At 42.0% G+C, this 115343-nt stretch carries 120 protein-coding genes; 103 read left to right on the plus strand and 17 right to left on the minus strand.

Annotated elements, in window-relative coordinates:
• Window positions 1-155 precede the first annotated feature (155 nt).
• The 17 genes from O3646_RS01360 to proC all read left to right on the plus strand — a co-directional run bounded on the left by O3646_RS01360 (window position 156) and on the right by proC (window position 16239).
• Entirely contained in the window at window positions 156-632 is a 477-nt protein-coding gene (locus tag O3646_RS01360) for a PTS sugar transporter subunit IIA (protein WP_023918370.1), read from the plus strand.
• Window positions 633-667: 35 nt separating this feature from the next.
• A complete protein-coding gene (locus O3646_RS01365; protein ID WP_003002828.1) occupies window positions 668-973 on the plus strand; it encodes a PTS sugar transporter subunit IIB in 306 nt (101 codons plus the stop codon).
• 94 nt (window positions 974-1067) lie between these two features.
• Window positions 1068-2543 (plus strand): PTS transporter subunit IIC, encoded by a 1476-nt coding sequence (locus O3646_RS01370; protein WP_049474601.1) that lies wholly within the window; start codon window positions 1068-1070, stop codon window positions 2541-2543.
• A 202-nt stretch (window positions 2544-2745) separates the two neighbouring features.
• Complete coding sequence (gene lacA, locus O3646_RS01375; RefSeq protein WP_371610417.1) at window positions 2746-3171, plus strand: galactose-6-phosphate isomerase subunit LacA; 426 nt, start codon at window positions 2746-2748, stop codon at window positions 3169-3171.
• 16 nt (window positions 3172-3187) lie between these two features.
• Complete coding sequence (lacB, locus tag O3646_RS01380) at window positions 3188-3703, plus strand: galactose-6-phosphate isomerase subunit LacB (protein ID WP_003002763.1); 516 nt, start codon at window positions 3188-3190, stop codon at window positions 3701-3703.
• A 10-nt stretch (window positions 3704-3713) separates the two neighbouring features.
• On the plus strand, window positions 3714-4643 hold the full coding sequence (locus O3646_RS01385) for a tagatose-6-phosphate kinase (RefSeq protein WP_023918367.1): 930 nt from the start codon (window positions 3714-3716) through the stop codon (window positions 4641-4643).
• 1 nt (window position 4644) lies between these two features.
• Window positions 4645-5625, plus strand: coding sequence for a tagatose-bisphosphate aldolase (gene lacD, locus O3646_RS01390; protein ID WP_155124826.1), 981 nt, complete (start codon window positions 4645-4647; stop codon window positions 5623-5625).
• A 450-nt stretch (window positions 5626-6075) separates the two neighbouring features.
• Complete coding sequence (locus tag O3646_RS01395; protein ID WP_049472541.1) at window positions 6076-6909, plus strand: PRD domain-containing protein; 834 nt, start codon at window positions 6076-6078, stop codon at window positions 6907-6909.
• Between the two features lie 34 nt (window positions 6910-6943).
• Entirely contained in the window at window positions 6944-7261 is a 318-nt protein-coding gene (locus O3646_RS01400) for a PTS lactose/cellobiose transporter subunit IIA (RefSeq protein WP_003007713.1), read from the plus strand.
• Window positions 7261-8958, plus strand: a complete 1698-nt coding sequence (locus tag O3646_RS01405) for a lactose-specific PTS transporter subunit EIIC (protein WP_023918364.1) — start codon at window positions 7261-7263, stop codon at window positions 8956-8958. Before O3646_RS01400 ends, O3646_RS01405 begins: the two co-directional genes overlap by 1 nt.
• An 87-nt stretch (window positions 8959-9045) precedes the next feature.
• A complete protein-coding gene (gene lacG, locus O3646_RS01410; RefSeq protein ID WP_272144204.1) occupies window positions 9046-10452 on the plus strand; it encodes a 6-phospho-beta-galactosidase in 1407 nt (468 codons plus the stop codon).
• A gap of 279 nt (window positions 10453-10731) precedes the next feature.
• Window positions 10732-11634, plus strand: coding sequence for a LysR family transcriptional regulator (locus tag O3646_RS01415; protein ID WP_003001728.1), 903 nt, complete (start codon window positions 10732-10734; stop codon window positions 11632-11634).
• Window positions 11635-11637: 3 nt separating this feature from the next.
• Window positions 11638-12099 (plus strand): signal peptidase II, encoded by a 462-nt coding sequence (gene lspA / locus O3646_RS01420; protein WP_003001852.1) that lies wholly within the window; start codon window positions 11638-11640, stop codon window positions 12097-12099.
• Window positions 12089-12979 carry an RluA family pseudouridine synthase gene (locus O3646_RS01425; RefSeq protein ID WP_195326810.1) on the plus strand — a complete coding sequence of 297 codons (891 nt, stop codon included), beginning with the start codon at window positions 12089-12091 and terminating at the stop codon, window positions 12977-12979. The genes lspA and O3646_RS01425 overlap by 11 nt, the downstream gene beginning before the upstream one ends.
• A gap of 73 nt (window positions 12980-13052) precedes the next feature.
• A complete protein-coding gene (proB, locus tag O3646_RS01430) occupies window positions 13053-14162 on the plus strand; it encodes a glutamate 5-kinase (protein ID WP_155169619.1) in 1110 nt (369 codons plus the stop codon).
• 10 nt (window positions 14163-14172) lie between these two features.
• Complete coding sequence (locus O3646_RS01435) at window positions 14173-15420, plus strand: glutamate-5-semialdehyde dehydrogenase (RefSeq protein ID WP_371610418.1); 1248 nt, start codon at window positions 14173-14175, stop codon at window positions 15418-15420.
• Between the two features lie 3 nt (window positions 15421-15423).
• On the plus strand, window positions 15424-16239 hold the full coding sequence (proC, locus tag O3646_RS01440) for a pyrroline-5-carboxylate reductase (protein WP_368397521.1): 816 nt from the start codon (window positions 15424-15426) through the stop codon (window positions 16237-16239).
• Between the two features lie 294 nt (window positions 16240-16533).
• Here proC and O3646_RS01445 read toward each other — a convergent pair whose 3' ends face one another.
• Window positions 16534-18057, minus strand: coding sequence for an ATP-binding cassette domain-containing protein (locus O3646_RS01445; RefSeq protein ID WP_320909981.1), 1524 nt, complete (start codon window positions 18055-18057; stop codon window positions 16534-16536).
• Between the two features lie 318 nt (window positions 18058-18375).
• Between O3646_RS01445 and hemW the strand changes: the two genes are divergently transcribed.
• From hemW to ldcB, 20 genes are all read left to right on the plus strand, one after another.
• Window positions 18376-19506, plus strand: coding sequence for a radical SAM family heme chaperone HemW (hemW, locus tag O3646_RS01450; RefSeq protein ID WP_320909982.1), 1131 nt, complete (start codon window positions 18376-18378; stop codon window positions 19504-19506).
• Between the two features lie 3 nt (window positions 19507-19509).
• Window positions 19510-20265, plus strand: a complete 756-nt coding sequence (locus O3646_RS01455; RefSeq protein ID WP_254732417.1) for an acyl-ACP thioesterase domain-containing protein — start codon at window positions 19510-19512, stop codon at window positions 20263-20265.
• Window positions 20255-20941: a hypothetical protein gene (locus O3646_RS01460; RefSeq protein ID WP_320909983.1), complete on the plus strand. Its 687-nt coding sequence runs from the start codon at window positions 20255-20257 to the stop codon at window positions 20939-20941. Before O3646_RS01455 ends, O3646_RS01460 begins: the two co-directional genes overlap by 11 nt.
• A complete protein-coding gene (locus O3646_RS01465) occupies window positions 20942-21712 on the plus strand; it encodes a TIGR01457 family HAD-type hydrolase (protein ID WP_320909984.1) in 771 nt (256 codons plus the stop codon). It begins immediately after the preceding gene.
• On the plus strand, window positions 21705-22325 hold the full coding sequence (locus tag O3646_RS01470) for a TIGR01906 family membrane protein (protein ID WP_371610419.1): 621 nt from the start codon (window positions 21705-21707) through the stop codon (window positions 22323-22325). The genes O3646_RS01465 and O3646_RS01470 overlap by 8 nt, the downstream gene beginning before the upstream one ends.
• Window positions 22322-23305: a CPBP family intramembrane glutamic endopeptidase gene (locus tag O3646_RS01475; RefSeq protein WP_061590816.1), complete on the plus strand. Its 984-nt coding sequence runs from the start codon at window positions 22322-22324 to the stop codon at window positions 23303-23305. The genes O3646_RS01470 and O3646_RS01475 overlap by 4 nt, the downstream gene beginning before the upstream one ends.
• Before the next feature lie 201 nt (window positions 23306-23506).
• Window positions 23507-25339, plus strand: coding sequence for an excinuclease ABC subunit UvrC (gene uvrC, locus O3646_RS01480; RefSeq protein ID WP_371610420.1), 1833 nt, complete (start codon window positions 23507-23509; stop codon window positions 25337-25339).
• 549 nt (window positions 25340-25888) lie between these two features.
• On the plus strand, window positions 25889-26395 hold the full coding sequence (locus O3646_RS01485; protein ID WP_371610421.1) for a hypothetical protein: 507 nt from the start codon (window positions 25889-25891) through the stop codon (window positions 26393-26395).
• 9 nt (window positions 26396-26404) lie between these two features.
• Window positions 26405-26629: a hemagglutinin gene (locus O3646_RS01490; protein ID WP_371610422.1), complete on the plus strand. Its 225-nt coding sequence runs from the start codon at window positions 26405-26407 to the stop codon at window positions 26627-26629.
• Window positions 26626-27033 (plus strand): hypothetical protein, encoded by a 408-nt coding sequence (locus O3646_RS01495; protein WP_320909118.1) that lies wholly within the window; start codon window positions 26626-26628, stop codon window positions 27031-27033. Before O3646_RS01490 ends, O3646_RS01495 begins: the two co-directional genes overlap by 4 nt.
• Window positions 27034-27205: 172 nt before the next feature.
• Entirely contained in the window at window positions 27206-28003 is a 798-nt protein-coding gene (gene imm47 / locus O3646_RS01500) for an Imm47 family immunity protein (protein ID WP_320909119.1), read from the plus strand.
• Window positions 28004-28111: 108 nt separating this feature from the next.
• On the plus strand, window positions 28112-28954 hold the full coding sequence (locus O3646_RS01505) for a metallophosphoesterase family protein (protein WP_320909120.1): 843 nt from the start codon (window positions 28112-28114) through the stop codon (window positions 28952-28954).
• A gap of 148 nt (window positions 28955-29102) precedes the next feature.
• Window positions 29103-29708, plus strand: a complete 606-nt coding sequence (locus O3646_RS01510; RefSeq protein WP_003001591.1) for a nitroreductase family protein — start codon at window positions 29103-29105, stop codon at window positions 29706-29708.
• Window positions 29709-29742: 34 nt separating this feature from the next.
• Window positions 29743-31149, plus strand: a complete 1407-nt coding sequence (gene pepV, locus O3646_RS01515) for a dipeptidase PepV (protein ID WP_320909121.1) — start codon at window positions 29743-29745, stop codon at window positions 31147-31149.
• 52 nt (window positions 31150-31201) lie between these two features.
• Entirely contained in the window at window positions 31202-31786 is a 585-nt protein-coding gene (locus O3646_RS01520) for a uracil-DNA glycosylase family protein (RefSeq protein ID WP_254726799.1), read from the plus strand.
• A 12-nt stretch (window positions 31787-31798) separates the two neighbouring features.
• Window positions 31799-32290: a prolyl-tRNA synthetase associated domain-containing protein gene (locus O3646_RS01525; RefSeq protein ID WP_003001656.1), complete on the plus strand. Its 492-nt coding sequence runs from the start codon at window positions 31799-31801 to the stop codon at window positions 32288-32290.
• A 13-nt stretch (window positions 32291-32303) separates the two neighbouring features.
• Window positions 32304-32588 (plus strand): rhodanese-like domain-containing protein, encoded by a 285-nt coding sequence (locus O3646_RS01530; RefSeq protein ID WP_201087731.1) that lies wholly within the window; start codon window positions 32304-32306, stop codon window positions 32586-32588.
• A 321-nt stretch (window positions 32589-32909) separates the two neighbouring features.
• Complete coding sequence (locus O3646_RS01535) at window positions 32910-34085, plus strand: DUF6574 domain-containing protein (protein ID WP_320909122.1); 1176 nt, start codon at window positions 32910-32912, stop codon at window positions 34083-34085.
• 66 nt (window positions 34086-34151) lie between these two features.
• Window positions 34152-35936, plus strand: a complete 1785-nt coding sequence (locus O3646_RS01540) for a hypothetical protein (protein ID WP_320909123.1) — start codon at window positions 34152-34154, stop codon at window positions 35934-35936.
• Window positions 35937-35946: 10 nt separating this feature from the next.
• Window positions 35947-36726, plus strand: coding sequence for an LD-carboxypeptidase LdcB/DacB (ldcB, locus tag O3646_RS01545; RefSeq protein ID WP_151191205.1), 780 nt, complete (start codon window positions 35947-35949; stop codon window positions 36724-36726).
• A 312-nt stretch (window positions 36727-37038) separates the two neighbouring features.
• On the opposite strand, the gene O3646_RS01550 is transcribed toward ldcB, so the two are convergent.
• From O3646_RS01550 to coaA, 3 genes are all read right to left on the minus strand, one after another.
• Window positions 37039-37548 (minus strand): DNA topology modulation protein, encoded by a 510-nt coding sequence (locus O3646_RS01550; protein WP_151191204.1) that lies wholly within the window; start codon window positions 37546-37548, stop codon window positions 37039-37041.
• Window positions 37549-37614: 66 nt separating this feature from the next.
• The gene (rpsT, locus tag O3646_RS01555; RefSeq protein WP_003007640.1) at window positions 37615-37863 is read right to left on the minus strand and encodes a 30S ribosomal protein S20; all 249 of its coding nucleotides are present in this window, start codon (window positions 37861-37863) and stop codon (window positions 37615-37617) included.
• 96 nt (window positions 37864-37959) lie between these two features.
• Window positions 37960-38880, minus strand: coding sequence for a type I pantothenate kinase (gene coaA / locus O3646_RS01560; RefSeq protein ID WP_003007638.1), 921 nt, complete (start codon window positions 38878-38880; stop codon window positions 37960-37962).
• A gap of 90 nt (window positions 38881-38970) precedes the next feature.
• On the opposite strand from coaA, the gene O3646_RS01565 reads away from it, so the two are divergent.
• From O3646_RS01565 to O3646_RS01630, 14 genes are all read left to right on the plus strand, one after another.
• A complete protein-coding gene (locus O3646_RS01565; protein WP_070594890.1) occupies window positions 38971-39564 on the plus strand; it encodes a class I SAM-dependent methyltransferase in 594 nt (197 codons plus the stop codon).
• Window positions 39561-40838 (plus strand): pyrimidine-nucleoside phosphorylase, encoded by a 1278-nt coding sequence (locus tag O3646_RS01570; protein ID WP_371610423.1) that lies wholly within the window; start codon window positions 39561-39563, stop codon window positions 40836-40838. The genes O3646_RS01565 and O3646_RS01570 overlap by 4 nt, the downstream gene beginning before the upstream one ends.
• Window positions 40839-40855: 17 nt before the next feature.
• Window positions 40856-41518: a deoxyribose-phosphate aldolase gene (gene deoC / locus O3646_RS01575; protein ID WP_125826917.1), complete on the plus strand. Its 663-nt coding sequence runs from the start codon at window positions 40856-40858 to the stop codon at window positions 41516-41518.
• Window positions 41505-41894 carry a cytidine deaminase gene (locus O3646_RS01580; RefSeq protein WP_049491822.1) on the plus strand — a complete coding sequence of 130 codons (390 nt, stop codon included), beginning with the start codon at window positions 41505-41507 and terminating at the stop codon, window positions 41892-41894. The genes deoC and O3646_RS01580 overlap by 14 nt, the downstream gene beginning before the upstream one ends.
• Window positions 41895-41969: 75 nt before the next feature.
• Entirely contained in the window at window positions 41970-43031 is a 1062-nt protein-coding gene (locus O3646_RS01585; protein ID WP_031573707.1) for a BMP family protein, read from the plus strand.
• A 134-nt stretch (window positions 43032-43165) separates the two neighbouring features.
• Window positions 43166-44701 (plus strand): ABC transporter ATP-binding protein, encoded by a 1536-nt coding sequence (locus O3646_RS01590; protein ID WP_371610424.1) that lies wholly within the window; start codon window positions 43166-43168, stop codon window positions 44699-44701.
• On the plus strand, window positions 44694-45755 hold the full coding sequence (locus O3646_RS01595) for an ABC transporter permease (RefSeq protein ID WP_368385737.1): 1062 nt from the start codon (window positions 44694-44696) through the stop codon (window positions 45753-45755). The genes O3646_RS01590 and O3646_RS01595 overlap by 8 nt, the downstream gene beginning before the upstream one ends.
• Entirely contained in the window at window positions 45755-46711 is a 957-nt protein-coding gene (locus tag O3646_RS01600) for an ABC transporter permease (protein ID WP_272106785.1), read from the plus strand. Before O3646_RS01595 ends, O3646_RS01600 begins: the two co-directional genes overlap by 1 nt.
• 120 nt (window positions 46712-46831) lie before the next feature.
• On the plus strand, window positions 46832-47434 hold the full coding sequence (locus tag O3646_RS01605; protein WP_272106784.1) for a hypothetical protein: 603 nt from the start codon (window positions 46832-46834) through the stop codon (window positions 47432-47434).
• A gap of 21 nt (window positions 47435-47455) precedes the next feature.
• Complete coding sequence (locus tag O3646_RS01610) at window positions 47456-48091, plus strand: copper homeostasis protein CutC (protein WP_371610425.1); 636 nt, start codon at window positions 47456-47458, stop codon at window positions 48089-48091.
• 103 nt (window positions 48092-48194) lie between these two features.
• Complete coding sequence (locus O3646_RS01615) at window positions 48195-48860, plus strand: MmcQ/YjbR family DNA-binding protein (protein WP_371610426.1); 666 nt, start codon at window positions 48195-48197, stop codon at window positions 48858-48860.
• Window position 48861: 1 nt separating this feature from the next.
• Window positions 48862-50616 carry an ABC transporter ATP-binding protein gene (locus tag O3646_RS01620; protein ID WP_371610427.1) on the plus strand — a complete coding sequence of 585 codons (1755 nt, stop codon included), beginning with the start codon at window positions 48862-48864 and terminating at the stop codon, window positions 50614-50616.
• On the plus strand, window positions 50603-52357 hold the full coding sequence (locus tag O3646_RS01625; RefSeq protein ID WP_129824583.1) for an ABC transporter ATP-binding protein: 1755 nt from the start codon (window positions 50603-50605) through the stop codon (window positions 52355-52357). Before O3646_RS01620 ends, O3646_RS01625 begins: the two co-directional genes overlap by 14 nt.
• A gap of 247 nt (window positions 52358-52604) precedes the next feature.
• Window positions 52605-52853 carry a hypothetical protein gene (locus tag O3646_RS01630; RefSeq protein WP_003011420.1) on the plus strand — a complete coding sequence of 83 codons (249 nt, stop codon included), beginning with the start codon at window positions 52605-52607 and terminating at the stop codon, window positions 52851-52853.
• Between the two features lie 18 nt (window positions 52854-52871).
• Here the strand turns inward: O3646_RS01630 and O3646_RS01635 are convergent, their stop codons facing one another.
• The 3 genes from O3646_RS01635 to O3646_RS01645 all read right to left on the minus strand — a co-directional run bounded on the left by O3646_RS01635 (window position 52872) and on the right by O3646_RS01645 (window position 55359).
• Window positions 52872-54173 (minus strand): PLP-dependent aminotransferase family protein, encoded by a 1302-nt coding sequence (locus O3646_RS01635; protein ID WP_371610428.1) that lies wholly within the window; start codon window positions 54171-54173, stop codon window positions 52872-52874.
• 63 nt (window positions 54174-54236) lie between these two features.
• Complete coding sequence (locus tag O3646_RS01640; protein WP_070665329.1) at window positions 54237-54884, minus strand: hemolysin III family protein; 648 nt, start codon at window positions 54882-54884, stop codon at window positions 54237-54239.
• Entirely contained in the window at window positions 54859-55359 is a 501-nt protein-coding gene (locus tag O3646_RS01645) for a DUF1836 domain-containing protein (protein WP_024056012.1), read from the minus strand. The genes O3646_RS01640 and O3646_RS01645 overlap by 26 nt, the downstream gene beginning before the upstream one ends.
• A gap of 66 nt (window positions 55360-55425) precedes the next feature.
• Here O3646_RS01645 and yaaA point away from each other — a divergent pair, with 66 nt between their 5' ends.
• Entirely contained in the window at window positions 55426-56151 is a 726-nt protein-coding gene (yaaA, locus tag O3646_RS01650) for a peroxide stress protein YaaA (protein WP_070665330.1), read from the plus strand.
• Between the two features lie 118 nt (window positions 56152-56269).
• On the opposite strand, the gene O3646_RS01655 is transcribed toward yaaA, so the two are convergent.
• Window positions 56270-56716 carry a MarR family winged helix-turn-helix transcriptional regulator gene (locus tag O3646_RS01655; protein WP_003001765.1) on the minus strand — a complete coding sequence of 149 codons (447 nt, stop codon included), beginning with the start codon at window positions 56714-56716 and terminating at the stop codon, window positions 56270-56272.
• A 207-nt stretch (window positions 56717-56923) separates the two neighbouring features.
• Here O3646_RS01655 and O3646_RS01660 point away from each other — a divergent pair, with 207 nt between their 5' ends.
• The 7 genes from O3646_RS01660 to O3646_RS01690 all read left to right on the plus strand — a co-directional run bounded on the left by O3646_RS01660 (window position 56924) and on the right by O3646_RS01690 (window position 66060).
• Window positions 56924-57421: a DUF5590 domain-containing protein gene (locus O3646_RS01660; RefSeq protein ID WP_176745563.1), complete on the plus strand. Its 498-nt coding sequence runs from the start codon at window positions 56924-56926 to the stop codon at window positions 57419-57421.
• 16 nt (window positions 57422-57437) lie between these two features.
• Entirely contained in the window at window positions 57438-58616 is a 1179-nt protein-coding gene (locus tag O3646_RS01665) for a pyridoxal phosphate-dependent aminotransferase (RefSeq protein WP_070665331.1), read from the plus strand.
• Window positions 58617-58764: 148 nt separating this feature from the next.
• Entirely contained in the window at window positions 58765-60111 is a 1347-nt protein-coding gene (gene asnS / locus O3646_RS01670; protein WP_003007581.1) for an asparagine--tRNA ligase, read from the plus strand.
• 68 nt (window positions 60112-60179) lie between these two features.
• On the plus strand, window positions 60180-60917 hold the full coding sequence (locus O3646_RS01675; RefSeq protein WP_371610429.1) for a DUF1003 domain-containing protein: 738 nt from the start codon (window positions 60180-60182) through the stop codon (window positions 60915-60917).
• A gap of 58 nt (window positions 60918-60975) precedes the next feature.
• Window positions 60976-62175 carry an MFS transporter gene (locus tag O3646_RS01680; protein ID WP_371610430.1) on the plus strand — a complete coding sequence of 400 codons (1200 nt, stop codon included), beginning with the start codon at window positions 60976-60978 and terminating at the stop codon, window positions 62173-62175.
• Between the two features lie 418 nt (window positions 62176-62593).
• Window positions 62594-64321 (plus strand): ABC transporter ATP-binding protein, encoded by a 1728-nt coding sequence (locus O3646_RS01685; RefSeq protein ID WP_371610431.1) that lies wholly within the window; start codon window positions 62594-62596, stop codon window positions 64319-64321.
• Entirely contained in the window at window positions 64318-66060 is a 1743-nt protein-coding gene (locus tag O3646_RS01690; RefSeq protein ID WP_371610432.1) for an ABC transporter ATP-binding protein, read from the plus strand. The genes O3646_RS01685 and O3646_RS01690 overlap by 4 nt, the downstream gene beginning before the upstream one ends.
• A 241-nt stretch (window positions 66061-66301) precedes the next feature.
• On the opposite strand, the gene O3646_RS01695 is transcribed toward O3646_RS01690, so the two are convergent.
• Together O3646_RS01695 and O3646_RS01700 are read right to left on the minus strand one after the other, a co-directional pair.
• Window positions 66302-67042: an amino acid ABC transporter ATP-binding protein gene (locus tag O3646_RS01695; RefSeq protein WP_195487557.1), complete on the minus strand. Its 741-nt coding sequence runs from the start codon at window positions 67040-67042 to the stop codon at window positions 66302-66304.
• Entirely contained in the window at window positions 67042-69222 is a 2181-nt protein-coding gene (locus tag O3646_RS01700; protein ID WP_371610433.1) for an amino acid ABC transporter substrate-binding protein/permease, read from the minus strand. Before O3646_RS01700 ends, O3646_RS01695 begins: the two co-directional genes overlap by 1 nt.
• Window positions 69223-69484: 262 nt before the next feature.
• On the opposite strand from O3646_RS01700, the gene O3646_RS01705 reads away from it, so the two are divergent.
• Window positions 69485-70423 carry a CPBP family intramembrane glutamic endopeptidase gene (locus O3646_RS01705; RefSeq protein ID WP_371610434.1) on the plus strand — a complete coding sequence of 313 codons (939 nt, stop codon included), beginning with the start codon at window positions 69485-69487 and terminating at the stop codon, window positions 70421-70423.
• Between the two features lie 102 nt (window positions 70424-70525).
• Here the strand turns inward: O3646_RS01705 and O3646_RS01710 are convergent, their stop codons facing one another.
• Together O3646_RS01710 and O3646_RS01715 are read right to left on the minus strand one after the other, a co-directional pair.
• Window positions 70526-71602: a sensor histidine kinase KdpD gene (locus O3646_RS01710; RefSeq protein WP_003001732.1), complete on the minus strand. Its 1077-nt coding sequence runs from the start codon at window positions 71600-71602 to the stop codon at window positions 70526-70528.
• Window positions 71587-72258 (minus strand): response regulator transcription factor, encoded by a 672-nt coding sequence (locus O3646_RS01715; RefSeq protein ID WP_031575109.1) that lies wholly within the window; start codon window positions 72256-72258, stop codon window positions 71587-71589. The genes O3646_RS01710 and O3646_RS01715 overlap by 16 nt, the downstream gene beginning before the upstream one ends.
• 158 nt (window positions 72259-72416) lie before the next feature.
• On the opposite strand from O3646_RS01715, the gene O3646_RS01720 reads away from it, so the two are divergent.
• From O3646_RS01720 to O3646_RS01800, 17 genes are all read left to right on the plus strand, one after another.
• The gene (locus tag O3646_RS01720; RefSeq protein WP_200773363.1) at window positions 72417-73127 is read left to right on the plus strand and encodes an ABC transporter ATP-binding protein; all 711 of its coding nucleotides are present in this window, start codon (window positions 72417-72419) and stop codon (window positions 73125-73127) included.
• A 1-nt stretch (window position 73128) separates the two neighbouring features.
• Complete coding sequence (locus O3646_RS01725; RefSeq protein ID WP_023918265.1) at window positions 73129-73941, plus strand: hypothetical protein; 813 nt, start codon at window positions 73129-73131, stop codon at window positions 73939-73941.
• A complete protein-coding gene (locus O3646_RS01730; protein WP_023918263.1) occupies window positions 73922-74611 on the plus strand; it encodes a hypothetical protein in 690 nt (229 codons plus the stop codon). Before O3646_RS01725 ends, O3646_RS01730 begins: the two co-directional genes overlap by 20 nt.
• Window positions 74612-74873: 262 nt before the next feature.
• Window positions 74874-76862, plus strand: coding sequence for an excinuclease ABC subunit UvrB (uvrB, locus tag O3646_RS01735; protein WP_371610435.1), 1989 nt, complete (start codon window positions 74874-74876; stop codon window positions 76860-76862).
• 13 nt (window positions 76863-76875) lie between these two features.
• Entirely contained in the window at window positions 76876-77373 is a 498-nt protein-coding gene (locus O3646_RS01740) for a GNAT family N-acetyltransferase (protein ID WP_371610436.1), read from the plus strand.
• Between the two features lie 93 nt (window positions 77374-77466).
• Window positions 77467-78090, plus strand: a complete 624-nt coding sequence (locus O3646_RS01745) for an NAD(P)H-dependent oxidoreductase (RefSeq protein WP_371610437.1) — start codon at window positions 77467-77469, stop codon at window positions 78088-78090.
• 102 nt (window positions 78091-78192) lie between these two features.
• Complete coding sequence (locus tag O3646_RS01750; RefSeq protein WP_371610438.1) at window positions 78193-78546, plus strand: diacylglyceryl transferase; 354 nt, start codon at window positions 78193-78195, stop codon at window positions 78544-78546.
• 57 nt (window positions 78547-78603) lie between these two features.
• On the plus strand, window positions 78604-79035 hold the full coding sequence (locus O3646_RS01755; protein WP_371610439.1) for a hypothetical protein: 432 nt from the start codon (window positions 78604-78606) through the stop codon (window positions 79033-79035).
• A 26-nt stretch (window positions 79036-79061) separates the two neighbouring features.
• A complete protein-coding gene (locus O3646_RS01760; RefSeq protein ID WP_174221302.1) occupies window positions 79062-79529 on the plus strand; it encodes an 8-oxo-dGTP diphosphatase in 468 nt (155 codons plus the stop codon).
• A 123-nt stretch (window positions 79530-79652) separates the two neighbouring features.
• On the plus strand, window positions 79653-80057 hold the full coding sequence (locus O3646_RS01765) for a PaaI family thioesterase (protein ID WP_049507390.1): 405 nt from the start codon (window positions 79653-79655) through the stop codon (window positions 80055-80057).
• On the plus strand, window positions 80032-80784 hold the full coding sequence (locus O3646_RS01770; protein ID WP_371610440.1) for an HAD family hydrolase: 753 nt from the start codon (window positions 80032-80034) through the stop codon (window positions 80782-80784). Before O3646_RS01765 ends, O3646_RS01770 begins: the two co-directional genes overlap by 26 nt.
• A 128-nt stretch (window positions 80785-80912) precedes the next feature.
• On the plus strand, window positions 80913-81248 hold the full coding sequence (locus O3646_RS01775) for a zinc ribbon domain-containing protein YjdM (RefSeq protein WP_003016288.1): 336 nt from the start codon (window positions 80913-80915) through the stop codon (window positions 81246-81248).
• A 44-nt stretch (window positions 81249-81292) separates the two neighbouring features.
• A complete protein-coding gene (locus O3646_RS01780) occupies window positions 81293-81931 on the plus strand; it encodes a Pr6Pr family membrane protein (protein WP_371610441.1) in 639 nt (212 codons plus the stop codon).
• 259 nt (window positions 81932-82190) lie between these two features.
• Window positions 82191-82709: a bifunctional pyr operon transcriptional regulator/uracil phosphoribosyltransferase PyrR gene (gene pyrR / locus O3646_RS01785; protein ID WP_003001719.1), complete on the plus strand. Its 519-nt coding sequence runs from the start codon at window positions 82191-82193 to the stop codon at window positions 82707-82709.
• A 46-nt stretch (window positions 82710-82755) separates the two neighbouring features.
• Entirely contained in the window at window positions 82756-83679 is a 924-nt protein-coding gene (locus tag O3646_RS01790) for an aspartate carbamoyltransferase catalytic subunit (protein WP_061590599.1), read from the plus strand.
• 124 nt (window positions 83680-83803) lie between these two features.
• The gene (locus O3646_RS01795; protein WP_003007496.1) at window positions 83804-84895 is read left to right on the plus strand and encodes a carbamoyl phosphate synthase small subunit; all 1092 of its coding nucleotides are present in this window, start codon (window positions 83804-83806) and stop codon (window positions 84893-84895) included.
• A complete protein-coding gene (locus tag O3646_RS01800) occupies window positions 84892-86631 on the plus strand; it encodes a carbamoyl-phosphate synthase large subunit (protein WP_371610442.1) in 1740 nt (579 codons plus the stop codon). Before O3646_RS01795 ends, O3646_RS01800 begins: the two co-directional genes overlap by 4 nt.
• A gap of 249 nt (window positions 86632-86880) precedes the next feature.
• Here O3646_RS01800 and pepT read toward each other — a convergent pair whose 3' ends face one another.
• The 3 genes from pepT to O3646_RS01815 are packed head-to-tail and all read right to left on the minus strand — an operon-like array spanning window position 86881 to window position 89677.
• Entirely contained in the window at window positions 86881-88101 is a 1221-nt protein-coding gene (gene pepT / locus O3646_RS01805; RefSeq protein WP_129824602.1) for a peptidase T, read from the minus strand.
• A 2-nt stretch (window positions 88102-88103) separates the two neighbouring features.
• Window positions 88104-88925 (minus strand): Cof-type HAD-IIB family hydrolase, encoded by an 822-nt coding sequence (locus O3646_RS01810; protein WP_118095211.1) that lies wholly within the window; start codon window positions 88923-88925, stop codon window positions 88104-88106.
• Window positions 88922-89677, minus strand: a complete 756-nt coding sequence (locus tag O3646_RS01815; protein ID WP_049523379.1) for an XRE family transcriptional regulator — start codon at window positions 89675-89677, stop codon at window positions 88922-88924. The genes O3646_RS01810 and O3646_RS01815 overlap by 4 nt, the downstream gene beginning before the upstream one ends.
• Before the next feature lie 195 nt (window positions 89678-89872).
• Between O3646_RS01815 and O3646_RS01820 the strand changes: the two genes are divergently transcribed.
• The 3 genes from O3646_RS01820 to O3646_RS01830 all read left to right on the plus strand — a co-directional run bounded on the left by O3646_RS01820 (window position 89873) and on the right by O3646_RS01830 (window position 92683).
• Window positions 89873-90310, plus strand: a complete 438-nt coding sequence (locus O3646_RS01820; RefSeq protein WP_118095209.1) for a GNAT family N-acetyltransferase — start codon at window positions 89873-89875, stop codon at window positions 90308-90310.
• Between the two features lie 66 nt (window positions 90311-90376).
• Window positions 90377-92203: a translation elongation factor 4 gene (gene lepA, locus O3646_RS01825; protein ID WP_118095207.1), complete on the plus strand. Its 1827-nt coding sequence runs from the start codon at window positions 90377-90379 to the stop codon at window positions 92201-92203.
• A gap of 240 nt (window positions 92204-92443) precedes the next feature.
• Window positions 92444-92683 (plus strand): protein rep, encoded by a 240-nt coding sequence (locus O3646_RS01830; protein ID WP_002885362.1) that lies wholly within the window; start codon window positions 92444-92446, stop codon window positions 92681-92683.
• A gap of 12 nt (window positions 92684-92695) precedes the next feature.
• Here O3646_RS01830 and O3646_RS01835 read toward each other — a convergent pair whose 3' ends face one another.
• Both O3646_RS01835 and O3646_RS01840 read right to left on the minus strand, forming a co-directional pair.
• Window positions 92696-93052, minus strand: coding sequence for a potassium channel family protein (locus tag O3646_RS01835; protein ID WP_261787309.1), 357 nt, complete (start codon window positions 93050-93052; stop codon window positions 92696-92698).
• A 213-nt stretch (window positions 93053-93265) separates the two neighbouring features.
• The gene (locus tag O3646_RS01840; protein ID WP_002885312.1) at window positions 93266-94816 is read right to left on the minus strand and encodes a BCCT family transporter; all 1551 of its coding nucleotides are present in this window, start codon (window positions 94814-94816) and stop codon (window positions 93266-93268) included.
• Window positions 94817-95334: 518 nt separating this feature from the next.
• Between O3646_RS01840 and O3646_RS01845 the strand changes: the two genes are divergently transcribed.
• From O3646_RS01845 to O3646_RS01955, 23 genes are all read left to right on the plus strand, one after another.
• Window positions 95335-95979, plus strand: coding sequence for a hypothetical protein (locus tag O3646_RS01845; RefSeq protein ID WP_118095205.1), 645 nt, complete (start codon window positions 95335-95337; stop codon window positions 95977-95979).
• Between the two features lie 84 nt (window positions 95980-96063).
• Window positions 96064-96558, plus strand: a complete 495-nt coding sequence (locus O3646_RS01850) for a YkgJ family cysteine cluster protein (RefSeq protein ID WP_003001664.1) — start codon at window positions 96064-96066, stop codon at window positions 96556-96558.
• The gene (locus O3646_RS01855) at window positions 96558-97244 is read left to right on the plus strand and encodes a YjjG family noncanonical pyrimidine nucleotidase (protein WP_129824604.1); all 687 of its coding nucleotides are present in this window, start codon (window positions 96558-96560) and stop codon (window positions 97242-97244) included. Before O3646_RS01850 ends, O3646_RS01855 begins: the two co-directional genes overlap by 1 nt.
• A gap of 50 nt (window positions 97245-97294) precedes the next feature.
• The gene (locus tag O3646_RS01860; RefSeq protein ID WP_129824605.1) at window positions 97295-98044 is read left to right on the plus strand and encodes a hypothetical protein; all 750 of its coding nucleotides are present in this window, start codon (window positions 97295-97297) and stop codon (window positions 98042-98044) included.
• Window positions 98045-98168: 124 nt separating this feature from the next.
• On the plus strand, window positions 98169-98441 hold the full coding sequence (gene rpsP / locus O3646_RS01865; RefSeq protein WP_003007475.1) for a 30S ribosomal protein S16: 273 nt from the start codon (window positions 98169-98171) through the stop codon (window positions 98439-98441).
• A 20-nt stretch (window positions 98442-98461) separates the two neighbouring features.
• Complete coding sequence (gene kphA / locus O3646_RS01870; RefSeq protein WP_003001620.1) at window positions 98462-98701, plus strand: RNA-binding protein KphA; 240 nt, start codon at window positions 98462-98464, stop codon at window positions 98699-98701.
• Between the two features lie 42 nt (window positions 98702-98743).
• A complete protein-coding gene (locus O3646_RS01875) occupies window positions 98744-99076 on the plus strand; it encodes a MazG nucleotide pyrophosphohydrolase domain-containing protein (protein ID WP_129824606.1) in 333 nt (110 codons plus the stop codon).
• A gap of 96 nt (window positions 99077-99172) precedes the next feature.
• Window positions 99173-99955 carry an alpha/beta fold hydrolase gene (locus tag O3646_RS01880; protein ID WP_129824607.1) on the plus strand — a complete coding sequence of 261 codons (783 nt, stop codon included), beginning with the start codon at window positions 99173-99175 and terminating at the stop codon, window positions 99953-99955.
• Window positions 99956-99991: 36 nt separating this feature from the next.
• Complete coding sequence (gene rimM / locus O3646_RS01885) at window positions 99992-100510, plus strand: ribosome maturation factor RimM (RefSeq protein ID WP_371610443.1); 519 nt, start codon at window positions 99992-99994, stop codon at window positions 100508-100510.
• Window positions 100500-101216 carry a tRNA (guanosine(37)-N1)-methyltransferase TrmD gene (gene trmD / locus O3646_RS01890; protein ID WP_129824609.1) on the plus strand — a complete coding sequence of 239 codons (717 nt, stop codon included), beginning with the start codon at window positions 100500-100502 and terminating at the stop codon, window positions 101214-101216. The genes rimM and trmD overlap by 11 nt, the downstream gene beginning before the upstream one ends.
• 178 nt (window positions 101217-101394) lie before the next feature.
• Window positions 101395-101493, plus strand: coding sequence for a zinc-finger domain-containing protein (locus O3646_RS01895; RefSeq protein WP_371610444.1), 99 nt, complete (start codon window positions 101395-101397; stop codon window positions 101491-101493).
• Window positions 101494-102005: 512 nt separating this feature from the next.
• Window positions 102006-103676, plus strand: coding sequence for a CAP domain-containing protein (locus O3646_RS01900; RefSeq protein WP_371610510.1), 1671 nt, complete (start codon window positions 102006-102008; stop codon window positions 103674-103676).
• 229 nt (window positions 103677-103905) lie between these two features.
• Window positions 103906-104649 (plus strand): DeoR/GlpR family DNA-binding transcription regulator, encoded by a 744-nt coding sequence (locus O3646_RS01905; protein ID WP_003001800.1) that lies wholly within the window; start codon window positions 103906-103908, stop codon window positions 104647-104649.
• Window positions 104646-105557, plus strand: a complete 912-nt coding sequence (gene pfkB, locus O3646_RS01910) for a 1-phosphofructokinase (RefSeq protein WP_371610445.1) — start codon at window positions 104646-104648, stop codon at window positions 105555-105557. Before O3646_RS01905 ends, pfkB begins: the two co-directional genes overlap by 4 nt.
• The gene (locus tag O3646_RS01915) at window positions 105554-107521 is read left to right on the plus strand and encodes a fructose-specific PTS transporter subunit EIIC (RefSeq protein ID WP_129299228.1); all 1968 of its coding nucleotides are present in this window, start codon (window positions 105554-105556) and stop codon (window positions 107519-107521) included. Before pfkB ends, O3646_RS01915 begins: the two co-directional genes overlap by 4 nt.
• Before the next feature lie 131 nt (window positions 107522-107652).
• Entirely contained in the window at window positions 107653-108027 is a 375-nt protein-coding gene (locus O3646_RS01920) for a DUF1149 family protein (protein WP_003001888.1), read from the plus strand.
• Between the two features lie 3 nt (window positions 108028-108030).
• Window positions 108031-108879, plus strand: coding sequence for a DegV family protein (locus tag O3646_RS01925; RefSeq protein ID WP_003007460.1), 849 nt, complete (start codon window positions 108031-108033; stop codon window positions 108877-108879).
• A gap of 10 nt (window positions 108880-108889) precedes the next feature.
• Window positions 108890-109657 carry a 4-hydroxy-tetrahydrodipicolinate reductase gene (dapB, locus tag O3646_RS01930; RefSeq protein ID WP_371610446.1) on the plus strand — a complete coding sequence of 256 codons (768 nt, stop codon included), beginning with the start codon at window positions 108890-108892 and terminating at the stop codon, window positions 109655-109657.
• Window positions 109654-110865, plus strand: coding sequence for a CCA tRNA nucleotidyltransferase (locus O3646_RS01935; RefSeq protein WP_371610447.1), 1212 nt, complete (start codon window positions 109654-109656; stop codon window positions 110863-110865). Before dapB ends, O3646_RS01935 begins: the two co-directional genes overlap by 4 nt.
• Window positions 110862-112730, plus strand: a complete 1869-nt coding sequence (locus O3646_RS01940; RefSeq protein ID WP_371610448.1) for an ABC-F family ATP-binding cassette domain-containing protein — start codon at window positions 110862-110864, stop codon at window positions 112728-112730. Before O3646_RS01935 ends, O3646_RS01940 begins: the two co-directional genes overlap by 4 nt.
• Window positions 112731-112739: 9 nt before the next feature.
• On the plus strand, window positions 112740-113258 hold the full coding sequence (locus tag O3646_RS01945; protein WP_024055631.1) for a hypothetical protein: 519 nt from the start codon (window positions 112740-112742) through the stop codon (window positions 113256-113258).
• Between the two features lie 86 nt (window positions 113259-113344).
• Entirely contained in the window at window positions 113345-114304 is a 960-nt protein-coding gene (locus tag O3646_RS01950; protein WP_045759490.1) for an ROK family glucokinase, read from the plus strand.
• 90 nt (window positions 114305-114394) lie between these two features.
• Window positions 114395-115234 (plus strand): thymidylate synthase, encoded by an 840-nt coding sequence (locus O3646_RS01955; protein WP_371610449.1) that lies wholly within the window; start codon window positions 114395-114397, stop codon window positions 115232-115234.
• The last annotated feature ends 109 nt before the right edge of the window (window positions 115235-115343 follow it).

Genomic DNA, 115343 nt, shown 5'->3' on the forward strand with positions numbered 1-115343 from the left:
TGATTTAATGATGTTGGAAAATGACGGATAGAAAGCGCTTTAGAGCGATATACAAACAAAATTAAACAAATTTAGACAAAAAATGATTGACACTCAATCAATATAGTGATATACTGAAGCTATAAAATAAATAGTTAGATAAGGAGGTGGCAACAATGGGATTAAATCAACTCTTTAACAAAGATCTTGTATTTTGCCTACATGCCAAGGATCAAACAGATCTCTTTGAGCAGGTAGCAAGCTTATTGGAAGAGCGACAGATTGTGACACCAACCTATCGTTCCGCTTTGATTGAGCGTGAAAAGTCTTTCCCGACTGGATTAGACATGGAATTTCTTGGTAAGGACTTACCAAATGTGGCGATCCCGCACACAGACATTGTCCATAATCTCACTGAGAATGTGGTTGTGGTTCGTTTGGATCAACCGGTAACTTTCCATAATATGATTGCTCCAGATAAGGAAGTTCAAGTTTCACTCTTATTCTTTATTATCAATAATACGAGCTCAAGCCAAACGAATATTTTGGCCCAGCTGATGGATTTCTTTACTTCCAATGGAAATCTCGAAGCTCTATCAAAATTAGATAGTGAAGATAAGCTTTATCAATACATAACGGAAACTATTTCCTAAAACATTCGTAAATATTTATAATGGAGGACATCCAAATGATTAAAATTTTAGCTGCCTGTGGGGCAGGCGTTAACTCTAGCCACCAAATTAAGAATGCGTTGGAAGAAGAGTTGTCAAACCGTGGTTATGATGTGCGTTGTGACGCTGTCATGGTCAAAGATGTCAATGAAGATTTGATTTCAGGTTATGATATCTTTACTCCAATTGCTGCAACTGATTTGGGATTTGATCCTGGTATTCCAGTGGTAGAAGCAGGACCAATTTTATTCCGTATTCCAGCGATGAGTGCGCCAGTCTTTGATAACATCGAAGCTGCCATTAAAGAACATGGATTAAGTTAATATTTTTTTAAAACAGTTTGTAAGCGTTATCCAATGATAAAATTGGGAACGATTAAAGCCTAATATAACAAATTATAAATCGGGAGGATTTATTATGAATGGCATTATTGATTTTGCCAATAAGTTTTTCAAACCCATCCTAGACATGGGTGCTCCGATCATCATGTTGATCGTCTTGACTTTATTGGCTCTCTTGTTTGGAGTGAAATTCTCTAAAGCCCTTGAAGGTGGTATTAAACTTGCCATCGCCCTTACTGGTATCGGTGCTATCATCGGTATGTTGAATGGAGCTTTCTCAGCGTCTCTTGCAAAATTCGTTGAGAACACAGGTATTCAATTGAATATCACTGACGTTGGTTGGGCACCTCTTGCGACCATCACTTGGGGGTCTGCCTGGACACTTTACTTCTTGTTGATTATGTTGATCGTCAACGTTATCATGCTTGCGATCAAGAAGACTGATACACTTGACGTCGATATCTTCGATATCTGGCACTTGTCTATCACTGGTCTTTTGATCAAATGGTATGCTGACAACAACGGTGTCAGCCAAGGTTTATCACTCTTCTTGGCAACTCTTGCAGTTGTCCTTGTAGGGATTATGAAAATCATCAACTCAGACTTGATGAAACCAACATTTGATGATTTGTTGAATGCTCCAAGTTCATCACCTATGACTTCAACTCACATGAACTACATGATGAACCCAATCATCATGGTCTTGGATAAAATCTTTGACAAATTCTTCCCTGGTCTTGATAAATACGACTTCGACGCTGCTAAATTGAACAAGAAGATCGGTTTCTGGGGATCTAAATTCTTTATCGGTTTCCTTCTTGGTATCGTCATCGGTATCATGGGTACTCCACATCCAGTAGCTGGTGTCCCAGATGCTGCTAAATGGGAATTGGTTATTAAAGGTTGGTTGAGCCTTGGTTTGACTGCCGGTGTCTGCTTGGAATTGTTCTCATTGATCGGTTCTTGGTTCATCGCAGCGGTAGAACCATTGTCACAAGGTATTACAAACGTTGCTACTAAACGTCTTCAAGGACGTAAATTCAACATCGGTTTGGACTGGCCATTTATCGCTGGTCGTGCTGAAATCTGGGCTTGTGCGAACGTACTTGCACCAATCATGTTGATCGAAGCTGTGCTTCTTTCTAAAGTCGGAAATGGTATCTTGCCACTTGCAGGTATCATCGCTATGGGTGTGACTCCAGCCTTGTTGGTTGTAACACGCGGTAAATTGATCCGTATGATCATCTTCGGAAGCCTTCTCTTGCCACTCTTCCTTCTTTCAGGTACATTGATTGCACCATTTGCAACTCAATTGGCTAAGAGTGTTGATGCCTTCCCTAAAGGGGTAGCTTCTACTCAATTGATCACTCACTCAACTCTTGAAGGACCAGTTGAAAAATTGCTCGGTTGGACAATCGGTAACGCTACAACTGGAGATATCAAAGCTATCCTTGGTGTAGTTGTCTTCTTGGCATTCTATATCGGAATCTTCGCTTGGTACAGAAAACAAATGATCAAACGTAACGAAGAATATGCTGCAAATGCAAAATAATCGTCATATGTAGTTTGAAAATTGACACCATATCTTTTGTGGATATGGTGTTTTTATTTTAAAAAAATGTTCGAAAATAAACAATTTAATGTTGACTTTCGTTCAAAATAGGTGTAATATAATATCAAAAGTAAGAAAATGTTCCTTTGTGAAAAATTAACAACAGGGATATTTGCTGAAACGAACAAAAGGAGGACAGGACATGTCTATTGTAATTGGTGCAGATGCTGCAGGATTAAGATTAAAAGATCTCGTGAAAGAGTTTCTTGTAAAAGAAAACTTCGATGTTGTGGATGTAACTGCTGAAGGTCAAGATTTTGTAGATGTGACACTTGCAGTTGCAAGCGAAGTGAACAAAAGCGATCAAAATCTTGGAATCGTGATTGATGCTTACGGTGCTGGTCCATTTATGGTTGCAACTAAAATCAAAGGAATGGTAGCAGCAGAAGTTTCAGATGAACGTTCTGCTTATATGACACGTGGCCACAACAATTCTCGTATGATTACCATGGGTGCTGAAATTGTTGGGGATGAATTGGCCAAGAACATTGCCAAAGGCTTCGTCAATGGTAAATACGACGGTGGCCGTCACCAAATCCGTGTCGATATGTTGAATAAGATGTGCTAATGAGAGGAGAATTCAAATGAGAATTGCAATTGGTTGTGATCACATTGTGACAAATGAAAAAATGGCTGTTTCTGATTTCTTGAAATCAAAAGGATATGAAGTACTCGACTTTGGGACTTATGACCATACACGTACCCACTATCCAATCTTTGGTAAGAAAGTCGGTGAAGCCGTAGCAAGTGGCCAAGCAGATCTTGGTGTTTGTATCTGTGGTACTGGTGTTGGGATTAACAATGCTGTTAACAAAGTACCTGGTATCCGTTCTGCCTTAGTACGCGATATGACAACTGCTCTTTATGCAAAAGAAGAATTGAACGCGAATGTCATCGGGTTTGGTGGTAAAATTACTGGTGAATTGCTCATGTGCGATATCATTGAAGCATTCATCCACGCTGAATACAAACCAACTGAAGAAAATAAAAAATTGATCGCTAAGATCCAACATGTGGAAACCCATAATGCTCATCAAGCGGATGCTGATTTCTTTACAGAATTCCTTGAAAAATGGGACCGTGGTGAATACCACGACTAAGAGGTGACGTATGATATTAACGGTCACGATGAACCCTTCGATTGATATTTCTTATCCTTTGGATGTACTCCAGTTGGATACAGTCAATCGTGTAGCTGAGGTGAGTAAGACAGCTGGTGGAAAAGGTCTCAATGTTACTCGTGTACTTTCTGAGATAAAGGATCCAGTGGCAACGACTGGCCTACTTGGTGGTCGGACGGGGCAATTCATTCTCGATCATTTAGGAGAAGGGATAGAGGAACGTTTCTTTGAAATTGCTGGAGATACACGTAATTGTATCGCCATCCTTCACGAAGGCAAGCAAACAGAAATCTTAGAAAAAGGTCCAACCATTTCTGAGAAAGAAGGCCAAGACTTTCTCGACCATTATCGTCACTTGGTTGAACAAGTAGAGGTTGTTGCCATCTCTGGAAGTCTTCCTGCTGGTTTACCAGTGGACTACTATGCTATCCTTGTCAAGATTGCAAGGGAAGCTGGGAAACCAGTCGTACTTGATTGCTCGGGAGCTTCTTTAGAAGCTGCCATTCAAGCAGCTGTCAAGCCTACGGTCATTAAACCAAACAATGAAGAATTATCACAGTTGTTAGGAAAAGAAGTGAGTAAGAATGTGGAAGATTTAAAAGAAGTTCTTCAGGATTCTCTCTTTGATGGCATCGAATGGGTGATTGTCTCCCTTGGTGCAAATGGCGCTTTCGCTAAGCATGGGGATGTCTTCTATAAGGTAGATATTCCTAAGATCGATGTCGTCAATCCAGTCGGATCTGGTGATTCGACTGTTGCAGGGATTGCATCTGGTCTCTATCATCATGAGAGTGACGCAGACTTGCTCAAGAAAGCAAATGTTCTTGGAATGTTAAATGCGCAAGAAGCACAAACAGGACATGTCAACATGGGGCACTATGATGCCTTGTATCAACAATTAATCGTAAAAGAGGTATAAAATGGTATTAACAGAACAAAAACGCAACTATTTGGAACGTCTCAGCACAAAAGACGGTGTCATTTCAGCTTTGGCCTTCGACCAACGTGGAGCTTTGAAACGCTTGATGGCCAAATATCAAGACACAGAACCAACAGTAGCACAAATGGAAGAATTAAAAGTCCTTGTAGCTGATGAATTGACAAAATATGCTTCATCTATGTTATTGGACCCAGAATATGGTCTACCTGCTACAAAAGCCTTGGACAAAGATGCAGGACTCTTGCTCGCATACGAAAAGACAGGCTACGATACGTCTAGCACCAAACGCTTGCCTGACTGCTTGAACCTTTGGTCAGCAAAACGCATCAAAGAACAAGGCGCAGATGCTGTGAAATTCTTGCTCTACTATGATGTAGACAGTGCAGATGAACTCAACCAAGAAAAACAAGCTTATATCGAACGCATCGGTTCTGAATGCGCTGCTGAAGATATTCCATTCTTCCTTGAAATCTTGGCTTATGATGAAGGAATTGCAGATGCAACCTCTGCTGAATATGCGAAAGTGAAACCTCGTAAGGTGATTGAGGCTATGAAAGTCTTTTCAGATCCTCGTTTCAATATCGATGTCTTGAAAGTGGAAGTTCCAGTTAATGTGAACTTCGTGGAAGGATTTGGAGAAGGAGAAGTTGTCTATAGTCGTGAAGAAGCAGCTGCTTTCTTCAAAGAACAAGAAGAAGCAACCAACCTTCCATACATCTACCTCAGTGCAGGTGTATCTGCAAAACTCTTCCAAGAAACCTTGGAATTTGCTCATGCATCTGGTGCAAACTTCAACGGCGTTCTTTGTGGACGTGCGACATGGGCAGGTTCAGTAGAAGCTTACATCAAAGATGGAGAAGCAGCTGCTCGTGAATGGCTTCGTACAGAAGGGCGTCAAAATATTGAAGAATTGAACGCAGTCTTGGATAAAGTAGCAACACCTTGGACAGAACGCGTATAAGATTCAATGATGATTGCCTCCTAAAGCAACAGTTAGAGAGTGGGACAGTAATCGGTCATTCGGTAGAATTCGATTTCGTCGTCCCACCTCCGCACAGTTGAGTAGGGCTGTAAAAGCTGATGAAATCAGCGTAGTAGAGCCCACTCAACCACTGCGTCTTGCTCGACAATCCAAAGATGATTGAGAGGCTAGGACTTTTATCCCAGCCTCTTCATTATTTCAAGGTCTTGTTTATTTTTTATAAAAAAATGTTTAAAAATTTTCGCTGTAAGGGTTTACAAAACAAAAAGTTTATGATAGAATAAGTTTATAAGTTGAATAGCAGTGAGCGTTACTAAGTTAGATTAGGCGTGACCACAAGTAGACTGAACAATTAGTGTATGCTAGTTTTTTCAGTTGCTTCGTGGTCATTTTTATTTGCTTTTAACAAATTTTACAAAGGAGAGCCTCATGTATCGTATTATCCATCCAATGAACAATAATGTTGCTTTGGTTCAAAATGAACTACAACAAGAGTTGATTGTTATTGGGAGTGGGATTGCATTTGGGAAAAAGAAAAATGATCTAGTAGCTGATGATAAGGTCGAAAAAGTATTTCGTTTAAACACGGATGAGTCAAGAGAAAACTTTATGGCCCTTCTAAAGAATGTTCCTCTTGATTTCATTACAACCACTTATGAAGTGATTGATACCTTGTCTAAGAAATATGCCTATCCTGTTCAAGAATATATCTATGTGACATTAACAGATCACATCTTTTGTTCTTACCAGGCAGTTCAACAGGGAAGATATAAATACAGTGACCTTCCTGATGTGTCTGCTATGCATCCGATTCCCTATAAAATCGCAAAAGAAGCGATTGAGATCTTTCGAAAGCGGCTCTTGGATCAATTTCCTGACGATGAAGTGAATCGCATCGCTTATCATTTCATTAATGCACAAGGGCAAATGATTCATGAGCAAGATCCAGATGTTCAGGACCGACAAGTTATTTTGAAAGCTGTAGAAGAAAAACTAGCTCAAAATGGATTGAAACGGAAAGAAGAAAACAGTCATTTCTATGATCGCTTTATGATCCATCTCAATTATTTCCTAGATTCGCTAGATAAGGGAAGAGAAGATCCAGAAGGTTTGAGCGAGATGGAACAACTGATTCAGCTAAGTTATCCAAAGGCTTATGAGATTAGTCATCAAATCTACCAAACCATCGCTGAACAGACAGGAGCCAAGATATCTCCTAATGAAAAAGTCTATTTAGCCCTTCATATTCAACGTCTATTATAAAAATTTTCAAAAGGTATCATAAGGAGGAACCAACATGAATAAAGAAGAAGTCCAATTACTTGGGTTTGAAATTGTCGCTTATGCCGGTGACGCTCGATCAAAATTAGTGGAAGCCTTAAAAGCTGCTGAAAATGGTGATTTTGCTAAAGCAGAATCCTTAGTAGAAGAAGCGGGGTCTTGTATCGCTGAGGCTCACAAATCTCAAACGACCATGCTAGCGCATGAAGCAGCAGGAGAAGAAATCCCCTATAGCATTACCATGATGCATGGTCAAGACCATCTCATGACAACAATCCTATTAAAAGACGTGATTCACCATCTGATTGAACTATATAAAAGAGGAGCGAAATAATGAATAAACTGATTGAACTGATTGAAAAAGGGAAACCTTTCTTTGAAAAGATTTCTCGAAACAAATATTTGCGAGCGATTCGGGATGGCTTTATTGCAGGGATGCCTGTTATCCTTTTCTCATCTATCTTCATCCTAATTGCGTATGTACCAAACGCTTGGGGATTCCATTGGTCTAAAGATATTGAAACTTTCTTGATGACTCCATATAGCTATTCTATGGGCATCTTGGCCTTCTTCGTTGGTGGTACAACGGCTAAGGCTTTGACTGATTCAATGAACCGCGACCTTCCAGCAACTAACCAAATCAACTTCATTTCTACAATGTTGGCTTCTATGGTTGGCTTCTTGCTCATGGCTGCCGAACCTGCTAAAGAAGGTGGATTCTTAACAGCCTTCATGGGTACAAAAGGTCTGTTGACAGCCTTCATTGCAGCCTTTGTTACCGTTAATGTTTATAAGGTCTGTGTGAAAAATAATGTGACGATTCGCATGCCAGACGAGGTTCCACCAAATATTTCACAAGTATTTAAAGACCTGATTCCATTTACATTGTCAGTTGTACTCTTGTATGCACTTGAATTAGTTGTGAAAGCAAGCCTTCATGTAACGGTTGCTGAATCAATCGGTACCCTTCTTGCTCCACTATTCTCAGCAGCAGACGGTTATGTTGGTATTACGATTATTTTCGGTGCCTTTGCATTCTTCTGGTTTATTGGTATTCACGGCCCATCTATCGTTGAGCCTGCGATTGCAGCGATCACTTATGCAAATGCCGAAGTCAACTTGAACCTCCTTCAACAAGGTATGCACGCTGATAAGATCCTTACATCTGGTACACAAATGTTCATCGTCACTATGGGTGGTACTGGTGCAACTCTTGTTGTTCCGTTCATGTTTATGTGGTTATGTAAATCGAAACGAAATCGTGCTATTGGACGCGCTTCAGTAGTTCCTACATTCTTTGGTGTAAACGAACCAATCTTGTTTGGTGCACCACTTGTTTTGAACCCAATCTTCTTTATCCCATTCATCTTTGCACCAATTGCAAACGTATGGATCTTTAAGTTCTTTATTGAAACACTTGGCATGAACTCATTTACTGCCAACCTTCCATGGACTACACCAGGACCTCTTGGTATTGTTCTTGGTACAAACTTCCAGTTCTTATCATTCGCTCTTGCAGCATTGTTAATTGTAGTAGATATTGTTATCTACTATCCATTCCTCAAGGTTTATGATGAACAAATTCTTGAAGAAGAACGTTCAGGTAAAACTAATGATGAATTAAAAGAAAAGGTAGCTGCAAACTTTAACACTGCAAAAGCAGATGCTATTCTTGAAAAAGCTGGAGTAGATTCAGCACAAAATACAATTACTGAAGAAACAAACGTCCTCGTTCTTTGTGCTGGTGGAGGAACAAGTGGTCTTCTTGCCAATGCTTTGAATAAAGCCGCAGAAGAGTATAAAGTTCCAGTTAAAGCTGCAGCAGGTGGCTATGGAGCCCACCGTGAAATGTTGCCAGAATTTGACCTTGTTATCTTGGCGCCTCAGGTTGCTTCCAACTTCGAAGATATGAAGGCTGAAACAGATAAACTAGGCATCAAATTGGCGAAGACAGAAGGTGCTCAGTACATCAAGTTAACCCGTGATGGAAAAGGTGCTCTAGCCTTTGTTCAAGCTCAATTTGAAGAATAAGAACTAAAAAGTGAGATGGAGATGGATGGCTCACTAACTCCTCTCCCCTCGCTTTTCATTTTATCCAATCAAGAAATAGGTGAAAATATGACAAAAACACTTCCTAAAGATTTTATTTTTGGTGGCGCAACTGCAGCTTATCAGGCAGAAGGTGCGACTCATACAGACGGTAAAGGACCTGTTGCATGGGATAAATATTTAGCAGACAACTATTGGTATACTGCTGAACCAGCGAGTGATTTCTACCATAAATATCCAGTAGACTTACAGTTGGCGGAAGAATATGGCGTAAACGGAATTCGTATTTCTATTGCTTGGTCACGTATTTTCCCAACTGGCTATGGTGAAGTCAATCCAAAAGGGGTAGAATTCTATCATAAGTTATTTGCAGAATGCCATAAACGTCATGTAGAACCATTCGTAACTCTTCACCACTTTGATACTCCTGAAGCTCTTCACTCAAATGGAGACTTCTTGAATCGTGAAAATATCGAACACTTTGTAGATTATGCTGCTTTCTGTTTTGAAGAATTCCCAGAAGTCAACTACTGGACAACCTTCAATGAAATTGGCCCAATCGGTGATGGTCAATACTTGGTTGGTAAATTCCCACCAGGTATTCAATATGACCTTGCCAAAGTCTTCCAATCTCACCACAATATGATGGTTTCTCATGCACGTGCTGTGAAATTGTACAAAGACAAAGGTTATAAAGGTGAAATCGGGGTTGTTCACGCACTTCCAACTAAGTATCCATTGGATCCTAAAAATCCTGCAGACGTACGTGCTGCTGAGTTGGAAGATATCATCCACAACAAGTTTATCTTGGATGCGACTTACCTCGGACACTATTCAGATGCAACCATGGAAGGGGTAAACCACATTCTTTCAGTTAATGGTGGTAGTCTGGATCTTCGGGACGAAGACTTTGCATCACTTGAAGCAGCTAAAGATTTGAACGACTTCCTTGGAATTAACTACTACATGAGTGATTGGATGGAAGCCTTTGATGGCGAAACAGAAATCATTCATAATGGTAAAGGGGAAAAAGGAAGCTCTAAATACCAAATCAAAGGTGTTGGACGTCGTGTAGCTCCTGACTATGTACCTCGTACTGACTGGGACTGGATCATCTACCCTCAAGGTTTGTATGATCAAATCATGCGTGTCAAGAAAGATTATCCAAATTACAAGAAGATCTACATCACTGAAAACGGACTTGGATACAAAGATGAGTTTGTGGACAATACGGTTTATGACGATGGCCGGATTGATTATGTGAAACAACACTTGGAAGTCTTGTCGGATGCGATTGCAGATGGTGCTAATGTCAAAGGTTACTTCATCTGGTCTCTCATGGACGTCTTCTCTTGGTCTAATGGTTACGAAAAACGCTATGGTCTCTTCTATGTAGACTTTGAAACCCAAGAGCGCTATCCGAAGAAATCGGCTCATTGGTACAAGAAAGTAGCCGAAAGCCAAGTGATTGAATAAGTATAAGAGGCTGGGACAAAAGTCCTAGCCTCTCAATTATTTTTGGATTGTAGAGCAAGACGCAGTGGTTGAGTGGGCTCTACTACGCTGATTTCATCAGCTTTTACAGCCCTACTCAACTGTGCGGAGGTGGGACGACGAAATCGAATTCTAACGAATTACCGATTTCTGTCCCACTCTCTTTTTTATTTTTACTAGAAGAGGGTCTCTTAAACGCCTCTCTTCTTTCAGCCCCTAATTTATGGTATAATAGATCGATACTGTAATAAGGAAAATAGAATGAATATACAACAATTACGATATGTAGTGGCGATTGCCAATAGTGGTACTTTTCGTGAGGCTGCTGAAAAAATGTATGTGAGTCAGCCTAGCTTGTCCATTTCCGTCAGAGATCTGGAAAAAGAACTAGGGTTTAAGATTTTTCGTCGGACCAGTTCTGGGACTTTTTTGACCCGTCGGGGAATGGAATTTTATGAAAAAGCGCAGGACGTTGTCAAAGGGTTTGATATTTTTCAAAATCAATACGCCAGTCCCGAAGAAGAGAAGAAAGAATTCTCCATTTCTAGTCAGCACTATGACTTCTTGCCACCTTTGATGACAGAATTCTCAATCCGCTATCCGGAAAATAAAAACTTCCGCATCTTTGAATCAACGACGGTTCAAATTTTGGACGAAGTAGCTCAAGGGCATAGTGAGTTGGGGATTATTTATCTCAACCGTCAAAATACCAAGGGAATTATGCAACGGGTCGATAAATTAGGGCTTGAAGTGGTAGATTTGATTCCTTTTCAGACTCATATTTACCTTCGCAAAGGACACCCTTTGGCTAAGAAGAAAAAACTGGTCATGGAAGATCTAGCTCAGTTGCCAACTGTTCGTTTTACCCAAGAAAAAGATGAGTACCTCTATTATTCAGAGAACTTTGTCGATACCAGCTCGAGCTCCCAAATGTTCAATGTGACCGACCGGGCTACCTTGAATGGAATCTTGGAACGGACAGATGCTTATGCGACGGGATCAGGCTTTTTGGATAGCCAGTCCGTGAATGGCATTACCGTGATTCCTTTGGAAGATAACCTGGACAATAAGATGGTCTATGTCAAACGAGAAGAGATGGATCTCTCTCCTGTAGCAGAGAAGTTTGTCGAGGTCATGGTAGAATATTTTGATCAAAAGAGGTAAGAAATGAAGAGAAAAACAATGGTCCCAGTAGCGATCGTCCTTTTGGTCCTACTGGATCAGCTGGTCAAATGGTATGTAGTGAAGAACATTCCACTGGGTGTCGTCAAGTCTTTTATCCCCCATGTGGTCAGTCTGACTTATCTTCAAAACACAGGGGCAGCTTTTTCGCTTCTTGAAAATCAGCAATGGTTCTTTACCCTCATCACTCTAGTCGTGATGGTAGGGGCCTTTTACTATCTCTATAAGCATCTCAAGGGGTCGCTTTGGATGGTGACAGGTTTGACCTTGGTTATTGCAGGTGGGTTGGGGAATTTTATCGATCGCCTGCGTCAGGGCTTTGTGGTCGATATGTTCCACCTGGACTTTATGAATTTTGCCATTTTTAATGTAGCAGATAGCTATTTGACAGTTGGAGTTTTCTTGCTCCTGATCCTGATGTTGAAAGAGGAAACGCATGGAAATTAAAATCGAAGTAGCCGGTGCGCGACTGGATAAGGCTTTGGCGGATTTGACTCCCTTGTCACGAACTGTGGCCAATGAGCAGATCAAAGAAGGAAAAGTTCTGGTCAATGGGGCTGTAAAAAAAGCCAAGTACACGGTCAAAGAAGGGGACATCATCCAGTATGAAGTCCCAGAAGTGGAAGAGGTCAGCTATGAAGCAGAAGATCTGCCCTTAGACATCGTCTATGAGGACCAAGATGTTGTGGTGGTCAATAAACCTCAAGGCATGGTTGTTCACCCAAGTGCGGGTCATACCAGTGGGACCTTGGTCAATGCGTTGTTATACCATGTCAAGGACCTTTCAGGGATCAATGGGGAATTGCGTCCAGGGATCGTTCATCGGATCGACAAAGACACCTCAGGCCTCCTGATGGTCGCAAAAAATGACCAAGCTCACGTCGCCTTAGCAGAGGAACTAAAAGACAAAAAATCACTACGGAAGTATTGGGCCATTGTTCATGGCAACCTTCCGAACGATCGGGGAATGATTGAAGCACCAATTGGTCGCAGTGAAAAGGACCGGAAAAAACAAGCGGTGACGGCTAAAGGAAAACCTGCAGTGACCCGTTTTCAAGTTTTGGAACGCTTTGGGAATTACACCTTGGTAGAGTTGCAACTGGAGACTGGTCGGACCCACCAAATTCGGGTGCACATGGCCTATATTGGCCATCCCGTGGCTGGAGATCCTGCTTATGGTCCTAAGAAGACACTTAAAGGACAAGGACAGTTTCTGCATGCACGGACACTTGGCTTTACCCATCCCCGTACAGGCGAGACCTTGGAATTTACAGCAGAAGTACCAGCGATCTTTGAGAAAACGCTGGAAGACCTTCGAAAAGGATAATGAAGATGGCTGAATGAAGATTCAGTCACTTTCATTACATACGAAATAAATAGTATTAGAAAGAATCATAGCGATGAAAGCAAAACGAATCGTCTTTAAAGTAGGGACCTCGTCTTTAACCAATCCAGACGGGAGTCTCTCCAGACAGAAGGTCAAGGTCATTACGCAGCAGTTGGCTCTCTTACACGAATCGGGCCATGAGTTGATCTTGGTCTCATCAGGGGCGGTTGCTGCTGGATTTGGTGCCCTTGGTTTTAAGAAACGGCCGACCAAGGTGGCAGACAAGCAAGCTTCTGCGGCAGTTGGGCAAGGCTTACTGATGGAAGAATATACAGCCAACCTGCTCTTACGCAACATTGTTTCTGCGCAGATTTTGTTGACCCAGGATGACTTTGCGGATCAGCGCCGTTATAAGAATGCCCACCAGGCCCTTTCTGTTCTGCTCAATCGTGGGGCCATTCCAATCATCAATGAAAACGATACGGTCTCGATTGCCGAGTTAAAAGTTGGTGACAATGATACCTTGAGTGCGCAGGTTGCAGCCATGGTTCAAGCGGATCTTTTGGTGCTTTTAACAGATGTAGATGGCCTCTATACAGCCAATCCTTCTCAGGATCCAACCGCTAAGCGCTTGGATCGAATCGAACACATTTCCCGTGAGATGATCGAGATGGCGGGTGGTGCTGGCAGTAGCAACGGAACTGGTGGAATGCTGACCAAACTCAAGGCAGCGACCCTTGCGACCGAGTCAGGGGTACCTGTCTATATTTGCTCGTCTCTCAAGTCTGATGCCTTGATTGAAGCAGCAGAAGAGCAAGCGGATGGCAGTTACTTCCTTGCAGAGGATAAGGGCTTAAAAACCCAGAAGCAATGGTTAGCCTTTTATGCAGAAAGCAAAGGTGCCGTTTGGGTGGATGCTGGAGCAGCGGAAGCCCTGTTGGATCATGGAAAGAGTCTATTGATTTCTGGTGTGACCAAGGCAGAAGGAGATTTTTCTTATCAAGACATCGTCAGCGTCTATCATCAAGAGTCAGGGCAATTACTAGGGAAAGGGAAAGTTCGTCTCGGCCAGTCGGCTGTGCGCGATATGCTCCAATCTAAAAAAGCCAAGGGAATCCTCATCCACCGTGATGATTGGATCTCGGTAACTCCTGAGATTGACTTACTCTTTACAGAATTCTAAAGGAAAATGTATGGAAACAACACAAGAACAATTAGCCTTAGCGAGATCGGCTAAGAAAAGCATCAATACGGCCAGTACAGCTCTTAAAAATCAGGCCTTAGAAGCAATGGCCAGCCAGCTTCTGAAAGCGACGGAAGCCATTTTAGCAGCCAATCAAATCGATATGGAAGCGGCACGCGGGAAGATCTCTGAAGTCATGCTCGATCGCCTCTTTCTTGATCAAGAGCGGATTGCCGGTATGGCACAAGGAATTCGTGCTTTAATAGACTTGTCAGATCCAATTGGGGAAGTGCTGGATACGGAAGTCTTGGAAAATGGTCTTGAAATCCAGAAAGTTCGCGTTGCCATGGGTGTTATTGGCATCATTTATGAAAGCCGGCCAAATGTGACATCGGATGCTGCAGCGCTTGCCATCAAGAGTGGAAATGCAGTGGTTCTTCGTACTGGAAAGGATGCCTTTCATTCTGCCCAAGCGATCGTGACCGCACTCAAGGCTGGATTGGAAGAAGCCGGACTCAATCCAGACCTTCTTCAATTGATCCAAGATACGAGTCGGGCTTCTAGCCTTGCTATGATGAAGGCCAAGGGCTACCTGGACTTGCTTATTCCACGAGGTGGTGCTGGCTTGATCCAAGCAGTGGTTGAAAATGCCATTGTACCTGTGATTGAGACAGGAACTGGAATTGTTCATGTCTATGTGGGCAAGGAGGCTGATTTCCAGAAAGCCCTAGCGATTATCGAAAATGCCAAGACCAGTCGCCCCTCTGTCTGCAATGCTATGGAGGTCTTGTTGGTCGATCAAGCGATCGCGTCTGATTTCTTACCCTTGGTCAAAGAGCGCTTAGTGGATGAACGGGAAAGATCGGTTGAGTTGCGTCTAGATGAGGACGCACAGGCTATTATTTCGGGGACAGCAGCGCAGGAGCAGGATTTTGATACCGAATTTTTAGATTATATTTTAGCAGTCAAGGTTGTTGATGGAGTCGAGGAAGCGGTGGACCACATAGAAGCCCACAGCACCCATCATTCGGATGCCATTGTGACTGAAAATTCTGAGACAGCCGCTTATTTTACCAAGCAAGTAGATTCAGCAGCCGTTTATGTCAATGCGTCTACACGCTTTACAGATGGAGGTCAATTTGGCCTAGGGTGTGAGATGGGGATCTCGACTCAAAAACTCCATGCGCGTGGACCGATGGGACTGCGGGAGATGACTAGTTACAAGTATATCGTCAGTGGAAATGGTCAAGTGAGGTAAGTCATGAAAGTAGCATTTATCGGTCTTGGGAATATGGGAGCTAGTCTGGCCAAAGCGGTCGCAAAAGAAGTGGCTAGCACAGACCTGTTCTTGGTCAACCGTTCCCCTCAAAAGGTTGAAGAGTTTATCAGCCAGTATGGGGGAACGGCGTCTGATCTTGAACAAGTCTTTCAAGAGGCTGAAGTAATCTTTTTAGGGGTCAAACCTTATCAGATTTGTCCTCTCTTAGAAGAGTATCAAGGAATCTTGGCTCAACACTCTAATCTCCTGCTAGTGTCCATGGCCGCAGGCCTGGAATTAGAAAAGATGGCTGACGTGATCCAGAACGACCAGGTGGGTCTCGTTCGCATCATGCCCAATACGCCTGTGGCCATTGGTCAAGGTGTTATCAGTCTGGCCCGCTCCCAAGCAGTGACAGACCAGCAGGTAGCTAAAGTGAGCCAGCTCTTAGCAGGAGCAGGGGTTCTTTATGAAATTGAAGAAAAATTGATGGATCCTGCAACTGCTGTCGCAGGCTGTGGGCCAGCCTTTGTCTATCAGATGATTGAAGCTATGGCAGATGCAGGAGTAGGATTAGGACTTTCACGAGAGCAAGCCTTGCAGATGGCTGCACAGACCTTCCAAGGAGCCAGTCAAATGGTCCTAGAGACAGGCGAGCATCCAGCCCGCTTGCGAGATGCAGTTTGTAGCCCAGGTGGCTCTACTATTGCAGGAGTCAATCGCCTGGAACAAGTCGGCATACGGGGCGACATCATTGCTGGAGTGGAAGCAGCCTATAAACGTACCCAAGAAATGGGACAAGAGGCAGCGAAGGAATAGAAAAAGATTGGTTTTTACCAATCTTTCAAGTTGAAGATATAGTCCTCTTAGAAACTTTCCTTAGGTGAGAACGGACGTCAGCGAACTTCATAGAAGTTCCATGACTTAGTTTTGAATCTAAGGCTTCAAAACTCCCGAGTGCTTGAAACAATCCTGTTTCAAGCACTTTTCTCACGGCGGAAAGTTCCAATAGAGGATTGGATAACACTGACTAATATATTTTTATAGGATTTGTATAATAGAACATTTTTTCTACGTTCTCCAAGATTGGTTTTTTTGCCAATCTTTTTTACGTTAGAGCGACTCTATTTCTACCAAACCATTTTCGGTCAGACGATAGATTTTTTGGCAGACTTCTTTGAGGAAGGTCCGGTCGTGAGAGACCGTGACTAGTCCGCCTGCGTAGTCTGCGAAAAGGCGTCGAATTTCTGGTTGGGAAGTGGGGGAAAAATTGCGAGTAGGCTCGTCCAAGAGCAGAAACTGGGGACTTGTGAGCACTAGTTGAAGGAGATAGAGTTTTCCTTGCTGGCCACCAGAAAGTTCATAGATCGGATGGTGCATTTCAGAATAGGTAAAGTTGAGGGAGGCTAAATGCAATTGAATGGTGTTGATTTCTTCACGATCGCCTGAATGCTGTAAGAATTGAACGGGTGTCTGAGTCAGAGGGAGGCGTTCAGTGTAATCTTGAGGCATATAGGCAGTGCGGATACTTTCATTCTTCTGTAGACTTTTCCATATCATTTTTAGGAAAGTGGATTTCCCCACACCGTTGGAACCGATAATTCCTATCTTGTCCTGCCCTTGAAGAGTAAGGGAGAGGTCCTTGACCAGGACCCGATCACCAATTGTGAGCTCTTCCTGATCTAAGAGAAGGACTCGTTTTTTAGGAGACAAGGGAGTGAGGGGAGGGAAATGCAGATTGATGACTTCCTCATCATAGGGTTGGGAAGTCATGGATTGGAATTCCCGCTCGTAGCGCTTTTCTTGTGAGAGGAGGGACTTCATTTTCTTTGCTAGGAGACGTCCGGCAGTGCTATCCTTGGTGTTTCGTAAGGAAGTTTCGACTTGCTGACGGACGCGACGATGCTTCTCCATTGTTTTTCGGTAGGTTCGTTGATCATTGGCAGCTTGCTGAGTCTGTTGCTTGAATTGTTGCTCCCTCTGGCTACTGTAGTCTTGATAACCTAAGTGCTCTACAATGGTTTCAGCCTCCTTGCGGTGTTTGATCTGTCTTAGGTGGATGATCGTATCCGCCGTCTGCGTCAAAAAATCTTCATGATGGGAAATAAATAGGATGGTTTGGGGGCTTGTTTGAATCATCTGCTGGAGCCAGTCCAGGGTTTTCAAATCCAGATCATTTGAAGGTTCATCTAAAAATAGTAATTCATGAGGACGACAAAGTTCGTGAAGTAGTTGAACTTTGAGGGCTTCTCCTCCAGATAGACTTCCAATAGCTTGGTCGCTTGCAAAGCGGTCGCTATCAAAATGCAATTGATCAGCCAGTCTGTAGAGGGTGGCATAGTCTAGCTCGTCTTCTCCAAAAAAATATTCTTCCAATGTTTTTCCCTTCAATGCTTCTGGCAAAGACTGGGGAATATAGGCATAGGAGTGAAAGGAAGTGGTGATTTCGCCTTCTATTGTCAGATAATCTGGTAGGGATTTTGGGGACATGAGGACATGAAGCAAAGAAGATTTTCCATTTCCTTCTTCGCCAATAATGGCAACTTTTTCTCCTTCATGAATGGTTAAGGACAGATCGCGAACCAGATCGCGTAAATCTTTTGTATGGCGGATGGTGAGGTGGGATAGTTTTAGCATAAGATTCCTTTCTACTGGGACAAAAAACAGCTCTACCTATTTAGTAGAGCTGTATTCAAGTGGAACCCAAACAGAAAAAGATCTAATATAGCCAACAAGAAGTTGGAGAATAGGCAAGAGGGTACACAAAAAGAGATAGAACAAGCAGTCCACTAAATAAAGTATTTTATTTAACGAAACTTAGTTGTTCATATCTCCTTACCTCCGAATATGATTAGATTTATTCTATTCCTTTTATTCGTTAATGTCAAGGAATTCCTTGCTTCTTATTCCCTTTTCTTTTCGGACTCGGGGGGATTTTATGGTATAATTAAAGATATGCATACAAAACCAACGTCCGCTTATGTCCACATCCCATTTTGTACCCAGATTTGTTTTTATTGTGATTTTTCGAAGGTCTTTATTAAGAACCAACCAGTCGATGCTTATTTGGATCATTTGATCCAAGAATTTCGTCGGGAAGAAATCACACACTTACGGACTCTCTATATTGGGGGTGGGACACCGACAGCCTTATCTGCAGATCAGCTAGCCTATCTGCTCAAGGAACTGACCAAGTCGCTTGATCTGTCTCAGATGGAAGAGCTGACGATCGAGGCCAATCCTGGTGATTTGGATCCGGATAAGATTGCGGTCTTGAAGGATTCGCCAGTTAATCGGGTTTCATTGGGCGTGCAGACCTTTGATAATCGCTTGCTCAAGAAGATTGGTCGAAGTCACCAAGAGCAGGACATTTATGACAATATCGACCGTCTGAAGCTGGCTGGTTTTGACAATATTTCGATCGACCTCATCTATGCGCTTCCGACACAAACCATGGACCAGGTCAAAGAGAATGTTGCTAAGGCTCGTACCCTTGACATTCCCCACATGAGTCTTTATAGCTTGATTCTGGAGAATCACACAGTCTTTATGAATCGCATGAGACGGGGCAAGCTTCCTCTACCAAAAGAGGAGTTGGAAGCAGAGATGTTTGAATACATTATTCAGGAGTTGGAGCGAGCGGGCTTTGAGCATTACGAAATTTCTAATTTCTCCAAGCCTGGTTTTGAAAGTCGACACAATCTCATGTATTGGGACAATGCTGAGTATTATGGTCTGGGAGCTGGAGCATCCGGCTATGTCGATGGGATTCGCTACAAGAATCATGGCCCCATTCGTCACTATATGCAAGCTGTCGAAGAGGGAAATGCGCGTGTCCAAGAAGAGCATCTGACTCAGACAGAAATGATGGAAGAAGAGATGTTTCTAGGACTACGTAAGAAAACAGGCGTTTCCAAGAAGCGTTTTGAAGAAAAATTTGGTGTGAATTTTGACCAACAATATGGATCAGTGGTTGAGGAATTGACCCAGCAGGGCCTGTTGGTCCCTGACAAGGACATTGTACGAATGACCAAGAAAGGTCTCTTTTTAGCAGACACTGTAGCAGAGAAGTTTATTTTGGAGTAGAAAATGGCAAAAACATTTGAATACAGCATGAAAATTCCGTTTGATATGAGCGATGTCAATGGTTATATTAAGATTCCCCAATTGATCTTGCTGTCTTTACAGGTATCGGGCATGCAATCGATTGAGCTGGGTATGAGTGATATGTACATTTTAGAGAACTACAATCTAGTCTGGATTATCACGGATTACAATATGAAGATCGAGCGTCTCCCTGTTTTTGATGAGAAAATCACTATCGAAACCTATGCCAAGAGTCACAATCGACTTTTCTGCTACCGGGCCTTTAATATCAAGGATGAAGCAGGAAATACTATCATTGAGATGGTCGCGACCTTTGTCTTGATGGATCGGGATACACGCAAGGTTCATCCTGTTATGAGTGAAATCACGGATGCCTTTGACTCTGAATTTTCAAAAACCATGCTACGCGGTCCCCGTTTTAAGGAATTAGAGGGGGGCGTCGAACAAGAATACCGGGTTCGGTTTTACGACTTGGATATGAACGGACATGTCAACAATAGCAAGTACTTGGACTGGGTTTTTGAGGTGATGGGAGCAGACTTCTTGACCCATCATGTCCCTAAAAAAGTTCATCTGAAATATGTCAAAGAAGTGCTAGCAGGAGGTCTCATCACCTCTCAATATGAACAAGAGGGCTTGAAAACTCAGCACCAAATTATTTCAGATGGTCAGATCAATGCCCAAGCTGAAATTGAGTGGGAAAAAGTAGAAGAAAAGGGTTGGACTTATGGAAAGTAGAAGATTAAAAAATAAAAAACAGGAACTTGAAAGCTATCAAAAACGGGTTGTGGCCTATGCCAAGCGTCAAAAGAACCCTTTGTACATGTTGGGAGATTGGCTCTTGACTCTTTGTGCTTTGGGCATCATCCTGGTAGAGGAAATTTATAAATTTTTCCGCTATCGCTTGAATTTAGAGAGTTTTAATCGCTTTTTAAGAGAAGATGTACGCTGGTATCGGGTCTGGATCCATTTCACCTTGGCCTTTCTTTTACCGGTCATGATCTTCTCGATTGGGATTACTAGCCAATCAGGATCCTTCTGGTCCAATTTCTATCACCGCTTGTCTCAAGGCGTGCTCTTTAGCACAACAGTCAGCCTCGCTGCGACCTTGGTGACGGATTTTGTGGAGAATTTGCAACCAGAAACCAAGTCAGACGGCCGGAACCGGAGCACCAAGCGCACGGTTTATCAAATCAGTGTGGATCAGGCAACTGTAATAGGCTTGTTATTGACCATTGTGATCCTCATGGTGGCTTCCTTCTTGTTTACCCAATCAGGAAGTCAAGGAATCAATTTTACAGGTTTGATTTTACAATTTATCCTCTATGCTGGAGCCTTGCTCTTGTATGGATCTGGTGGACGAGTCGATACAGAGAAGTTGTATGAAAAAGCTGAAACAGAAAGGGAAGAATAAATGCACTACAAGGGCTATTTAATTGATTTGGATGGCACCATTTACAAAGGAAAATCACGAATTCCAGCAGGAGAAGCTTTTGTTCATGAATTACAGGCGCGTGAAATTCCCTATCTCTTTGTCACCAATAACACAACCCGCACACCAGAGACTGTTCGGGATATGCTGGCGACTCACTTCAATATTGAAACCCCAGTGTCGACCATCTATACAGCTACCCTTGCGACCATTGACTACATGAACGACCAAAACTTGGGCAAAAAGGTCTATGTGATTGGAGAAGCGGGGCTCAAAGATGCTATTGAAGAAGCTGGCTATATTATCGATGAAGAAGCACCTGATTATGTGGTGATTGGCCTCGATTGGCAAGTGGATTATGAGAAATTTGCTAAAGCAACCTTGGCGATTCAAAAGGGAGCGCACTTTATAGGGACCAACCCTGACCTTAATATCCCAACGGAGCGTGGCTTGCTGCCAGGTGCAGGATCCCTGATTGCCCTTGTCGAAGCAGCGACACGGGTCAAGCCAGTGATCATTGGCAAACCAAAGGCCATCATTATGGATAAGGCCATTGAACACTTGGGGCTTGAAAGAGAAGAAGTGGTTATGGTCGGGGACAATTATTTAACAGATATTCGTGCAGGTATTGACAATGGGATTCCAACCCTTTTGGTGACGACAGGTTTTACCAAACCAGAAGAAGTGTCAACCTTACCAATCGCACCGACACATGTTGTTGCCAGTCTAGCGGAGTGGGATTTTGATGCTTAAAAGTCTGAAATCAATTAACCTATTTTTCTTTATCTTGTCAGCTGCAATCCTTCTTACCATTGCTCTCGCTTGGGCCCTCTATCCCATGGAAATTCATTGGTTGGGGATTCAAAGCCGGACTGGTTATTCGGCTTCTGCCATCATGAAGAATTTTAATGTCTTGATGAACTACTTGACCAATCCTTTTCAATGGGTGTTGAAGATGCCTCAATTCCCCTCTTCAAAAAATGGCTTGCACCATTTTGAGGCCGTCAAGTACCTATTTCACTTAGTGACGGTCGTTTTCGTGGTCACACTACCTGGTTTTATCCAGTTTATGCGGACAGTCGTCAAAAAAGGCTACCTGACCTTGTACCGTAGTCTCTTCTTTTGGATGATGGTTTTACCAGTAGTGCTTGCAGTGATAGCTGTTATAATTGGTTTTGATCAATTCTTTACGCTTTTTCATCAGGTCTTATTTGCTGGGGACAATACTTGGCTCTTTGATCCGCGCGTGGATTCGATTATTCTTGCATTACCAGAAGACTACTTTATGCATGCCTTTTTGATTTTCTTTGTCTTATACGAAGGAATGTGTGCGAGTTTTTATCTATTTTCTAGGAGGAAGAAATGAACCAATACAACCGATTATTAGACCCTAAAAAAGATATAGGAAGGTATTCCGGGACCCTTGCCATTTATCTCTTGGTAATGACCTTGGTAACCGTCCTGTGGGAAGTCCTCCTTGGATTGACCATAGCAGGCTCTCTCAGAAAAGATCCAAGTCAAGTAACGGAAAAACTCAATGCCCTGAATGTTTGGGCTGGTATTCCCTACCTTATCTCTATTTCCATTGGACTCTTTCTCTTTAATGCCTATCGCAAGAAGGCCCTTTATAAATATGATCTTAAGCACAAGGGACGTAAGATGACTCTTTCAGTCTTCTTTATTCTTCTCGCCTTTCTTGGCTTTTCTCAAGTCTTTTCATCTGTGATGACACAAGTGATTGAGCGCATGTTTGAGACCATTGGCCTTCATTCTCCAACACCCGATCTAGGTGATACGATTGAGCGATCATGGACCATGCTCTTGTATGCTGGATTTTTTGGTCCTATCACAGAGGAATTCTTCTTCCGTGGGGCCGGCTTGCGAGGCTTGGAACGGTATGGGAAGATTTTTGCTATTGTCATGACGGCTATCTTGTTTGGTCTCTTCCATGCCAATTTTGACCAGCTCTTTTTCGCAAGTATCATTGGTCTAGGTTTCGGCTACATTGCCTTTGAATACAATATCTGGTGGGCTATTTTCTATCACATTTTCAATAATTTTGTGATTTCCCAAGGCTTGCATTATGTGGCCTATCATGTGGACGAGGGACTAGCGAATTGGCTCCAAATTGCTGTTTTAGCTATTGGTTCCATTGTCATGATAGTGGTTCTTGCGACTAAATGGCCAGCTATCAAGGCTTATATTCAAGCCAATAAACCTCAGCCGGGAGTTTTCCAGCGTGCCCTCGCGTCCTTCTGGTTCTGGTTCTTCGTGCTATTCACTATCCTGATGTCTATTGTTCCTTATGTGATTCCGATCTTTCAGATGGCTAATCTCAAAGGATAAAGTTTATCGATTGCTAGTAAAGGGGGATCCTTTTAGATCCCTCTTTTTTGCTATGAAAAAGGGCAAGTGAAGATAAAGGATTGAGGATGAGGGTCTGATATACTATTTAATAATTATTTTTTACTTGATGAAGGTGGATAACAATAATACAAACATACTAGAGAGAGGCTAACCCCTCTCTTTTTTGCTATAATAGAAAGTATGAATAACTTGATTAAATCCAAGCTCGAGCTCTTGCCGACGAGTCCGGGCTGTTACATTCACAAAGACAAGAACGGTACCATCATCTATGTGGGGAAGGCCAAGAATCTTCGCAATCGGGTGAGGTCCTATTTCAGAGGAAGCCACGATACTAAGACGGAAGCCCTGGTATCTGAGATTGTGGATTTTGAGTTTATCGTTACCGAGTCCAATATTGAGGCCTTGCTTCTTGAGATCAACCTCATCAAGGAGAACAAGCCCAAGTACAATATCATGCTCAAGGACGATAAGTCCTATCCCTTCATCAAGATTACCAATGAGCGTTATCCCCGTCTTATCATCACGCGCCAGGTCAAAAAAGATGGCGGTCTCTATTTCGGTCCCTATCCAGACGTAGGAGCGGCTAATGAGATCAAAAGGCTTTTGGATCGGATTTTCCCTTTCCGCAAGTGCACCAATCCGCCTTCCAAGGTCTGCTTTTACTACCATTTAGGGCAGTGTATGGCTCACACAGTCTGCCACAAGGACGAGGCCTATTTCAAGGGCATGGCCCAGGAGGTTTCTGACTTCCTCAAGGGGCAGGATGACAAGATTATCGATGAGCTCAAGCTCAAGATGAATACCGCTGCGCAAAACATGGAATTTGAGCGGGCAGCCGAGTACCGCGATCTGATCCAGGCCATCGGGACCCTGCGGACCAAACAGCGGGTCATGGCTAAGGATTTGCAGAACCGGGATGTCTTTGGCTACTACGTGGACAAAGGCTGGATGTGTGTGCAGGTCTTCTTTGTCCGTCAGGGTAAGCTGATCGAGCGCGACGTCAACCTTTTTCCTTACTACAATGATCCGGACGAGGATTTTTTGACCTATGTGGGGCAGTTTTACCAGGAGAAATCCCACCTGATCCCCAATGAAATCCTGATCCCTCAGGATATCGATGAGGAAGCGGTCAAGGCCCTAGTGGATACCAAGGTCCTCAAGCCCCAGCGTGGGGAGAAGAAGCAGTTGGTCAATCTGGCTATTAAAAATGCGCGTGTCAGTCTGGAGCAGAAGTTCAATCTCCTTGAAAAATCCATGGAGAAGACCCAAGGTGCTATTGAAAACCTTGGAAAACTCCTGCAAATCCCAACTCCTGTGCGTATTGAGTCCTTTGACAACTCCAACATCATGGGGACCAGTCCCGTTTCTGCCATGGTGGTCTTTGTCAATGGGAAGCCAAGTAAAAAGGACTACCGCAAGTACAAGATCAAGACCGTTGTCGGACCAGATGACTATGCCAGCATGCGGGAGGTCATTCGCAGACGCTACAGTCGGGTCATGCGGGATGGCTTGACGCCACCAGATCTAATCGTCATCGATGGGGGTCAGGGCCAGGTTAATGTCGCTAAGCAAGTCATCCAAGAAGAGTTGGGGCTGGACATTCCCATCGCAGGCCTGCAAAAGAATGACAAGCACCAAACCCATGAATTGCTCTTCGGTGATCCTCTCCAAGTCATCGAACTTTCTCGAACCTCGCAGGAATTTTTCCTCCTGCAACGGATCCAGGATGAGGTCCACCGTTTCGCCATCACCTTCCACCGCCAGCTTCGGTCTAAGAATTCCTTCTCCTCCCAGCTGGATGAGATCGAAGGCTTGGGACCAAAACGCAAGCAGTTGCTGATGAAACACTTCAAGTCACTGACCAAGATCAAAGAAGCTACTGTGGAAGAGATCGTCACAGTTGGCATCCCACGAGCAGTCGCGGAGGCGGTGCAAGCCAAGCTCCATCAAGGAAAGCAGGAAGAAGCAAGTCCATTGATGGAAGTGGCGGAGTCCGCAAAAGACTTGCAGTAAAGATAGGACACCAGAGGGTCAAGAGCTTGATTATTTATTGGAAATCGTAGAGTCATTGGGCTATGAAGTTCAATATGATAAGCGAGAACGATTTTTCCATATTAACTTGCAGCAAGTTGAGAATTTTCGTTTTGGTTTTCATTTTGTTTTTGAACATGGTAGATTGGAATTGATTTGGGTCATATATGAAGGAGATAAAGTCATCATGGGTAGTCCCTTTGAAATGGCTAATTTCTAGAGAGTATATTATTCTAGATCCAGTTATTTCTGATTATATTGATTTTCGGGATGTTATGAAAATTGCTTTTGAAATGTATGAGGATTTTAAACAAGCATTTATAAAGATTGCTAAAAATCAATAATTTAAAAATTTCAATTGGCCATCAGGCTCGTTCCATGCCAAAATGTGGTAACTAAGGTGTTATCGCATTTTTTATTTTTGTGAGTTTTTGTTATACTTGATTTAAACTTCTAACACTTTTTTACCAGTCAGCTACTGGTCACCTCGGGAATAAATACAAATCCTATAGAGCAAGTCAAGCAGCTAATGTGAACATCCACAGTGGGGAAGCGACTAGCTTTAAGGCTAGTATTAAAGATCGTGTCAAAACAACTTGGACGGAAGTTAAGACCAAGGTGGGTGATGTCAAGGTTCAAGCTGGAGAAGCTTTTGATAACTTCAAGAACCGTGTTTCAAATGTGAAGAACAAAACTGTTGCAGCAGGAGCAGAAGCGCTTCCAATAAAGTTCGGAACTTCAATGATTCGGAACTTCAATGATGCGATGGAAACAGGTCGACAAAATGTTCAAAACATGATGGATTCCATTGGAAATCAACGTCAACCTGCCTTTGCTCTTGCAGGGGATGGAAATGTTAATCTACCAAAGTCTAACGTCTCAACGAAGATAGATGATTTCGCCGATCGCATCCAACAAATCTCAGTCGATCACAAACAGAAGATTGCAGCATTTGAAGGTAGAGGTGGGGGAAGATCGATTCCTACACCAGTTAATAATATGCAAGAATTTTTTGAGACGGATTTTGGTGAACAGTAAAAAAGTTCGGTGAGAAAGACAAAGAAGCGATATGATGGACAAACTATTTATGAAGTAGTAGATAAGAGTATTCCTGGGCTTAAAAAAGGTGATCAGATATATTTAGATGGTATGCATAAAGACCATTTGGAAGTATTTAAGTCGAATGGAGAATTTAAAAAAGTAATAAATATTGACGGTACAATAAACAAAATGAAGACCAAATTAGGAGCAGGGCGGAGACTAAATAAATGATTGAAGTAAGCAAACTAATAAGACAATATATCGATTTTTTTGAACAATTAAATATTAAACAGCATATAGATAATTCTGAATATCTTATTGATTTAAAAACTTGTGAGAATGAAATAGAAGACTACTTGGAGCAATTAAAAAATGGAATTACCTTGTTAGACAAAAAGAAAGATAAGATTTCTTCATCAAAAGATCAAGATTATACAACTGGTTTTGTAGATGTCTTTTTGGCTCTAGACGGATTAGCAGATAGCTTTTCAGAATTTAATCAAATGTCCATAAAATTAAATAAGCAATTTATGTATCATAGCGGTGAAATCACTCATGAAGAATACCTAGATAATGGTTACTTGAATGTAGAGGTTGTAGAGGATGAAGAAGCCGATGATGAAGGGAATATCTAGTTCATTCTAGAACCTTATTATAATATAGTCTAAACCATTCATATTCATGTGGATGGTTTTCACGTTTTGTACTCATTTTTGTTATACTAGTTTTATTGTATGCTGATTTAGGCGGGGCGAGATGTGATCACACGTCTTAAAATACAATAGGAACGAATGGATTTTAGGTTTGATGGAAAATAACTTACTACTGACAGGAGTAGATTTTGGTGGGGTTAGTCCTTTGTCTCTTAAAGAGTTGAAAACTAATCTAGAGTCTATTTCTGATGAAAAAGAATGTATTTTACTGATTGCAGAGATATTAAAAAAGGGGGATTTTTCAGTTAAACCATTGTTGATTGAACTGATGAATCAAACGAAAGATGAATCTGTCTTAAATTTGTGTATTCGATTGTTTTGCTCGGTATGCACCAATGAAGATTTAAGGGATGTTTCCAATCTTAGATGTTTATCCGATGTGTCAGAATTTGCTATTTTTACATTTGTCACTGGTGCTGTGGACACGATGTCCTATGAAGTAGTCCCTTATTTGCTTGCACTTTGGGACGAGTGGGAAGATAGCGATTCAGACATTGAATATGCGATCCAAGATGCATTGGATGATTATTTTTATGATCAGAAATTATCGACGGAGGAAGCAACCGAAGAAGAGGTTGAAGAATTATGGTCGCTAGTAAGCGAACAGAAAGAACCAGATACCTATTACTATAAGGGCTCTCCTGTCTTTCCGGGAATGTTTGCTAAGGAAATCATGACTTCATTGTATACTGGTATCCAAGTTGAAGGTAAGTTTCATAAATACCTTCAATCTACTCTCCTTTCTACATTTACTGGTAAAAGGGTTCCAGTAAAAGTTAACGAAACAATTTCAAGAAAAGATATCGATAATATGATTGATTACATTGAAGATGTTTCCAAGCGAGACTGGGTCGAAGGAAGAAAATATTTTTATGGTTTTGAAATCAAATGATGACTGGTCGTTTAAAATGTGATATCCAAGTGTGATCACATTTTTTATTTTTGCTCGTTTTTGTTATACTTAAGGCACACAGATTTTTCAATCCATAAAGGAGTAGATATGAACCATCGAATCGCCATTTTATCTGATATACACGGAGATACGACAGCCCTGGAGGCAGTGATTGCGGATGCGCGTGCTCTAGGCACAACGGAATACTGGCTTTTAGGAGACATTTTGCTTCCGGGGCCTGGAAGAGAGGACCTTTTTGAGTTGCTGGATGAGATTCCGATTACAGCGGCTGTTCGAGGAAATTGGGATGATTGTGTCCTAGAGGCCTTGGATGGCGAGTACGGGTTAGAGGATCCGCAGGAGATCCAACTTCTTCGCCTCACTCAGTACCTCATGGAAGGACTAGATCCTAAGCGGATCGATTGGTTTCGTTCGCTTCCATTGGTAGAGAAGAAGGAGGTCAATGGTATTCGTTTTTCACTGACCCACAACTTGCCAGAAAAGAATTATGGTGGAGACTTGCGTCCAGCAAATGTGACGGAGAACTTTGACCAATTGCTGGATGACCAGACGGATATGGCGATCTACGGTCATGTTCACAAGCAGTTGCTTCGCTATGGCAGTCAGGGCCAGCAGATTCTTAATCCAGGGACTATTGGCATGCCATATTTCGACTGGGAACCAATTCAAAACCACAGGGCCCAGTATACTCTGATCGATGTCGAAGAAGATGGGGTGACCAACCTGCAATTCCGGAAGGTAGCCTATGACTATGAAGCAGAGCTCCAAGATGCCAAGGACAAGGGCCTTCCCTTTATTGAGATGTACGAAGAATTGAGACACGAGGATAACTATCGAGGCCATAACATCGAGCTCCTAACTAGCTTAATTGAGAAATACGGTTATGGCAAAGAAGTAGCTACCTATTTCAATCTTTCCAATGAATCATAGATAGATCTCTTGTGTATTCAACTTATAAAAAAGAAGCGGATCTTCAAAATGTCCGCTTCTTTTTTCACAATCTTAGGCTGTAAAACCCTGCAAGCTCTTTCATTTTGTGTTAAAATAGAGGTAACAGAAATAGAAAAGGAAGAAGCTTATGAAATTTCTAGAGCTCAATAAAAAACGCCATGCGATCAAGCATTTCACTGATCAACCGGTCGATCCAAAGGATGTACGGACTGCCATTGAGATCGCCACCTTGGCCCCTAGCGCCCACAATAGCCAGCCTTGGAAATTTGTGGTCGTTCGTCAAAAAAATGCTGAATTGGCAAAATTAGCCTATGGTGCAAACTATGACCAAGTCATGGAAGCACCTGTGACCATCGCCCTCTTTACAGATACTGATTTGCAAAAACGGGCTCGCAAGATTGCGCGTGTCGGTGGAGTGAAAAACTTCACAGACGAGCAGTTGCAATACTTTATGCAAAATCTTCCTGCTGAATTTGCGCGCTATGATGCCCAACAAACAAGTGATTACTTGGCTTTGAATGCCGGTCTTGTGGCCATGAACTTGGTACTTGCTTTGACGGACCAAGGCATTGGAACCAATATTATCTTGGGATTTGATAAATCAAAAATCAATGAAGTATTGGACATCGAAGAGCGTTTCCGTCCGGAAGTCTTGATTACGGTTGGTTATGCGGCTGAAAAAGTAGAGCCAAGCTATCGCTTACCAGTGGACGAAATCATTGACAAACGCTAAGCCAATTAGCAATAAGAAGATTGAGGAGGAATTCATGACAACAGTTGACTTTAAAGCAGAAGTAGAAAAACGTCGCGATGAGATGATGGCTGACCTATACAGCCTCTTGGAAATCAATTCTGAACGCGATGACAGCAAGGCAGATGCAGAGCATCCTTTTGGACCTGGTCCTGTAAAAGCTATTGAAAAATTCTTGGAAATTGCCAAACGTGATGGCTATGAAACCAAGAATGTCGACAATTATGCCGGTCACTTTACTTTTGGTGAAGGAGAAGAAGAGCTTGGGATCTTTGCCCATATGGACGTCGTGCCTGCAGGTAGTGGCTGGAAGACAGATCCATATAAACCAGAAATTATCGATGGCAAGCTCTATGCGCGTGGTTCGTCTGATGATAAAGGGCCTACAATGGCCTGCTACTATGGTTTGAAGATCATTAAAGACCTAGGACTCCCTGTTTCTAAGCGCGTGCGCTTTGTTGTCGGTACGGATGAAGAATCAGGATGGGGCGACATGGATTACTATTTCAAACATGTCGGACTTCCTGAGCCAGATTTTGGCTTCTCACCAGATGCGGAATTCCCAATCATCAATGGGGAAAAAGGAAACATCACTGAGTACCTTCATTTTGGAAATGACAACACAGGAAGTGCCCATCTTCATAGCTTTACAGGTGGCCTTCGTGAAAACATGGTACCAGAGTCAGCGACTGCAGTCGTTTCTGGACAACTACCAGATCTTGCTGGCCTCTTAGATGCCTTTGCTAAGGAACACCAGCTTCAGTATGAAATCTCAACTGTTGATGAAGAAACCTATACCGTTACGATTGTTGGGAAATCTGCTCACGGATCAACCCCTGAAGATGGAATTAATGGTGCGACCTACTTGGCTCTCTTGTTGAACCAATTTGATTTTGGTGGTGCTGCTAAGGCTTACCTTCATGTGACAGCTTCACTTCTTCACGAAGATTTTGCCGGTGAAAAATTAGGAATTGCCCATACAGATGCGAAAATGGGACCATTGAGCATGAATGCAGGTGTCTTCCATTTTGATGAAAGCCAAGCAGACAACACTATTGCCCTCAATATCCGTTACCCTCAAGGTACAGATCCTGAAACCATCAAATCCACCCTTGAAAAGATCGAAGGAGTGGCTACAGTAAGCTTGTCAGCCCACGGTCACACACCTCACTATGTTCCGATGGATGATGAATTGGTATCCACCCTCTTGCGTGTTTACGAAAAACAAACTGGCCTCAAAGGACATGAACAAGTGATCGGTGGTGGTACCTTTGGTCGCCTCTTGAAACGTGGGGTTGCCTTTGGAGCTATGTTCCCAGACTATGTCAATACTATGCACCAAGCTAATGAGTTCGCAGATGTTGAAGACCTCTATCGTGCAGCAGCTATTTACGCAGAAGCCATCTATGAACTAATCAAATAATCCACTACTCGGCCAGTTTTTCTGGCTGAGTTTTTCCATAGAAGGAGGACTTATGTCAACGATTGAAAGCATTAAACAAGCCATTATGGCAGATCCTCAAAATAAAGAATATACGGATAAAGGAATCGAGCCACTCTTTGCAGCTCCAAAGACAGCTCGCATCAATATTATCGGACAAGCTCCAGGGATGAAGACGGAAGAAGCTGGTATTTACTGGAAGGATAAGAGTGGTGACCGCCTGCGCGAATGGTTAGGAGTTGACGAAGACACCTTTTATAATTCTGGTTTGTTTGCGGTCATTCCTATGGACTTTTATTTCCCAGGGCATGGAAAATCTGGTGACCTTCCACCTCGCAAAGGCTTTGCGGAAAAGTGGCACCCTCAACTCCTCAAGGAGTGTCCGGATATTGAATTGACCCTCTTAATTGGACAATATGCCCAAGCATACTACCTTCATGAAAAGGTTAGTGGCAAGGTAACCGAACGGGTTCACCATTTTAAAGATTATTTGCCAACCTATTTTCCACTCGTTCACCCTTCCCCTCGCAATCAAATCTGGATGGCTAAAAATCCTTGGTTTGAGGCAGAAGTGGTCCCAGAATTGCAAACCTTAGTCCAAGAGATCATTCAAAAATAAAGGAGAGCGAAGATGGATCCTTATCAACAAGTTAAAGAAAAATTAGATGAGTTGGGAATTTCATTTGATGTGGTGGAACACCCACCTGCATTCACGACGGAGCAAGCGGATTCTTATATTGAAGGCTTAGAAGGTGTCCGGACCAAGACCATGTTTTTGACCAACAAGAAGAAAACCCAATACTATTTGCTCATCATGGATGACCAGAAGCCATTGGATATGGATGATTTCAAAGAGCAAGTGGAAGCCAACCGGATCCGCATGGCTTCAGCAGATTCTTTAGCTGAAAAAATGCAATTACCGCCAGGAACGGTTTCTCCATTTGGTTTATTGAACAATGAAGAAAAAGATATTCGAGTCTATTTCGATAAAGACATTGTGTCAGAGGAGATCATGACCTTTCATCCCAATACCAACGAAAAAACGATCTTTATTAAAACCCAAGACTTGTTCCGATTTTTAGAGGCTATTGGCTTTCATTATGAAATTCTAACCCTTCCATAACAAAGGAGAAATCATGAAAGAAATTCCATTTTCAAGCTTTTACCAAGCTTATCAACAAGGAGATTTACACGTTCTTGATGTACGCGAGCAGGAGGAATATGATGCCCTTCACTTAGATGGGGTTCGTCTTCTTCCCTTATCTGAGTTAGCAAATCGCTACCAGGAATTAGAGAAGGATCATCCCTATTATGTCATCTGCAAGTCAGGGCGACGCTCAGCACGTGCTTGCCAATTTTTGGAAGAGCAAGGCTATGATGTGACCAACGTCCAAGGCGGCATGGATGCATTTGAATCCTAAGAAACGGGAGTGGGACAGAAATCGGTAATTCATTAAGAATTCGATTTCGTCGTCCCACCTCCGCACAGTTGAGTAGGGCTGTAAAAGCTGATGAAATCAGCGTAGTAGAGCCCACTCAACCACTGCGTCTTGCTCGACAATCCAAAAATAATTGAGAGGTTAGGACTTTTGTCCCAGCCTTTTTCTTTACTAATTTCTAAAAATGAGTAGAATTTGTATGTTTTTCAAAAGATATTACAGGGATTTTCCAGTCTTTCATTGAAAATGGTTCAGAAATTTTGTATAATACCCTAGTATAAACAATAGTTAAGGAGATTCATTATGTCAAAACAAGATTGGCTGGATTATTTCGAAGCCGTAAATGGTCGTTCTGCTAGTGCAGAAGAAATTGCTCAAGCACTGGCTGCAGGAGAATTTCAAGAAGAAGTAGTGGTTCCAGAAACCCCACAAACCCCAGAATTTGTTGCAGCGCCAACTGCCCCTGTTGAAGAACCAGTAGCAGCTCCACAAGACCCAGAATTTGTTACAGCGCCAACTGCCCCTGTGGAAGAACCAGTTGCTGCTCCACAAGCCCCAGAGTTTGTTGCAGCGCCAGCAGCTCCTCAAGCCCCAGAGTTTGTCGCAGCACCAACTGCCCCAACAGAAGAACCAGTCGCAGCTCCACAAGCTCCAGAGTTTGTCGCAGCGCCAGCTGCTCCTGCAGAAGAACCAGTTGCAGCTCCAGTTCAAGAACCGGCCCCTCAAGCAGCTCCAGCGAATGGACCTGCTTTCCAACAAGCTCCACAACAAACCTACCAACAACCTACACAAGCAGCTTATCAACAGGCTCCTTACCAAGGTCAACCAGGACAACCTTATCCTGGCCAACCAAGTCAATTTGGTGTAGCCGTTGGTGGTTACTGGAATTGGTTCCTTTCAGCTTTGAAACGTCCAACAGCTGTAGAAAATCCAAAAGCTCTTAACGGAATTTTACAGTATGTCTTAACTGCCTTTGTCTTGACCTTGGGCACTTTCTTCACAGCTAGTGGATTTACAGGTGGTTATGGAATGGATTTCCGTGCCTTTATGTTGACATTGATTTCCCTATTCTTTAGCCTTTACGCCTTCCAAGTAGCTGGATTCTTTGTTCGTCGTGTGGTTCTTCAAGATAAGGAATACAGTTACGGTCGTTCATTTGAAGAGTTTGGACGTTTGTCTGTTTACACTTTGCCACTTGCCCTTCTTGCTTTCTTAGTAGGTCTTGTAAAAGTTTATGAATTTTATGGCTTTGTAAACTTCCTTATTTTCTTCTTGTTCTTTGTTGGAACATGCTATGTCGTTCATCAAGGATTGAACAAGACAAGCTTTAAAGCAGATAAATTCTTGCTTCTAGTAGCATCATCTGTTGTCTTGCTTCTCATTGCCATCTTTGTCATTTATGTGAATGCTCGTATTTTAGAACAAGTAGCCGTAGGATTTATTCCTAGTGCTCCAAATTTCTCTAACTTTGGATTCTAACAATATCACAAAACGGAAGGTGGGGGAACCCACTTTCCCTATTTTATAATGAGGGAGAAGAGATCCATGCAAAAGAAATGGGTTGAATTATTTGAAAAAGTGATTGGTCGCAAACCGTCACCAGAAGAGTTTATGGCTGGGAAAGCCTGTGGATTTGATTTAAAACAAATTCAGTCTATCGCAGGCAATGCTCCAGAAGAAGTAGCTCCTGTAGAGGAACCGGTGCTTGAACCAGTTGAAGAAGTGAAGAATGTCGATCCTCTTCTAGCAGCTCGTCAGGCTTGGTTGCAACATTTTGAAGAAACCTATGGGCGCAAGCCAAGTGCAGAAGAATTTACCGCGGCTAAAAGTCAAAACTTTGAGTTTTTTGTAGGACCTGTGCCTGAAGCAGAATTTGTAACCCCAGATGCAACTGAAGAAACACAGGAATATGTCCCTCAACAGCAAACTCAAGAGTATACGGCTCCACTTGCCGCTGAGCAAACGCAGGTCTTTGCTGGTCCAAATGTTACAGAAGCAGGCCCAGCTCAGAAAAAACAAAAGGCCCCTAAAACGAAGGGTGAAAAGAAACTTTCCAAGAAGAAAATTGGGATTATTTCTGCTATTGCAGTCCTTGTGATCGCTTTGGTAGCAGCCTTCTTTTACTTCCAGTCAACAACGCGTGTCGAAGTGACTGCAGATAAATTTATTAAGGCAGTGGACACCAAGGATTATCGCGAAGCAGCAGATCTGCTTTCAACCGATAACGATAAATGGACAAAGGATGAAGCCGAAAGCTTTATTACCAGCATGGAAGATCAAGGGATTGATATCGGTACAGAGTTGAACAAGATCATCGATAATGGTGGAGAAGGCAGCTATACGGATAAATCTGGAAACAAGATCTTTGGTTTGGAAAAGGCGGACAAGAAATTTGGAATCTTCCAAGAATATCGTGTGGCTAGCTATCCAGTGCAAGTGAAGGTCAAGACTAATTTGGATCAAGCCAAACTTAAAGTGGCTGCCAATAAAACGGTGACCTTGAAGAAAGATGCAGTGACAGACCTTGGTTCTTTCCATTACAATACAAAAGAAATGGAATTGACTGCTAAAACAGAGGTCGGAAATGTTACTTCTAAGATCCATCTCAATCCTAAAAAAGCAACCAAGAATAACTTAGAATTGCAGTTGAATTCTGAAAAACGCAATTTAGAAGTTGAGTTTCCAGATGAAGTTGAAAACCCAACAGATGTGAAGGTTGTGGTTAACGGCAAAGAAGTCGGAACCAGCACGACCTTTGAGGTAGATAGCATCCCTTATCAAGAAATTGAAGTGCATGCTGTCTTCAACATGAATGGGGAAACCTATACAACTGAGAAGGCTAAGGTGACGATTGAAGAGGGTGAGAACGATCCGATCGAACTTAAACTAGCCAAAGATACCCTAAAACGCATCAAGAGTGCACAAGATGCTAAGAAAGAGCAAGCAGCCAAAGAAGAACAAAATCGGACCTTGGCAGAAGAGTTCTTGAAAGAGTACCGCGACGCAGTCTTTAGCTCCGTTTCAAACCGAAACAACACCTACTCTAAATACTATGACACACAAAGTCAAGCGTACAAGGACATGGTTGAATTCACAACTGGTGATGGTGTTCGAAAGGCTAAAATTGACTACTATACTCCAGGAGCATTGGACATTCAAAGTGTCACTGAAGAAAATGGTGTGGTGACGATCAAGACTTATGAAGACTTTACCGTGCATTATACCGATAGCCATCCAGATTCACAAAACCGCAAGTACAAGACCTACACTTTGAAAAAAGTAGGTGCAAGTTATGTGATTACGGATATTGTCGTAACAAAAGAATCATAGGAGATTCCTCATGAAAGCAAGATTTTCCAAATTAACTTTGGTGACAGTTGCCTTGTTAACCTTGACAGCTTGCTCCCAATCTCAATCCACTAGTTCTAAATCTTCTGCAAGAGAAGAAACTAAACAAACGCAGACTAAGTCTTCCAAAGGAACGTCTTCTGCAAAGGATACGTCAAAAGAAACTGGCAAAGAAGAGTCGTCAAAAGCTGGTAAGTCAGATGTGAAAGTGGATTCTGGTGTCAGCTATAATGGTTCCTACTATAGTGTCAAAGGGAAATATGGTGAGGTCATGATCGCCAACAAACATTATCCCTTGTCGCCTGACTTTAACCCAGGTGAAGATCCTGAAGCTGTTTCAGCCCTTCATGAATTGATCGCAGCCATGCAGGCAGAAGGTTATCCGATCAGTGACCAATATAGTGGTTTTCGTAGCTACGATACCCAAGTTGGCCTCTATCAAAACTATGTCAATCAAGATGGTCAGGAGGCAGCAGATCGTTATTCCGCAAGACCGGGTTATAGTGAACACCAAACTGGTTTGACCTTTGATTTGATCGATACCAGTGGTAATTTGGTAACTGAACCTGGACCAAGTAAGTGGTTGCTCAAGAACGCCGCTAAATATGGCTTTGTGGTTCGCTACCAAGAAGGAAAAGAAAAAGTGACAGGCTACATGCCAGAGAGCTGGCATCTCCGCTATATCGGAAAAGAAGCACAAGATATCGCTGACTCAGGTTTGAGTCTGGAAGAATACTATGGCTTCACCGGTGGCGATTACGTTGATAAATAAAAAAGGTTGGGATTGACATCCCAACCTCAGATTGAAGACAAAGTCATATAAAAAACTTTCCTTAGGTGAGTACGGACGTCAGCGAACTTCTACGAAGTTCCATGACTAATTATTGAGCCTAAGGTCTCAATAATTCCGAGTGCCTGAATCGTTATTGTTTCAGGCACTTTACTCACAGCGGAAAGTCTTGGTATTTTCTTGATTCATCTAAAAAATTGAACTCAATTTTATTTCTTATCAGAATCGCTTAATTTATTTTACTTTAAAATAGTTTGTCTACATTTTAAGGTTGGGATAGATATCCCAACCTTTTTATTGTATGTTTTTTAGAAACTCATCCAGCTCTTTTTGATTCTTGAGAGAGAGAAATTTGTCTGGATAGTTTTGGCCGATAGTCTGATAGCGTGTGACCTGTCTAGCTTGGCGACCGTCCCAAAGGATCCAACGGATGAATTCCCAGTCAAAGCGTTCGGGGCAACCTGCCGCCATACTCTCACGGACTCGGCCTTTATAACGGCGGTATCGTTTCCAGGCTCTAAAGAGGCAGTTCCAACGAGAGAAGTTGAGAAAGATAATCTGGTCGGCTTGCTCCATTCTTTCCTCATAGCAGCACCAAGAGTAATTGCCATCAATGACCCAGTCTCTATGATCGCTGAGAAACTGTCTCATCTCTTTCTCCATCCAATCCCGGTCACTGTCTATCCAGCCCGGTTGAAATTGAAGGGTGTCCATATGGAGCTTGGGAATGGAGTAGTAGCGAGCTAAGTTTTCAGCCAAGGTAGATTTTCCAGATCCAGAATAGCCGATAATAACAATTTTCATAAGCACCTCTCAAAAAATTAGGCACAAAAAAAGCTCCGGAGAGCTTGATTTTTATGCTGTTCTTGATTAACCAAGTTTCGCTGCAAGACGTGCTTTATCACGGCTAGCTTTGTTCTTGTGGATCAAACCTTTAGTTTCTGCTTTATCGATAGCTGAGCTAGCAGCGCGGTAAAGTTCTTCAGATGGGTTTGCTTCAAAAGCTTTGATTGCAGTACGCATAGCTGATTTTTGAGCTGAGTTTTTTTCGTTTTGTTTAACGTTCAATTCAGCGCGTTTGATAGCTGATTTAATGTTTGCCAAGTTATTCACCTCCATTGATAATCTAACTATCTCATTATATATGAAAAGTTAAGATTTGACAAGCCTAAAATAGCTTTTCCTTAAAAAAGTACCGTTAACAGGCCATTTTCTCTAGCGTTTGAGATAAATTTCGTCGATTTCATGGTTGGTTGCTTTATGGAGAATCAGATCAGCTCGGTTTCTGGTTGGTTGAATGTAATGTTGTAAGTTAACTAAATTAATGGATTCCCAGACCTGATGGGCCATGCTTAAAACTTCTTCTAGGGGTTGCTCTGTAAATCGATAGTAGTAGTTATTAGGATCATTCTGAGCTAATGCAAGGAGTTTTTGGAAGCGATCGATATACCAAGATTCGATATCGTCGACCGCGGCATCCACATAGATTGAAAAATCAAAGAAATCGGTCATATAGAGACTGTCATTTTGCGGATTTTGAAAGACATTGATTCCTTCGACAATGACAAAATCAGCTGGTAAAATCGTTTGCTTCTCATCTGGGACAATATCGTATATTTCGTGGGAATAGACAGGGATTTCTACGCTCTTGTTGTTTTTGATTTGATTAAGAAAATCAAGGAGCAATTCCATATCATAGCTTTCTGGAAATCCTTTTCGATTGAGGATCTCTTGTTCTTTTAAGATAGCATTTGGATAGAGGAAGCCATCTGTTGTCACCAATTCTACTGTCGAGCCTTCGAAGGTTCGCGACAGCAGGATTTGAAGTAAACGGCTAGTGGTAGATTTTCCAACCGCAACGCTCCCTGAAACCCCAATGATAAAGGGTTGGCGTTCACTCGTTTTTTGAAGAAAAATACCTTTTGAGAAGGCCAAATCTTCTTTGGAACGCTTGTAGATTCCAATCAGGTTTGTCAAAGGCAGGTAGACGTCACGTACATCCTGGAGGTTGATGCGGTCGTTGAAACTTTTAATAGAATTGAGCTCTGTTTGAGAGAGAGGTGGGGTGGTTTTGCGGTGCAAATTTTGCCAGGTTTCCCGATTAATTTTTTCAAAATGTAGAAATTCTTTGTCCATATGTCACTCCTATTGTAGTCTTTAGTATACCAATTTTTAGAGGTCATGTAAACGATTTAAAAAAGGAGTGAATTATGATAAAATAACCTTATGAGTAAAATGTATTTCGATGTAAACCCAGATGCAGCCCATGATATTCATGATCTGGCTGTTGTTTTATTGGGGCAAAAGATGAATTTTTATACGGACGCCGGCGTCTTTAGTAAAAAAATGATTGACTATGGAAGCCAGGTGCTCTTATCAACCCTGGATTTTCAAGAAGGGGAAAGTGTCCTCGATGTTGGCTGTGGCTATGGTCCAATTGGCCTCTCTCTAGCTAAAGCCCAGGGAGTCGCAGTGACCATGGTCGATGTCAATGAGAGGGCACTAGACTTGGCTAAGAAAAATGCTAGCCGAAACGGCGTGGAAGTTCAGATCTTTTCTTCGGATGTCTATGAAGCAGTCGAAGGGGTCTTTGACCATGTAATCAGTAATCCGCCGATCCGAGCTGGTAAGAAAGTGGTCCACCAAGTGATCACCGGTAGTTTTGAACATTTGAAACCAGGTGGAGACTTGACCATTGTCATTCAGAAAAAACAAGGGGCTCCGAGCGCTAAGGCCAAGATGGAAGAGACGTTTGGCAATTGTGAAATCGTAAAAAAAGACAAAGGCTATTATATTTTAAGAAGTGAGAAAGAATCATGAGAGCAGTAGATATCATTCAGAAAAAAAGAGATGGTCTTGCCTTAAACAAGGAAGAAATTGAATGGCTGATTGAGGGCTATGTTGCTGGAACGGTTCCAGATTACCAAATGTCCGCTTTTGCTATGGCTGTTTATTTTAAAGGGATGACGACGGAAGAAATCTCTCATATGACCATGAAGATGGTCCAAACGGGGCAACAGTTTGATCTGTCAGCTATTCCAGGAATCAAGGTGGACAAACACTCGACTGGTGGTGTAGGAGACAAGGTAACCTTGGTCTTGGTGCCTTTGGTTGCAAGTTTCGGAGTGCCGGTTGCAAAAATGAGTGGTCGTGGCTTAGGCCACACAGGTGGGACCATCGATAAGTTGGAATCCATTAAAGGTTTCCAGATTGAACGGAACCAAGAGGAATTTATCCAGCAGGTGCAGGAGATCGGCTTATCGGTCATTGGTCAATCCGACCAACTCGTAAAAGCAGACAAACTCTTGTATGCTCTGCGTGATGTGACAGCGACAGTGGACACCATTCCTTTGATTGCTAGCTCCGTCATGAGTAAGAAAATTGCAGCTGGTGCTGATGCCATTCTTCTCGATGTCACCGTTGGAGAAGGGGCCTTTATGAAGACCATTGAAGAGGCGCGTGAACTAGCTCGTACCATGGTGGATCTTGGAAATGCAGTGGGTCGGAAAACCATCGCTGTCATTACAGATATGAGCCAACCTTTGGGAACCAGCATTGGTAATCGTTTAGAGATTTTGGAAGCCCTGGATATTCTAAAAGGACAGGGGCGTGCTGATGTCACAGAGTTTATTTGTGAATTAGCACAAATCATGTTGAAATTGGCCAATGTAGATCAATCAATTGAAGCCATTCATGAACACTTGAGCAATGGACGAGCCTTAGCCAAGTTTGAAGAAATGGTCGTGGCACAAGGTGGAAACTTAGAGGATTTGCATCGTCCCGTCAAAGTAGATCAGGTCCTTGAAGTAACAGCAGATCAAGATGGCGTTATTGCAGCTTTACCTGCCATGGAATTTGGCCTGTTAGCCATGCGCTTGGGTGCTGGCCGTGCTGTCAAATCAGATCCCCTCGATTACGAAACAGGAATTGTGTTTGACAAAAAAGTGGGAGAGCACGTCAAAAAAGGGGAACGCATTGCCCGTATTTTCATGAATGAAAAAAATTCACAAGAAGGCGTTACAGAATTCAAAAAAAATGTTAAAATACTAGAAAGGGCTGAAAGCGTTAAAGAAATTATTGAAATAATATCTTAAGCAGCTCAGGAGATTGTATGAAGTTAAATAAATATATCGATCACACTCTTTTAAAACCAGATGCACAACAAGAACAGATAGAAAAGCTGATCGAAGAAGCCAAGGCTTATGATTTTGCGAGTGTCTGTGTGAACCCGACATGGGTGAATTTTGCGGCTGAGGGCTTGCGTGATTCAGACGTTAAAGTTTGTACCGTCATTGGTTTTCCTTTGGGAGCAAATACACCATTTGTCAAAGCGTGTGAAACAAAAAATGCGATTCAAAATGGTGCCGATGAGATTGACATGGTCATTAATATCGGGGCTCTTAAGTCTAAGAATTTAGCACTAGTTGAGGAAGATATCCAAGCGGTAGTCGAAGCGAGCGGTGATAAGCTGGTCAAAGTCATCATTGAGACTTGTCTCTTAACCGATGATGAAAAGATCGTTGCTTGTCAAATTGCTAAGTTAGCTGGCGCAGACTTTGTGAAGACGTCAACTGGCTTCTCAACTGGAGGAGCAACGGTTGAAGATGTGGCCTTAATGCGTCAAACTGTTGGACCCGACATGGGTGTTAAAGCTTCTGGTGGTGCTCGCTCTTATGAAGATGCTCTTGCTTTTATCGAAGCAGGTGCGACCCGTATCGGGACTTCTTCTGGTGTAGCCATCATGGAAGGAAGGGTGGCTCATGGCGACTACTGAGTTGATCAACTTAGCAGTTGAAGTGAGTCAACAAGCCTATGTGCCTTACTCTCATTTCCCAATTGGAGCTGTACTGCTAACGAAGGATGGAGAAATCTATACAGGTGTCAATATCGAAAATGCCAGTTTTGGATTAACCAACTGTGGAGAACGGACAGCCATTTTTAAAGCTGTTTCTGAAGGAGCTCGTGAGTTTCAAGAGCTCATTATCTACGGGCAAACAGAAAAGCCCATCTCTCCATGTGGTGCTTGTCGCCAGGTCATGGCTGAATTTTTTGAGCCAGACCTTCCTGTAACCTTAGTATCTAAAGATAAATCGACGGTCGTGATGACGGTCAAGGAATTACTTCCATATTCCTTTACAGACCTGACTTAATAGGTCTGTGAGGCGGTTTTTTGACCCTTTCAATACTTCGCAACAATGTTGCACAATAATTTAGGAGGTTCAGTAATGAACAAGAAACAATGGCTAGGCCTTGGTCTAGTAACTGTCGCTGCTATCGGACTTGCAGCATGTGGAAATCGTGCGTCTAAAAAAGATAGCGCTAACTCAGAATCTAAAACAGATTTGAAAGCTGCTATCATTACCGATACTGGTGGTGTGGATGACAAATCATTCAACCAATCTGCTTGGGAAGGTTTGCAAGCTTGGGGGAAAGAAAACGGTCTTTCTAAAGGGAACGGATTTGACTACTTCCAATCAACAGATGAATCTCAATATGCGACAAACCTTGATGAAGCTGTTTCTAACGACTACAAATTGATCTTTGGTGTTGGTTTTGCCTTGAGCGACTCTGTTAAAAAAGCTGCAAAAGACAACCAAGATGTGAACTATGTCATCATCGATGACCGTATTGAAGGACAAAAGAACGTAGCATCTGCTGTTTATGCCGATAACGAAGCTGGTTACCTTGCTGGTATCGCTGCTGCAAAAACTACAAAAACTAAACAAGTTGGTTTTGTAGGTGGTATGGAAAGTGAAGTTATCACTCGTTTCCGCGCTGGATTTGAAGCTGGTGTTAAATCTGTTGACCCATCTATCAAAGTTCAAGTAGACTACGCTGGTTCGTTCGGTGACTCTGCTAAAGGTAAAACAATTGCTGCTGCACAATACGCTGCAGGTGCAGACGTTATCTACCAAGTAGCTGGTGGTACTGGTGCAGGTGTCTTCTCTGAAGCTAAAGACTTGAACGAGAAGAAAAATGAAGACGAAAAAGTTTGGGTTCTTGGTGTTGACCGTGACCAAAAAGCTGAAGGTGAATACACTTCTAAAGATGGTAAAAAATCTAACTTTGTATTGGCTTCAAGCTTGAAGAAAGTCGGAGAATCTGTAAAAGACTTGGCTAAGAAAACTGCTGACGGTAAATTCCCTGGCGGTAAAGTGATTACTTATAGCTTGAAAGATGGTGGAGTTGATTTGACAACTGACAACCTTTCTGCAGATGCTAAAAAAGCAGTCGAAGATGCTAAAGCTAAAATCCTTGACGGGTCTCTTAAAGTTCCTGAAAAATAATATTTGATTGGATCGGCCCGACCTTCAAGGGCCGTTCCTTTTAATAAATTGAGACATTTTTGTCTCAGTAAAATCTATTAGCAACCCTAGTAGATTTTATTGAAATAAAAATAGATTTGAAAGGAAACACCCCCATGACACATGAATATGTCATCGAAATGCGTGAGATTACCAAAAAATTTGGTGACTTTGTAGCAAATGACAAGATTAATCTTCAGTTGCGCAAAGGTGAAATCCATGCACTTCTTGGAGAAAATGGTGCAGGGAAATCTACCCTGATGAATATGCTGGCTGGTTTGTTGGAACCAACTAGCGGAGACATCGTGGTAAATGGAAAAACTGTTAACCTAGACTCACCTTCAAAAGCAGCTTCTTTAGGAATTGGAATGGTGCACCAACACTTTATGTTGGTTGAAGCTTTCACTGTTGCTGAAAATATCATCCTTGGTTCTGAAACCACGAAGCATGGTATTTTGGACCTTAAAAAAGCCGGTCAAGATATCCTTGAATTGTCTAAAAAATATGGCTTGGCAGTAGATCCAAATGCTAAAGTTGAGGATATTTCCGTTGGTGCGCAACAACGTGTGGAAATCTTAAAGACGCTTTATCGTGGAGCCGACATCCTAATCTTCGATGAACCAACTGCAGTGTTGACACCAGCTGAAATCGAAGAATTGATGACAATCATGAAGAACTTGGCGAATGAAGGAAAATCAATCATCTTGATTACGCATAAGTTAGATGAAATTCGTGCTGTCGCAGACCGCGTAACAGTCATTCGTCGTGGTAAATCCATTGAAACAGTTGAAATTGCAGGTGCTACAAACCAAGATTTAGCTGAAATGATGGTCGGTCGTTCTGTTTCCTTTAAAACAGAGAAAGGTCCTTCTCAACCAAAAGAAGTGGTCCTATCTATCGAAAACTTAGTTGTTAACGAAAACCGTGGTGTGCCTGCTGTTAAGAATCTATCTTTAGAACTTCGTGCAGGTGAAGTTGTCGGGATTGCGGGGATTGATGGAAATGGTCAATCTGAGTTGATCCAAGCCATTACAGGTCTACGGAAGGTAAAATCCGGTTCAATCAAGATTAAAGGCAAGGATGTTGTAGGACTTCGCCCACGTCAAATCACAGAAATGAAGGTAGGACACGTCCCTGAAGACCGTCACCGGGATGGTTTGGTCCTTGATATGATGATCTCTGAAAACATTGCTCTTCAAACTTACTATAAAGAACCTCTTAGCAAGAATGGTATTTTGAATTATCCAAATATTACCTCTTATGCCAAGAAATTGATGGAAGAGTTTGACGTTCGTGCAGCTAGTGAAGTGGTACCAGCTAAGGCTCTTTCTGGAGGAAACCAGCAAAAAGCCATTATCGCTCGGGAAATCGATCGCGATCCAGATCTCTTGATCGTCAGCCAGCCAACTCGTGGTTTGGACGTCGGAGCGATTGAATATATCCACAAACGTTTGATTCAAGAACGGGATAATGGAAAAGCCGTTCTGGTTGTCAGCTTTGAATTAGATGAAATTTTGAATGTTTCTGACCGTATTGCGGTTATTCATGATGGGAAGATCCAAGGGATCGTAACCCCTGAAACAACGAATAAGCAAGAACTTGGAATCCTCATGGCAGGTGGACAAGTAAAGGAGGGAGCATCAAATGAATAAGAATTTAAAACAAATTGCTGTTCCATTGGTGTCTGTCCTTTTAGGATTGGTCCTGGGTGCCATTATTATGTGGGCCTTCAGCTATGATGCCCTTTGGGGATATGAATTGCTGTTTAAGAAAGCCTTTGGTTCGATTAAGAGTTGGGGTAATATTTCCCGTGCTATGGGGCCACTGATTTTAGTTGCTCTTGGATTTTCGGTAGCTAGCCGGGCCGGCTTCTTTAACGTTGGACTTCCTGGTCAGGCTTTTGCAGGATGGATCATGGCGACTTGGTTTGCCCTTTCCTTCCCAAATATGCCTCGCTTACTGATGATTCCGATGACCGTTTTGATTGCGGCTGTTGCAGGTGGATTTATTGGAGCGATTCCTGGTTTCCTTCGTGCCTATCTCGGTACCAGTGAGGTCATCATCACCATTATGATGAACTACATTGTTCTCTATGGTGGGAATGCCTTGATCCATAGCTTCCCAGCTTCCTTGATGAAAAACAAGGACTCAACCGTTGATGTAGGAGCCAACGCTGTCTACCAGACGGAGTGGTTGCGTAATTTGACGGACAAATCACAAATGAACATCGGGATCTTCTTTGCCATCATCGCAGTGGTAGTCATCTGGTTCTTGATGAAGAAAACAACACTTGGTTTTGAAATCCGTGCCGTTGGTTTGAATGCGAATGCGGCAGAATACGCAGGGATGTCTGCAAAACGGACCATTATCCTTTCTATGATCATTTCTGGTGCTCTTGCTGGTATCGGTGGAGTAGCAGAAGGTCTGGGTATTTACTCAAATGTCTATGTTCAAACTAGCTCAATGAGTGTTGGATTTAACGGAATGGCCGTTGCCCTTCTTGCGATGAATTCACCAATTGGTATTCCATTTGCTGCCTTCTTGTTTGGAGCGCTTCAAATTGGTGGAGTTGGTATGAAGCCAGCTGCCATCCCTGAAGAAGTCGTTCAAATTGTGACAGCATCTATTATCTTCTTCGTATGTGCCCACTACATTATCGAAAAGATGATCTCGATGCGATCAGCTAAAAAAGGAGGAGCAAACTAATGAGTATTGTAACGATTTTAAGTATTCTTGTTTCCTCTATGATTGTGTATGCGGCACCGCTGATCTTCACAAGTATCGGAGGAGCATACTCAGAACACGCTGGGGTTGTTAACGTTGGCCTTGAAGGAATCATGGTTATGGGAGCTTTCTCAGGAATTATCTTTAACTTGACTTTTGAGCCTACCTTAGGGGATATGACACCATGGTTGTCCTTGATTGTTGCTGCAGGAATCGGAGTACTTTTCTCCTTGATCCACGCGGTGGCAACCATTCATTTCCGTGCTGACCATATCGTTTCAGGTACAGTATTGAACTTGATGGCCCCTCCATTAGCCGTCTTTCTAGTTAAAGCAATGTACAACAAGGGGCAAACTGATAATATCAAAGTTGCCTTTGGGAAAACATCCATTCCGGTCTTATCTAAAATTCCGGTGATTGGGGATATTTTCTTCAACAATGCCAGCATCATCGGCTGGGTTGCGATTCTCTTCTCATTCTTTGCTTGGTTCATCATGTTCAAGACGAAATTTGGTTTGCGTCTTCGTTCAGTTGGTGAACACCCACAAGCAGCAGATACATTGGGAATCAATGTTTATAAAATGCGCTACTTAGGAGTCATGATCTCAGGTGCCCTAGCAGGTATCGGAGGAGCCATATACGCTCAGTCAGTTTCTGTTAACTTTGCGGTAACTACTATTGTAGGTCCTGGATTTATCGCCCTTGCGGCTATGATTTTCGGGAAATGGAACCCAATCGGTGCCATGTTGGCTAGTCTCTTCTTTGGAGCTTCACAAAGTTTGGCAGTTATCGGGAATCAATTGCCTTTGCTTAAAGGGATCCCATCCATCTACTTGCAAATTGCGCCTTACGTCTTGACCATGGTTGTCTTGGCAGCCTTCTTCGGACAAGCAGTTGCACCAAAAGCAGATGGTGTTAACTACATTAAATCGAAATAATGCACAGAGAGATGCGAGGTTTCCTCGGTCTCTTTTGCTTTCTAAAGGCCCCTCTTAGTCGCAATTTCTTTGGATTTGAGGTACAATAAGAATACAACTTTTCACGTATTGGAGGAGCAGATGTTTAAGTGGATGAGACGCCTGATTGGCATGGTGATCGTTTTATTTATTTTATTAGTGATCCTGTTGGTTCCTGGATCCATCCCTGAAGGGGAGCAGCTGAGAAATGTGCAGGCAGGGAGCTCTTTGATTGAACTGGCTCAAAATGCAGTTTCAAATGCTTCTGTAAGCACTGAAGGGCTCTCAACTGAGTTGAGTCTCAATTCTGTGCAATTGAGTCAAGTTGTAAAAACAAGTGCTGGATCTGCTCTTGACAATTCTGACTTTCAAAAGATGGCACTTGGAATGGATGGCAATGACCTTCACGTCAAAGTTCCGGTTTCCTTAGGGCCAGTCGAAAGCTATCTAGATTTAACCATGACAGGTCAAGTTGAAAACAATGTCATGAATTTGACTGTGACAGCTGCTAAATTAGGGAAAATACCGATTCCAAAATCCTTGGTTCTCAACTATTTGAAGGATCAATCCAATCAAAATGGAGGCGGCTTCACAGTGAACGGTGATCAGATTACGCTTGAGATCCCTCAAACAGGTTATACTATCTCAAAAGCGCGAGTAGAAAATGGCAATGCCAAGGTGACGGTTAGTATCTCCTTGTTTTAAGGCTATGAAAATGGAGTTGTCATGCTTATCTTTGAATTTTGTGCAGAGAATTTAACGTTTATTGATAAGGCGATTGCTGCTGGGGCAGGTCGCATTGAACTGTGTGACAACCTGGCAGTAGGTGGGACCACACCGAGCTTAGGGGTGATCCAGGAAGCAATTAAACTGACAAGAGAGCAGTCTGTGGATCTATGTGTCATTATCCGGCCCCGTGGTGGAGACTTTGTCTACACAGATCTGGAAGTTCAAGCTATGCTAGCGGATATTCGGGCTGCGAAGGAAATAGGGGTTTCTAGTTTCGTGCTGGGTGCGCTGACGGGCGATCGAAAGTTGGACCAGAGAGTCATGCAGCTTTTACTAGCAGCCTGTGGAGAGGCAGAGGTTGTCTTTCATATGGCTTTTGATGAGTTGGCTCATACAGATCAGCTAGAAGCGATTGAGTGGCTTTCTGATCAGGGTGTAGCCCGCATTTTAACACGAGCTGGAAGTCCAGGTGCTACACTAGAGCAACGTTTTGAACATTACCATTGTTTATTAGCTGCGGCTAAGGGAAAGATTCAGATCTTGCCTGGTGGAGGTGTGACCCTTGACAATCGTCAGCTCTTTTTGGAGCAATTGGGCGTTTGTCAACTGCATGGCACACGCATTGTGTTTTAAAAAAGAAACGATCACTGCTTGAAGTAGTTTTTTGGATCTGTTATCAAGGTTGGGGACGTCGTTCCCAGCCTCTTCTAGTGCAAAAATGAATAAGGGAGAGAAAATGTTTTTAGAGCATTATTTTGACCGATACACCTTTCAGCTAGAAAAGGGATTGGCTTATGGATTTGAAAAGAGTGGGACAGGCTATGAGTACCAGTGCCCAGTCTTATCGGACACTTTTCTCTTAAAGGTAAGCGTCTGCGACCAGAAGATTTCTTTTCAGGTCTATGATCAGGATACAGGGGATGAGTATATCCAGATCCATCTGGAACAGCTACAAGGAAATTTCGTTGGCCAAGTCAGGGAAGCCTGTCAGGAAAGTCTTGCAAGAATCCGCCAAGCTTGTTTTAAGGTAGAAGAATTTCTTTATCCTCAAGCCAAGCGTCTCATGGCCTATATTTCCCAACACTATCAGGGAACGATTGAATATTTGTGGGAAAGGTCTCCGGAATCCGGTGCCATTCGCCACCGAGACACCCTCAAGTGGTATGGTGTCTTTATGACCATTGATTGGAAAAAATTGGATGCTAGCAAGTCTGGGAAAATAGAAGTTTTGAATGTCAAGTCTGATCAGGTAGCCCATTTCATCCAGCAGAAAGGGATTTATCCAGCTTTTCATATGAATAAAAAATATTGGGTGAGTATCCCCTTAGATGGAACAATTTCTGATGAGGACTTGTTTGCTCTAGTGGATAGTAGCTGTCAGCTCACCAAAAAGGGGAAATAAGATGCATCTGTTAGGGAAATTATCTTGGTTTTTTAAATTAGAGAAGAAACGTTACTTCATCGGGATAGGGTCCTTGATCTTGGTTAGTTTTTTAAATCTTATTCCTCCAAGAATCATGGGACTTGTGATCGATTTGATCGATAAAAGAAGGTTGACACTGAGTCAGTTGGTCGTGAATATTGGATTTCTAGTTCTAGCAGCTCTTGCCATGTATGGACTTCGTTTTGTCTGGAGACGCTATATTTTTGGGACGGCCAATAAGTTAGCTCGGATTTTGCGTTACCGTTTGTTCAAGCACTTTACGCTCATGTCACCGTCTTTTTATCAGCGTTATCGGACTGGGGATCTCATGGCCCATGCTACCAATGATATCAATGCGGTAACCATGTTTGCCGGTGGTGGGGTTATGTCTGCAGTGGATGCGTCTGTCACAGCCTTGGTGACCCTGGTCAGCATGTTTTTCATGATTGATTGGCGCTTAACCCTCTTAGCTATTTTGCCCCTACCAGTTATGGTGGTAGTGACTTCAGCCATTGGACGCAAAAATCACCAAGCCTTCAAAGAAGCTCAAGAAGGCTTCTCGGAGCTCAACAACTTTGTGCAGGAATCAGTATCAGGAGTCAAGGTAACCAAATCCTTTGGTTTTCAGGCAGATGAGATTCAGGCTTTTGAAAAGACCAATCAAATGGTCTTTTCAAAGAATATGACTTCCGCCAGTTACAATGCCTTGTTTGATCCGACCACTCTTCTTTTTGTCGGTCTCTCTTATGTCTTGACCCTTTACTTCGGGGGCCTTTTCGTCCAGGAAGGAAGCTTGACAGTTGGACAAATCGTAACCTTTATCACCTATCTCAATATGCTCGTATGGCCCCTTCAAGCCATGGGCTTCTTATTTAATATTAGTCAGAGGGCTAGCGTCTCGTATGACCGAATTGAGACACTTTTAGCAGAAACACCTGAAATCCAAAATCCAAACCATCCAGTCAGAGACATTCAAAATGGAGATTTGGAATATGACATTAAAGAATTCGCCTACGAGAAAGAGCCTGTTCTTGAAAAGGTTACTTTTCATTTAGAAAAAGGACAAACCCTTGGGATTGTGGGTCCAACTGGATCTGGAAAGACCACCTTGTTGCGTCTCTTACTCAGAGAGCATGACTTGGAGCAGGGAGATATCTTTCTAAATGGAATCTCCATCAAAGATTATCGTTTGCAAGATCTGCGTAGTTTGATTGGCTATGTTCCTCAAGATCAGATTCTCTTTGCTATGACTATTCGCGAGAATGTAGCTTTTTCGGATCCGCAGATTAAGGAAGAAGAGTTGATAAAAGCGCTAAGAACCTGTGGGGTCTATGAGGATGTCTTGGCTATGCCAGACCAGATGGAGACAGTGCTGGGAGAGAGAGGGGTTACTCTTTCTGGCGGGCAAAAGCAACGGATTGCCATGAGTCGTGCTTTGGTTATGAATCCTGAGATCTTGATTTTGGATGATTCCCTGTCTGCAGTAGACGCTAAGACGGAGCACCAAATCATCGAAAATATGAAGCAGGAACGCAAGGGGAAAACAACGATCATCACAGCCCACCGCCTATCAGCGATCGTTCATGCGGATTTGATTCTGGTAATGGAGAATGGACAGATCAAGGAGCGAGGAAATCACGAGGAATTAATGGCTCAAAAAGGTTGGTACTATGAAACCTACCAAGCCCAACAATTATCAGAAGAAATGGAGGGAAAGCTGAATGAAAACATCTGAAGCTCATGTGATGAAGCGGCTCTTGACTTACATGTGGCGTTATAAGTGGTTAACAGCCCTAGCCTTAGCCTTTACCTTCCTGACTAGTCTCTTATTGACGGCGATTCCTCTTGCAGCCCGCTGGTATATTGACCACCTAGTGGATCCAAAAGAAGCAGGCTCACCAGTTCTGACAGCTTTTCAGTTTCTCATTCTCTACTATGGGTTATTCATTGGGCGCGTGCTGGCAACTTACCTGAGCCAGTTAACCTTTGCGCGTGTATCCAATTCTATCGTAAGAGACATTCGTCTAGATATTTTCCAAAATCTGCAAAGGCTGGGCATGTCCTTTTATGACCAGACAACAGCAGGTTCGATTGTTTCGCGGGTGACCAATGATACACAGGCAGTCGCAGATATGTTTTCTACGGTCTTTTCAAGCCTGGTTTCATCCTTTTTACTCTTTCTAGTCACCCTAGTAACCATGTTTAGTTTGGACTGGCATTTGACCATTTGGATCCTGCCTTTTCTTCCCATCATTTGGTTTTCCATCCGTCTCTATCGCAAGTTATCCAATCGCTTGGTCAAGATGACCCGACAAAAATTATCAGATATCAATGTGAAATTATCGGAATCTATTGAAGGAATGCGGATCGTGCAGGCCTTTCGTCAAGAAAAGCGCTTGACGGATGAATTCGAACAGATTAATGGGGAACATTTGGACTATGCCAACCGATCTGTGGATGTCAATTCCCTCTTTTTGAGGCCAGCTATGACCTTGTTACAGGTCCTGGCCTATGCGGTTATTCTAACCTTTTTCGGCCTAAATTGGCAGTCCTCTGGCTTTACAGCAGGTCTTATCTATGCCTTTATCCAATATGTTAACCAGCTTTTCCAGCCCTTGATTGATGTCACCCAAAATTTTGCAACCTTGCAGACCTCAACCATTTCTGCAGGTCGTGTGTTCGAAATGATGGATCGAGACGACTATGAGCCTAAGCAAGCTGGTAGCCTGAAAGAAATTGAGCGGGGAGATATTCGTTTTGAGCATGTATCTTTTTCTTATGATGGCAAACGGGATGTCCTAAAAGATATCTCCTTTGAGGTCAAAAACGGACAAACCATTGCCTTTGTTGGTCATACTGGTTCTGGTAAATCCTCTATTATCAATCTCTTCATGCGCTTTTATGAATTTGATCGTGGCCAGATCTTGATTGATGGACAGGATATCAAGGACTACAGCCAGGAAGCCTTGCGCAAGTCCATCGGTCTAGTGTTGCAAGAACCCTTCCTCTATCATGGAACCATTGCTTCTAATATCCGGATGTACCATGAAGAACTGACAGATGAGGAAATCCGACAAGCAGCTGCATTTGTGGATGTAGCAGACTTTATTGAGAGTTTACCTGGTGGCTATGATCATCCGGTAACAGAGCGGGGTTCTACCTTGTCGACCGGTCAGCGTCAGCTTCTGGCTTTTGCCCGGACCATTGCTGCCCAGCCTAAGATCCTCATTTTGGATGAGGCCACTGCCAATATCGACCAAGAGACGGAAGAGATGATCCAAAATTCTCTGAAGAAGATGCGCCAAGGGCGGACAACCATTGCCATTGCCCATCGCCTTTCTACCATCCAAGATGCCGATTGCATCTATGTTCTAGATAAGGGAAAAATCATCGAATCGGGCAATCACGACCAACTCATTGCTCTAGGAGGAACGTATAAGAAAATGTATGACCTCCAGGCCGGTATGATGAAATAAGGACAAACAAGGAGAGTGGGACAGAAATCGGTAATTCGTTAGAATTCGATTTCGTCGTCCCACCTCCGCACAGTTGAGTAGGGCTGTAAAAGCTGATGAAATCAGCGTAGTAGAGCCCACTCAACCACTGCGTCTTGCTCAACAATCCAAAAAAAATAGAAAGGCTAGGACTTTTGTCCCAGCCCCTTGTTTTTCTTCTTTGAAAGCTGTAAAATAAAGAAAAGAACAGAAAAAGGGAGCATACACCATGTCAAACGATCTGATCCTGATGGGAGTTGTTATTGTCTTATTTGGACTTTATTTCACCCTTCAAGTTGAGCTCAATAAAGTCAGAAATCAATTCACTCACTATCTTCTAAAACCAGGTAGTATTTCCAAGGAACAAAGAGAGAAGTACCTCAAAGAACCAGAGATGGAAGCGATTCGCCTAATTCGCCTCGATTATCGGATCGGCCTTCAAAATGCCAAACTTGTTTATGAGCAATTGAAGAAATAAGAAAGACCCTCGTATAGTCTATACGAGGGTTTCTCTTTCAAAAAAAGGCGTAAGCTTTGGTAAAACATTGGTCACATCTGCCGATTTGATCTTGGCGAGTTGATAAGGACAAGAAGTGATGTAGGCTGCTTCAAAGAAATCAAGCGGGAGTCCACTGTGTTTTAAGGCAGCAAGAGATTGAACTTGGCTGAGTTCTAAAAGGATCCCATCGTGGGTCAGGGTCAGATGAGGTAGAGGAGACTGGGCTATCAAGGTCTTTAGACTGGCTTCTTCCTCTTTTTTTCTGGCTAGGAGTCGCTTTTTATTGGTCAGATACATACCGTTATCAATGTAGAGACTCAAGGCCTTTTGCATGATCAGATTGCTATCATAGTCCAGAATCGTCTTATAGGTCAAGACCGGCTTAAGAAGGGCTTGGGGAAGGATCATGGAAGTGATGCGAAGAGCAGAAAAGAGATTGGTCGAAAAAGATTTGATATAGATGACCCGGTCCTTTTGATCCAAATAATGAAAAGATGGAGCATTACTGCTATCAAGATCTCCCAAATAGTCGTCCTCAACAAGGTAGACATCATATTGGTCAGCTAGTTGCAAGATCGCTTCTTTTTGCTTGGTAGAATAGCTATGACCGAGCGGATAGTGAAAACGGGGGATCGTGTAGAAGAATTTGATATGGCCACTTTTGAAAATCTCTTCAAGTTCCTCGAGATCAATCCCCGTTAAATTACGTTGAATGGTACGGTAGGCAAGTTGCTGCGAATCTAAGAGTTGGTTCATCCGATGATAAGTCGGTTGCTCGATCAAGATCTGCGATCTTTTATTGGGAAAGTCAATCTGGCTGAGGATATTGAGCGCCTGCTGGGTACCAGCAGTCAAAACAATCTGATCTGCAGTCGAATAAATACCTTCTTCCTTCAATAAGCCTTGAATGGATTGGCGTACTTCGAGTAAGCCTGCTTGGTCCGAAAAGTTATTAAAGAGATAATTCTCCCGACCAATCAAGGTTTCATTGATACAGGTCCGGAAGTCCTCGAAAGCCTGGTTGCGGTCTTTCTCTAATTTTAGTGGAAGATCCTCATGTCGATCAGGTTCTTGCTCCAAAACATAGTAGCCACTCTGAGGCTTAGCATAGAGGAAGTGCTGGTAAGTCAAGTCCAGCAAGGCACGTTGCACCGTGTCCTTACTACAAGAAAATTGACTAGCTAACTGGCGAACAGAAGGAATTTTTTGTCCAGTTTCCAGTTCTCCATATTGAATAGCTTCTTTTAAGAAATCGATAATTTGTTGGTATTTGCTCGTCTTCATTCCGACTGTCCCCATACAGTTTTTTTCTATTGTACAGAAAAAATCACAAAAAAACCACTCATAAGAGTGGTGAGCCTATTACATAAAGTATACAATCGCTAAATACTGAAGAGCAGAAGCTGCAAGGATGAAGAGGTGCCAAATCATGTGGAAGTATGGTTTTTTCTTAGCATAAAAGCCAGCTCCAACCGTGTAGCACAGACCGCCCATGAGCATGAGACCCCAGAAGATCGGATTGGTTTGGCTAACGATTTGGGGAATAATAAAGATGACCAACCAGCCCATGATCAAGTAAAGAGCCAGACTGAATTTTTCATTGACTTTTTTGGCAAAGATTTTGTAGAGAATACCAAAGATGGTGGTTCCCCATTGGATCAAAATAATGCTGTAGCCCATCCAGTTGTTCATCAAGGTAAGGACAACTGGTGTGTAACTACCTGCGATCGCAATGTAGATCATGGAATGGTCGATAATGCGAAGCACATACTTTTGAGGTGAATCGTAAGACATGGCATGGTAGACGGTCGAAGACAGAAACATCAAAAAGAGACTGATCACAAAGATAGACGTACCAAAAGCACTGAGCAGACCATGTTGCTCAAAGCTATAGACTGCTGAGATCGGAAGCAAGATCAACATGAGAAGGGCGCCAACAGCGTGTGTTACGCTATTTGCGATCTCTTCTCCAAAGGATAATTTTTTACTTAGTTTCATGGAGTAATTCATCAGTTTCTTCCTCCGTTTTTACTGGTTGAATATAAGATAGGGTTTCAAGATAAAGTTGAACCGTCTGACAGGCAGAGCGAATAATAGGAGCGATCGGCTCTTTTTGCTCATTGAGATAAGCGACAAAGCTATTATAGAGAAGATCTGAACTCGCCTGGTCCTGCAAGAAATTTAAGGTAGAAGCGATCTCCTGAATAGAAAAGACCGTTTTTAAGGTTGTAATAGCGATCAAGCGAGCCACCTGTCTACGCTGGTATTTCTTCTTATCTGGTTTTTCGACATAGCCATGTTTTACGTAATTGTTGATCATGGCAGCCGTCAAGCCCTTATCTGAAGAAGAGAGGACAGGTGCACAGGTTTTATTGACATAAAGTAGGACCTGATCGAGATAGAGGTCTAGTTCAGGCAGTTGCTCCCACGTTGGATAGGAAAAAGTGGACACGAAATCTTCACCTTTCTTTAATCTAGTTTTCATAACTAGATAATAACATTAATAAAAACTTCTGTCAAGAAAATTTGAAAAATATGGTACAATAGACCTATGAAACTATTAATTCCATCCGCCAAAGAACTGAACGAACAGGCTCGTATCGTCGAGCCCCAACCCTTGTCAGAGAAGACAAAAACCATCCTCCAAGCTTTAAAGGCATTCTCCCTAGAAGAATTAGCGACTTTTTACGGGATCTCAGAGGAAAGAGCCCTAGTAGAAAAGGAAAGAATTGAAGCTCTGTTAGCTGGGAGTGCTAAAACCTATCCTGCTTTGGAACTGTTTGATGGCCTTATGTACCGTAGTATCGAGCGTCAAGACTTATCTGAAAAAGAGCAGGCTTATCTGCAGGAGCATTTGTTAATCACGACCGCTTTATACGGTGTACTACCTGCCTATGAAGGGATTGCGCCCCATCGCTTGGATTTTATGATGAAGCTAAAACCAGCTGGAAAATCTCTAAAGGCATTCTGGAAAGAGGACTATGATCAGGCAGTAGAAGGTGAGGAGCAGATCTTATCTCTTTTGTCTTCTGAGTTTGAACAGGTCTTTTCAAAAGCCATTCGTGAGCGAATGATTCGGATCAAATTCATGGAGAATCGTGGTGGGACACTGAAGATTCACTCGACGATTTCAAAGAAAGCACGTGGGGCCATGGTAACAGCTATGATGAAGGAAGAAATCACCCATCTAGAAGATCTGAAATCACTAGAAGTAGCAGGTTTTTCTTATCGTGAGGATTTATCGCAAGAGAAAGAATGGATCTTTGTGAAAGAATAAATAAAAATATTCCTGAGAAGCGTCAGGAATATTTTTTTGATCTGTTAGATAAAGAGAATGCACGATGAAAACTCCAAAATAGAGGATTTTGGAGTCAGAATCGTCTTGAGCAGTAGGCTTAGGCGATATGTTTGAATTTCTTCAAGAGTTCTGTCAACTCAGCTTGCTCGCCACTATTAAAGACTTGCATCAAGCGTTGAATATTTTTGATATGATCTGGAAGAGCTTCTTCGATCTTTTTACGACCGGCATCTGTAATAGATACAAGATAAGCACGGCGGTCTTCTGGATCGGTTTCGCGTGTAATCCAACCATCGCGGACCATATTGCGAATAACCACAGTCATATTTCCAGAGGTCGCAAGAATGCTATCAATCAGATCTTGAATGCGGAGATCGCCTTTGCTGTACAAGGTCTCAAGTACAGAGAATTGAGTTGGTGTCAACTGGTGCTTTTTAAAGATATGAGCCTCAGAGGCACGGATCAATCGTTCTGCCTTGTGGAAGACGATCATGGTTTTTAAATCTACGTTTGCTTCTTTGAATAATCTCTTTAAATTTTCCATATCTATATTTTATCAATAAATAGTATTTCTGTCGTTTAATTTTATTTTCAAATTAGTTACAAAATTGTGACAAATTTATTAAACTATGAACAAATGATAGCAAAGGTGTTAATTTTACTTTGTTTATCAAACAATTTTATACTAAAACATTGTAACAGGTATGAAATATTAGTAACAATTCTTTCTTGAAAATCTATAGAATTCTAGGTGGCTTTGGTGTATAATGAGGGAGTGAAACAGAAAAATAATCTTTTTATAATATGGCAACATATAATAGGAGTCTGTATCTTAGCGTTGACGGTCCTTTTTTCTTGGTTATTTCTTGCTGAAAAAACTTCTGATCGCTTGCAGGATCAAATGGCGCAAGCAAGAAAAATAGCTCTGTCTCACTCTTCGATTGCGACCATTGAGACGGAGAGTTTCTTTCATGGCAAAGAAGCGTATCTTTCCTTTATTGGCAAGGACCAAGAGGGGCAAGAACTAGTGGTTTTGGTGGCGCAGGCGGATGATGCAGTCTATACCTACCCTTTGAAAGAAGGAGTTAGTTCCAAAGAGGCAGCTTCTGTCGTCAAAGAGAAGAGTCAGAACGCGATTGATCGGGTAACTTTTGGACGCTTTAAAGGCAAACCGATCTGGGAAGTCAAGGCTGGGAGCTCTTATTATGTGGTGGATTTCAAGACTGGGAAAGTCACCGGTGTTTTTTAAGATTTGAGGAGGAAATATGAAATTATCAAATCGTGTATTGGAAATGGAAGAAAGTGTGACCTTGGCTGCAAATGCGCGTGCCAAAGCTTTGGCAGCAGAAGGCCGTGATATCTTAAGTTTGACCCTTGGTCAACCTGACTTTGCGACTCCAAAAAATATTCAAGAAGCAGCAGTCGCATCGATCGAGGATGGTCGCGCTAGCTTTTATACGGTTGCATCTGGACTTCCAGAATTGAAGGATGCCATTAGCGACTACATGAAAGAGTTTTATGGCTATGCAGTGAACCGAAATGAGGTTGTGGTCGGCACTGGTGCCAAGTTTATTCTTTATGCTTTCTTTACATCTGTCATCAATCCAGGTGATGAAGTCATCATTCCAACCCCTTGCTGGGTTTCTTATGTAGACCAGGTTAAGATAGTAGAAGGCACACCTGTTACTTTCCAAACAACAGAAGAAAATCACTTCAAGGCAACGGTAGAGCAACTGGAAGCAGCACGGACAGACAAGACAAAAGTTGTTTTGCTGAACTCGCCATCCAATCCAACAGGAATGATCTACAGTAAAGAAGAACTCGAAGCAATCGGAAAGTGGGCTGTCGAACATGACATCTTGATTTTGGCAGACGATATCTATGGACGATTGGTCTACAATGGCAATACCTTTACGCCCATTTCTAGCTTATCAGAAGCGATTCGCAAGCAAACCATCGTTATTAACGGAGTTTCTAAAACCTATGCTATGACTGGTTGGCGGGTTGGTTTTGCTGTAGGAGATCCTGAGATTATTGGAGCCATGGCCAAGGTGATCAGCCAAACAACTTCCAACTTAACAACCGTTTCCCAATATGCTGCAATCGAAGCCCTCACAGGAGATCAATCTTCTATTGAGATCATGCGTCAAGCTTTTGAAGAGCGCTTGAATACTATTTATCCTTTGTTGAATGAAGTACCTGGTTTTGAAGCCATCAAACCTCAAGGAGCCTTCTATCTCTTCCCAAATGTCAAGAAGGCCATGGAGATGAAGGGGTATACAGATGTGACGGAATTTACCACAGCAATTTTAGAAGAAGCAGAGGTTGCTTTAGTAACGGGAGCTGGCTTTGGTGCTCCTGAAAATGTTCGCTTGTCTTATGCGACAGATTTGGATACCCTGAAAGAAGCTGTTCGCCGCCTCAAGGCCTTTATGGAAAAATAAAAATGCAAGATCCTTAGTAATGAGCTGAGGATCTTTTTCTTTAAAAAAAATCTGGTTTTCACAGGTAGAACCTAGCACTGAAAGCCTTTTTATGATACAATTAAGAAGATAATGTCTTCGGACAAGTTTAACGAGAAAAGGAAGATGAATGATGACAAAACGGATTACTATCATCGAAGTAAAAGACTATGTTGGTCAAGAAGTGACCATCGGTGCTTGGGTGGCCAACAAATCAGGTAAAGGAAAAATTGCTTTCTTGCAATTGCGTGACGGGACTGCCTTTTTCCAAGGTGTGGCTTTTAAACCAAACTTTATCGAAAAATTCGGCGAAGAAGTGGGGCTTGAAAAATTTGATACCATCAAACGCTTGAGCCAAGAAACATCAGTGTTTGTGACTGGTATTGTCAAAGAAGACGAGCGTTCTAAATTTGGTTACGAATTGGATATTACAGACATCGAAGTGATCGGTGAATCTCAAGATTACCCAATCACTCCTAAAGAACACGGGACAGACTTCTTGATGGACAACCGCCACTTGTGGTTGCGTTCACGCAAACAAGTTGCCGTTATGCAAATCCGTAATGCCATTATCTATGCAACTTATGAGTTCTTTGATAAGAATGGCTTCATGAAGTTTGATAGCCCAATTCTTTCAGGAAATGCTGCAGAAGATTCTACAGAACTTTTCGAAACAGACTACTTTGGAACACCAGCCTATTTGAGTCAATCAGGTCAGCTTTATCTGGAAGCTGGTGCTATGGCCCTTGGTCGCGTCTTTGACTTTGGACCAGTATTCCGTGCTGAAAAATCTAAGACTCGCCGTCACTTGACTGAGTTCTGGATGATGGACGCTGAGTACTCTTACTTGACACACGATGAATCACTTGACTTGCAAGAAGCTTATGTCAAAGCTCTTCTACAAGGTGTTTTGGACCGTGCTCCTCAAGCCTTGGAAACATTGGAGCGTGATACGGAGCTCTTGAAACGCTACATTGCAGAGCCATTCAAACGGATCACTTATGATGAAGCGATTGATCTCTTGCAAGAGCATGAAAACGATGAAGATGCGGATTACGAGCATTTGGAACATGGTGATGACTTCGGTTCACCACATGAGACTTGGATTTCAAACCACTTTGGTGTGCCAACATTTGTCATGAACTACCCAGCAGCTATCAAGGCCTTCTACATGAAACCAGTTCCTGGAAATCCAGAGCGCGTGCTTTGTGCAGACTTGCTTGCTCCTGAAGGCTATGGAGAAATCATCGGTGGCTCTATGCGTGAGGAAGACTACGATGCCCTTGTTGCAAAAATGGATGAACTTGGCATGGATCGTACAGAGTATGAATTCTACCTTGACCTTCGTAAATACGGTACAGTTCCACACGGTGGATTTGGTATTGGGATTGAACGGATGGTTACCTTCGCGGCTGGTACTAAACACATCCGTGAAGCTATTCCATTCCCACGTATGTTGCATCGTATCAAACCTTAATAGACGTAAAAACGCCATTAGGCGTTTTTCACTTTTATCTGCTTCAAAAAACTATGAAAGGAATTTCAATGCTGAAAATAGACATCATTGATGGGAAAGAATACGAGGATGGTCAGGGGTCTTTGATCGCAGATCTAGACCATTCCATTCAACAGATGCTCAAGACTTCCTATCCTGAAAGTCAAATGGATGATTTTATCACGTATAAAAATTTGAGCCAATATTGTATGGATTATCTTGGACAGATTATTGAGCGTGCCAATGATAAAAACGAAGCCATTAAACAGCAGGTGACAGGTGTCATGCCTGAAAGCGAGCGTCCCTTTAACGTTGAAGACCGCTTGACAGCCAGCTATACCTTCGGTCAGCGGGTGGCTGATTCTGTTGCGCGCTTTGGTGGTTCATGGACTTTTATCATTAGTTTTATCCTGATGATGGCTATTTGGATGCTGATCAATGTCCTGCATCCTTTTGGCTGGAATTTTGATCCTTATCCTTTCATCTTGCTCAATCTAGCACTTTCTACGATTGCGGCGATTCAAGCTCCTTTGATCATGATGAGTCAAAACAGGGCAGCAGATTATGATCGCCTGCAAGCGCGAAATGACTTTAACGTTAATATGGAGTCGGAACGAGAAATTCGCTTGCTTCATACGAAGATTGATCATATGGTGCAACAAGACCAGACGGATTTACTGGAAATTCAAAAGTTGCAAACCGAATTGTTGGTGTCCTTGTCTAATCAAGTGACCCAATTGCGTCAAGAACTGAATCAAGAAAGAATGAAGGAGGTGGAGAAAATGTAGGCAAATATAAGTAAGTCTTTTAGAAACACTCATATAATCTATTGAAAGAGGAAAAACAATGTTTAAAAGAACTTACAAACGCAATATTTCACTCCTAGCAGGTCTGGAATTTACATCTTATTTTGGAATCACCAGTTTTTGGATTCTCTTTTTTATTCAAAATGGTCTTTCTTTGCTTCAGATTGGTTTATTAGAGAGTATCTTTCATGGGACGAGCCTTTTATGTGAGATCCCATCTGGTATGTTGGCCGATCGCTTTAGCTACAAGACCAATCTTTATTTGGCTCGCTTGTGCAATATTGGATCCTCGATCTTGATTTTATTTGGTCAGGGGAATTTTTGGATCTATGCCATTGCTATGATGGTCAATGCTTGGTCTTATAATTTTGACTCGGGGACCAGTACAGCTTTCTTATTTGATTCAGCGGTGGAAGCAGGTCAAAAAGACCGTTATCTTCAGATTTCTAGCTTCTTATCTGGTGTGGCCGAAGTCACCCGAACTTTAGGTACAGTGGTGGCAGGCTTCTTTATTCACGGAGCATTGGCTTGGACCTATTATATTGCTATTGGGCTTTCCTTGCTTTCCATTCTTTTGATCTTTCTAATGAAGGAGCCAGAGAGCAAGAGTGATGAAAGAAATCATTTGACCTTAAAGCGGATATTGGAGGTAGTGAAACAAGAATGGCAGGAAAAACCAGTCTTATTTTACTGGATGCTCACCTATCAGTTGGTAGGGACCATCATGTGTATGTTTTATTTTTACTACCAACAGAAAATTAGTGACTTAGCTAGTTGGCAAGTTTCGCTTATCATGTTAATTGGTAGTGGATTCAATCTCCTGGCGGTTTATCTGGCTAGTCAAATCGGGAAAAAATGGAATAGTAATCAAGTCTTTCCGATTCTAGTTGCACTGACAGGGTTGGCCTTGTTTTTGGTAGGTGTGAAGACTCCATTCGCCTATTTGAGTGTCTATCTCTTGACCAATGCCCTTTATGCCGTTTATCAACCGATCTACTACAATGATTTACAGGCTTATCTGCCTTCCAGTGTACGAGCAACCATGCTGAGTATCAATTCGATGATGTTTAGTCTATCTATGATTGTCATTTTCCCACTGACTGGTTGGTTCATTGATAGCTATGGCTTTGTAGCAGTCTTTCTTGTATTAGGCCTTATAACGCTATTCTCTTTCCCTCTCTTGATGTTTGGGTTGGGGAAAATGGGCAAGACCTTAAGCAAGGTGACAAAGACTGAATAAAACTCCTTAGGTTCATTAGTTTAACAAGGTTAAATAGAACAAGAACTGAACGAACTTTCTATGCTGTGTAGGAGGGGTGAGATTGGAGACAAAGTCATCTTAGAAACTTTCCTTAAGTGAGGACGGACGTCAGCGAACTTCAAAGAAGTTCCATGACTAATTATTGAGCCTAAGGTCTCAACAATTCCGAGTGCTAGAAACAATAGTGTTTCTAGCACTTTTCTCACTGCGGAAAGTTTCAGTAGATGATTAAATATCTCTACCAAAATAAATTATTTTCTACTTATAGAAGTTAATAGATTTATATTAAAGAGCTGTTTGTCTACGTTCTTACTTTTTCTGCTTTGCAGGGAGAGTTTTTTTGTCAGTTAAAATTGTGGTAAAATAGGTATATCCTATTTAAAAAGAATCGAGTCGTATGAAATCATTATTGAAGTATTTTAAGGGCTATCTATGGGAAACGTTTCTAGGGCCCGTGTTTAAGCTTTTAGAAGCTATTTTTGAATTGTGTGTCCCCTTAATCATCGCCCACTTAGTCGATCAGGTCATTCCGAAAAAGGAAACGAGCACAGTGGTGATGACGGTCGGTGTTTTGTTTTTATTTGCGAGCTTTGGTGTCGTCGTAGCTATTACGGCCCAGTATTTTTCTTCTAAAGCAGCTGTCGGCTTTACCCGCGAGATGACCAAGGATTTGTATGAGAAGATCTTGTCGCTTCCAAAGGACAAACGAGATAGGATCGGGACTTCTAGTTTGGTAACCCGTCTCACTTCGGATACCTATCAAATCCAGGTTGGGATCAACCAATTCTTGCGCCTCTTTTTGAGGGCACCGATTATTGTCTTTGGTTCTATCATCATGGCTTTCACCATCAGTCCTAAACTAACCCTTTGGTTCTTGGGGATGGTGGCGATTTTAACCCTGATTATTGTGATCATGTCACGGATTGTCAATCCGCTCTTTGCTAAGATTCGGAAAATCACAGACCGGATGGTTACGGTGACGCGTCAGCAATTTCAAGGGATGCGGGTGATTCGAGCCTTTGGACAGCAAGTGAGTGAATTGGACGAATTTAAAGAAGTCAATCAAGACTATAAGATCTGGCAAATTCGTGCTGGTATCTGGTCTAGTTTGGTGAGTCCCTTGACCTTCCTTGTGGTCAATACGACCTTGATTTGTGTCATTTGGCAAGGACAATTGAATATCTCTGCTGGTCTTTTAACCCAAGGGATGTTGGTCGCTTTGGTCAATTATTTATTACAAATTTTAACAGAATTGATCAAACTGGCGATGCTGGTCACGTCTTTAAATGTCAGCTATATTTCAGCCAAGCGTGTCCAAGAGATTTTCGATTTGAAGGAAGAAGACCTCCTAGAAGCTTTGCCAGTAAAAACTGCAAGAGAGCAAGAAGCGATTAGCGCCCAGAAAGTTTCTTTCACTTATCCAACGGCTTCAAGCCCAGCTCTAGAAAATATTTCCTTTGATCTGGATCATGGACAGATGTTGGGAATTATCGGTGGTACAGGATCTGGGAAATCCACCCTGGTTCAGTTATTGAGTCATTTGTATGCCGTTAGTCATGGGAAATTAGCCCTCTATCATCAAGGTCACTCTCCTCAAACTCTTAAGGAGTGGCGGGAGTGGGTAGCTGTTGTCCCACAGAAGGCAGAGCTCTTTAGAGGAACCATCCGCTCGAATCTCTTACTTGGAATGGAAGAAAATCTATCGGATGAAGATTTGTGGTGGGCACTAGAAACAGCTCAGGCTGCTGATTTTGTCCGTGAAAAAGAAGGACAACTCGATGAGCCAGTGGAAGCCTTTGGTCGAAATTTCTCAGGTGGGCAACGCCAGCGGTTGACCATTGCGCGTGCCCTTTTGAAGAAGGCTCCTTTCTTGATTTTGGATGATTCAACTTCTGCCTTGGATTATTTGACGGAAGCTCGTCTCTTAAAATCGATTAAAGAAGAATTGAGTGATACGAGTTTGATCTTAGTATCTCAACGAACCAATAGTCTCAAGACTGCTGATCAGATTTTAGTCTTGAACAAGGGACATCAAGTAGGACTGGGAAATCATGATTTCCTTTTGTCTACCAATGAGATTTATCAAGAAATTCATTATTCACAACACGGGAGGGAGGAAGCATGAGTCAAAAACGTTCCAGTTATTTAAAACGTCTGTTTAGAGATTTTGCTCACCATCCCGGGCTCCTGATCCTAGCTAGTCTTGGAACCATTGCTCAAGTGGCCTTAACGGTTTGGTTACCGATCCTGATCGGACATGCGGTTGATTTAGTCATCAATCCTCAAGGAATGACAGTCTTATGGCCCGTTTTGATCCAAATGGTTCTGGTCATTGTGGCTAATACCCTGATCCAATGGATCAATCCTCTTGTCTACAATCAATTGGTCTATCGGTTTAGCCAAAGCCTAAGAGCAGAAGTGATGGAAAAAGTACACCGATTGCCCTTGTCTTATCTAGATAAACAAGGGAGCGGGGACTTTGTCAGTCGCCTCACGACCGATGTAGAGCAACTCAATAGTGGTCTTCTGATGGTCTTTAACCAGTTCTTTGTTGGCCTCTTAACCATTCTTGTCACTATCGTGACTATGGCGGAATTGGATTTCTTTATGATGGTGGCGGTTCTGGTCTTGACCCCTTTATCCCTGTTGATTGCTCGTTTTATTGCCAAGCGTTCTTATACGCTTTTCCAAAAGCAGACCAAGGCGCGTGGTCTTCAAACCCAGTTGATCGAAGAGTCTTTGACCCAGGAAAGTTTGATCCAGTCCTTTAATGCTCAGGATCAATTCCGTAAGGCTTTTAAAGGGACGAATGAAAGCTATGCCAATTATTCCCAATCCGCTGTCTTTTATTCCTCAACTGTCAACCCTGCCACTCGCTTTGTGAATGCCTTGATTTATGCAGTAGTGGCTGGATTTGGTGCGGTACGCATTATTTCGGGATCTCACTTTACTGTCGGTCAATTGGTGACCTTCCTCAATTATGTCAATCAATACACCAAGCCCTTTAATGATATCTCCTCTGTCTTGTCAGAACTCCAAAGTGCCCTTGCCTGCGCAGAGCGCTTGTACAGCATCTTGGATCAAGCTGAGGTCGAAGAGACAGGGCAACGGGTTCTGGAAAGTCAGGATGTTAAAGGTGCGATTGGTTTTGAACACGTCACATTTGGCTATGATTTGGGGCGGACTTTGATTAAAGATTTAACCATTCAGGTTCCAGCTGCCAGTAAAGTGGCCATTGTAGGGCCTACAGGAGCAGGAAAGTCGACCTTAATTAATCTGCTCATGCGTTTCTACCCTGTTAATTCTGGAGAGATCACGATTGATGGGGTGCCAATTACGGACTACACCCGTGCTTCTTACCGCCAACAGTTTGGTATGGTTCTGCAAGAAACCTGGCTCAAGGTTGGGACCATTCATGAAAATATCGCCTTTTCTCGTCCAGATGCAAGTAGAGAAGAAGTCATAGAAGCAGCCAAAGCGGCCAATGCAGATTTCTTTATCCGGCAGTTGCCACAAGGGTACGATACCTATCTTTCAGATGCTGGAGAGTCTTTGTCTCAAGGTCAACGCCAACTCTTAACGATTGCGCGGGTTTTCCTTTCAGTTCCTAAGATTTTGATCTTGGATGAGGCGACATCCTCCATCGATACTCGGACGGAGGTCTTGATTCAAGATGCCTTTAATCAACTAATGAAAGGACGGACCAGCTTTATCATTGCTCACCGCTTGTCGACCATTCAAAATGCCGATATGATTCTTGTCATGGTGGATGGTGATATAGTTGAGCATGGCACTCATGAAGAGCTAATGCAAGCGCAAGGTGTTTACTACAAGATGCAGACTGCTCAGCAACAGATTAGTTAAAATGAAAAGAGAGTGGGACAGAAATCGGTAATTCGTTAGAATTCGATTTCGTCGTCCCACCTCCGCACAGTTGGGTAGGGCTGTAAAAGCTGATGAAATCAGCGTAGTAGAGCCCACTCAACCACTGCGTCTTGCTCGACAATCCAAAAATAATTGAGAGGCTAGGACTTTTGTCCCAGCCTCTTTTTTCGTCTAAAAAAACATCTAGCAAAATTGCTAGATGCTTCAAAAACCACTATTTTTAAACGTTTAGAACCTTATCCAAGAATTCTTTCAAACGTGGGTGTTGTGGGTTGTCGAAGATTTGGTCTGGTTTGCCGTCTTCGAGGAATTCACCGTCTGCGGTAAAGATAACCCGGTTGGCTACTTGGCGGGCAAATCCCATCTCGTGGGTAACGATGATCATGGTCATGCCTTGCTCTGCCAACTCTTTCATAACGTTCAATACATCTCCAACCATCTCAGGGTCAAGGGCAGAAGTAGGTTCGTCAAAGAGCATAATATCTGGATTCATGGCAAGTCCACGTGCGATAGCCACACGTTGTTTTTGACCACCGGAAAGGCTGTTTGGATTGGCATCTGCTTTATCTGCGAGACCAACTTTTTCCAACAATTCCATCCCGACTTTTTGAGCTTCTTCACGGGTCATCAGTTTGTGCTCTACTGGCGCAAACATAATATTTTCAAGGACGCTCATGTGAGGGAAGAGGTTGAAGTGTTGGAAAACCATCCCGATATTTTCACGGACTAGATCAACATTAGTTTTTGGATCGGTTAGATCATATCCATTAACTGTAATTTGACCTTTTGTAACTTCTTCGAGGAGATTGAGACTACGAAGGAAGGTCGATTTACCTGAACCGGATGGTCCGATAATACAAACCACATCTCCTTCATAGAATTTTGTTGAAATTCCTTTTAGGACCTCATTTTTACCATAGTATTTGTGGAGGTCATGGACATCAATTTTTAATTTAGCCATTAGTTAACCTTCTTTTCTAATTTTTTTGCAAATCGTGTTAGCAAGGTGATAATCACGAGGTAGAAGACGGCAAGGATCGCATACATCTTGAAACTTTGGTAGTTTCGAGCGATGATGATCTTACCAGTTTGGAAGAGTTCTACCAATCCGATCGCAGACACAATAGTTGTATCTTTCAGGGCAATGACGAATTGGTTAACAAAGTTTGGAAGCATGAGTTTGGTTGCTTGTGGCAAGATGATCTTGCGCATGGTTTTGCCATAAGAGATCCCCAGGCTTCGGCTGGCTTCCATCTGTCCAATCGGTACAGCTTGGATCCCTCCTCGAACAATTTCTGCAATATAAGCAGCCGCATTGAGAGAGAGGGCAATAGTACCTGCGACAAAGTCGTTAATCGGGGATTGATGACCTGTGACCGATTCAATCAAGTTTGGAATTCCCCAGAAGATGAAGGCAGCAAGGATCATGAGTGGGATCCCACGAATAACATCGACAAAGATCTCAGCAGTCCAGCGGAGCCATTTATAAGGGCTAACACTAAACATCCCAAAGATAACACCGATCACCATAGCAATGGCGAAAGAGAGAAGGGCAAGGGCAAGAGTCACACCCAAACCACTTAACAATTGTTTGTAGTTGTTTTGGAGCAAGCCCCAAATCGTTGTTTCATCTACGGCTGTACTTGAAGTAGATTTGCTATCTGCTTTAAGGTATTTATCGAGAATCTTTTGGTATTGACCGCTTTTCTTCAAGTTTGCAAGACCGTTATTGAACATTTCGATCAATTCAGGATTTTCACCCTTCTTAACGGCAAATGCTAGTTGACCACTTGGAGTCCCTTCGATAGGTGTTTTGAATTTACGTCCTTGTTTAATAGCGTATTTGATAACAGGTTCGTCATCCATAATCGCTGCAACAGAACCAGAATTCAAACTATCATACATAGAAGCTCCGTCAGAGAACGTTTTGATCTTGTAACCATATTTCTTTTGGTTTTCTTCAAGGAAGTTTTGTGAGGAAGTCCCGTTTTTAACGCCGACTGTCTTTCCTTTTAGGTCATCATATGAATCAATCTTGCTACTTTCTTGAACTGCAAGAATAGAGTTAGCCGTGTAGTATGGTTCAGAAAAATCAAATGTTTCTTTCCGAGCATCTGTCACAGTCATCCCTGCGATCATTCCTTGCGCATGGCCGGATTGAACATCACTTACCGCAGCATCAAATCCAGGATTATTAATCTCGATGGTAAATCCTTGGTCTTTGGCAATAGCCTTGATCAAGTCCATATCGATCCCTGTGTATTTGTTTTTTCCATTTTGGAAGACAAATGGCGCAAAAGATGAGTCACTTGAAATTACATATTTTGATTTTTTAGGAGTTGCTTTTTGACCAGCAGGAGTAGTTGTTTCTGGAACAGCACTGTTACTTGATGATTGACTTTCACCTGTCCATTTCTTGATGATCTCATCAAGTGTTCCATCAGCTTTCATTTGAGCGAGAGCCTTGTTAAATTCAGTGATCAACTTTTCATGCTTACCGCCTTTTTTAACACCAAAGGCAAAGCCACCGACTGCTTCCCCGTCCATATTGATAGCTAGGTCCTGACCCTTTTGGATGGCGTATTGAATAACAGGTTGGTCATCCATGACTGCATCCACTGCACCAGCTGATAAACTGTTGTACATGAGATCACCAGTATCAAAAGTCTTGATCTTGTAGCCGTACTTGTCCTTATTTTTATCGAGGAAGCGTTGGGCTGCAGTTCCGTTTTTGACACCGACTGTCTTCCCTTTTAATTGGCTGTACTTCGTGATTTTGTCAGCTTTCGTAGTCGCAATGACAACTTTTGTATCATAGTAAGTATCAGACATGGTGAAGACTTTTTCACGTTCTGTTGTTTTGGTCATTCCGGCCATGATGGCATCTGCTTGACCAGCTTGAACTGCATTGACCGCTGCATCAAATCCAGGAAAGGATTTATCCAAATCCCAGCCATTGATTTCAGCGACCTTGTCCAAGATCTCTACGTCAATTCCTTTATAGGTTTGATCTGAATCCTTAAATTCAAACGGTGCATATGCTGTGTCGAAAACGACCTTGATCGTTTCAGCATGAGCATGACCAGCGAATGCAACGAATGGAAATAAGAAAAGCAAACATGCTAGTAATTTTTTCTTCATTTCTGTCTCCTTTTAATTCTTTTCTCTTTGGGGTTTTGACCCATGAGCACATTGACCAAAGGATGGCCTTAAAAAAACAAATCATCCATACCAAATCGAGTATGAATGGTCTTATGTTTTTCTACAAGAGCTATTATATCAGAAAAGACTTTGCTATGCAAGAAAAATCCAGTTTTGATGTTAGGTTTTCTAACATGAAACGATATTGCAGCTCTTGATTTTCTTTGCTACAATGGACCTATCAGATAAATGGAGGTTGATCATGAAGAAAGGAAAGATCATTCAGGATATAAAAACAAACACATCTATGCCAGTTCTTATTTCTACACTATTCTATGTATTTTTAGCCTCCTTCTTTATAGAAGGGGGACTATGGCTTAGTAGTGAATTGGTTGGACCATTTTCCTTAGTTATAGGTTTTCTAGTGGAGTTCTTTTCGCCAGGAAATGGGACAGCAAGTATTCAAGAATTTTTCTATCATTATCTTCTCTATTATGAACTTTTCAGTTTTGTAATCATACTATTTCTCTTTATTTTTTGGGTGAAGGTCATAGAGAAGAATGATTTATCAAGTTTAGGCTTTGTAAAAAGAAATTGGCTCAAGTATCTAGTCTGGGGGATCATGATTTCACTTGTTCAAATGGGAGTAATCGCGCTTGTCTACCAAGTAAGTGGCATCGGGTCTTTTGTGTTAAATGAGCTCAGTTTAGAGCCCTTGTTTTTTATCCTTGGTTTATTCCCATTTTGGCTTCTGCAAGGGGGGACGGAAGAAGTAGCGACGCGAGGTTGGCTTCTGACTCGGATTGCTGCAAGAACTAATCTGCCTTTAGCGATCGCGATTTCTAGTAGTCTCTTTGGCATTCTGCATATGGGAAATGCAGGAGTGACCTTCTTATCCGTTCTGAATATCATCCTTGATGGAGTGCTGGCTGGTCTGCTTTTTATCTATACGGATAGTATCTGGCTAGTGGTCGCCCAACACGGCACTTGGAACTATGTACAAGGAAATCTCCTTGGTTTTCAAGTCAGTGGCACAGGCGCAGATGCGTCTATCTTTAGTTTTACCATGGGATCTGGTCCTGATTGGTTGACCGGAGGGGCATTTGGAGCAGAAGGATCAATCATCACCACTCTGGTTCTTCTTGTATCCCTAGTGATTGTCTATCGCTTAGGGGAGAGGAAAGAAAAGTTTGATGACTAACCTCTGTGTAATGTCTGAAAGTCATATATGAAAAAGACAAACACCAAAAATGACGTTTGTCTGCCTTCTGAGTCGAACACATATTGATGAGTTCGGCTTTTTCTATATAATAATGGGAATGATTAGCTTGACTTGTGCACCATTATGAATATTTTCTAAATGCATAGTTCCATTATGAAGTTTCATGACGCGTTTCACGAAAGATAAACCAAGTCCAAAGTGACTTTCTTGAGAGGGTGTTCTTGCTTGGTCCTCTTTATAGAAAAGATTTCCAGCATGGTGTAATACATTTTTTGAAAAAGTAGATTGATTATTCCATATGGTTAGAACTAATCGATTATTTTCTTGTGACATTGTTAGCTGGATCTTTGCATCATTTTCTTTTTGATGTTGTATTGCATTATTAATAATATTGGTGATTGCTCGAAAAAATAGATTGGAATGAATGGCAATTTGTGTTGATGGAGTTACTGTATTTGAAAAAACAAATTGTGTACTTCTAGGGAGTAACGGAGTAATATGTTCCTTCAATTGATGAGTTAATTGTTGAATCGATATATTTTCAAGTTGAATATCATGGTCGTAAAAGGTTTTGGAATATTGGATAAAGTGGTTAAAATAATCGTTTAACTGAATGCTTGCTTGCTCAAGATCTTTTAGACATTCCATTGTTTGAGGTGTTTGCTCAGTGGATTGTAAGAATTCAGCATTTCCTCTGATAACAGTTAGAGGGCTACGAAGATCATGTGCAGCGCTAGATACTTGAAACATGAGTTCTTTTTTTTGATCTTTTTCATTTTGAATTCTATTTTTTATATCAGATTGCATTTTTTCAATCAGATCGTTTGTTTCAATGAATTCTTTAATCTGCAAATGGTGATGTTCATTTTTGGTGAAATATAGTCCACTATGATAAACCATGTTCATTTCTTTTTGAATCTTGGTTAATAATTGTCTAATATTTATTACAATGATAAAAATTAAAATGATGCAAAGATAAATCCAAGAACTGACGCTAAAAAATAAAGCAAAGCGATTGACATTTTTCTCATTAATTCCAGATACAGAAGATAGAAGAGCTGGAACTATGTAAAAAAGTATCAGACATAGAAGAAATTGCCAAATGATTTTAAGGTAGGTACGCTTAATGAGTTGCTTGATTGTCAATTCTTTTTCCATTTGTATCCTCCTCCCCAAACGGTTTTGATTGGATCAATTTGATGAATCTTAAATTTTTGTCTGATTTGATAGATGTATTCAGTAATGGATCGTAGTTGTGCATCAGAGTCTACAGGATAAAGATAATTGTAAAGTTCTTCTATGCTAAATATTCGGTTTTCATTTTTTGCTAAAAGATAAAGTAAATCAAACTCTCGCTTGGTTAATGAAATTCTCTTTGATTGATAATAAACTTCTTGACTATCTCGATAAAAAGTTATATTTGAATCCATCTCTTCTTTAGAGGCGTTGTGAGATCTTTCTTCCCTCCGAAGATGCATTTGAATTCTTGCAATCAATTCCTTTATGCTGAATGGTTTTGTGATGTAATCATCGGCTCCGGCTTGTATTCCTTTTAGTAAATCTTCTTCAAAATCTTTAGCTGTTAGAAATAGAATTGGAGTAGTAATTTGTGAACGAATGGAACGACAGATTTCTAAACCAGAAATAGGCATCATGACGTCAAGTAAAATTAGATCGAATCCAGTAAAGTCACAGATATTAATCTCCTCTATATTTTTACGAGTTTCCACGTGAAAGTTGTTCGCTTTTAATGTATTCGCTATTAATCGTAAGATTTTTTCATCATCGTCAATGGCTAAAATTTTATACTTCATAGTTCCTCCAATTATATGAGCATATTATAGCAAATCTAGAATGCAATTTGTTGAAAATGAAAAAAATAATTATTCTGAGAATTTCCTGATTTTCTCCTGTTATACTTGCTCCAAGTGAAGGTGGAATTTCACTAAAAGTCAGAAAGGAAAAAGAATGAATGATAACAATTCAAAAGCTACATAAGGAATATAATAATAAAATTGTCCTTCAAAACGTGTCTTTCAAAGCCAAAAAAGGTGAGATTACCGGATTGATTGGACCGAATGGATCTGGAAAATCAACTTTAATTAGAATTTTACTTGGTTTAGAAAATAGTCAAATGGGAATGGCGTTGATCGATGGAAAAAAATACTCTCAATTGGGAGATAATCCTTTTTGTATTGTTGGATCATTCCTAGATAGTTGTCAACCTTATCCAACTAGAACAGGATTTCAGCATCTTCGGTGGATTGGCTTGGCTTGTGGCGTTGACAAAAATAGGTGCAAGGAATGTTTAGAGTTGGTGGGGTTAAGTGAAGCTAAAAATAAAAAAGTAAAAGACTATTCATTAGGAATGAAGCAACGTCTTGGTTTAGCAACAGCCTTATTAGCAAATCCTGACATCTTAATTTTAGATGAACCAATCAATGGACTAGATCCAGAAGGAATACGCTGGGTACGCAATTTTTTGCAGTCTTTTGTCAATGAAGGTAAGACTGTATTAATGACAAGTCATTATATGAGTGAGTTAGAATTAACTGTAGATCATTTGGTTGGGATTTCTAATGGGAAGATTGTTATTGATGCTCCTACCAAAGACATTTTGAAACAGTTTGGATCTTTTGAGGAGGCATATTTTAAGGCACTCGAAGGGAAAGAAGGTGAATAATATGTTGAAGCGTTCCTTTTTTAGTGACCTCTATAAATATTGTAGTTTACCTACTTTTAAATTCACTTTTTTTCTTATTTTGGGAGTCAGCATATTTTTTTCAATTCAAAATATCCAGGTGATAAATGCTTTAGTAGAAGGAAATGGACAGGCTGTTAACCTTGATCCATCTATGCTATCATCGAATCCAGTCTATACAGTCAGGGATGCTCTTTTATCTTCCCCCTACCAAGCAAGTGTTATTTTCTTACCAATCTTGGTTTCACTTGTTTATTCAACCCATTACCAATTTGGTGATGATAGTTTTACTCAGTTATTGATTCCTAACTGGAAAGTTCGTCTTACTGGTTTTATTGCAAGTTCGGTTGTCTTATCGATACTTTCTACTTTAGTATTTTCTATAGTAAATGCTGTTGTTTTACTCGTTTTTCTGGATTCAACTTTAAAGAATTATTTAGAATTGACTTTGTTCTTAGATGTTACGGTAAGAGTTATGATATTTGCAATCGTTCTTACTCTATTAGCTTTACTCTTAGTAATAGTAACGAAAAAATCAATGACTTCATTAATTGCAGACGTTTTGTTATTGGTAATCACTTTATCAGGTATTTTAAGAGGAATTTCCTCTAAAATAGAAAATCTCTTGCCTTTGATTGGAGCAAAGTCATTTGCTTTTGGCCGAATTGAAGGGACTCAAACGAGCCAATTGTATGGATTTACACTTTTAGTAGTTGAAGGGATCTTGTTCTTGGTATTCATAATGCTTGTAGAAATGATTCGAATGAGGAGGAAGAATGGCAAGAATATTTTTTAGTCTTATTGTCAAAAAATATAGTTTAAAACCCGTAAAGTACCAGATAGCTATACAGTCACTTTTTATAGGTTTTGTGTGTCTCTTAGGTGTTTTACCAGTTTCAATCAATGATACTGTTGTACAATTATCTATAAAGCAAGCTCTTGTTTTTGCATCAATGCTCTCTGTTAGTATTGGGTGTGTTAATGCATTTGTTGAGTTACAAGCTCACGAAACAAAACTGGTTTATTTGGTAAGCGGAAAAAGGATCTTAAGTTCAATTAGGATCCTGTTCGTAGAGTTATGTGATGTACTAATCCAATCAACCTTATATTTCATTGTACTGCTTGTATGGTTTCATTTTTTTAGTAGCGAAAATGGTGTCAGTTTAGAACTTTTCAGTTTCTATTTGATTGGCTCCATCCAATATTTTTTAATTTCTTACTTCTTAAGTTATTTTTTCAAAAGTCCAATGGGGAGTTTAGCTATTTTGCTGCTATTTCCTATTTTGGTACAACCATTCATAGAAAGAGTAGTGGAACCATTGACTAGTTATCTATTTTATAATATTGTTGCGGATACCATTTTAGGTAGTGCTTCCAATTTGCAACTCTGTACTTACGTTATTGGACTTGTATGCTCATTTGGAGCAACTCTCTACCTCTTGGTAAGGAATCAAGAAGTTAAGTAGTAAATTGATCACGTAAAAACAATACTGATGAGCAAACCTTGCTAATTTTGTATATCATGGACACTGATGTTTATTACGTATTGCATTGTTTTAGAATAAAAGACAAGACTTTCGAAGTAATTGCGAGAGTCTTGTTTAGTTTTCGCTCTAATTTGTGTCCAATTAATTATTTTGTAATATGTTGTTTTCCCTTTCATTCCTCATCTCAGAGAATTCTAGTGATTTATGGTAAAATAAGGTCTATATATGTGAGGACAAAGAGATGATTAATCGAGTAACAGATAACAAATTTAAACTAGTATCCAAATACCAACCGTCTGGGGATCAACCGCAGGCTATTGAGCAACTGGTGGATAACATCGAGGGAGGAGAAAAGGCTCAGATCCTGATGGGGGCGACTGGTACGGGGAAGACCTACACCATGAGCCAGGTCATCGCTCAGGTCAATAAGCCGACCTTGGTCATTGCCCACAATAAAACCCTAGCAGGCCAGCTCTATGGAGAGTTCAAGGAATTTTTCCCTGAGAATGCGGTTGAGTACTTCGTATCTTACTACGATTACTACCAGCCAGAAGCTTATGTGCCCTCTAGCGATACCTATATCGAAAAAGATAGTTCGGTCAATGATGAGATTGACAAGCTTCGTCACTCAGCAACATCAGCATTGTTAGAGCGTAACGATGTGATCGTTGTCGCTTCTGTCTCTTGTATCTATGGTTTGGGTTCTCCCAAAGAATACTCGGACAGCGTGGTCAGCCTGCGCCCAGGTCTGGAGATTTCTCGTGATAAACTGCTTAATGACCTAGTGGATATCCAGTTTGAGCGCAATGACATCGACTTTCAACGGGGGAAATTCCGTGTTCGTGGGGATGTGGTCGAGATTTTCCCAGCTTCGCGTGATGAACATGCCTTCCGGGTGGAGTTTTTCGGGGACGAAATTGACCGCATCCGTGAGGTTGAAGCTTTGACGGGTCAAGTCCTTGGTGAAGTGGACCACTTGGCTATTTTCCCAGCCACTCACTTCGTGACCAATGATGACCATATGGAAGTAGCCATTGCCAAGATTCAAGCGGAACTAGAAGAGCAGTTGAAGGTCTTTGAAAAAGAAGGAAAACTCCTAGAAGCTCAACGCTTGAAACAACGGACAGAGTATGACATTGAAATGCTGCGGGAGATGGGCTACACCAATGGGGTCGAAAACTACTCCCGTCACATGGATGGCCGGAGTGAAGGAGAGCCTCCCTACACCCTTCTTGACTTCTTCCCAGAAGATTTTCTCATTATGATCGATGAAAGTCACATGACCATGGGACAGATCAAGGGCATGTACAATGGCGACCGTTCTCGTAAGGAAATGCTGGTCAACTATGGTTTCCGTTTACCGTCTGCCTTGGATAACCGGCCACTGCGTCGGGAGGAGTTTGAAAGCCATGTCCATCAGATTGTCTATGTGTCTGCGACACCGGGTGATTATGAGATGGAACAAACCGATACTATCATCGAGCAGATCATTCGTCCGACAGGTCTTCTCGATCCCGAGGTGGAAGTGCGTCCGACCATGGGGCAAATGGATGATCTCTTGGGTGAGATCAATGCGCGTGTAGAACGTGGAGAGCGGACTTTTGTCACCACTCTGACCAAGAAGATGGCAGAAGACTTGACCGACTACTTTAAAGAAATGGGTGTTAAGGTCAAATACATGCACTCGGACATTAAAACCTTGGAGCGGACGGAGATTATTCGTGATTTGCGTCTGGGTGTCTTTGACGTCTTGGTCGGGATCAACCTTCTTCGGGAAGGGATTGACGTACCGGAAGTGAGTCTAGTTGCCATCCTCGATGCTGATAAGGAAGGCTTCCTTCGTAATGAACGCGGCCTCATTCAAACCATCGGTCGTGCTGCCCGTAATAGTGAGGGTCACGTCATCATGTATGCGGACACCATGACCCAGTCTATGCAAAAAGCCATCGATGAAACAGCCCGTCGTCGGAAAATCCAGATGGCTTATAATGAAGAGCATGGCATTGTCCCACAAACCATCAAGAAGGAAATCCGTGACCTCATCTCTGTTACCAAGGCGGTGGCCAAGGAAGAAGACAAGGAAGTGGATATTACCAGTCTCAACCGCCAAGAGCGCAAGGAACTGGTCAAGAAACTGCAAGGTCAAATGCAAGAAGCAGTCGAAGTGCTTGATTTCGAGCTGGCAGCGCAAATCCGCGATATGATGTTGGAAGTCAAGGCTTTGGATTAGATAGGAGGGAAGAATGAAGATTATCATTAAAACAATGGAAACTCCTGAAGAGATAGAAGGAAAATCTCTCGTTCATTGGCAAACGTGGAGAGAGGCTTATGACAATCTTTTACCCGCGGAATATCAGGAGACGATGACATTAGATAGATGTCGTTTCTTTAGTCAAAAGTATCCAGAAAATACCTTGATTGCGATGGATGGAAAGAAGGTCGTTGGATTTATCAGCTATGGAAATTTTTGTGATGAAGCCATTCAAGCTGGTGAAATCATCGCCTTATATGTTTTAAAAGATTACTATGGAAAAGGTGTGAGTAAACAGTTAATGCAAGCTGCATTTGCTGCTCTCGATCATTTCTCTGAAATTTATTTATGGGTATTGAAAGATAATAAGCGAGCCATTGCTTTCTATCAAAAAATGGGTTTTACTTTTGATGGCCAAGAAAAAATACTTGAACTTGGAAAACCTGTTAAGGAATTGCAGATGATGTGTTCTTCAAATAAAAATTCCTAAAGGACCTATCTATCAATCTTTGAACCATTTTCAATTAATCAAGTAAAAAAATAAAAGAGATAGAATGAACTAAAGAAATGAAGGAGAAGACGAATGAAAATTCTGGTCATCAATGGTCATCCGGATAAGGAAAGTTATTGTCAGGCTATTTTTCAAACCATTGTCGAAACTATTGACTCAAGTCGCCATGAGCTTAAAGTGATCAGTCTCAATGAAGAGGAATTTGATCCTGTCCTTCGCTATGGATATCGAAAGCGGATGGAGGAAGATTCCTTTATCCTTCGTTCTCAGGAATTAATCCAATGGGCAGATCATTTCATCTTTGTTTATCCTATCTGGTGGAGTAGTATGCCGAGTCTCATGAAAGGTTGGATTGATCGGGTCTTTACGCCGGGGATTGCCTACTCAGCCAATGATCAGGGAAGTTTTATCTGGAATTACCTCAGAGGCAAGCAATTCAAGAAGTTGCTCAAAGGGAAAACAGCCAGTATATATGCGACCTCCATGGCACCTACTTGGTGGTATAAGATCTTTTCAGGCCCTCTCAACATTCCTGATAGTTATGGCATCTCTGTTTTGAAGAATGCCGTCTTGAACCACTGTGGAATTAAAACCAAGCGCGTTTGTATTTTGGGAGAAGTCGGACGAGATGTGAACACCGCTAGCATGCGAGAGAAGCATATCCAAAAGGTAGTAGCAGAAGTGAAGAAACTTTGATCAGAGATGGGAGACTACGATAAGTTAGTGTCTTTAGTTGTATTTGGAATAGGTTTTAGTTAAACTATTAATATAATCTATAAAACATAGGAATGATTCAATATGCTACTTTTTATCTATATGATCTATGTCATTTATTCACTATCAAAAATGAAAAATGAAGGTAAAAGAGTCTCAATTTTCACTAAGTTGATTGTTTACGGCTTATTGATACTTTCCTCGTTTATGCTCTATTTCAGTTTTTTGTCATTTTTATTTAGCCCGTTGCCATTTTTTGGCTTTCTAGCTGCTCTTGCTATTGGCGGTATGATGCTGTCTCTTAAAATAATTATTGCCATTCTTTTACTTTTGTTATCGCTCAGCCTATTCTTAGATAGTAAAAATAGTGATCCAGATACGCCTCTCGTTGATCATTTGTTACGATTGGGGGTTCATATTCTATTGATTATTATTTAAAAGAAGATTTATTCGTTTTTTAAATCTCGACTAATGTTTACAAAGGAGAGTTTAATCATGGGAAAGTATGTGAACTTGTTTAGTATCCTGTATCTGGTTCTATTACTTTTTGTTTTTGTTAACTTTGTATTAGGTTACTATGGCTATGCCTTTACTCCTCTCTTGTGGAATCCTTGGTTATATCTAGGAGCTGTGATAGTTTTTTGCCATATCTGGTATCGCTTTTATCGAACTCACGCAGTCAATTGGAAGAATGTAGTGGGGCTACTGTTTAGTTTCTTTGCTAGCCTGATCCTAGTATTATTCATTGTGTTTTTCTTTAGTTTTGATGATCATGGTTCGGTAACGATTCACTCGGAATATTATTTAAAAGAGAAGTCAATTGTCTTTCAAAGAGGCTCCCTTTTAGATGCCTTTGATGAATACCATGAGCTGGTGAATCTCTTTGTCATGAAAAAAGAGATAAAGAAAAAAGTTTATATTGATTAATTGTCAATATCATAGGAAGGAAATATATGTCACGTACAACGCCTACTATACTGTGCAATCTTTGCATGGTCGAAGATCTTGAAAATGGGAAAGTAGTCCTCCAATACCGCTCACCTGAAAAGACTCACTGGGCTGGCTATGCTTTTCCAGGTGGCCATATCGAAGAAGGAGAAAGCCTTGTAGAATCCGTCATTCGTGAAATCTACGAAGAGACAGGACTTACAATTACAAATCCAAAACTGGTCGCAGTCAAAGACTGGCCACAAGATGAGGGTGGCCGCTACATCGTCTTTTGCTATAAGGCGACAGAATTTACAGGCCAGCTAAGATCGTCTGAAGAAGGAGAAGTTTATTGGGTTGAGAAGGATCAATTAGAAAAGTTGGATTTGTCCTACGATATGCTTCCTCTGCTGGAAGTCATGGAAGACCCGGACTTGTCAGAGTTCTATTATCGCAAACGGACAGACGATGATTGGGAAAAATTAAGATTTTAAGCAAAGAGCTAGAACTATCTAGTTCTTTTTTAGCTCTAAGGAATTGCCCCTTTGCTTGTATCTGCTTCTTAATTGTAGTATGATAGAGGAGTTGAAAAGATGCTAGAAAAGGTGGCAAGTAATATGAAAGATTTTCACTTTGATGCAATTGCTGCATTTGAAAATTACGAAATCGAAAAGATGAGAGATGGTCATGTAGTGGTGACAACCAAGGTCGTGGAATCCTCGCTCAATTATTATGGAAATGCGCATGGAGGCTATCTCTTTACCCTGTGTGATCAGATCAGTGGTTTAGTCGTGGTTTCTCAAGGGGTCGATGGGGTGACCTTGCAATCCTCGATCAATTACTTAAAAGCAGGGCGTCTGGGGGATGTCCTCACGATCCATGGCGAATGTGTCCACAGTGGACGGACGACTCGAGTTGTGGATGTCGATATTACCAATCAAGACGGGGCCAATGTCTGCAAGGCAACCTTTACGATGTTTGTTACGGGAGTGAGAGATGAATCCGCACAAGTACGCATTTAAAAACTATATTTTTGATTTTTATGGAACCTTGGTCGACATCGAAACGGATGAGTCGAGTCCCATTTTATGGGATACCATGGCTCAGATCTACCAATCCTACGGGGCAAGCTACACAGGAGAAGGCTTGCGCCTGCGCTATAAAGAGTTGGTGCAACAAGCCGAAGAAGACTTGGCTAAGGAAAAACAAGTTGCCTACCCTGAGATTGATCTGATGGTTATCTTTGTGCAATTGTATTTAGAAGGCCATCCAAGCGGGAATAGTGTTGTCCACCTCAAAGAGTGGGGACGTTTGATTTCGCGGACTTTCCGTGTCCTTTCTCGCAAGCGGTTGGAGCTTTATCCTCATACGAAAGAAGTATTAGAGGATATGAAAGCTGCAGGTTGCCGAATCTTTCTCTTATCCAATGCCCAAGCAGATTTTACCAATCCGGAGATTGATTTGGTTGGTTTGAGAGAGCTTTTCCATGCCATTTACTTGTCGTCTGATGCAGGTATTCGAAAACCTCAGCCAGATTTTCTCTTGGAAGTGATGAAAGAACACCAGTTGAACCCTGAGAAAACGGTCATGGTGGGGAATGACTTTACAACAGATGTCGCTGTTGCCCAAAGTATCGGGATGGAGAGTATCTTGATCAATACCTTCCCGTACTCTGATGCTGAACTGCGCGAGAAGAATCAAGCAGGTGTGCGGGTGATTCGAGATATTCAAGAATTGCAGGAAGATTGAGAAATATCATCCATGTAGGGAGGCCAAGTCGCCTCTTTTTTTCATGAAAATGCTACAGTCGAGCAGGATTTGTCAAATTTTCGCTTTCATGGTATACTATGAAAGTTAATTTGAATAAGGAGATAAAAATGAATAACTTACCAAACTGTCCAAAATGTAACTCTGAATATGTCTATGAAGATGGAGCGCTCTTGGTGTGCCCAGAGTGTGCGTATGAATGGAACCCAGCTGAGGTCGAAGAAGAAGAGGGTGTCGTAGCGATTGATGCCAACGGAAACAAATTGGCTGATGGCGATACGGTGACCTTGATCAAAGATTTGAAAGTGAAGGGTGCACCGAAAGATTTGAAACAAGGTACGCGCGTGAAAAATATCCGTATCGTTGAAGGAGACCACAACATCGATTGTAAGATTGATGGCTTTGGTGCAATGAAACTCAAATCAGAATTTGTGAAGAAAATCTAAAGATAAGAAGAAGGGCCTAGCCCCTTTTCTTTCAGGAGGATACTATGAAATTCAAACTATTATTTAGCTATCGTTTTCTATTGTTTATTTTAAGTGTACTCGGTGTTTATCTGCAACTGACCAAGCATGGTGGCTTTGGCATGATGCTCTATTACACCATTTTATCTAACATGTTGGTCATGTTCTTCATGGGAGACATGGTTTGGCGCATGGTTCGAGGTCGTTCGACCCAGACTCAGGGCTACCTTCGTATGAAAGGCGCAGTTACCATGTCCATTATGATCACCTGTGTCATCTACCACTTTATGTTGGCGCCTCTTGCGACACCAGAGAAGTTTTATCGTTTGGAAAACTTCCTCTGTCATTACATTGTTCCTCTGATGTTCTTCTTTGATACCCTAGTGATTGATAAAGCCAAGCAATACCGAAAGCTCGATCCCTTCTTTTGGACCTTGATTCCACTGGCTTACATGCTCTTTGCCCTTCTCAATGGATTGGTCTTGAAGTGGCCAATTCCAGGTGCAAAAGATAGTCCCTTTGCCTATTTCTTTATCAATGTTAATAAATACGGCTGGGCCTTTGTTGGCAAATGGGTGGTGATCATTTTTATCGCCTATCTCTTGGCTGGCTATGTGCTCTATGGGATCAAAAATATCAAGCGAAAATCGGCTGTTTCTGAGTAAAAGCCGAACGTTATTCGGACGAAAAGAAATTTTTTTAAATTTTTTTGAAAAATGTTAAGTTTTTTCTTGCATGTCGTTTGAAACTGTGATATAGTTATCTCAATTAAATAAATCCTTTAATCCTGTCCCGTGAGGCAGGCAAGGAGACTGTGAAAAACAATGGCTAGGACCATAGGGCGAGACTCTATCCTCTTAGACCATTCATTTGCTGAACCTCCTTGAAAAAGGAGGTTTTTCTTTTACAATTAAGGAGGACTGAATGAAAACCAAAGAAGTCGTTGATGATTTGACGATGAAACGGGCCATTACCCGGATCACCTACGAAATCATTGAACGAAACAAAGATTTGAGCCAGATTGTGCTGGTGGGGATCAAGACGCGTGGTGTTTACATCGCTCGCCGGATCCAAGAACGCCTCTCTCAGCTGGAACAAATCGATGTCCCTGTAGCAGAACTAGATACCAAGCCTTTCCGAGATGACATGAAGGCGACAGAAGATACAACGGTCTTACCAGTTGATATCGCTCATAGAGAAGTCATTTTGATCGATGATGTCCTCTATACAGGTCGCACGATTCGCGCTGCCATTGACAATCTGGTCAGTCACGGTCGTCCTGCTCGAGTGAGTCTGGCGGTTCTAGTCGACCGTGGGCATCGGGAGTTGCCGATTCGTCCGGACTTTGTTGGGAAAAATATCCCGACAAGTAAGTCAGAGGAAATCATTGTCGAGATGGTGGAGCTAGATGGTCAAGACCGCGTCCTCATCAAAGAAGCTTAAACAAATCGTAAATTTTTTGTATTCACATTATAAAAGGAGAATCAACATGTCTGAAAATCAAATCGCTCTTAAAAACCTTGTCTCAATGGAAACTCTTACCAATGAAGAAGTAATGGCATTGATCAAACGTGGGATTGAGTTCAAAAACGGAGCTAAAGCAACCTACGAAGATCAACACATCATCTCAAACCTTTTCTTTGAACCTTCAACTCGTACCCACAAAGCCTTTGAAGTGGCAGAGTTGAAATTGGGATGTGATCTCCTTGACTTTGATGTGAAGACAAGCTCTGTGAACAAAGGGGAAACACTTTACGATACCATCTTGACCATGTCAGCTCTTGGTGTAGATGTCTGCGTCATCCGTCACCCTGAAGTGGACTACTACAAAGAATTGGTTGAAAGCCCAACGATCACAGCCTCTATCGTCAATGGTGGGGATGGTTCAGGTCAACACCCAAGCCAAAGCTTGCTTGATTTGATGACCATCTACCAAGAATTCGGTCACTTTGATGGCTTGAAAGTTTGTATCGCTGGGGACTTGGATCACTCACGTGTGGCAAAATCAAATATGCAAATCTTGAAACGTTTGGGAGCAACCCTCTACTTTGCAGGTCCAGACGAATGGAGAAGTGCAGAATTTGAAGACTATGGAACCTTCGTCACTATCGATGAAGTCATTGAAGAAGTAGATGTGATGATGTTCTTGCGTGTGCAACACGAACGTCATGATTACGAATCACTCTTCTCTAAAGAAAACTACCATCGTCTTCATGGCTTGACTCAAGAACGTTATGACCGTATGAAAGATACAGCGATCTTGATGCACCCAGCACCAGTCAACCGTGACGTTGAAATTGCGGACCACTTGGTAGAAGCTCCTAAATCACGTATCGTAGAACAAATGACCAATGGTGTCTTTGTCCGTATGGCCATCATTGAAGCCGTCCTTAAAGGTCGCGGTGCAAAATAAGATAACTGACAATTCATTGAAAGGAAAGAAAGAGGACAGAGTAGACAGCTACATGGAATCTGACTTTCCTTTTTTTGAGGAACTATGATAAAATTGGATTAGTGTAAAAGAAGGGAGGGGTTCGATGAAACGATTATTGGTCCTAGAGGATGGGACTGTATTTGAAGGAGAAGCCTTTGGTGCAGACTTATATGTGACTGGTGAATTGGTCTTTACGACTGCCATGACAGGCCATCAAGAATTGATTACGGATCAGGCTTTTAGTGGCCAGATCCTCTCCTTTACCTTTCCAGTTATTGGCGCAACAGGGATCAATAGAGATGATTCTGAATCGATTACGCCGACATGTTTGGCAGTAGTCGTTCAGCATTTGGTGGAAATGCCAAGTAATTGGCGGCAGCAGATGACCTTGGATGAATTCTTGAAGCGAAAAAAAATCCCTGGTATTGTAGGGATTGATACAAGACAGGTAGCAAAAATTGTCCGCAAGTATGGACGGATGAAGGCGACTGTCATTAACAAGGGGGATTCGATAGAGCATATCCTGGATCAGTTGCGAGCAACGGTCCTTCCCAAAGACCAAGTGCGTCAAGTCTCGACAAAAACGGCCTATGCTGTACCAGGTTTTGGAAAGAGTATTGCCTTGATTGATTTAGGTGTCAAACACTCTGTCTTACGCCAGCTGAGTCAAAGGGACTGTAATGTTACGGTCTATCCCTATGACATCTCTTATAATGAACTGATGGAACAGCAGCCCGATGGCGTTATTTTATCCAGTGGGCCTGGCGATCCCCATCAGGTGAAAAAACTCTGTCGCTTGATCCAAAAAATCAATGGTCAAATTCCGATCTGGGGCATGGGCTTGGGAGCACAGGTACTGGCTCAAGCTTACGGGGCTGAGCTAGCTCCCATGGAAGTCGGGCATTTCGGCTTAAATATTCCTGTGCGTGAAATTGCGACAGGAAAAATCGAGATAACGAGTCAAAATCATTTGTATAGTATTGCCAGAGATAGTCTGCCTCATGATTTATTGGTCACGCATGAAAACGTAAATGACCATAGTATTGAAGGTTTTCGTCATCGTTACCAACCGATTTTAGGGGTTCAATTCCAAGTGGATGCTAGTCCAGGGCCAAGGGACAATCTCTATTTTTACGATGAATTTTTAGAGTTGATTGATGCCAAAATTCACGAAAGTAGAAGGGAGAAGGAATGATGAAAGAAAACCAGAAATTGCTTCTCCTATGTGGAGATTCTTATCAGGATATTAGCCTCTTGGCTGCGGTAAATGAAGCACAAAAACTCAATGCCAAGAATGGAAATGCTCTTGTCCTTTATCTGGGTGAAGAAAATGCTATCACACAGGAAGCTGGAGAACAGGTTGTAGTCAGTAAGCTCAAGTTGGATGCTCTTAGGACGACTCTTCTTTCTTATACTGGATCTCGCTTGCTCTTAGCCTTTGCGGATAAACAGATTTTGAATCTCTTGTTTCGTTTGGAAGAAACTGGATTTTTCAAAGACGAATCGATCATGATTATCGGACCGAGCCTCCAACGCTACCGTAGTTTTTATCAGCAGGCGGATCAACGACGCCTCTTTCAAGAGTTGGGCTATCAGGTACCCGCTTCCGCACTGGTTGGTTCGGTTCGCGAAGCCATCGAGTTTTCTGAAGGCATTCAATTTCCTATTATGATCTGGCCGGTAGCGAGTAAGCAAGGGCAGGGGCGAAAGATTGCTCATAACTTGGATGACTTGTGCGAAGCAGTAGAAACAGGACTTTCAGTCTCTCCAAGTCAGCAGTGTTTGCTAGAATTTTCGACCTATGGCTTTAAGGAATTGGATTTTGTCGTCATGCGGGATCGCGAAGAAAATCACTACCTGGCGGCCTCTATTGAAAGCATTGATCCTGTCGGAATCCACTCTAGTGACTCTTATCAATTTATGCCAGCGGTCACCCTGACTGACCGGGAGTTTCAAAATCTTCGTGAAGCAGCAATCCACATTAGTCGCTATTTGAAGCTGACAGGAGCTGTTTCCATCAAGTTTGCTCTTGATCCGACGAGCTATGCTTTTTATATCCTAGAAGTTAACCCATTTGCTTCAGACAGTATCTCGATGGCCTCTATGGGCTTGGGCTATTCCTTGTTTGAGCAAGGAGTTCAGTTACAATTAGGGCGCTCTCTCGAGCATTTGCCTCACCCCTTATTAAAGGATCTAAAGGCTGTTTACGAACCAAGTTTGGACTATATCTTCTTTAAGATCCCGATTTTTTCTGATGCTGCTAAAAATGCCCGTCTCAATACCCAAATTCACTCTTATGGGGCAGTTTATGGATTTGGAAAGAGAATCGATGAAGCTTATCAACAAGCCCTAGAAACCATTAAAGACAAGAACTTGCTGACCATCCTTCCTGAGGAAATGAGCGATGATGAATTAATCCAGAAAATTGCTCGTCATATGCCCCACCGGCTCTTCTATATCTTAGAAGCTTTGAAACGTGGTTTTGAGTTTGAGGAACTCTTGGATTTGAGTAAATTAGCACCTGTCTATTTGCAGGTCCTAGCCAATCTTGTAGCAATGGAAAAAGAAGCAGAAGTTGCAACCGGTCCAGCCTTCCTTCCGGTTGAGCCATCAGCTGGCTTATATGAGGTCAAAGCGGGCGCATCCTATTATCTGACCCAAAACGGAACCAATGAATCATTGGGTTTGGACGCTGCTTGTGTCTTGGTGGATGATCTAGAAATCTGCGATGAGCGTTTTTACCAAAAGGTGAGAAAGCAGGTGAAAGAGCTGAAAGAAAAAGGACAACAGGTGATCTTACTCACGAATCGTCCTTTTACAGAATCTTTGGCAGATAAAGTCTACTATCTTCCGATCAATGAGACAAGCCTTCACCTGATTCAGAAAATTGATCAGGTCAAAGATATTGTCAAGCTTTCTAATAGACAATAAAGGATCCGGACAAACTATCCGAATCCTTAGATTGAAAATAAAATTATATTTTAAAACTTTCCTTAGGTGAGTACGGACGTCAGCGAACTTCGAAGAAGTTCCATGACTTAGTTTTGAGCCTGAGGTCTCAAAACTCCCGAGTGCTAGAAACAAGTGTGTTTCTAGCACTTTTCTCACAGCGGAAAGTTTCGGTACATTCTCAATGATATTTAAAGGATTTGGATGTATAATCCGAATCCTTTTTTTTTCTTATTTTTTGGTGACAATACCGATAATGGTATCAACTGCGCGTTCCATGGTTTGGAGGCTTACGTATTCAAAGCGACCATGCATATTTTCACCACCGGCAAAGATATTTGGTGTTGGAATCCCCATAAAGGAAATTTTAGATCCATCTGTACCACCGCGAATAGGTTCAATGATTGGAGTGATTCCAAGATCTTCCATGACTTCCTTAGCAAGGGTGATTGGTGTCATATCTTTTTCAATCACTTGCTTCATGTTGTAATACTGATCTTTGAGGGTGAGGAGAACGCGTTCGCTACCGAGCTCCGCATTCATCTGATCGGCAATAGATTTCATAAGGTCTTTGCGTTTCTCAAAGCTTTCAGTTTCAAAGTCCCGAATGATGTAGCTGGCACTTGCTTCCTCGACAGTTCCATCAATATTCATCAAGTGGTAGAAGCCTTCATAGCCTTCGGTTAATTCTGGACGTGCTCCTTCAGGGAGTTTGTTATGGAAATCAATGGCCAATTGAAGAGCGTTGATCATTTGACCTTTGGCTGTACCTGGGTGGACATTGCGTCCTTTGAAGGTAATTTCAGCCCCAGCTGCTGAGAAGGTTTCGTATTGAAGCTCTCCGAGAGGACCACCATCAACAGTATAGGCAAAGTCTACATCAAAATCCTCTGCATCAAATTGATCTGCACCGACTCCAATTTCTTCATCGGGACCAAAGCCGACACGGATCTCCTCGTGTTTGATTTCAGGATGAGCTGTCAGGTATTCAATAGCTGTCATGATTTCAGCGATACCTGACTTATCATCTGCACCCAGAAGGGTAGTACCGTCAGTCGTGATCAAGGTTTGTCCCTTGTAGTTGTTCAAATGGGCAAAATCGGCTGGATCGAGTGTGAAACCAGAGTCACCAAGGGCAATGACACCCCCATCATAATTCTCAACGATTTGAGGATTGACATTTTCGGCATTGAAGTCAGCGGTATCCATGTGAGAAATAAATCCAATCTTGCGTGTAAAGCTTGGATCATTGGCTGGAAGTGTTCCAATAGCATAGCCGTTTGGTAAATAGTAGACGTTTTGAAGGCCCACGCGTTTCATTTCAGGGATCAAGACGTTTGTTGCAAAATCAACTTGTGATTGGGTACTTGGAGTGGTTGTAGAATTCTCGTCTGAACGTGTGTTAACCTTTACATAGGTAATAAAACGGTCCAACAAATTTGCGTATTTCATGATCATTCTCCTTTTTCAGTTTCAATTAATTTGTGAATAGCATGGGCCACGCCATCCTCATCATTGGTCAGGGTGATGAAGTTGGCGATTTCCTTGACAGCAGCATTGCCATTTCCCATAGCAACGCTGTAACCAGCAAAACGTAGCATTTCAAGGTCATTATTGGCATCTCCAAGAGCCATGACCTGGTCTCTCCTGTAGCCTAATGTTTGGCTTAATGCTTGAAGAGCAGAAGCCTTGCTCGCGCCTTTTGGCAGAATTTCAAACAAGATATCCTGTGAACGTACAGTGTTAAAATCGGCCTCTAATGCAGCCTCGTTCTGAGCTTGGAAGTCATCAATAGCAGAAGGATCTCCTACGTACATGGCTTGAAAAATAGGAACAAGATTAGGCAGATCCTCTTCTGAGACAAGTGTCGGTTTACTATTAACAATGCCCGCATCCATCGTGACCAGTTCACTGGCTTCAGGTGCGACCACTAGGTAGTGATCCATGTCAAATAAGGTTAGCTGGACGTCTGTATCTTCCGTCAAAACTTGCAAGCGGTGCATGTCCTCAAGGCTCAATTCTTCCTTACCAATGATTTCCCAATTCTGAGTAGACAAGGTTGTACACCCGTTATTGATAATCATATAGTAGTTACCATCAGGAAGTCCAATCTCTTCAAAGATAGGACGTACACCCGCTAAAGGGCGCCCCGTACAGATCACAATGTCATAGCCGGCTTCATGGGCTCGGTGAAGAGCTTCAATATTGCCTTTAGAGAGAGTCTTATCCTCATGCAAAAGAGTTCCGTCCAAGTCAATCGCAATTAATTTAATCATTTGATTTCCTCCAAATCAAGAGGCACAAAGCCATCAATCACTTTTCCAATCACCCCAGGTTCCTCATCTAGTGGAATGATTTGATCACTATATTTCTTATTGAGGGAAACCAGTCGAATACCGTTGGCCTCACGAAATACCCGTTTGATCAACGTTTGCCCGTCAAAATCAATGGCATAAATAGCCCCTGCCTGATCATAATAGGTTTGCTTGATTAACACAACAGCCCCTTTTTCGTATTTAGGCTCGAGGGAATCTGTATGAATCCAAAAAGCCAAATCGTAAGAAATCTTTTGATCAAACCAGACGATATCCGCTTGTTTCTGATTTTGGTAAGCTGCAAAAGAATCATAGACAGAATAAGAGTGGTATTGCTTTTCAATTTTCTGTCTTTCTTTCTGATGGGTCAAGAGACTTTTACCATAAGAAAGAAGATTTTCTTGATTTCCCTCATCGAGCTGTTTGTACAATCTCTCAATCTCTGAATCAATGACCACAAAATCATTTCGTAATCGAGGGTCAATTTCAGCAACTGCTACTTGGAAAAAGGCTGCAATCTTCTCCAAATTTTCAGGAACGGGAAGAGAAGTTCCTTTTACATAACCAGTTAAAGTGCTAGCAGGAATTCCAGTAATACGAGATAATTCGATCTGCTTTTTCCCTTGTTCTTTCAGTAATTCTCGGATCTTTTCCGATATAATCCGTAATGCCTCTTTGTCTTGAGGACTTGCTTTTCCACGACCTCTGGCCAACGTACTCACCTCCTTGTATTTACCTTTTCTATTATAATGAATTAAATCGAAAAAGTAAATAGAAATCCCTGATAAATGTGAAAAAAGATTGATTTGATATAAATCGGATTTTCCGTTGAAATTTCATTTAATTTTCCTTTACTTTTTGAGGGAAAAGGTCTAAGATAAAATCAAAGAATTCATGGAGGTTGTGGTATGATTCGTAGCGTTCAAGTCAAAGATGCAGGTCAAATTCGAGATTTGTGTCACCAAGCATTGGGGTATGATTCGACCCTTGAGAAAGTGGCAGCTCAGATTGATAAATTTAGTCAGCCAGATTTGGGTCACTTTTGCTTTGTTTACGAAGAGGACCAAACAGGCCATATTCTTGGTTATGTGGAATCAGAAGTTTATGAAAGTCTCTATAGTGATGCTGGTCTAAATATTTTGGGTCTTGCGGTTTTTCCATCTGCTCAAGGACGTGGGATCGGTCGCCAATTGATGGAGCGAGTAGAAGATCTTGCTAAAAGCAAGCATTATGCTTTTATCCGTTTAAATTCTGCCTCTCATCGAAAAGAAGCTCATGTCTTTTACGAACGAATAGGCTATGAGGGAAATAAAACGCAGAAGCGATTTTTGAAAATAATGAATTAAGATAGGCAAAGGCCTATCTTTTTTGTTATAATGAAGAGTACGATTAAATTTACTAGGAAGATGATTATGCCAAATTTTGAAGAATTAAAAAAACGACAAGAGAAGATTCGGAACTTCTCGATCATCGCCCATATTGACCATGGAAAGTCAACCTTGGCCGATCGAATTTTAGAAAAAACCGAAACCGTGTCTAGTCGGGAGATGCAAGCCCAACTCTTAGATAGTATGGACCTGGAGCGGGAACGTGGGATTACTATCAAGCTGAATGCTATCGAATTGAACTACACGGCTAAAGATGGGGAAACCTATATCTTCCACTTGATTGACACACCAGGACACGTGGACTTTACCTATGAGGTTTCGCGGTCACTAGCTGCCTGTGAAGGTGCCATTCTCGTAGTGGATGCCGCTCAAGGGATTGAAGCCCAGACCCTAGCCAATGTTTACTTAGCGCTGGACAATGATTTGGAAATCCTGCCAGTCATTAATAAGATTGACTTGCCAGCTGCAGATCCAGAACGGGTGCGCACAGAAGTAGAAGATGTCATCGGGTTGGATGCTAGTGAAGCTGTCCTAGCCTCTGCCAAAGCTGGTATTGGGATTGAAGAGATTTTGGAGCAGATCGTTGAGAAAGTTCCGGCACCGACGGGTGATGTTGAAGCCCCTCTTCAAGCCTTGATCTTTGACTCTGTTTATGATGCCTATCGTGGGGTAATCCTTCAGGTCCGTGTGGTCAATGGAATGGTTAAACCAGGCGATAAGATCCAACTGATGAGCAATGGCAAGACCTTTGATGTCACAGAAGTTGGGATCTTTACTCCTAAAGCAGTTGGACGTGATTTCCTTGCGACTGGAGACGTTGGCTATATTGCGGCCTCTATCAAGACCGTTGCGGATACCCGTGTCGGGGATACGGTGACCCTAGCGACCAATCCAGCAAGTGAGCCACTACATGGATACAAGCAAATGAATCCAATGGTCTTTGCTGGTCTTTACCCGATTGAATCCAACAAATACAATGATCTTCGGGAAGCTTTAGAAAAATTGCAATTGAATGATGCCAGTCTTCAATTTGAGCCCGAAACGTCTCAAGCCCTTGGTTTTGGTTTCCGTTGTGGTTTCTTGGGTCTCCTTCATATGGACGTTATCCAAGAGCGTTTGGAGCGTGAGTTCAACATTGACTTGATCATGACAGCGCCGTCTGTTATTTACAAAGTTAATTTGACAGATGGAGAAGCACTGGATGTCTCAAACCCGTCTGAGTTTCCAGATCCAACCAAGATCGCTTCGATCGAAGAACCGTATGTAAAAGCCCAAATCATGGTGCCGCAAGAGTTTGTCGGGGCTGTCATGGAACTGGCCCAACGCAAACGTGGGGATTTTGTGACCATGGATTACATCGATGAAAATCGGGTTAATGTCATCTATCAAATTCCCCTGGCAGAAATTGTCTTTGATTTTTTTGATAAATTAAAATCCTCTACTCGTGGCTATGCGAGCTTTGACTATGAGTTGTCTGAATACCGTCCTTCTAAATTGGTTAAAATGGATATCCTTCTCAATGGCGATACCGTCGATGCCCTCAGCTTTATCGTTCACAAGGACTTTGCCTATGAACGTGGTAAGTTGATCGTTGAGAAACTCAAGAAAATTATCCCTCGTCAACAGTTTGAAGTGCCTATCCAAGCAGCCATCGGTCATAAGATCGTGGCCCGTACAGATATCAAGGCCCTTCGTAAGAACGTCTTGGCCAAGTGTTATGGTGGGGACATCTCACGGAAACGCAAGCTTCTTGAAAAACAAAAAGCTGGTAAGAAACGGATGAAGGCCATTGGATCCGTAGAAGTACCACAGGAAGCCTTCTTATCTGTCTTGTCAATGGATGAAGAATAACAATTAGAGAGTGGGACAGAAATCGGTAATTCGTTAGAATTCGATTTCGTCGTCCCACCTCCGCACAGTTGAGTAGGGCAGTAAAAGCTGATGAAATCAGCGTAGTAGAGCCCACTCAACCACTGCGTCTTGCTCGACAATCCAAAAACAATAAAGAGGCTAGGACTTTTGTCCCAGCCTCATAATTTTGAGAAATATTAGTAAAATCCATTTGATGTCGAGAAAGAGAATGACAAACAAGTGATTGTCTTGTCTGAAGAGACGAAAGAACGGATAACGGGTGATTTGTTTGAGGGACTTTATCGGAAACGACAGATTGGATTTGGCAAACTCTTCAAGACTATCAAGAAAGAATTAGACTTAGATGATGTCGAAGATGGTAATCTTGTTCAGACTGGAGAGGATAGTCAAGAAGTATCGCGAGGTCAGGAAATTGTAGCCGTTTGGAATTGGCAGAGAAAGAATTATTTTTTACAGTAACTAAGAAATATGTTAGTCAGTTTTATTATTAGGTGTATTTAATTTGCTGTAGTAATTGACAATTACGGCTGATAAGCATCCAAAAAAAATAAGTCCATATACAGTTAAAAAGACGCTAGTAATACGTCCGATTAGAGTAGTAGCTAGTATATCTCCGTAACCTACTGTTGTTGATGTGACAAAAGCATACCATAGTCCATCCCAGTAATTACTTATTTGAGGTTCAACTAATAAAAGTATTCCTCCTGAAATAAAAATAAAACTTACAAAACTTATCAAAAATTGATTAAATCCTGTAACTTTTATAATATGAAATAGAGTATTTAAACGTTTCATTTGGTTCTCCTTTGTTATAGTGTTAATGAAAATTATAGCATAAAAAAGTGTCTAAATATGTATTTTAGACACTTTTTATATTAATTTTTATTATGTTTTCTTGATAGTAAGCCTCTATCGTTACAAGCTCGTTTGTGGTAAGATGAGTATAGGTCATTTATGTTAGTTCCTTTCAGACAAATGTGGTGTTTATCTGAGCCTAACATAGGCTTTTTCTGTCTAGCTTAATTTTACAAATTGGGTTATTTATTCTTCATAAGATTTGAAGGGTTGATCTTTTTTAGGGTATCGTGTCGGTGTGATTGACAGTCCCATCTTGTCTTTTTCGTGTAGCAATTCAATGACTAGGGAAACCATGATCAGTACCATGATGAGTGAAAATGGAAAGGCTACGATAATCAGCGTATTTTGCAAGGCTACTAAGCCCCCTGAAAGAAGTAAGACGATGGCAATAGTCGCAAGGAGTACGCCCCAGAAGATTTTAAGGTTATTCTTTGGTTTGAGATTCCCATCATCAGAGAGCATAGCTAGCACATAGGTCGCAGAGTCTGCTGACGTGATAAAGAAGGTAATGATCAAGATGATGGCAACAACGGAGGCAATAAAACCAAATGGCAGTTGACTGAAGGTTGCAAACAAGGTCTGCTCACTTGGAAACTGTGTTAAATCTACATTTCCAAGTGATTGAACATGCGTTGAAAGTGTTCCAAAGGTAGAAAACCATAAAAAGCTTAATACAGTCGGTGCTAATAAGACGATGGATAGAAATTGTCTGATACTACGTCCTTTAGAAATTCTGGCAATAAAAACTCCCACGAATGGTGACCAAGAAATCCACCAAGCCCAATAGAAAATCGTCCAAGTATTGATCCAGTCACGATTGTATTGACCAAAGGAACCAGCACTGAAACTCATACGGAAGAAATTGGAAATATACAGTCCGATACTATCGGTCAAGGTATTAAAAATCTGGACTGTGGGACCGATGATTATGGTGATGGCGAGTAGTCCAACCGCTAAAATAAGATTGGTGTTTGATAAGATTTTTACCCCTTTTCCAAGACCAGAAAGGGCTGAAATGGTAAAGAGGATGGTTGTGATAATTATGATAATAACTTGCACAAGGGCATTGTTTGGAATACCAAAGAGGTAGTTGAGTCCCCCATTGATTTGGGCTGCCCCAAAACCAAGAGTGGTTGCCACCCCGATAACAGTAGCGACCACTGTAATCGTATCTACGATCTTACCAAGGCTACCGTTTGTTTTTTTACCAAACAAGGGCTTTAAGGTAACCGATAAAAGATATTTCTCTTTTTTTCGGAAACCAAAGTAGGCAAGGGCCAGGGCGATTAAAGCATATATTGCCCAGGCATGGATGCCCCAGTGAAAGAAAGTGTAACGGAAAGCATCGGCTAAGGCTTCCTGCGACCCTGGGGTAGCTCGTACCGTTGAAATGGCATAATGGGATAAGGGCTCTGCGGCACCGTAGAAGACAAGGCCGATTCCCATTCCAGCAGAAAATATCATGGCAATCCAAGAGATAGTAGAGTGTTCAGGCACCGAATTGGGTTCCCCCAGTTTGATTTGCCCAACGGGACTAACCAGGAAAAAGCCACAAAGTAGAACGATTGACGTGACCAGTAATAAGTAAAACCAGCCAAGTTTATCTGAAATAACTTCCCTTAGTTGTTCTGACCAAACTTGGTAGCCGTCAGGCATAACAATACCAAGAAGGACCAGGATAGCCAGTAGCACAAAAGAGGTTTTTAAGACCGGCGTTAAATTTTTAGTTGACATAAAATCTCCTTTCATTCTCTACCATTATATCAAAAATGATAATAACTTAAAAATGAGGGGAGATTAGATAACACCCAGCTAGTTATAATTTTTAGTTGATTAACTAGAGACGTTTAAGAACCTAAATTGTCAAATTAAGTTAGACTTTTCAAGTAACTCAGAAAAACTTGGTAGGGTGATTGATAATTCAATGATTTCCTAGGAATTCTATTTCTTGAGAGTGGGACAGAAATCGGTAATTCGTTAGAATTCGATTTCGTCGTCCCACCTCCGCACAGTTGAGTAGGGCTGTAAAAGCTGATGAAATCAGCGTAGTAGAGCCCACTCAACCACTGCGTCTTGCTCGACAATCCAAAAACAATTGAGAGGCTAGGACTTTTGTCCCAGCCTTTTGTTTTATGTTCAAAAGAAATAGACTGAATTAGAAAGGTTGGATCAGATGTGACACTTATCCTATTTTAAAATACCCACTTTCATGGTAGACTAGAAGAAAGAAAACGTTCTCAAGGAGGTTGAGCATGAAACACAAATTATTGACCGCATCACTAACGATTCTTTCTACCTGCACACTAATGGCTTGTAGTCACACCACTCAAAAAGACACAGCAGCTTCTTCTACAAAAGAAAGTAGCAGTAAAGTCGAAAAGCAAACAAGCAGCTCTTCGTCAAAGGATACTTCTTCTACAAAGAAAACCACTTCCAGTCAAGAAACCAAGCGGATTGGAAATGCAGATTATGGTTACATCGATATTCCAAGTAAATGGATCAAGTTCACGGATATCGATGGGACAGAAGCTGTCCAATATACAGATGGCAGTGGCTATAATATTGTCACCTTGAACAGCTTTACTAAAGAAAAGGCCAAAGTTCCTGCGGATATCGAGTTTAATGCTGAATTTCTAGCCAAGAAACTGGCTGTAATGTGGCAAGATAACCAGGATGTTGGGAAGATGACGGGAGCTCGTACTAAAGTCTCAGGTCTGGACGCCTACCAGCTTCAAATTGTCATGAAATCCGGTCAATACTTGATTACTTGGATTTTCCAGAAGGGTGAAAAAGTTTATACCATTTCTTTTGAAGGGGATGCAGAAACCTTGAAAACCTTAATCCCATACATCGAAAACACTTGGAGCCTAGACGGAACAGGTGCTGTAACGGATTAATCAAGTGAGATAGATCTCAGGATCTATCTTTTTTTAGAGTCTTTGTGGTATAATGCTTCTATTGTTTAGAAGAGGAAATAGAGGATGACACAGGAAATTGATATTGAAAAATACCATCAGTTAGCTCTCCAAAAGCAAAAGGAGCACCGCAAGGTATTGGCGAATCTCAAGAAGAAGCCGCCTAAGAATTTAGATAAAATAGCGCAAGAAATCCACGATGAAGTTTTCCAAGAAATCGATTGTACCGCTTGTGCCAATTGCTGTAAGACCTTAGGGCCCGATTTTAAGGAAGCGGATATCACGCGGATTGCCAAGTATTTCAAGATGAAACTTCCTGCCTTTGAGGCAGAATTTCTTCAAGTTGACGAAGATGGGGACAAGGTTTTTAAATCCATGCCTTGCCCCTTTCTTGGTGGGGACAATCTCTGTTCCATCTATGATGTTCGTCCAAAAGCTTGTCGGGAATTCCCTCACACAGATCGCAAGAAGATTTATCAGATCAACCATCTGACCATCAAGAATACCCTCACTTGCCCAGCAGCTTATTTATTTGTAGAAAAATTGAAGGATCGTTTGTAATGGCATATAGATTTTTACTTTTTGATTTGGACCATACTTTGTTGGACTTTGAATCTGCTGAAGAAACAGCCTTGACGCAGATGTTAGAAGACATGAATTTTCCAGATGTACAGGCCTTTAAGGATTACTACAAACCCATGAACCAAGGACTCTGGAAGGATTTGGAGCAAAAGAAATTAACCAAGCAAGAGCTCGTGGATAGTCGGTTTGCGATTGGGTTTGCCCACTTTGGGATCACGGTTGATGGGGCTGAGATGGCTCTTCGCTACCAAGATTACATCAGTCTTCAAGGGCAGTCTTTCCCAGGTGCGGAGGACTTACTGGCTCGACTTGAAAAAGCAGGTTACCAGCTTTATGGTGCAACGAACGGAGTGACCGCCATTCAAGAAGGTCGCTTGGCTCATTCTACAATTGCTTCTTATTTCAAAGAGGTCTTTATCTCTGAACAGCTTCATACTCAGAAACCAGAACCTGCATTTTTTGACAAAGTTGGCCAACTGATTCCAGGTTTCAGCAAGGAAGAGACCCTCATGATCGGTGATTCCTTGACGGCAGATATCGCAGGAGGAAATGCTGCGGGGATCGATACCGTCTGGTATAACCCTGATCATAAGGCAAATACCAGCCAAGTAGTGCCGACTTATGTTGTTTCTGAGTATCAAGAGTTACTGGCTATCCTTAAGTAAAGATTTATTTCAAACTAGCTCTCGGGCTAGTTTTTTGTTATTATGGATAAATGAATATATTTAAGACAATACCATTCAACATTAAAAAATGGTTTCTCTATCTGCTTCTTGCATTCTTCATAGCGGTCACACTCTTGACTTGTCTTTTCTTCTTTCTTATCGATCAAGAAGAAAAGAAAATCCAACAGCAAATTTCTGGCTTTTATCAGGAAGCGGGATTTAAAGGAGACCTACATTTTAAAGAAGCTGAATTCCATGGTCTGTCGACCAAATATGCCTATAGCTATCAAGAAAGAGTTGAGGGTAAGACGGTTCAGTTTGATTTTCTTTATGCAAGCCTCCTATCCAAAGAAGAAATTGGGAAAAATTATGACACGGCTGAAGAACTGGCTCAACATTACAACAGTTGGTTAGTAGCTCCGTTCTTCGAAAGAGCCTTTACGGAATCTCAAGGATTTCAACAATTAAAGCAAGAGATAAAAGAACGATTTCATCAACAAGGCCTCGAGGTAAGCGAGATTCGTCTCCAGTTACCAAACCAAAATCCCGATTTTGAAGATCAGTTAGCAAAAGACTTACTGGCTGCTGAAAAAGCTGGAGAAACGGATCTTCGAGGAATTCTGACTTTAAATTATGCTACCTACCGCCAAATTAAGGGATTTTCTTTTACCATTACAGTGACTTCCCTCGCCAAAGAATTTGAAGGGAAGTACTTGGATGTATCCGGTCTTCCCCCTGGGAACTATGTGATTGAATCGGATTCCAAAAATGAAGGATCTTATTACTTTGAGATCGATTAAAAAATTTTTTAAGAGTGTCAAGTTTTTTTCTTGACAGGTCTATAAAATGTGTTATAATAGATCATGTGCTAAATAGCTTGTCTATTTCACCGAAAATTAAAATATAGAAAAGAGACTTATAAAAATGGCAGTTAAAATTCGTTTGACTCGTATGGGTTCTAAGAAAAAACCTTACTACCGTATCAACGTAGCAGATTCACGTTCACCACGTGATGGACGTTTCATCGAAACAGTTGGAACTTACAATCCACTTGTTGAAGAAAACCAAGTAACTTTGAAAGAAGACCGCGTTCTTGCATGGTTGGCTGATGGAGCTCAACCTTCAGATACAGTTCGCAACATCCTTTCAAAAGCTGGTGTGATGAAGAAATTCCACGATTCTAAATTCTCAAAATAATTTTTTAAGTAGGTTGATGTATGGATACGATTGAAAATCTCATTATTGCAATTGTGAAACCCTTGATTTCACAACCGGATGCCTTAACCATCAAGATCGAAGATACTCCTGAATTCTTGGAGTACCACCTTGACCTTGATCCTAGCGATGTTGGTCGTGTAATCGGTCGGAAAGGTCGCACCATTTCTGCGATAAGAACGATTGTCTATTCTGTCCCAACTGAAGATAAAAAAGTAAGAATCGTTATTGACGAAAAATAAGAAAAGCGGGACAAGGTCTCGCTTTTTTTGCAAGGAGAAGGAATGATAGATTTAACAGTTAGACAACTAGAGGAATACTTACTTGATCATTACCAACAATCTAGAACAGAAGAAGGACTTTTTATCAAACTAGTGGAAGAAGTTGGAGAAGTCGCTGAGGTTTTAAATGGACGTTCAGGTAGAAAAGAGGGGGTTCAAGACTCGAATGAGGAACTTGCCAAAGAACTGGCTGATATCATTCACTACACCGTCGCAATCGCAGCTATTAATCATATTGACCTTACCAAGACTATCTTTGAGAAAGACAAAATTGCAGCCATTAAGTACCAACATGAACGAGATTTAGAAGGCTTTCTGAAGGGCTACGAGAGTTGATATCCTCTTCCTCCAATTTGAGAAAATCCTCTGAACGTGATAAAATATAACCTAAGAATGTTAAGTGAATGGTTGTTTAGAAAAGGTTGTTTTGATATGAACCGATTTGAAGTAACTACAAAGATTGGTTGTCTCTCTGTTACTTATAAAAAGAAAAATAAAGTCCTAGTTTGCTTAAATGGTGCTGGTTTGATACCAAGTTATGAAAATTTCCTACCAATACTTGAAAAACTTCCTTCCTCAATAGGTTACTTAACGATTGATTTTCCGAATACAGGTAGGAGTCCGATTCATAGTCAATCAGGAATTCATTTGGATAATCTTGTTGAAGCGGTATACGAAATCCTGAAAGGATTGGAAATTTCCAATTATATACTTTGTGTTCATAGTTTAAGTGGTGTTTTGGCTTTAAAGTTAATGAGTAAACCAATTAAGTGTCAAGCTTTGATAGCAATTGAACCAACAACAAAAAATATAATGTTTGCTGATTTTTCAAAAAATCCTTATCCAGAAATGGAAGAGCAAATGAGGATGATTGAAGAATGTGGTCCGGAAAATTATTTTAAGGGACTAACTCAAGCAACATTTGAACCTGAAACTGATAGACTGATTTGGGAATTGATGGAAGAAAAGGGCTTAGAATTGGAAAAGCAAGTTCCTGGGTTTCAGATATCAGTAAATATTACCGCTGAAGATTTTGATAGTTTGTCCTTAGCAGATAATATTCCTGTTTTCGTATTTTGTCAGGCGTACAGAGAAAAAGAGTACAGAAATTCAGAATATTGGAATTCAAATACGAAACTCATTCTAGGTGGAAACCACCACTATCTACACTGGTCAGAATCGGAAAAAATTGCAGCTCTTATTAGAAAACTGTAGAAATAAATTAACTAAAAGAGGAATGTAAAGAATAAAATGAATTATTTTAACGTTGGGAAAATTGTCAATACCCAAGGCTTACAAGGAGAGATGCGGGTCTTGTCTGTGACGGACTTTGCGGAAGAGCGCTTTAAAAAAGGAGCAGAGTTAGCCCTTTTTGATGAGAAGGATCAGTTTGTCCAAACGGTGACCATTGCCAGTCACCGTAAGCACAAGAACTTTGATATCATCAAGTTTAAGGATATGTACCATATCAATGTCATCGAAAAGTTCAAGGGTTATAGCCTCAAGGTTGCAGAAGAAGACTTGACGGATTTGGACGAAGGTGAGTTTTATTACCACGAGATCATTGGCCTTGATGTTTATGAAAATGACCAACTCATTGGTCAGATCAAGGAGATCCTTCAACCAGGTGCCAATGATGTCTGGGTCGTTAAGCGTAAAGGGAAACGAGACCTTCTCTTGCCTTATATCCCACCAGTGGTCCTCAATATTGATATCCCAGGAAACCGGGTGGATGTAGACATCTTGGAAGGGTTAGACGATGAAGATTGATATTTTAACCCTCTTTCCAGAGATGTTTTCACCCCTGGAGCACTCCATCGTCGGGAAGGCGCGTGAAAAGGGACTTCTCGAGATCAACTACCATAATTTCCGTGAAAATGCTGAGAAGGCGCGGCACGTCGATGATGAGCCCTATGGTGGCGGCCAAGGGATGCTCTTACGTGCGCAGCCAATCTTCGATGCCTTTGATGCCATTGAGAAAAAGAATCCGCGAGTGATCTTACTGGACCCTGCTGGACGGACTTTTGACCAAGCCTATGCTGAAGAATTAGCTCAGGAAGAAGAATTGATCTTTATCTGTGGCCATTATGAGGGCTACGATGAGCGGATCAAGACCTTGGTAACGGATGAGATTTCGCTGGGGGATTATGTCCTGACAGGTGGGGAACTTGCTGCTATGACCATGATTGATGCGACAGTCCGCTTGATTCCAGAAGTGATTGGAAAAGAGTCCAGTCACCAGGATGACAGTTTCTCGTCTGGTCTTCTGGAATATCCTCAATACACACGGCCTTATGAATACAGAGGAATGACAGTTCCCGATGTCCTCATGAGTGGCCACCATGAAAATATCCGTCAATGGCGTCTCTATCAGAGTTTGAAAAAGACCTTAGAACGTCGTCCAGACTTGCTAGAAAACTATGAGTTGACAGCAGAAGAAGAAAAATTGTTGGAACAAATTAAACAAGAAGATTAACAGCGTTAGCTGTTTTTCTTTTGCCTCAAAAATTTATGAAAAAAACTTTTTAAACCTACTAGTTATTGGTAACAAAATGTGGTATGCTAGGGGGTAGAGAAACTTCAAGAAAATGAACAAGTTTTGGGGGTGAGTTTAATGGGAAAGAAATTAGGAAAATCGGTTTTCACGACTGGGGTTGCTGCGACAACGGTACTGTCTGGAATGTTTCATCATAAGGCTAGTGCGGAAGAGGTCAAGCAAAATGAAAATGCAGAAACTAACAGTACGGAAGTAGTCGAAAAACCAATTACAGTTGATGAGTTGAAGCAAATTACAGCTCAAAAAGGGCAAGTGGTGAAAGATGTCCACTACCAAGAGCAAAAAGTGATCGATGCTCAAACGGAAGTCAAGGCCGCTGGACAAGAGTTGGAAGAAAAGAAAGCTGAAGTGACGGATGCCGAAAACCTGATCGCAACGACTTCGAATGCACAAATTCAGAACGCAGAAAATGACGTTAAGGTGGCGCAAGCCTATGTGACCATCGAAGAAAATAAGGTTCGAGAGGCGGAAGCTGCACATGATCAAGTTGTAGAGGCTGTTCGTCAACAGGAAAATCAGGTTACAGCTCAGGAATCTTTGGTCGATGTAGCACAAAATGAATTGAACCAAGCCAAAGCGCCAATTTCTAATGATGAGAATGTGCTAAACCAGGCCTTGTTGGAGCAAAGCCAAGTCGAGCAAAGTATTCGAGAATCTCAGAGTTATCTCGCGACCTTGCAAGCGAGTCAGCAGAATGGGGCTGACACAGTGGCTCAAATTGAGAGCGATATTCAACTGGCTCAAACGCGTCTGACAGATTTGAAAGCGGTCATCGCAACCAAGGAAGCAGAATTGGCAGCCTTAGAACAAGCAGCGGCTAATAGCCCAGTTCAACTGAGTCAAGCAACCTACGAAGGCTACTTGCAACACTTGGCTGACAATGGCAATGAAGCTGCAGCAAGTGCTTTAGCCCTTTACAAGCGTGGTCGTGAAGAAGATGGCTTGACGGTTGGAGAGTCTGGATCCTTGCAAGCCAATCTTCGAGCTCTTGAAATTGCGGATGCCATTAATAGCTATCGTCGCAATGCAGGTTTGCCTGAATTGGAGCTGGATCCTTATTCCCTTCCTGCCAGTCAAGTTCAGTTAGAATACTTCAAAAAGGCTAACTGGCATATGTTTAAGTATTTGCCAAACGAAAACATTGCTTATGGTTTCTCACCTGCTGGTGCAGTAGACTTTTGGTACAATGAAAAAGCGGCTTACCAAGAAGTAGCAACTCAATATGGTCTACCGACAGACGAAACACAAATCGATGCCAATGACATCTATATGAAGATTGGGGATGAGGCCTTTGCTAAGGTTGGTCACTACCTCCAAATGGTAGACAACAAAGCAACGGCATTATCAGTGGCTTATGACCCAAGTAATGCCATGTCAGAAGCGGCTTTCTTACACAGTCCAGTTACCTCAGCAGTGTCAACCAATGCACTTGCTTACCAATTGCGTCAGGGAGCTGGTGCTACAACGACAAGATCAGATGTCAAAGCAAAATCTGATGAAGTCGCTAACCTCAAGCTGGACAAGGCCAATCAAGAGTCCCAAATCATTATCTTGCAAGGCAAATTAGAAGATGCCCGCCATACTAATTCAAATGTAGAAGTAGAGATGGCCAATGTGCAAAAGACCATCCAAAACTACAAAATTCTTCTTGTCAGCAAGGATCATGCAGTTGAAAAAGCAAAAGCGACTCTTGATGTATCTCGAGGTCGGATTGAAGCAGCTATCCAACCAAAAGAAGCAGCGCTTCAAAAAGCGAAAGATTTGTTAGCAGCTGCGCGTGAGAAATTAGATCTTTTAAAAGCAGAAGAAGCAGAAAAAGCCCAAGTCGTTCAAGAAGCGCATGAGGGCTTGAAGGCAGCGCAAGAACGCTTGGTTGCTGCTGAAAAACGTCTTTCTGACTTTAAAAATGCTCCAGAATTATTGGTCAAAGCCCAATCAGTTTTATCAGCTGCGGTGGCTAATTTAGAGAATAAAAAAGAAAAATTGGAAGCAGAATTCACAACCCTTCAATCTTATCAAAGTGTCGTGGAACTGTTGAATTCCCAATATGAAGATCTAGCCTCACGGATAGATCCAGCTATTTTAGAAGCAGCAGATATGCCAATGAATATCCGCTCAAGCAATCCAACAACTTTCTCGGATAGACCAACGGTTCTTCCAACAACTACCAATAGTCCACAAGTGCAAGCACCAAAAGCTACTCCAGCTCCAAAACAAGAAGCCAAAGTAGAAGAGATCAAACCTAAAAAAGAAAACAGCCAAGCTGTGGCAAGTGCAGATTCTTCTAAATATGCAGTAGCAACAACAGGTGTTGCCGTCGGGCTACTTGCTGGATTGTTTGGTTTCAAGAAAAAGAAACAATCTTCAAAAAAAGATTAAGACATACCGAAGATAGAGTGGATGCTTAGACACTTTATTGCTTAAACTCTTCAAAGAGGATATATGAGGGTGGGAAAAGAACTCTTTTAACAAAATGAGTTCTTTCCTGCTCTTTTTTTATACACTTTTAGAATCTTTGAAAGAAAATGATAGAAATTGATAAAAAGTGTTGACATTTTTTGGAGATGGAGTATAATAGTCTTTGTAATCGATTGCAAAAGGAGGAGAAATGCTTAAGTCTGAACGAAAACAATTCATCCTCGAGAAGGTACTCAAGGAAAAATTTGTTTCCTTAGAAACCCTTGTACAAGAGCTGGGGACGTCTGAATCAACGGTTCGACGTGACTTGGATGAATTAGAAGCTGAAAGTAAACTTCGCCGGGTTCACGGCGGTGCGGAAAGCCTGCATTTTCTTCAAGAGGAAGAAAGTAATAAAGAAAAATCTATCAAAAACATTCAAGTTAAGTCAAAAATTGCGGTAAAAGCAGCGGAGTTGATCAAAGATCATGATGTCATCTTTATCGATGCTGGGACGACTAATGAACTCTTGGTACAAGAAATTGTCAATCCAACGGTAACTGTGGTGACCAATTCGATTCACCATGCGACCAAGTTGGTCGAGCGAAATGTTCCGACGGTCATCATCGGTGGGAAGGTAAAATCTTCTACAGATGCTAGTATCGGAGGGATCGCGCTCAATCAAATCGGTCAGTTGAATTTTGACAAGGCCTTTCTTGGAATGAATGGAATCGATGATGAATTTTACAGCACTCCAGACCTGGAAGAAGGATCTGTCAAGCGTGCTATTATCGAAAATGCAAAAAAAACCTATATCCTAGCGGATGATTCAAAAATTGGGGTGACGTCTTTTGTCAAAGTGGCTCCGATCAAGCGAGCCATGATTATCACCAATCAATGTGAACCGCAACGATTAAAGGTTTTAAAAGAAAAAACGGAGGTTATAGAGGTTTGATTTATACAGTTACACTGAATCCAGCAATTGACTATATTGTCCGTCTCGATCATGTAGAGACCGGAGCGGTCAATCGGATGGCTTCAGAAGATAAATTCGCCGGTGGTAAAGGGATCAATGTCAGTCGTGTTTTGAAGCGTCTCGATATCGAGAACACAGCGACTGGATTTATCGGTGGTTTCACCGGACGTTTCATTGAAGACGTACTGACCAGCGAAGACATTTCCACCAACTTTGTGACAGTGGACCAAGATACACGGATCAATGTCAAGATCAAGGCTGATGAGGAAACAGAAATCAATGGGAATGGTCCAGAAGTGACGGAAGCTCAGTTGCAAGAATTGCTCAATATCTTATCGAGCTTAACAGCGGATGATGTGGTAGTCTTTGCAGGGTCTGCTCCATCTTCACTTGGAAATACCGTTTACAAACAATTGATCGCAGCAACTCGTGCGACAGGTGCGCAAGTGGTTTGCGACTTTGAAGGGCAAACCTTGATTGATTCCTTGGAGTTCAATCCCCAATTGGTCAAACCAAACAACCATGAATTGGGAGATATTTTTGGCGTTACCTTGACGGAATTGCCAGAAATTGAACGCTATGCTAAAGAAATCTTGGCCAAGAGTGCACAAAATGTCATTATTTCCATGGCGGGTGATGGTGCTCTCCTCGTCAGTCCAAGCGGAACTTACTTCGCAAAACCAATCAAGGGTCAAGTGAAGAACTCTGTAGGGGCTGGAGATTCCATGGTTGCTGGCTTCACTGGGAAGCTCGCAACGACGGGAGACGTCATCGAAGCCTTCAAATGGGGCGTGGCTTGTGGAACAGCAACCACCTTCTCAGATGATTTGGCGACAGCTGACTATATAAAAGAAACTTATGAAAAAGTAGAGGTAGAAAAACTATGAAAATTCAAGACGTTTTAAATAAAAACGTGATGTTGTTTGACCTTCAGGCAACAGATAAAGAGGGCGTGATCAATGAGATGGTCCAATCGCTCGTTGACAATGGTGTGGTGACAGATTTTGACACCTTCAAGGCTGGAATCATGAACCGTGAAGCACAAACTTCAACTGGTTTGGGTGACGGAATTGCTATGCCCCACAGCAAAAACGAAGCAGTCAAAGAAGCAACAGTTTTGTTTGCAAAATCAAACAAGGGTGTGGACTATGCATCACTTGATGGCCAACCAACAGACTTGTTCTTCATGATCGCAGCTCCAGAAGGAGCCAACGACACTCACTTGGCAGCCCTTGCTGAATTGTCTAAGTACTTGATGAAACCAGGTTTTGCAGACAAACTTCGCCAAGCAAGCACTCCTGATCAAGTGATCGCAGCCTTTGATGCAGAAGAGCAAGAAGCTGCAGCTGAAGAAGCGAAAAAAGCAGAAGCGGTCAAAGAAGCAGCTTCATCTGACAAACCACTCATCGTTGCTGTCACAGCATGTACAACAGGGATCGCTCACACTTACATGGCAGAAGAAGCCCTCATCAAAAAAGGGGAAGAAATGGGTGTTACGGTCCGCGTTGAAACTAACGGTGCATCTGGTGTCGGTAACCGCTTGACAGCTGAAGAAATCGCAAAAGCTGAAGGGGTCATCATTGCAGCTGATAAAGCAGTTGAAACCGCTCGTTTCGATGGCAAAAAATTGATCTCTAAACCAGTCGCAGCCGGTATCCGTCAGACAGAAGAATTGATCCAAACCATCTTGGATGGCAAAGCAGATGTTTTCCACGCTGAAAATGCTGCACAAGCTAGCACTAGCCAAGAAAAATTGAGCTTAGGTGGAGCCTTCTACAAACACTTGATGAGTGGGGTTTCTCAAATGCTTCCATTCGTTATCGGTGGTGGTATCTTGATCGCCCTTGCCTTCTTGATTGACCAAGTTCTTGGTGTGCCTCAAGATCAATTGTCTAGTCTTGGTTCTTATCATGTATTAGCAGCACAATTTAAAACAATTGGTGGAGTAGCCTTTGGCTTCATGCTTCCTGTACTTGCAGGTTACATTGGATTCTCAATCGCTGAAAAACCTGGTTTTGTAGCAGGGTTTATCGCTGGATCTATTGCTAGCTCAGGTTCAGCATTTGGAAATATCGCCTACGGTGCTGCTAAAGGTGAATTACCAGCAGCCGTATCATCAGGTTTCCTTGGAGCTTTGGTAGGTGGTTTCCTAGCAGGTGGAGTGATTCTAGTTCTTCGTAAAGCTCTTGCAGGTCTTCCACGTTCACTCGATGGTATCCGCTCTATCCTTCTCTTGCCATTACTTGGTGTTGGTTTGACAGGATTCTTGATGTTCCTCATCAATATTCCAATGGCTGCTATCAATACTGGTCTTAACAACTTCCTTTCAAGCTTGTCAGGAAGCTCAGCTGTCCTTCTTGGACTTCTCGTCGGCGGTATGATGGCTGTCGATATGGGTGGACCAGTTAACAAAGCCGCTTATGTCTTCGCTACAGGTACACTTGCTGAATCTGTTGCTTCAGGTGGTTCTATTGTTATGGCAGCTGTTATGGCAGCTGGTATGGTTCCTCCATTGGCAGTATTTGTAGCAACTGTATTGTTTAAAGATAAATTTACACAAGAAGAACGCGATTCTGGTTTGACAAACATTGTCATGGGTCTTTCCTTCATCACAGAAGGTGCCATTCCATTTGGTGCAGCTGACCCAGCTCGTGCCATCCCAAGCTTCATCGCAGGTTCAGCATTGACAGGTGCCCTTGTTGGTCTTGCAGGCTTGAAACTCATGGCTCCTCACGGAGGAATCTTCGTTATCGCCCTTACATCAAATCCACTTCTTTACATCTTGTTCGTATTGATCGGTGCAGTTGTAAGTGGTATCTTGTTCGGATTGCTTCGCAAACCTAAAAACTAAATATGATTAAAAGGTTGGGAATGCCCAACCTTTTCTTTTTGTGCTAGTGAAAAAATCACCTCATTCGGCGTTGGTATCTTGAGCTGAATTATGATATAATAAGCCTAACGCATATTTTTAGGAGAATAAAAATGGATATTCAACGTGAAAAAGAATTTGTCAGCCAATACCACTATGATGCCCGTAATTTTGAGTGGGAAAAAGAAAATGGCATCCCTGAAACAAAAGTAGATGTAAACTTTCAATTGATCAATCGTGATCAAGAACAAAACACGACTTCTTTGATTGTCATCTTAAGCTACATGATCGTTTTTGACGGTTTTGTGATCAGCGGAACCATCACTCAAATCAACCACTTGTTTGGTCGTTATGTCAATGAACCAAGCGAATTCAGCAAAGACGAAGTGGAAGAATTGGCTCGCCCTTGCTTGAATATGCTCAACCGTTTGACTTATGAAGTCACAGAAATTGCCCTCGATTTACCGGGTATTAATTTGGAGTTTTAATCAATGAAATTAGCAGTGATCACGGATTCGTCTGCCTATTTACCGCAAGACGTGCTCCATCACGATGACTTATTTATTTTAGAGATCCCGATCTATATCGATGGGGAGTCTTATGTTGAAGGGAAGAACCTGACACACGATGAGTTCTACCAAAAGATGGCTGCGTCTAAGGAATTGCCAAAGACTAGCCAGCCGAGTGTGGCAGAGTTAGAAGAGGTCTTATCTGGTTTGACAGCTAAGGGCTATACGCATGCTATCGGTCTTTTCTTGTCATCTGGTATTTCTGGTTTCTACCAAAATATCCAATATTTGAAGGACGAATTTGAAGGCTTGACCGTCGAATTTCCGGACTCAAAAATCACCAGTGCTCCTCTAGGGATGATGGTAGAAGACTGCTTGAAATGGGCTGGTGAAGGCCGTTCTTTCGACGAGATTGTTGCCAATGTCCAACACCAGATTGATGGTACCTCCGCCTATATCATGGTGGATGATTTGAACCACTTGGTCAAAGGTGGTCGTCTGTCAAATGGGGCTGCCATTCTTGGGAACCTCTTAAGCATCAAGCCTATTCTTCATTTTAATGATGAAGGCGTGATTGAGGTCTTTGAGAAAGTCCGGACGGAAAAGAAAGCCATGAAACGCTTGGTAGAGATTGTTGTATCAGATATCGCAGATGGTCATTACCAAGTCTTTGTCATCCATGCCAATGTCCCTGAAAAAGCAGAAGCACTTCGCCAACTGCTCATTGAAGAAGGAGTGGAAGGTGATATTCCTTTTGCTACCTTTGGAGGGGTGATTGGGACGCACTTAGGTGACCATAGCTTAGCAGTTGGGTATATCCCTATCGTTTAAGGAGAATTCTATGTCAATTAAAGTCATTATCGCAGGTTTCAAGGGAAGAATGGGACAAGCAGCCTACCAGATGGTTTCTGAAGATCCTGAGCTAGAATTAGCTGGCTTGATCGATCCGTTCACAGATGAGACTGACGTCGCAGGGGTCCCTGTCTTTAACCGCAAAGAAGATGTCGTAGGTCTAAAGGCAGATGTTTGGGTGGATTTTACCATGCCAAAGGTTGCTTACGAGAATACTCGCTTTGCAATTGAAAATGGCTTTGCTCCTGTTGTAGGGACAACTGGCTTTACGCCTGAGCAGATTCAGGAATTGACAGACCTTTCTCGTCAAAAGAGCTTGGGGGGCTTGATTGCTCCGAACTTTGCTATTGGAGCTGTGCTCTTGATGCAATTTGCAGCGCAAGCTGCCAAGTATTTCCCAAATGTGGAAATCATCGAATTGCACCATGATAAGAAGAAAGATGCACCGAGTGGAACAGCGATTAAGACAGCTGAGCTGATCTCTGAGAAGCGCGAGAAAATCCAGCAAGGTGCAGCAGATGAAGAAGAGTTGATGCCTGGAGCAAGAGGCGCAGATTTTGAAGGGATGCGCATCCATTCGGTTCGATTGCCTGGCCTAGTGGCTCACCAAGAGGTGATTTTTGGTAGCCAAGGCGAAGGGGTGACTCTCCGTCATGATTCCTATGATCGTGTTTCCTTCATGACAGGAGTAAATCTAGGGATTAAAGAAGTTGTCAAGCGTCATGAGCTTGTCTATGGTTTGGAACACTTACTATGAGATTAAAAAAGATGCCTTCTGAGTTTCAGGAGGCTTTACCAATATTAGAGAAGATTAAAGCAGCTGGTTTTGAGGCCTATTTTGTGGGAGGATCTGTCCGAGATGCTCTCTTAGATCGTCCGATTCACGATGTCGATATCGCTTCCTCCTCTTATCCAGAGGAAACCAAGGCGATTTTTGATCGAACAGTAGATATCGGTATCGAACACGGGACCGTCTTGGTTCTTGAAAATGGTCAAGAATATGAAATTACGACCTTCCGGACGGAGGATGTCTATGTCGATTATCGCCGTCCAAGCTCCGTGTCTTTTGTCCGCTCACTAGAAGAAGACTTGAAGCGCCGTGATTTCACCGTCAATGCCTTTGCCTTAAATGAAAAAGGAGAGATTGTTGACCTCTTTCATGGGTTAGCAGATTTAGAAAACAAGGTCCTTCGGGCGGTTGGGCTTCCTCATGAACGGTTTAACGAAGATGCGCTCCGCATCATGCGAGGCTTTCGTTTTCAGGCCAGTCTTGGCTTTGAATTAGAAGAGGCAACCTTTGACGCTATGAAGGAGTGTGCTCCTTTGCTAGAGAAGATCTCTGTTGAGCGCACTTTCATCGAGTTTGATAAGCTCTTACTTTCTCCATACTGGAGGCAAGGCTTGGAGGCCATGCTTGCAAGCGAAGCCTTTCACTATCTACCAGAAATGAAGGATCGCAAAGAAGCACTTGAGCGTTTGTTTGACATAGAGCTTGAATTTACCTTTTCAACTTCTGAGCAAGCTTGGGCTGCTCTGGTTTTAGCACTAGACATCCAAGACATTCCAAAATTCTTTAAGAAATGGAAGACCTCAAGAGACTTTGCCAAGACGGTGGAGCAGATCGTGGAGATTCTTAAGCTTAGAGAAAAAGGAAGTCTAGACAAGCGTGCTTGCTACAAGTATGAGAAGCGCTTGTTGCTAGTGGCTGAAGAGCTTCGTGAAGCGTATGCCTTGAGTGTGGATTATTTGGCCATTGAGCGCGTCTATGATAGCTTGACCATTCATGATAAGCATGAAGTGGTGGTCAATGGCGGTATGCTGATCAAAGAATATGGTTTTCAACCAGGTCCAGCCTTGGGAGACATTTTGACAAAGATAGAATATGCCATTGTCGATGGGGAACTGGCTAATGAGAAAGAGACCATCATCGCCTATATCCAGCAAGCAAAAGAGGAGGAAAAATGAGCGATTTTATTGTCGATAAATTAACCAAATCTGTCGGAGATAAGACCGTCTTTCGTGAGATTTCCTTTATCATTCATGACTTGGATCGGATCGGATTGATCGGGGTCAATGGTACCGGGAAAACCACGCTGTTAGATGTATTGTCGGGTCGCTCTGGCTTTGATGGAGATGTGAGTCCTTTTTCTGCAAAGAGTGATTATACGATTGGTTATTTGACTCAGGAACCAGACTTTGATGATCAAAAGACGGTTCTGGATACGGTGCTATCTAGTGATTTGCGCGAAATGCAACTGATTCGCGACTATGAGTTCTTGATGGCGGATTACCGAGAAGAGAACCAAGCACGTCTTGAAAAGGTCATGGCGGAGATGGATTCGCTCAATGCTTGGGAAATCGAGAGTCAGGTCAAGACCGTCCTTTCAAAACTTGGGATTGAAGATTTGAATGCCAAAGTTGGGGATCTATCTGGGGGCTTACGTCGTCGGGTGCAACTGGCACAGGTTTTGCTGTCTCACCACGACCTGCTTTTACTAGATGAGCCGACCAACCACCTAGACATTGATACCATCGAATGGTTGACCAATTTCTTAAAGAACTCTAAGAAAACTGTGCTTTTCATTACTCACGATCGCTATTTCTTGGATAATATCTCGACGCGGATCTTTGAGCTGGATCGAGGTGGCTTGATCGAGTATCAGGGCAACTACCAGGATTATGTCCGCTTAAAGGCTGAGCAAGACGAGCGTGATGCCGCCCTTCTTCATAAGAAGCAGCAACTCTATAAGCAAGAGTTGACCTGGATGCGACGTCAACCTCAGGCGCGTGCGACCAAGCAACAGGCACGGATCAATCGATTCCATGATCTCAAGCAAGACTTGTCTGGTCAAAGCAACCAGACGGATTTGGAGATGAACTTTGAGACCAGCCGAATCGGAAAGAAAGTCATCGAGTTTAAAGATGTGAGTTTTGCTTTTGAAAACAAGCCGATTTTAAAGAACTTTAACCTCTTGGTGCAAAACAAAGACCGCATTGGGATCGTCGGGGATAATGGCGTCGGCAAGTCCACCCTACTTAATCTGATCGCTGAGCGACTCCAGCCTCAGTCTGGGCAAGTCATTATCGGAGAAACCGTGCGGGTGGCTTATTTCTCACAACAGATTGATGGGTTGGATGAGAGCAAGCGCGTGATTAATTTCCTCCAGGAAGTTGCCGAGGAAGTGAAGACGACCGTTGGAACGACATCAATTGCAGATCTCTTAGAGCAATTTCTCTTCCCACGTTCCATGCACGGAACCTTGATTGAAAAACTCTCCGGTGGTGAGAAGAAGCGCCTCTTTCTTTTAAAACTCTTGATTGAAAAACCCAATGTGCTTCTCCTCGATGAGCCGACCAATGACTTGGATATCGCTACCCTGACAGTTTTGGAAAACTTCCTTCAAAACTTTGGTGGGCCAGTCATTACCGTCAGCCACGACCGCTATTTCTTGGACAAGGTCGCAAGCAAGATCCTGGCTTTCGAAAATGGGGGCATTCGGGAGTTCTTTGGCAATTATACGGATTACCTGGATGAAAAAGCCTTTGAAGCAGCTCAAGTAACGGCCAGTCACAAGGTTGAAAAAGAGAAACCTATCAAGCCAAAAGAAGAGAAGAAGCGTATGAGCTATATGGAAAAGCAAGAGTGGGCAAGCATTGAAGCAGATATCGAAGCCATTGAAAATCGGATCGCAGAGATTGAAGTGGAGATGAATGAAAACGGCTCTGACTTTGGCAAATTGTCAGCCCTTCAAAAGGAATTGGATCAGGAAAATGAGCGATTGCTTGAGAAGTACGATCGTTATGAATACCTGAGTGAATTAGATGAATAAGGAGGCCCTATGAATCAATTGAACCGGATATCCCTTGGGATTTCAGCCACTATTTTTACCATTATCGGTATCGTCTTGTTTATCAATCCAATTGAGCATATTGGCTCATTTAGCTGGTTGATTTCCTGTGGTTTCTTTTTAATCTCCCTTTCGCGTTTTTCACGCTATTACCGATTGCGCCAAGCTGGTATCATTCAGCAGCAACAGCTCTTTCACAGTATGGTCGCCTTGGTTTTTGCGGTCTACTTACTACTTTATGGCTACAAGACCTTGCCGATTGTCTTTCCAGTTACCTTAGGAATTTGGCTGATCTATCGTTCGATTTTAAACTTCCGAAAAGCCAATTTCTACTCTAGGAAGGTTGAAGAACTGTCCAAGCGTTATATTTTCTTTGCCTTGCTACAGCTCTTCATCGGCTTATTCTTAATCGTTAGTCCACTCTCGATAAGTGTCTTTCTATTAAATATTATTGGTTTGATTTTCCTCATTTTAGGATTTCAATCCTTTAGTCTCTTGTTAAAAAGTTAAGAAAAGTTACGTGCAAACCTTTGCGTTTGATAAAAAGTCTGATATAATAGATCTGTAAGTGTTTACAAGTTTGAAAGGAGTTACAGATGTCTAAAAAAATTATTGGGATTGACCTTGGGGGAACTTCAATTAAGTTTGCCATCCTCACTTTGGATGGAGAAGTTCAAGAAAAATGGTCCATTAAAACAAATATCTTGGATGAAGGTAGCCATATCGTAGATGATATGATCGAATCCATCGCGCATCGTTTGAAGATGCTTGGGCTTGATGCTTCTGAGTTCCAAGGAATTGGAATGGGTTCACCTGGTGTCGTTGACCGTGAAAAAGGTACAGTTATCGGTGCCTACAACTTGAACTGGAAGACCCTTCAACCAGTCAAAGAAAAGATCGAAAGTGCCCTTCATATTCCATTCTTTATCGATAATGATGCCAACGTTGCTGCTTTGGGTGAACGTTGGAAAGGGGCTGGTGAAAACCAACCAGATGTCGTCTTCATGACACTTGGTACAGGTGTCGGCGGTGGGATCGTCGCTGAAGGTCGTCTCTTGCACGGTGTACGTGGAGCTGCTGGTGAACTTGGTCACATCACTGTTGACTTTGATGATCCAATCCAATGTACCTGTGGTAAAAAAGGCTGTCTTGAAACGGTTGCATCTGCAACAGGTATCGTCAACTTGACTCGTCGTTATGCCGATGAGTACGAAGGGGACTCTCAATTGAAAGTCTTGATCGACAACGGAGAAGAAGTAACGGCTAAAACGGTCTTTGACCTGGCAAAAGAAGGCGATGCTCTTGCTTTGATCGTCTACAAGAACTTCTCACGTTACCTTGGGCTTGCTGCTGCTAACATCGGTTCAACCTTGAACCCATCTAAGATCGTTATCGGTGGTGGGGTTTCCGCTGCTGGAGACTTCCTCTTGGATGGTGTGCGCAAGGTCTTTGAAGAAAACTCATTCCCACAAGTGCGTGAATCGACACAATTGGCACTTGCTACTTTGGGAAATGATGCCGGTGTTATCGGTGCTGCATCCCTTGTATTACAATAAGATGAAATGGAGATCTGGCACGTGCTGGGATCTCCTTTTTTTCTGTCTCCTGTGATATAATGAAGACAATACTGGATTCAAGGAGAGTATATGACAAAAGCAGATACAATTTTTAAAGAAAACATTCGAAAAATCATGGAAGAAGGGGTCTGGTCAGAGCAGGCGCGTCCTAAGTACAAGGATGGTAGAACTGCCAACTCCAAGTACATCACGGGAGCCTTTATGGAATTCGACCTCGCAAAAGGTGAGTTTCCCATCACCACCCTTCGTTCCATCGCGATTAAATCAGCTATCAAAGAGATGCTCTGGATCTACCAGGATCAGTCGAATAGCTTAGACCTTTTAGAAGACAAGTACAATGTTCATTACTGGAATGATTGGGAAGTGGGAGACAGCCGGACAATCGGTCAGCGCTATGGAGCTGTTGTCAAAAAGCATGACATTACGAATAAAATCCTCAAGCAATTAGAAGCCAATCCTTGGAATCGCCGCAATATCATCTCGCTCTGGGATTATGATGCCTTTGAGGAAACAGACGGACTCTTGCCCTGTGCTTTTCAGACCATGTTTGACGTACGGCGCGTGGATGGGGAGATCTATCTAGATGCAACCTTGACCCAGCGTTCGAATGATATGTTGGTGGCTCACCATATCAATGCCATGCAGTATGTAGCCCTTCAGATGATGATTGCCAAGCACTTTGGCTGGAAGGTTGGGAAGTTCTTTTACTTCATTAACAACCTTCATATCTATGACAACCAATTTGAACAAGCTGAAGAATTGCTCCGTCGCGAGCCCTCTGATTGCCATCCGCGCTTGGTCTTGAATGTGCCAGACGAGACCAATTTCTTTGACATCAAACCAGAAGATTTTGAGTTGGTCGATTATGATCCAGTGAAGCCACAGTTGAAGTTTGATCTTGCGATTTAGTGATAAATCAAGGTTTTTTGATGCCCTGATCTATGGGTGAAATCCTTTCAGAATTAAAACAATTTCAGCTAAAAATTTTTACTCATTTTTGAGTCAAAACGTTTTGAAA

The sequence above is a fragment of the Streptococcus sp. 27098_8_148 genome, assembly GCF_041432105.1.
Lineage (GTDB): Bacteria > Bacillota > Bacilli > Lactobacillales > Streptococcaceae > Streptococcus > Streptococcus parasanguinis_AE.

Excerpts from the sequence above, each read along its gene's own strand:
- O3646_RS01750 (WP_371610438.1), top strand. The coding sequence starts at position 78,193 with ATGCTACTTTTTATCTATATGATCTATGTCATTTATTCACTATCAAAA.
- lspA (WP_003001852.1), top strand. The coding sequence starts at position 11,638 with ATGAAGAGAAAAACAATGGTCCCAGTAGCGATCGTCCTTTTGGTCCTA.
- O3646_RS01455 (WP_254732417.1), top strand. The coding sequence starts at position 19,510 with ATGGCAAAAACATTTGAATACAGCATGAAAATTCCGTTTGATATGAGC.
- O3646_RS01775 (WP_003016288.1), top strand. The coding sequence starts at position 80,913 with ATGAATAACTTACCAAACTGTCCAAAATGTAACTCTGAATATGTCTAT.
- pepV (WP_320909121.1), top strand. The coding sequence starts at position 29,743 with ATGACAACAGTTGACTTTAAAGCAGAAGTAGAAAAACGTCGCGATGAG.
- trmD (WP_129824609.1), top strand. The coding sequence starts at position 100,500 with ATGAAGATTGATATTTTAACCCTCTTTCCAGAGATGTTTTCACCCCTG.
- O3646_RS01630 (WP_003011420.1), top strand. The coding sequence starts at position 52,605 with ATGTCAAACGATCTGATCCTGATGGGAGTTGTTATTGTCTTATTTGGA.
- lacD (WP_155124826.1), top strand. The coding sequence starts at position 4,645 with ATGGTATTAACAGAACAAAAACGCAACTATTTGGAACGTCTCAGCACA.
- O3646_RS01855 (WP_129824604.1), top strand. The coding sequence starts at position 96,558 with ATGGCATATAGATTTTTACTTTTTGATTTGGACCATACTTTGTTGGAC.
- O3646_RS01435 (WP_371610418.1), top strand. The coding sequence starts at position 14,173 with ATGGAAACAACACAAGAACAATTAGCCTTAGCGAGATCGGCTAAGAAA.
- O3646_RS01510 (WP_003001591.1), top strand. The coding sequence starts at position 29,103 with ATGAAATTTCTAGAGCTCAATAAAAAACGCCATGCGATCAAGCATTTC.
- O3646_RS01495 (WP_320909118.1), top strand. The coding sequence starts at position 26,626 with ATGATTGAAGTAAGCAAACTAATAAGACAATATATCGATTTTTTTGAA.
- O3646_RS01710 (WP_003001732.1), bottom strand. The coding sequence starts at position 71,602 with ATGGAAAAAGAATTGACAATCAAGCAACTCATTAAGCGTACCTACCTT.
- O3646_RS01675 (WP_371610429.1), top strand. The coding sequence starts at position 60,180 with ATGCTGAAAATAGACATCATTGATGGGAAAGAATACGAGGATGGTCAG.
- O3646_RS01725 (WP_023918265.1), top strand. The coding sequence starts at position 73,129 with ATGTTGAAGCGTTCCTTTTTTAGTGACCTCTATAAATATTGTAGTTTA.
- O3646_RS01600 (WP_272106785.1), top strand. The coding sequence starts at position 45,755 with ATGAGTATTGTAACGATTTTAAGTATTCTTGTTTCCTCTATGATTGTG.
- O3646_RS01570 (WP_371610423.1), top strand. The coding sequence starts at position 39,561 with ATGAGAGCAGTAGATATCATTCAGAAAAAAAGAGATGGTCTTGCCTTA.
- O3646_RS01905 (WP_003001800.1), top strand. The coding sequence starts at position 103,906 with ATGCTTAAGTCTGAACGAAAACAATTCATCCTCGAGAAGGTACTCAAG.
- O3646_RS01610 (WP_371610425.1), top strand. The coding sequence starts at position 47,456 with ATGCTTATCTTTGAATTTTGTGCAGAGAATTTAACGTTTATTGATAAG.
- O3646_RS01795 (WP_003007496.1), top strand. The coding sequence starts at position 83,804 with ATGAAACGATTATTGGTCCTAGAGGATGGGACTGTATTTGAAGGAGAA.
- O3646_RS01790 (WP_061590599.1), top strand. The coding sequence starts at position 82,756 with ATGTCTGAAAATCAAATCGCTCTTAAAAACCTTGTCTCAATGGAAACT.
- O3646_RS01880 (WP_129824607.1), top strand. The coding sequence starts at position 99,173 with ATGAACCGATTTGAAGTAACTACAAAGATTGGTTGTCTCTCTGTTACT.
- O3646_RS01525 (WP_003001656.1), top strand. The coding sequence starts at position 31,799 with ATGGATCCTTATCAACAAGTTAAAGAAAAATTAGATGAGTTGGGAATT.
- O3646_RS01860 (WP_129824605.1), top strand. The coding sequence starts at position 97,295 with ATGAATATATTTAAGACAATACCATTCAACATTAAAAAATGGTTTCTC.
- hemW (WP_320909982.1), top strand. The coding sequence starts at position 18,376 with ATGCATACAAAACCAACGTCCGCTTATGTCCACATCCCATTTTGTACC.
- O3646_RS01730 (WP_023918263.1), top strand. The coding sequence starts at position 73,922 with ATGGCAAGAATATTTTTTAGTCTTATTGTCAAAAAATATAGTTTAAAA.
- O3646_RS01680 (WP_371610430.1), top strand. The coding sequence starts at position 60,976 with ATGTTTAAAAGAACTTACAAACGCAATATTTCACTCCTAGCAGGTCTG.
- O3646_RS01665 (WP_070665331.1), top strand. The coding sequence starts at position 57,438 with ATGAAATTATCAAATCGTGTATTGGAAATGGAAGAAAGTGTGACCTTG.
- O3646_RS01920 (WP_003001888.1), top strand. The coding sequence starts at position 107,653 with ATGGATATTCAACGTGAAAAAGAATTTGTCAGCCAATACCACTATGAT.
- rpsP (WP_003007475.1), top strand. The coding sequence starts at position 98,169 with ATGGCAGTTAAAATTCGTTTGACTCGTATGGGTTCTAAGAAAAAACCT.
- O3646_RS01625 (WP_129824583.1), top strand. The coding sequence starts at position 50,603 with ATGAAAACATCTGAAGCTCATGTGATGAAGCGGCTCTTGACTTACATG.
- O3646_RS01445 (WP_320909981.1), bottom strand. The coding sequence starts at position 18,057 with ATGCTAAAACTATCCCACCTCACCATCCGCCATACAAAAGATTTACGC.
- lacB (WP_003002763.1), top strand. The coding sequence starts at position 3,188 with ATGAGAATTGCAATTGGTTGTGATCACATTGTGACAAATGAAAAAATG.
- O3646_RS01915 (WP_129299228.1), top strand. The coding sequence starts at position 105,554 with ATGAAAATTCAAGACGTTTTAAATAAAAACGTGATGTTGTTTGACCTT.
- O3646_RS01770 (WP_371610440.1), top strand. The coding sequence starts at position 80,032 with ATGAATCCGCACAAGTACGCATTTAAAAACTATATTTTTGATTTTTAT.
- O3646_RS01705 (WP_371610434.1), top strand. The coding sequence starts at position 69,485 with ATGAAGAAAGGAAAGATCATTCAGGATATAAAAACAAACACATCTATG.
- uvrC (WP_371610420.1), top strand. The coding sequence starts at position 23,507 with ATGAATAACTTGATTAAATCCAAGCTCGAGCTCTTGCCGACGAGTCCG.
- O3646_RS01615 (WP_371610426.1), top strand. The coding sequence starts at position 48,195 with ATGTTTTTAGAGCATTATTTTGACCGATACACCTTTCAGCTAGAAAAG.
- O3646_RS01685 (WP_371610431.1), top strand. The coding sequence starts at position 62,594 with ATGAAATCATTATTGAAGTATTTTAAGGGCTATCTATGGGAAACGTTT.
- O3646_RS01720 (WP_200773363.1), top strand. The coding sequence starts at position 72,417 with ATGATAACAATTCAAAAGCTACATAAGGAATATAATAATAAAATTGTC.
- O3646_RS01360 (WP_023918370.1), top strand. The coding sequence starts at position 156 with ATGGGATTAAATCAACTCTTTAACAAAGATCTTGTATTTTGCCTACAT.
- O3646_RS01415 (WP_003001728.1), top strand. The coding sequence starts at position 10,732 with ATGAATATACAACAATTACGATATGTAGTGGCGATTGCCAATAGTGGT.
- O3646_RS01540 (WP_320909123.1), top strand. The coding sequence starts at position 34,152 with ATGCAAAAGAAATGGGTTGAATTATTTGAAAAAGTGATTGGTCGCAAA.
- pyrR (WP_003001719.1), top strand. The coding sequence starts at position 82,191 with ATGAAAACCAAAGAAGTCGTTGATGATTTGACGATGAAACGGGCCATT.
- O3646_RS01875 (WP_129824606.1), top strand. The coding sequence starts at position 98,744 with ATGATAGATTTAACAGTTAGACAACTAGAGGAATACTTACTTGATCAT.
- proB (WP_155169619.1), top strand. The coding sequence starts at position 13,053 with ATGAAAGCAAAACGAATCGTCTTTAAAGTAGGGACCTCGTCTTTAACC.
- imm47 (WP_320909119.1), top strand. The coding sequence starts at position 27,206 with ATGGAAAATAACTTACTACTGACAGGAGTAGATTTTGGTGGGGTTAGT.
- deoC (WP_125826917.1), top strand. The coding sequence starts at position 40,856 with ATGAAGTTAAATAAATATATCGATCACACTCTTTTAAAACCAGATGCA.
- O3646_RS01950 (WP_045759490.1), top strand. The coding sequence starts at position 113,345 with ATGTCTAAAAAAATTATTGGGATTGACCTTGGGGGAACTTCAATTAAG.
- O3646_RS01550 (WP_151191204.1), bottom strand. The coding sequence starts at position 37,548 with ATGAAAATTGTTATTATCGGCTATTCTGGATCTGGAAAATCTACCTTG.
- O3646_RS01845 (WP_118095205.1), top strand. The coding sequence starts at position 95,335 with ATGAAACACAAATTATTGACCGCATCACTAACGATTCTTTCTACCTGC.
- O3646_RS01925 (WP_003007460.1), top strand. The coding sequence starts at position 108,031 with ATGAAATTAGCAGTGATCACGGATTCGTCTGCCTATTTACCGCAAGAC.
- O3646_RS01640 (WP_070665329.1), bottom strand. The coding sequence starts at position 54,884 with ATGAATTACTCCATGAAACTAAGTAAAAAATTATCCTTTGGAGAAGAG.
- lacA (WP_371610417.1), top strand. The coding sequence starts at position 2,746 with ATGTCTATTGTAATTGGTGCAGATGCTGCAGGATTAAGATTAAAAGAT.
- O3646_RS01505 (WP_320909120.1), top strand. The coding sequence starts at position 28,112 with ATGAACCATCGAATCGCCATTTTATCTGATATACACGGAGATACGACA.
- O3646_RS01470 (WP_371610419.1), top strand. The coding sequence starts at position 21,705 with ATGCTTAAAAGTCTGAAATCAATTAACCTATTTTTCTTTATCTTGTCA.
- O3646_RS01700 (WP_371610433.1), bottom strand. The coding sequence starts at position 69,222 with ATGAAGAAAAAATTACTAGCATGTTTGCTTTTCTTATTTCCATTCGTT.
- O3646_RS01695 (WP_195487557.1), bottom strand. The coding sequence starts at position 67,042 with ATGGCTAAATTAAAAATTGATGTCCATGACCTCCACAAATACTATGGT.
- O3646_RS01395 (WP_049472541.1), top strand. The coding sequence starts at position 6,076 with ATGTATCGTATTATCCATCCAATGAACAATAATGTTGCTTTGGTTCAA.
- O3646_RS01755 (WP_371610439.1), top strand. The coding sequence starts at position 78,604 with ATGGGAAAGTATGTGAACTTGTTTAGTATCCTGTATCTGGTTCTATTA.
- O3646_RS01590 (WP_371610424.1), top strand. The coding sequence starts at position 43,166 with ATGACACATGAATATGTCATCGAAATGCGTGAGATTACCAAAAAATTT.
- kphA (WP_003001620.1), top strand. The coding sequence starts at position 98,462 with ATGGATACGATTGAAAATCTCATTATTGCAATTGTGAAACCCTTGATT.
- O3646_RS01385 (WP_023918367.1), top strand. The coding sequence starts at position 3,714 with ATGATATTAACGGTCACGATGAACCCTTCGATTGATATTTCTTATCCT.
- ldcB (WP_151191205.1), top strand. The coding sequence starts at position 35,947 with ATGAAAGCAAGATTTTCCAAATTAACTTTGGTGACAGTTGCCTTGTTA.
- O3646_RS01370 (WP_049474601.1), top strand. The coding sequence starts at position 1,068 with ATGAATGGCATTATTGATTTTGCCAATAAGTTTTTCAAACCCATCCTA.
- O3646_RS01365 (WP_003002828.1), top strand. The coding sequence starts at position 668 with ATGATTAAAATTTTAGCTGCCTGTGGGGCAGGCGTTAACTCTAGCCAC.
- O3646_RS01820 (WP_118095209.1), top strand. The coding sequence starts at position 89,873 with ATGATTCGTAGCGTTCAAGTCAAAGATGCAGGTCAAATTCGAGATTTG.
- O3646_RS01780 (WP_371610441.1), top strand. The coding sequence starts at position 81,293 with ATGAAATTCAAACTATTATTTAGCTATCGTTTTCTATTGTTTATTTTA.
- O3646_RS01715 (WP_031575109.1), bottom strand. The coding sequence starts at position 72,258 with ATGAAGTATAAAATTTTAGCCATTGACGATGATGAAAAAATCTTACGA.
- O3646_RS01530 (WP_201087731.1), top strand. The coding sequence starts at position 32,304 with ATGAAAGAAATTCCATTTTCAAGCTTTTACCAAGCTTATCAACAAGGA.
- uvrB (WP_371610435.1), top strand. The coding sequence starts at position 74,874 with ATGATTAATCGAGTAACAGATAACAAATTTAAACTAGTATCCAAATAC.
- O3646_RS01460 (WP_320909983.1), top strand. The coding sequence starts at position 20,255 with ATGGAAAGTAGAAGATTAAAAAATAAAAAACAGGAACTTGAAAGCTAT.
- O3646_RS01690 (WP_371610432.1), top strand. The coding sequence starts at position 64,318 with ATGAGTCAAAAACGTTCCAGTTATTTAAAACGTCTGTTTAGAGATTTT.
- O3646_RS01840 (WP_002885312.1), bottom strand. The coding sequence starts at position 94,816 with ATGTCAACTAAAAATTTAACGCCGGTCTTAAAAACCTCTTTTGTGCTA.
- O3646_RS01635 (WP_371610428.1), bottom strand. The coding sequence starts at position 54,173 with ATGGGGACAGTCGGAATGAAGACGAGCAAATACCAACAAATTATCGAT.
- dapB (WP_371610446.1), top strand. The coding sequence starts at position 108,890 with ATGTCAATTAAAGTCATTATCGCAGGTTTCAAGGGAAGAATGGGACAA.
- rimM (WP_371610443.1), top strand. The coding sequence starts at position 99,992 with ATGAATTATTTTAACGTTGGGAAAATTGTCAATACCCAAGGCTTACAA.
- O3646_RS01955 (WP_371610449.1), top strand. The coding sequence starts at position 114,395 with ATGACAAAAGCAGATACAATTTTTAAAGAAAACATTCGAAAAATCATG.
- O3646_RS01535 (WP_320909122.1), top strand. The coding sequence starts at position 32,910 with ATGTCAAAACAAGATTGGCTGGATTATTTCGAAGCCGTAAATGGTCGT.
- O3646_RS01810 (WP_118095211.1), bottom strand. The coding sequence starts at position 88,925 with ATGATTAAATTAATTGCGATTGACTTGGACGGAACTCTTTTGCATGAG.
- O3646_RS01850 (WP_003001664.1), top strand. The coding sequence starts at position 96,064 with ATGACACAGGAAATTGATATTGAAAAATACCATCAGTTAGCTCTCCAA.
- O3646_RS01475 (WP_061590816.1), top strand. The coding sequence starts at position 22,322 with ATGAACCAATACAACCGATTATTAGACCCTAAAAAAGATATAGGAAGG.
- coaA (WP_003007638.1), bottom strand. The coding sequence starts at position 38,880 with ATGGACAAAGAATTTCTACATTTTGAAAAAATTAATCGGGAAACCTGG.
- asnS (WP_003007581.1), top strand. The coding sequence starts at position 58,765 with ATGATGACAAAACGGATTACTATCATCGAAGTAAAAGACTATGTTGGT.
- O3646_RS01585 (WP_031573707.1), top strand. The coding sequence starts at position 41,970 with ATGAACAAGAAACAATGGCTAGGCCTTGGTCTAGTAACTGTCGCTGCT.
- O3646_RS01940 (WP_371610448.1), top strand. The coding sequence starts at position 110,862 with ATGAGCGATTTTATTGTCGATAAATTAACCAAATCTGTCGGAGATAAG.
- O3646_RS01745 (WP_371610437.1), top strand. The coding sequence starts at position 77,467 with ATGAAAATTCTGGTCATCAATGGTCATCCGGATAAGGAAAGTTATTGT.
- O3646_RS01945 (WP_024055631.1), top strand. The coding sequence starts at position 112,740 with ATGAATCAATTGAACCGGATATCCCTTGGGATTTCAGCCACTATTTTT.
- lacG (WP_272144204.1), top strand. The coding sequence starts at position 9,046 with ATGACAAAAACACTTCCTAAAGATTTTATTTTTGGTGGCGCAACTGCA.
- O3646_RS01935 (WP_371610447.1), top strand. The coding sequence starts at position 109,654 with ATGAGATTAAAAAAGATGCCTTCTGAGTTTCAGGAGGCTTTACCAATA.
- proC (WP_368397521.1), top strand. The coding sequence starts at position 15,424 with ATGAAAGTAGCATTTATCGGTCTTGGGAATATGGGAGCTAGTCTGGCC.
- yaaA (WP_070665330.1), top strand. The coding sequence starts at position 55,426 with ATGAAACTATTAATTCCATCCGCCAAAGAACTGAACGAACAGGCTCGT.
- O3646_RS01465 (WP_320909984.1), top strand. The coding sequence starts at position 20,942 with ATGCACTACAAGGGCTATTTAATTGATTTGGATGGCACCATTTACAAA.
- O3646_RS01620 (WP_371610427.1), top strand. The coding sequence starts at position 48,862 with ATGCATCTGTTAGGGAAATTATCTTGGTTTTTTAAATTAGAGAAGAAA.
- O3646_RS01765 (WP_049507390.1), top strand. The coding sequence starts at position 79,653 with ATGAAAGATTTTCACTTTGATGCAATTGCTGCATTTGAAAATTACGAA.
- O3646_RS01655 (WP_003001765.1), bottom strand. The coding sequence starts at position 56,716 with ATGGAAAATTTAAAGAGATTATTCAAAGAAGCAAACGTAGATTTAAAA.
- O3646_RS01760 (WP_174221302.1), top strand. The coding sequence starts at position 79,062 with ATGTCACGTACAACGCCTACTATACTGTGCAATCTTTGCATGGTCGAA.
- O3646_RS01405 (WP_023918364.1), top strand. The coding sequence starts at position 7,261 with ATGAATAAACTGATTGAACTGATTGAAAAAGGGAAACCTTTCTTTGAA.
- O3646_RS01400 (WP_003007713.1), top strand. The coding sequence starts at position 6,944 with ATGAATAAAGAAGAAGTCCAATTACTTGGGTTTGAAATTGTCGCTTAT.
- O3646_RS01645 (WP_024056012.1), bottom strand. The coding sequence starts at position 55,359 with ATGAAAACTAGATTAAAGAAAGGTGAAGATTTCGTGTCCACTTTTTCC.
- pepT (WP_129824602.1), bottom strand. The coding sequence starts at position 88,101 with ATGAAATACGCAAATTTGTTGGACCGTTTTATTACCTATGTAAAGGTT.
- O3646_RS01605 (WP_272106784.1), top strand. The coding sequence starts at position 46,832 with ATGTTTAAGTGGATGAGACGCCTGATTGGCATGGTGATCGTTTTATTT.
- O3646_RS01565 (WP_070594890.1), top strand. The coding sequence starts at position 38,971 with ATGAGTAAAATGTATTTCGATGTAAACCCAGATGCAGCCCATGATATT.
- O3646_RS01580 (WP_049491822.1), top strand. The coding sequence starts at position 41,505 with ATGGCGACTACTGAGTTGATCAACTTAGCAGTTGAAGTGAGTCAACAA.
- O3646_RS01595 (WP_368385737.1), top strand. The coding sequence starts at position 44,694 with ATGAATAAGAATTTAAAACAAATTGCTGTTCCATTGGTGTCTGTCCTT.
- lepA (WP_118095207.1), top strand. The coding sequence starts at position 90,377 with ATGCCAAATTTTGAAGAATTAAAAAAACGACAAGAGAAGATTCGGAAC.
- O3646_RS01425 (WP_195326810.1), top strand. The coding sequence starts at position 12,089 with ATGGAAATTAAAATCGAAGTAGCCGGTGCGCGACTGGATAAGGCTTTG.
- rpsT (WP_003007640.1), bottom strand. The coding sequence starts at position 37,863 with ATGGAGGTGAATAACTTGGCAAACATTAAATCAGCTATCAAACGCGCT.
- O3646_RS01740 (WP_371610436.1), top strand. The coding sequence starts at position 76,876 with ATGAAGATTATCATTAAAACAATGGAAACTCCTGAAGAGATAGAAGGA.
- O3646_RS01520 (WP_254726799.1), top strand. The coding sequence starts at position 31,202 with ATGTCAACGATTGAAAGCATTAAACAAGCCATTATGGCAGATCCTCAA.
- O3646_RS01800 (WP_371610442.1), top strand. The coding sequence starts at position 84,892 with ATGATGAAAGAAAACCAGAAATTGCTTCTCCTATGTGGAGATTCTTAT.